The organism is Domibacillus sp. DTU_2020_1001157_1_SI_ALB_TIR_016 (genome assembly GCF_032341995.1).
In the GTDB taxonomy this organism is placed as follows: domain Bacteria; phylum Bacillota; class Bacilli; order Bacillales; family Domibacillaceae; genus Domibacillus; species Domibacillus indicus_A.
The window spans coordinates 1608169-1723511 of the sequence record NZ_CP135439.1 but is presented as its reverse complement, the minus strand read 5'-3'; the positions used below and the strand labels follow the sequence as shown (position 1 = coordinate 1723511).

Below are 115343 nucleotides of genomic sequence, written 5' to 3'. Positions count from 1 at the left end.
CACGATTCAAACAAGCGCCTTTACATCAAGCTTGATGACATTGCTTGGCACTCACGGTGCGCACGTAACGTTCGGCTTTTTCTGGGGAACAGCAATCCTTATTCAAGTAGCAAAACGCGGCTTGACACCGGAAACAGCGAACAAATCGTTTATCTTCTCGCTTTACTGGCACTTCCTAGACGTTGTCTGGATCTTTATCTTCAGCTTCGTTTATTTGAAAGGAATGATGTAAGATGATGAAGCAATTGTTCCCGAAGCAGCACGTGATGGGCTTTGTATTTTCAATGGTCCTCTCGATTGTTGCCTTGGCGGTTCTCGCTTTTGATATGTCATACAAGATGGGAATGGCAGTCCTGCTTGTTACCGCTATTGCGCAAGCCTTGGTTCAGCTTCTTCTCTTTATGCATATCGGGGAATCAGAAGACAAAAACACACTTTACACAAACATCATTTACGCTTTGTTTGTTGGTATTGTAACGATCCTTGGAACATTGTTCACCATGATCTGGGGTTATATGTATTAAGAAAAAACCGGAGCGATTTGCTCCGGTTTTTTTATATCTTCTCGTACCTTGAACTTACTTTCTCTATTAAAATAAATACCAGCCATATGCCAAAGATCCACATTGAACTCACAAGGATGGTTGCACCCACAATGGACATCATGTACCCTTCGTTGTAACCGCTTGCAAAAAGACTCACAAGAAAGATTAATCCGCCAATAACACAGCCCGCGCCTGAGAAATACTTGATAAACGAAAGTATTTTCACTTGCTCTTCTGTCATTTTTTATCAGCTCCTTCTTACTATCTATTTTACGCAGGTTCACAAAATTGTCAAATATTTTTCTTAAAATGTTCAAAATTATTTCAAAAAGTGAACACAAAAAAACAGGAAGAGGTAAATCTTCCCGCCGGGTTATGATGTGTGAAGCCTTTTAAGCAAAGGTTTTTTCCAGCTCTCGGCCAGTTCTTCAAGATCAACAAGCTTTTTGATTTCTTCTTGTGAAGATTCTTTTTTCTTCATAATCTGGTTGGCTTCTTCAACGTTTATAGCAGCTGGATGAATGTGTATACGTTCCAGGCGGCTTCCTGCTCCCACCTTTCCTTCTGTTAAAACGCGAAAGTAAAAGCCTGTATAGCCTGTTTCGTCCACCAGGGAAACAAGCGCTGGTTCATTATGGCGTGCAGCCAGTTTAAAACACGGCTGCCGCGGCTGGCTGATTTGCACCACCGCTTCACCAAGCTGAAAAATGTCCCCGATATGGACGTCTGTTTCAAGCAGTCCGGCTGCTGTAACATTCTCGCCAAACGCAGCTTGCGGCATCGGCCTGCCCAGTGTTTCCGCCCAGTATGTATAGTGCTCATACGGGTATACGCAAACTGCTTTGTCTTCCCCACCGTGATGAACAAGATCTGCCTGTCCATCTCCTTCAAATCCTGTTTTCGATAAAAAAATGGCCTGGTGTACAGGTGATTTTTGAATGCCCGATTGAACAACCTTTTTTCCATACGGCAAATCAGCCGGTTTGCCGACATTAACAGATAGAACTTTCACATGTTTCCCTCCTTAAAAATAATCTGGAATCGGCTCCTGCAGTATGCGCTCATATAAAAACCGATCTGCCCGGACCATACATAAGCCATGGGCATGATGCTGATAAGCAGGAGGCAGCGCTTGAAAGCCAAGCTTTTCATAATAAGCTGTACCGATTTCGCTGTAAAGCATAAACGCAGCAGCCGGGTGCTTGTCCATGCATTGTGTAAGAAGAGCCCTGCCAAGCCCCTGTCCCCTGAAACCAGGTTCAACGACAACAGAGCCAATACCGTACAAGTAAGGGCGCAGCCGAAGCAGCATTAAGGAAGCCGTAATCTCCCTATTCACTCCTTCTAATACATAACGGGTACCGGATGCTTCTTCTTTTTGGTTGTCTTCTATGTACTCGGCAAGCGACCGTCCTTTGGGCCATTCCCGGTGCCCAAGCTCATAAAGTCTTTGCCGTTCATCTGGCAGTGCTTCGCGCAGCAGCATCTCTTCTTTCCTCCTTTCTTTTCCATCGTACAAAAAAACCGTCCCGAAACGCAAGGACGGTTTTTTGTTCTTTAAACGCCTACAGGCTGCAGCGCTGGTGAATATGCCTGCTGGATGATTTTCATGTCCGCTTCGGCCAGCTGCGGCACCTGATAATAGCCGTGTTTATTTTGATAAATCGAAATTTCATATGCCATCTCAATGCAGTTCGGAAGAGAATCCGCTAAAACGCGGCGGACAACCGGGTTTGTTGCTTCAAGAGCCGCCATTGTTTTAAAGGATGCTGCTGATTTAAGGGCACCGAGCAGGAAGGTTGAAATTACTTGATCATTAATTTCCGTTTCGGAGCCAATCGGAGCTATTGGCTGTTTTGATTGAAGACCGTAGTCGAAGTTATTGTCCTGCTTCATTTTATAGCTTTGTGTCGGGACAGCTGGATCTTTTCCGGAACGGAAACAGTCAAGTGTCGTGTTGTATTCCTGCTCGATAAATGTATACTGGCGGTTTAGGATATCAAGCAGTTCTGAATCCTTTACCATTGGGCGCAGCATCGTATATTTGTTTAGTGTGCTGACAGCCATAGAGAGTACTTCATGAACATCAAGTATTTCGTGTGCGCCATGGTTAAATTGCGGTGAAGTCATCCAAATCGCCTCCTGAATAAAGTGTGATGCCCAAATAGTGTGTGGCATCCACCCCGATTTATTCAAAAATGAGCATGGTTGATGTTGTCACTTGCGACCTGAACGTGTAAAAATGGTATATATTAAAATAAAAGATCCAAACTAAAGGAGTATGCCTCATGAATAAAAAAGATCTTGAAGAACACATTATAAATCAATACAAACAGGATGAGCATATGATGGTGCTTGTGTTTGCGCAGTGGTGTGTAAACCATGACCTTGATCCAGCCGGCTTATATAAGCGTGCGTATCCAGGCCAGAAGGAGAACAATGTGTTAAACCAGGCGATCGAATTAACCGTGCCGAAAGAAGAAGCCGGCCATATTTCTGATGAAACCCTTCTGAATGTCTTATCGCTTTATGGCAACGACGACCTTGCTTTTGTGGTAAGTGAGGAAATGAGAAAACACACGAAAAAACCGGATTGAGTTACTCAATCCGGTCCTTATTTATGTTAAGCCTGACTCAGGGCGCCAGGTTGTCTGGTTATCGTCTTCGATAATGCCGAGCGTCACATCACTGATTTCGCTTTCTTCTAAAAGCCGATTTTTTACGCGGAATTTAATGTCATCGGCTTGGGCAAGGGAAAGGCCTTTTCGAAGCTCTATCACCCCATCTACATGATAAGAGCGGCCTTCCTGTATAATACGCAGGTGGTGGATATCGACTGTATCTTCATCCTGTAAAATGGTATTAGCTGTTTTTTGTTCAATTTCAACCGGTGCGGCTACGCCAATTAAGCCAATCATATTATCATATCCAACACGAAACGCTACACCTACCATTAACAAGCCGATCAAAATGGTAATCACGCCATCCGCGGCCAAAATGCCAAAAAACTGAGCAAGCGTAATGCCAATAATCGCTAAAATCGCCCCGGAAGTAGCGACAAGATCTTCATAAAAAACAAGCCGGGTTGCCGGCGACGCTTTACCAACGTTTTTAAATGCCTGTACAAAAACGTTTCCTTTTTTCTCTACGCGTGCTTCCTCTAAAATTTCCTTCATGGCTTTAAACAAAATAAAGCCATCAATGATAACAGCGGCTAAAAGAACCACCACATTGAGCCAGAAGTCTGTTGCCTGTTCGGGATGCTGAAGGAGCTTCCAGCCTTTTAAAATGGTCTCATACGCCATAATTGAAACGACAATTACGGCAATCATACAAAAGATATTTACCAGCCGGCCAAATCCTGTTGGAAATCTTTTTGAAGGCCGCATTTCAGCCAGCGCGCTTCCGAAATAAACAAATCCTTGATTAATGGCATCTGCCAGTGAATGCATGGCAGAAGCAAACATCGTTCCGCTTCCGCTGAAAGCAGCGGCAATAAATTTCAAAACCGCTAACACCGTATTGCCTAGTGCTGCAATCCCCGATGACGTATTTCCTTTTCGCATCAAAGAACCAATTCCCATAAGCCGCCTCCTTTTTTACCTATCTATACCCAATAACATGGACTGCTACTCTCGAAGAAGCGGTACAACACCCTTTTCATGTTCGTTACTCCTGGCATCCTGACAAATATGTTTTTTCAGATCAAATTGAATTTACGCTTAAAAAATAAAAGATCTGCCTTTAAGGCAGACCTTTTATTTACGACAGTGAAGGAGCCGCTTTTGACCGTGTTTTTTTCTTTTTAAACCATAACCGGCCTATATAATAAACGACTATAACAAAAACAGACAGGATGCTTCCATAAGCAGCTAACACACTGAGTGGATTCGCACTCATGCCGCTCTCTCTGCCTTCCATACCTTTTGGCCGTTCGCCTGCTGCCATTTGAGAAAAGTCAGGTTTCTCTCCTGCTGCTTGAGAGAAATCAGGCCGTTCACCCATACCCTGTACACTCTCTGCGCTCACCACATTTGTAACGCTGGCCGCTCTTGATAAAAAGCCGGTTTCGTTTATTTCGTATACCCCGTAAAGGAGAAGGGCCATAACCGCAATTTTAGCAGCCACATGTAAAATCCACTTATTTTTAGAAGCCGGGATCATTTTTTTCCAGACATTCATGACCCAATGCCAATGTACGCCCACATGAATTCCCACTAAAAGGAGAGCGGCAAAGGATACGGAAATATGAGTCATTTTAAACCATTGCTCATTCCCCACATTCCAATTCGGAAGAAGAACGTGCGACACGATCAGTCCACTTACAATAACAAAAACCATAGACAGGAGCAAAAGAACATTCAGCAGGTAGCCCAGCCTTGTTTTCCACGGGAGCTTTCGATCAAACAGCTTAGCGGTCACCGTTTTGATCCATTTTCCGTTCAACAGCATATGAAGGATAAAAGCTCCCCCAATGGCAAGTCCTGCTGTTTCATGAAACAGCAGGCCGCCGAACACCATTTTATTAAACAGCAGAATAAAGGTTACTGCCATGGCAAAATCGAGAACAAATTTTCCAGTATTCTTTTTTTTCATTTCATATCCCCACCATTCTCATAAGCTGCCATCAGCATACAAGCTTTTGATGAAAATTTGATGAAAACAAAGACTGTATGAAAAACAAAGCCGCTCTTTCTTCCGAAGAAAAAGTACAGCGTTTGAGCGGAGTTCTTTAAGGCAATAGGGTAAGAAATAAAGAGCTTTGAAAAGAAAGAAGGGATAGTATGTTTTTTTGGTGGAGTTTCGTTTTGGCCATTGGATTGGCCCTCCTTCACTTTTTTTCAAAAAACATGGCGTTTCTGTCAGTGAAACCGCGCAGCCGATTTCTTTCTATTGCTGGCGGAATTGCCGTCGCATATGTGTTTATTCATCTGCTGCCCGAATTACACCGCTACCAAAATGAAATCGAAGAAGAAATGAAACAGGGAGTTCTCGGCTATATAGATAACCATATTCTGTTCGTTTCCCTGCTGGGCCTTGTCGTTTTTTATGGATTGGAGCGCCTCGTGAAAGTGTCCAAACGGAAACGAGCAGGCAGAGAAGCGAATAAAGCTTCTGCCGGTGTATTTTGGCTTCATATGGCTTCCTTTTTTCTTTATAACATGGTGATTGGCTATCTTTTAATTCGTGAAGATTATGAGAGCATTTGGGGTATGTTCTTTTTCTTTTTAGCCATGGGTGTTCACTTCGTTATTAATGACCACAGCCTTCGTGAAGCCCATGAAGCTATGTATGATCGATATGGAAGGCTGCTTTTAACAGCTGCTATCCTGATCGGATGGTGTATCGGCGCCGTAGCAGAAGTGAATGAATTAATCATTTCGCTCCTTGTTGCCTTTATTGCCGGAGGTGTGATTTTAAACGTAATGAAAGAAGAGCTGCCGGAGGAAAGAGAAAGCAGCTTCGGCGCTTTCAGCATTGGGATCGCAGCGTATACTGCGCTTTTACTGCTCATTTAAGGAAGTAAAGCGGCCGGGCGGTTTCTTTTTGACGTGATCCAGGCGGACACAAAAAAAAAGCCGGGAAGACCCGGCTTTTTATTTTACGATATTTGCTTTTTCCAGCGTGTTCATCATACTCTGTATGTAGCTTGCCTGCTGCTTTCTTGCCTGTTCTTCCTTACTGCTTGTACTAAAAGCAGCGTACATTGCGACCTCGTCATTCACAGCGTCCTTTAGTTCTTCCCACATTTTTTTGTAATCCATTTTCGAACCACCTTTTGTATGGTAATAAACTGTTAACTTATTTTATAACGGACGCCCTTATGCTCGCAATCTCTTTTTACTGTTTATGCCAGATTTCTTTCCTGTTTTTTTATAAAAATGCTCGTTAAAATAAGCTTTCTTAGCGGGTGTCAGCCGTTTCCCAGGGGTGGATAATTGGATGTATTTTACGATTAGAGTTTGAGAAAAGGGAAAGGTACATACAGAACCTGTACGATCTGCCCAACCACTGGAAATAAAATCAATAGCATGTGTCATGTAATGGTTTAGCGTATATAGTTCTACCGCCAGCCCGCCGACGACTACAGGCTTAATGCCGAATGCACTCATATATTCCGTTACAAGGCCCGCAAATTCAAACATGCGCTCAACGGATCGCCCGCGTAAGGCATCAATAGGCATCAAAATAAACCTTCCCGCTTCTTTAATAACAAAAGTGCCTTCCTGCACAGCCTGTTGTTTTTGGGCAAAACAAGAGCGGTAAGCGCCTTTGATTCCCCTTTAGAACGAACGCGGGACCGTTTAATGGAAAGGACCCCTTTTTTGAGCTGCATACAGCTGTGCGTTCACCGAAGGGCGTTTTTCATTGACAAACGACTCCAGTGCAGTAAACTGAATTTTCATGTAGCTCCTCCTTTGTTTACTTTTGGTATACCCCATTTTTCTGATTTGGTTATAAAAAAACAAGACCTGTGACAGGTCTTGTTTTTAAGATACTCTTTTTTGTTCACTGCGGGCGATTTGCTTTTCTTTTCGAACCATATAAACCGTCAGTGGAACCCAAATAATAAGGAGCGCAATAAATACTGCAGATTGGGCTGAACCAGGGATATCCGTATACTTGAAAATGGCATTTAAATTTGTAAAAATTAGCATGCCGCTTACAATAACCGCTAACACACGTGTTGGCAGGCTTTTCACAATATAGGCAGCAATAGGCGCTGCGATAATACCGCCAAGCATAATCGCTCCTGCCCACAGCCAGTTAATTTTCTCAGGGCCAAGTGAAATCATGAATCCAATTGTGGCGGACAACGCAACAGCGAATTCACTAGCCGCTACTGTCCCAATAGCGATTCGGGGCTCCATGCCTTTTTGTGAAAGTAAAGCTGGTGTTGCAATAGGTCCCCAGCCTCCGCCTCCGCTGGCGTCAAAAAAACCGCCGATAAGGCCTAGAGGGATAAAAAAGCGATTCGTTGGCGCTGTTGGCGCTTGCTTTTGTGCATTCTTCAATAAAAGGAAACGGCCTAATATAAACAGCCCGAGACAAAGCAGGAACGTAGAAACGTAAAGACGTACATATTCTCCCGTCAAGTTGCTTAGAAAAGTTGCACCGGCAAACGCACCAATAGAGCCAGGGATAATGAGTTTTTTCAGCATGACTTTATCGACATTTCCAAATTTCCGGTGACTAATGCCCGATGCTGCCGTTGTCACGACCTCTGCCATGTGAACAGAAGCCGATGCAACCGCCGGAGCAATTCCTGCAGACAAAAGCAGCGTTGTTGATGTCAGGCCGTAGCCCATTCCGAGGGCTCCGTCCACAAGCTGGGCAGCAAGCCCGACGAGTGCAAAAATGATAAAACGTTCCATACCGTTCCTCCTGTTGTCTACAAGGCGGGATACTGCATTTCAAGATCCGCCATGTACTGTTTTCTTTTCTCTGGATATTCCAAATAATCATTCTCCGCTGCCCTTTTCAGCCACTTTCGCCGTTCAGAGCGTTCAGGAATATGCCGTTTAATATACTGGCGGACCTCATACAAAAAATCTACATACGCTTCATAACGTTCGTCAAATTCTTCTTCCAGCTGATTACGAATTTGAGTAGAGAGAGATGGGCTTGCGCCGCTTGTAGACACACTGATCATCAGCTTTCCGCGCATCATGACAGCAGGAATCTGTGCATTGCCAAGATCATTATGCTCTGCATGGACAACGAGTTTTCCATGACGGACAGCAAGCTCAGCCATTTTGGCATTTGCCTCCTTGTCGTCTGTGACAAGCATAATTAAAAACGCATCCTCAAGATCGCTCCACTCGACTTTCTTACGATGAAGCACTGCTTTTCCTTCAAGAGCCAATTGTTCAATAGACGGGTGGAAATCGGGGCTGACAATGTGCGGCTGTATACCGAACCGAAGTAAATTCTCTGTTTTGTGAAAAGCGATCGGACCGCCGCCCGCAATCACAACTTTTTGTTCGCTCAAGTCAATCATGATGGGAAACATACAGGCTCCGATTGGGCAGCTTCTGCTACACGCTGTGCTAAAATACGGCCAATAACCGGGTCATACCCGAGATGGCGGCAAAGATGAATCTCGCTGGTTGAATTCAGCTTTTTCACAGCTCGTTCCATCGTTTTCGTCAATATACCAGTAAAAAGCAGGTAAGGCACGATAAACAGCTGATGAGGCTGCTTGTCTACCGCCTGGCGAAGAGCGTCTTCAAAAGAAGGTTCACAAGCTGCCATATATCCAATAGTCACATCAGTTAACTTGGTTTTAGATTGAAAAAGATCGAGAATGTGGCTGAAGTCTTCCTTTGTTGCCGGATCACTGCTTCCCCGTCCTACAAGCAGAACCGACGCATTTGCTGAAATCGGCGCGGCTTCTTTCATCCGGTCAATCAGCACATCGATAATTTGTTCCTGTACACCCAGCGGGCGTCCATAACGAATCGCAACATCAGGGAAAAGCTTGGCTGCTTTTGCAAGCTCCTCTGGAATATCTTCTTTTGCATGCCCTGCTGTCAGGAGGAGAAACGGAATCGCAATGATATCCGTTGCTCCTCTTTCCACACAGGTGCGAAGCCCTTCCTCAATGGAAGGGGCTGAAAGCTCAAGGTAGCAAATCTCCTGGATGGGCATGTCAACAAGTGGCATGGTTTCACGGATAAAATCCGCCGCCTGCTTGGCGCCTTCTTTTATGCGTGTTCCATGGCAAATGTAAAGAACTGCTTTCATCCTTTTGCACCCCCCTGTACCTTTTCCGCATTTTCTTTAAACCATTGCAATTCCCCTCGCATTTTCACCACTTCACCAATGATGATCATGCTTGGATTGGTAATCCCTTCTTCTTGTGCAACATCATAAATGTTTTCGAGTGTGCCTGTTACCGTCTGCTGCTTTTCCGTTGTTCCCCAATGAATCAGAGCCGCCGGTGTTTCGGGCGATTTTCCGTAGCGAATTAACTTTTCCTGAATGTAAGGAAGGTTTTTGACACCCATATAAATCGCAATCGTGTCAATTCCTTTTGCAAGAGACGCCCATTTTGTTTCTTCATCTGCGCCTTCTTTACGGTGGCCGGTTACGATGGCAAAAGATGCGCCGTAATCACGGTGAGTTACAGGAATACCGGCATACGCAGGCGCTGCGATACCAGATGTGATACCTGGAATCACTTCAAATTCAACGCCGTTTTGTACAGCAAACGCCGCTTCCTCGCCGCCACGGCCAAATACGTATGGGTCGCCGCCTTTTAGCCGGACGACCTGCTTGCCCTGCTTGGCATGCTCCACAAGAAGCTCGTTAATGTTTTCCTGCTGGACAAAATGACGGTCTGGCAGCTTTCCGCAAAAAAGAAGCTCGGCTCCTTCTTTCGCATGGTCAAGAAGCTCCATGCTGATTAAGCGGTCATATAAAATCACATCTGCCTCCTGTATTGCCCGTAACCCTTTTACCGTAATTAAATCCGGATCCCCCGGACCTGCACCGACAAGCCATATTTTGCCCATCGTGCCACCTCCGTTCATCATACATTTCTCTCTATCTGCTGCTTTTTATCATAGCCTGAATGAAGAGCTCAAGCAAGATGCTTCTTTACAGCCAGTTGTTTTTCTTTAAGTACTCAACAAGCTGATCTACACACTCTTCAACGGAATATTGATCCGTATTTAACACAAGCTCCGGTTTTTCCGGTGCTTCATACGGAGATGAAATGCCAGTAAACTCAGGAATCTCGCCTGCTCTTGCTTTTTTATACAAGCCTTTTGGATCGCGCTGTTCACATTTTTCAATCGGGCACTCAACGAATACTTCAATAAACTCGTCGTTTTCAAGCAGTGCGCGAACGGTATCACGATCTTCACGGAATGGAGAAATAAAAGCTGTGAATACAAGCTGGCCTGCATCTACAAACAGTTTAGATACTTCCCCAATACGGCGGATATTTTCTTTACGTGCTTCATCTGAGAAACCAAGATCTTTATTTAAGCCGTGGCGCACATTGTCGCCGTCTAATACATACGTGCTGACGCCAAGGTCAAACAAGCGGCGGGCCGCAGCATTTGCGACCGTTGACTTGCCGGAACCGGACAGCCCGGTAAACCATAATACCGCGCTGTGGTGTCCGCTTTTCTTGCGCCGTTCTTCTTTTGTTAGTGACTGTTCATGCCAGACGATATTGTTGTTCGTCATGTTTTTCTCTCCCTTATGCGTTTGATGTTTCTTTCATTCCACGGATTAGAACCTCTACCACTTCTTTACGGCTGAATTCTGCCGGTGGAATTTCTCCTGCACGAAGCATTTCACGCACTTTCGTACCAGAAAGAATCACATGGTCTTCTTTTGTATGCGGGCATGTTTTGGAAGAAGCCATGTTGCCGCACTTTTTGCAGAAAAAGCTGTGTTCAAAGAACAGAAGCGTAATGCCGATTTCTTCAGCAGTGAAGTTTAAGAATATTTCTTGTGCTTCATACGTACCGTAGTAATCACCAACACCTGCATGGTCACGGCCAACGATAAAGTGTGTGCAGCCATAGTTTTTGCGGACAAGCGCATGGAAAATCGCTTCGCGCGGTCCTGCATAGCGCATAGCTGCCGGGAATACAGCAAGCTTCACACGGTCTGCCGGGTAATAATCGCGAAGAAGCACCTGATAGCTTTCCATACGGATATCAGCTGGAATATCATCGGATTTTGTTTCGCCAACAAGCGGATTTAAAAGAAGCGCGTCTACAATTTCAAGCGCTGATTTTTGAATGTATTCATGTGCACGGTGAACCGGGTTGCGTGTTTGGAAGCCGACAATTTTGTTCCAGCCATTTTCACGGAAAATACGGCGTGTTTCGGATGGATCAAAGTAAAACTCTGCGAATTGCTCGCGCTCAATGCGTTTCACAAGTGTAATCGGGCCGCCCAGGTAAACCGGACCGCGGCTGTATACTTTTTTTACGCCTGGATGTGCTTCTTCTGTTGTTTTATATACATTTTGTGCTTCAAGCTTTTGATCAGGCTCATAAATGTCTTCAATGTTCAGCACGCCATATACTGTGCCGTTTTGTTTCAATAGGACTGTGTCCCCTTTTTCATATCCAGATGCATCCTGTACAGGGAGCGTAATCGGAATGCTCCAAACTGTGCCGTCTGCGAGGCGCATATCTTTTACGACGCTGTCATAATCTTTTTGTGTAAGGAAGCCAGTAAGCGGGCTGAATGCGCCCGTGGCGATTAATTCAAGATCACTTAAAGCCGTCGCATCAAGTTCGACTTCTTTTGAAATGCCGGATAGGTCAAAATCCGGTTGGTATTGGTTGATAAGTTGGCCTCCATGGGCAGCAATGTTCGTCATGTATAGGTCCCTCCGAATAGGTTAAAATTCATAGATAAACACTTGGTATTACTTTTAAAAAAATTTAAGATCTTACGGATTGGTTGTATGAAGACCGCATTCTGTTTTACCGGATCCGCTCCAGCGTCCGGAACGAATGTCCTCTATTGAAAAAGCAGGCTTTGTGCAAGGTTCGCAGCCAATGCTTGGGTAACCCTGGTCATGCAGTACATTATAGTCAAGCTCATGCTTTGTTACATAACGCCACACTTCTTTCCACGTCCAGTGAATCAGCGGGCACACTTTAATTTTTTGGAATCGGTTATCAAGATTTAAGTAATTTGTGTTTGCTCTTGATTCCGATTGCTCACGGCGCAGCCCGGAAATCCAAGCTGTTGACGGAGCCAATGCTTTTTGAAGCGGAATGATCTTCCGGATTTCGCAGCATTTATTTGGGTTTGTAGCAAACAAGTCTGGTCCAAACTGGGCCGCTTGTTCTTCAATCGTCATCTCTGGCTGCTGCATACGAATATTTAAGTCAGGATAACGAGCTTTTACTTTATCGATGGTCTCGTATGTTTCTTTAAAATGATAATGTGTATCAAGAAAAACGATTTCTGCATCCGGCTTCACTTGAGCAATCAAGTCAATTAAAACAATGCCTTCAATTCCGAAGCTGCAGGCATAAACAAGCTTATCGCCATACGTATCATATGCCCACCGAAGCACTTCAAGTGCTCCTTTTGTTTCTGAATCAGCCGGAAAGTCAGGGATCTGATCCTGCATATCATTCCACGATTCAAAGGTAATCATTGATGTCCCCCTCTTTATTGTCTGTTCTTTACGAATGAGTTTAGTTTATCAGAAAATATTGCAAAGTCAATCCTATTTGCTTACTCGGAATTAAAAAAGATTTGCCCGCTTTTTCAATTTACTGTTTATTCTTTTTTTCTCCCAAGAATGATATAATCAGAGGCGATGAATTCATATTGGGAGGAAAAAACATTTGATTACAGTACAAGACGTCAGCCTGCGCTTTGGCGACAAAAAATTGTTTGAAGATATTAACTTAAAGTTCACACCAGGGAACTGCTACGGACTCATCGGCGCAAATGGTGCCGGCAAGTCTACATTTGTTAAAATTTTATCCGGTGACCTGGAGCCGCAGACCGGTCATGTGTCCATGCCAAAAGATGCGCGCCTTGCCGTATTAAAGCAGAACCACTTCGAATATGAAGAGTTCGGCGTAATGGAAACAGTTATTATGGGCCATGCCCGTCTTTATGAAGTAATGAAAGAAAAAGATGCGATCTATATGAAAGCTGATTTTACGGATGAAGACGGCATGCGCGCAGCGGAACTCGAAGGTGAGTTTGCTGAAATGAACGGCTGGGAAGCAGAATCCGAAGCCGCGATTCTCCTTTCTGGTTTAGGTGTTCAAGAAGCACTGCATGACAAAAAGATGTCAGAGCTTGATGGATCAGACAAAGTAAAAGTGCTTCTTGCCCAGGCCTTATTCGGCAAGCCGGACGTTCTTTTGCTGGATGAGCCGACCAACCACCTTGACATTGAAGCGATCCGCTGGCTGGAAGAATTTCTAATTAACTTTGAAAATACCGTTATTGTCGTATCCCATGACCGTCATTTCTTAAACAAGGTATGCACGCACACGGCAGATCTTGACTTTGGAAAAATTCAAATTTATGCCGGTAACTATGATTTCTGGTATGAGTCAAGCCAGCTTGCACAAAAATTACAGTCAGATGCGAACAAGAAAAAAGAAGAGAAAATCAAAGAACTTCAAGCATTTATCGCTCGCTTCAGCGCCAATGCTTCAAAGTCAAAACAAGCGACCTCACGGAAAAAGTCTTTGGATAAAATCACGCTCGATGATATCAAGCCTTCTTCCCGTCGTTACCCATATGTACAGTTTACGCCTGAGCGTGAAATTGGGAACGATGTCCTGCGTGTAGATGGATTGTCTAAAACAATTGATGGCGTGAAGGTGCTTGATAACGTAAGCTTTATTATGAATAGAGAAGATAAAATTGCGCTTGTCGGCACAAATGAAGCAGCCAAAACGGCGCTGTTTAAAATTTTAGCAGGCGAAATGGAGCCGGACGAAGGCTCATTCAAATGGGGCGTAACGACATCACAGGCTTATTTCCCGAAAGACAACTCCGAATACTTTGAGGGGTCAGAAATGACGCTTGTAGAATGGCTGCGCCAATTTTCGCCGGCGGATGAAAGCGAAAGCTTCCTGCGTGGATTCCTTGGCCGGATGCTTTTCTCTGGTGAAGAAGCATTGAAAAAAGCAAGCGTGCTGTCCGGGGGCGAAAAAGTCCGCTGCATGCTGTCTAAGATGATGCTGTCCAGTTCAAACGTTCTTTTATTGGATGAACCGACCAACCACTTGGACTTGGAATCTATTACGGCTCTTAACAACGGCTTGATTGCGTTTAAAGGCGCCATGATCTTCGCGTCTCATGACCATCAGTTTGTTCAGTCAACAGCGAACCGTATTATCGATCTTACACCGAAGGGAATCATCGATAAGATGATGACGTATGACGAGTTTTTAGAAGATACAGAGCTTCAAAAACGCGTAAGAGAGATGTATGCTTCCTAAATAAAAAATGGCACCTCCATAGGGAGGTGCCATTTTTTATTTTACGATCATCACGGGACAGTTGACCCGTTTCATCACTTTGTGGCTTACGCTGCCAAGAACGAACTGCTGAAGATGGTTTAGTCCCCTGCTGCCGAGAATAATCAGGTCCGCCTTTTGGGCATTGGCGTACTTCACAATAGCGGGACCCGGATCTCCTTCCCGTACCAAGACGGAATATGGAATTTCCTTTCCTGTAAAAAGGGCTTCGTGACGAGCCAGTTTGTCCCGCCATTCCCACTGAACCGCATTCATGCGTTCCTGCTGCAAAGAAGCTCCTTTTGATTTATCAGGCCTTGGAACAAACACAATCGTAACCGTACATGAAGAAGAAGCACCCGCTATCGCCGCAGCATGCTCGGCAGCACGATACGAATGCTCTGAACCGTCCGCTGCCAAAATAATATGTGAATACATACGCGCTCCCTCCCGCTTTATCTGGCCCGGCGCGCCGCTTGCTGAATAGGATCCCATACACTATTAACCGGCGGAGAATAGCTTAAATCCAAATCTTCCAGTTCTTCGATAGTCATCTTGTTAAACAGGGCAGCCGACAGCACATCTATATGCTTCTCCGCTCCACGCTCGCCCACAGCCTGGCCGCCAAGCAGCAGCCTGGACTCCGGATCATATAAAATTTTCATACGAAGAGGAGAAGCATCCGGATAATAGCCGGCTCTGTTTTTTGTATCAACCGCAGAGACCTGGTAGGAAATCCCTTCCCGCTTCGCTTCCCTCTCCGTTAAGCCGGTTGATGCAGCTACCAGGTTAAAAAATTTAAAAACGGACGTGCCGGTAACGCCTTTAAAGGATTTTGTCCGGCCGGCCATGTTCAGTCCGGCAATTCTTCCCTGCTTGTTAGCGGTTGTGCCGAGCGGAATATAATCGGGTTTTCCTTTTACGAGATGAAAATGTGTGGCACAGTCACCGGCTGCGTATATACCGGGTACCGAGGTTTCCATTCGGTCATTGACGATAAGCGCTCCGTTTTCAAACATATGGATGCCTGTTTTCTTTAAAAAAGCGGTATTAGGACGAATACCGACAGCAGCAATAACGAGATTAGCTGGATAAGCAGCACTGCTCGTCACAACCTGTCCTGCTTCAATGGCCTCAACGTGTTCATTCAACGATAGAATCACACCGTGCTGCTCGGCTTCCTGATGAAGCGCCTCGGTCATATCCGAATCAAGCATGCCGGCAATTTGGCTGCTTCTTTGAACAATCCGGATCCGTTTTCCGAGCCGGTGAATGTTTTCAGCCATTTCAAGGCCGATATATCCTGCTCCGATAATGACAACTTCGTTTACCTCTTTTGGGCTGAGATGGCGCATTAAACGCTCGGTATCCGGAATGGTTTTGACAACGTGCACCCTTTCTACGCCTGCTCCTTTCCAGGACGGCAGAACCGGGCTGGCCCCGGTTGCAATTAACAGCCGGTCATAGGAAACTGTAAACGTTTCTTTCGTTTCGTGATTCACGCCGGATACAGTCCGTTTTACCGAATCTACCGCTGTAGCTTCATGCAAAATGCGGGCATCGATCCCATACTTCGTGCGAAATGTTTCAATGCTTCGGGCAATCACTTTATCCGTTGAAGGAATAAGACCGCCGACCACATAAGGAAGCCCGCACTGACCATAGGAATAAATAGATCCCTTTTCAAGCACAGTAATCTCTGCTTCGCTGTCATTACGCACGATTTGCATGGCAGCACTCATGCCGGCCGCATCTCCTCCAATCACCACATATTTCATGTAGACAGGGCATTCACGTCGTCATATTTGCCGCCTCTTGCAAACTTTGCGACGACATAGGAGCAGGAAGGAATAATTTTCAGGTTTTCTTCTCTTGCATAATCGGCAAGCGTATCGAGCAGCTGTTCGGCTACACCGCCGCCGCGCAGTTCGTGTGCGACATACGTATGGTTGGCATTAATTTTTCCTTCCCCAGCCGGGACGTAGGTAATTTCCGCAACACGCCGGCCGTCTTTCTCCATATAAAAAATGCCGTTTTCATGTTTAATTGGTTCCATTTCAAAAAAACTCCTTTCATCCATTGTCTTTATCAGTATACCCGTTTTTCCAGTATGTCCTAACCTTTTTGAAAGGCGGAACGAGAATAATTCGAAATGAATATGCTACAATACGACTGTGACATTTACCCAATGGAAGGAGCTGCCGCATATGAAAGAATCTTCGACTACACATGTATTTTCCAGGGGTGAGGAAATTGCCAACTCCATTACCCACGGAATTGGCGCCCTGCTCAGCTTAGCCGCTCTTGTTTTATTGATTGTTTTCTCGGCCATTTACGGAACCGGCTGGCATTTAGCAGGATTTATGGTTTTTGGCATTACGATGCTGCTTTTATATGTGTCTTCTACGCTTGTTCATAGTTTTCCTCAAGGAAAAGTAAAAGACTTGTTTGAAATTTTTGATCATGCGTCTATTTATTTGTTTATAGCAGGTACGTATACGCCATTTCTATTTGTGGCCGTCCAGGGAACGCTCGGATGGACATTGTTTGGTTTAATATGGGGAATGGCCATAGCAGGTACAGTGTTTAAATGTTTTTTTGTAAAGCGTTTTGTCGGGCTGTCTACCCTTTTGTACGTGATGATGGGCTGGCTGATCGTTTTTGCCTGGGGGCCGCTTACAGCCGCTCTGTCACCCATGACGATTTCTTTTCTGGTTACCGGGGGGCTTTTATACACAGCAGGCGCCGTTTTTTATGTCTGGCGCGGTTTTCCGTACCATCACATGATCTGGCACTTGTTTGTACTGGCAGGCACCGTATTTCACTTTTTCGCGGTTCTTGGCCTTTTGCCGCAAACAGCGTAAAAGCTGTCTCTAATCATTAGAGACAGCTTTTATTTTTGGTTCATTATATAGCGGTATTTTTTTGTATCAGACCGGAGCAGCGCTTCCGTATCCTCGCTGTTCCGATAAAAATGAGTCCAATGGTTTTTCTTCAGCTCTTCTTTCCAATAAGGAGAAGATTGAACCGCGTTTAAAAGCTCGCTCCACCACTTCTGCTCCGCTTCTGTTAAATCGCCAGGCCCCATCACGCCGCGCCAGTGCGGAAACACGATATTAATGCCTTGTTCCTTCCATGTTGGCACATCAGGGAGATGACCAAGCCGCTTCGGCGAGGAAATGGCGATAATGCGGACGTTTCCATTTGCCGCAAAATCCTCTGACTGAGAGGAAGACAGGGAAGCGGCAGCAATTTTTCCATTTTGAAGCGCTTCAAGGAGCGCTTTTCCATCAGGATAGCGAAAAAAACGAAGGGAAGCCGCCGATATGCCTTTTGTACGTGCTGCCTGAGCGAAAGCAATTTGATCATCGTTGCCAAATTGCGGCTCAATACCGATAGGATAGCGGCCGGGCTCCCTTTTAAGCTTGTCCATTAAGTCATTAATCGACTGGATAGAAGAATTGTTAGAAACAATCACTGCCTGCCACTCGCTGGCCATCGTGGCAAGCGGGGTAAAATCTTTGTATTGAAGATTGCTGTGCCCGAGCAGCTTGTTTGTGAGCAGCAGGCTTGAGTTAATGGCGATTGTACTGGAGTCTTCTTCGTTTAAACGGGCCCAGCCGTCATTTCCGCCATCGCCTTCTTCGTACACAATATGTATGGGCTTTTTGATAAGCTGCTCCCTTTCAATAACCGTTTTAATCGATTTGGCGAGTGCATCCCAGCCGCCGTTTGGAGAGCCGGGGACAATAAAGGTCAGGTCCTTTTCCTCAAGCGGTGGAGAAGACGCCTCACAGCCGGCCGTAAAAAAAATCAAGACAAGCAAAAGAAGCTGCTTCATGACCTAACCTTGAAATAGCGGCGTTCCGGTCGCCCGACGATGCCGTATTCGTGTTCAACCCGGCATTTCCCCACTGTAACAAGGTATTCAAGATAGCGGCGTGCTGTCGTCCGGGAAGCGCCAATCCGGGTGCCCATTTCTTCAATCGATACGCCGTCCCGCAGGTTTTCTAATACTTCCGACACCCGGTTTAGCGTCACGCTGTCGATACCGGTTGGCAGCTGGGCCGCTTGAGGCGATGCTTGGGCGTTCCCGGCAAAATAAGCATCAACTATATCCTGGGTAACCTGGCTTGTGTCCTTAAGCAGCTGTTTTTTCTTTTTATATTCGTTTAACACCGATGTGAACTTCTCGAGCGAAACCGGCTTGATTAAATAATGAAAAACACCGTAACGAAGTGCTTCTTCAAGCATTTCTTTTTCGGAAGCTGCGGTAACCATAATAATGTCGGTTTTCGGGAAACGGTCCTTTATAATCGGCAGCAGCTCCGTACCAAGCATATCCGGCATATAAATATCAAGCAGCAAAACATCCACTCTCTTTTTTTGGAGCAGGGCAAGCGTATCTTCTGCATTCAATGCCTTTCCTGCAAGCGTAAACCCGGTTAATTGTTTAAGAAACTCTTCTTGTATGCTGGCAATGCGAAAATCGTCTTCCGCGATCGCAACTTGTATCATAAATGTCCATCTCCTTTAACTGCGTTCTTCGGTATGTAAATCGTAAAAATAGTGCCAGAAGGGTCATTTGGCAGCACCTCAATAAAGCCTCCATAAGCATCAACTGCTTCTTTTACATTATGGAGGCCAAACCCCCGGTTTTCTCCTTTTGTCGATGCTCCTTTTTCAAACAGGGAAGAAACCATTTGTTCGTCAATCCCATGCCCATTGTCGGTCACTTCGATAATTAAAGTTGGACTCGCATCTGTGATCAAAAAAGAAACACGGGGGCTTTCTTTTTGCCTGACGGCTTCAAATGCATTATCAATTAAATTGCTGATAATGGTTAAAAGCGCATGACCGTCCATATGGGAAGGAATACCGGACAGCACGCTTTCCTGTTCGATCGTAAAGGAAATCTTTTTTTCTGACGCCTTAGCAGTTTTGCCGAGCAGCACAGCTTGAATCAAGTCGTCTTTAATTTGTTTAAAAACGATATGCTGCTGCAGGGAAACACTATCTGCTTCCCTTTGAATAAAATCAAGAGCAGCCTCATGGCGGCCAAGCTGCAAAAGACCGGATAAAACATACAGCTTGTTCATAAATTCATGCGTCTGAGCCCGGAGCTCGTCGGAATACAGCCGTATTTCATCAATCGTTTTTTTATACAAGGATGCAATTTTTACAGGCTCAAATCCAAGTGTATCAGATAAAATGCTTCTAGTGAGCCATAAACCGCCAGCAATCCCGACTAAAAGCGCTAACGCGGCGGCAAGCAGGATATTTCCCGTCTGGGAAGCAATTTGCGCTGCAATCGATTTTTTAGAAAATTCAACAGAGACGGTGCCAATCACTTCTGAATGGCCATCTGCTGCTTGAACAATCGGTGCTTTGCCGATAATCGCTTCGCCGTCTGTTCCCTTTTCCTCTACTGTGTAAGAACCTCCATAAATAAGAGAGCGGCTGTCTGATTCATGAAGCGGCTGTGCTTTTTGAAACGTAGATAAGGCGGTTCCGTTTCGGCCTGCAATCGATATAGACTGCGCAGCGGTTCTTTCCTGAATATGCTCTAAGACGGGAAGCAGCGTATCTGATTTGCGTTCGTCGGTTAAGAAAGCACTCGTTTCCGGCATAAAAGAAATCGTTTGAGCAGTCTGCAAAGAGAGCTGGTGTACCTGATCGGCGGTTTCTTTTGCCTGAATCCAGTAAAAGACCGCAGACATGCCGGCTACGATGAAGAAAAGCAGACAAAAAACGAGTGTAAAAATTTTCGTTCGAAGCGGCACGGTTTTTCTTTTCATGTGAACTCCTATCTTCTTTTTACCAAATTGTACGAAAAAACAGGTCAGAATAAAAGAAAAAATCCCGGATTCGGTTTGATCCGGGATTTTTTATTATAGAGAAATAACACCAAGCAAAATAGCAGCTACCGTCATGACAACGGCTGTTCCGACTGTCCATAGAATCGTAAAGCGCTGGTATTGGCCAAAGTCTACTTTTGCCATCCCGACAAGCAGATACGTGGAAGCTACAAGCGGGCTGAGCAAGTGAACCGGCTGGCCTAAAAGTGAAGCACGTCCAATTTCAACAGCACTTACACCGTAATTGGAAGCAGCCTCTGCGATAATAGGCAGAACACCGAAGTAGAAAGCATCATTAGACATGAAGAATGTAAATGGCATGCTCGCAAGCGCTGTGATAACAGGAAGATGCGGCCCCATCGAATCTGGAATAATGGCAATCAGGCTTTTCGCCATCGCATCAACCATTTCTGTTCCAGATAAAATACCTGTGAAAATACCGGCTGCAAACACGAGTGATACAACGGCCAGCACATTGCCTGCATGTGCTGCAATACGCTCTTTTTGATTGGCTACATTTGGGTAGTTGATCGTAATGGCAACAGCAAAAGCAAGCATAAACAAGATTGGCAGCGGCATAACGCCTAGAATGAGCATAACCATAAGTGCAATAGTCAGCGCAAAGTTAAACCAAAGAAGCTTTGGACGCTTCCATTTTGCATCTTCTTCTGAAACAGCGGCTGTTCCGAAAAACGTTAAATAGCTTTTTCCTTCAACCGGCTGATTGAGCTCTTCCAATGAAAGGACACCAAGGCGGTTCCGTTCTTTTTTCCCCATCCAGTAAGCAGCGGCAATCACCCAAAGGGCGCCGGCAGCCATAACTGGAATAAGAGGATTAAACAGCTCCTGCATATCAAGGCTCAGGGCACTTGCTGCACGGGCAGTCGGCCCGCCCCAAGGCGTAAGGTTGGTTACCCCTACAGCCATAAGCGCTACAGCCGGAAGAATAAGCGGATTCATTTTTAAACGCTGGTAAAGCGGAAGCATAGCGGAGATTGTAATCATGTAGGTTGTTGTTCCGTCTCCGTCTAGTGAAACAATCATAGCCAGTACAGCGGTACCGACCACAATTTTCATTGGATCTCCTTTAACCGCTTTTAAAATTTTTCCTACTACAGGATCAAACAAGCCGGCATCGATCATAATGCCAAAGTAAAGAATCGCAAACATCAGCATAACACCGGTTGGTGCAAGATCAGTAATACCCGTTAAAGCCATTTCTCCAATCTTAGATCCAAATCCGGCAAAAAGAGCAAATGCAGCCGGGACAATCATAAGTGCGATCAACGCGGATAATCTTCCGCTCATTATCAGGTACATAAAAACAGCTACCATAGAAAATCCGAGAATGGCGAGCATTGTCATAAAACCAACTCCTTTTTTTCATTTTCTCATTTTTTTCATTTTTTTCATTCACTTTTTTGAAAACGCTTTATTAATGAATAATTTAAATAATTTAACTAGAAACGTATATAAAAAGAAAAATAAAAACATTTTATTTTTAAAGTGAATTGTGTTCATAAAATCCAAAACAGATCACTTTTCCTGCTAAAATACGACAAAAAAAACCGCTTCTCTTATAATAAAGAAGCGGTTTTTTTTAACAGATCGTTATTCAGCTTAATAAACATCCTCCAGCGCTTTCCGTAACAGAGACATGCTGCGGTCGAGGTCGGTTTTCACTTGTTTCTTATATAACTTTGCTTTTTCATAGTCGGCAAATTGATAGATGACGATTTCTTTATATTTTGCCCCTTCCTGCACTTTTTTGTGGCGCTTTAAGATGCCATCATCAATCAGTTCATGAAGAGAGCGGTAAATTTCCGAATGGTTTGGCTCGTATCCAAATGCTTTAAACGATGCTTTCAGTTCATCCATTGCCTGCATACCGTACATTTTATGTTCTTCCACAAAACGAATCATATACAGTTTTAAGAATGCACGCTGCTTGATTAAAAACTTTCCTTCACCTCTTGGCATTTTGTCACGACCTTTTTTCTTTTATTTTAATTCTTTCTTTTAAAAATGTCAAATTTGAATTTTGCACATAGTGTATTGATTAAAAAATTTATTTTCTTCTTAAAAGGTTGTAAAATGAAGCAGTTTTTGAAATGAATAAATGCTTCGTTTCATAATAGATATTTTTTCGTTATGTTTTTCGTATGGATCTGTGTAAATGGCGCCTTCGTTTTTCCAGAGCATATGCATATACGCATCTACTTCTTCTATAATAGGCTGATTGTGAGCAGCTCTTATTTTCACGTCTGTTTCCGGGTTGTAGTTGTTTAAGTTGCGGGACGTATGATTGGCGGACCCGCTGATGACAACCGATTCATTTTCATGCTTTATATAGATCATTTTTGAATGAAATTGTTCCGGTGACTGGGCGAACCAGCGCACTTTTACCCTGTTATGTGTGTCTTCACGCAGTTCAGCTGCCATCGGAATATTGGGCAGACCTGTTTTTTTGCGTCCAAACGAATTTTTATTTGCATCTAAAATTAAGCGGATATCTGCTCCCCGCTCTGCCGCGTCTGTCAGTCCTTCAATCATATTCCGGTCGGCTAAGTAAAACATAGCCAGCCAAATTTCGTCGCCTTTTTCGGCCCGATCTAATTCTTGTTCAATTGCTTCTTGTATTTTGCCTTCTGTTAAAAGCTGGACACGAACTTCTCCACCTTTTTCGGCCGCATTCGTCCATTTTGGAAAAGAGATGCTCCGGCTTGTATCGGCAACGGCTTTTTCGCTTTGCAGCATATCTCCAACGAGCGCTTTTTTTACTTCAAACGCTGTGTTCGCGAAATAATAGCTTGCATCATGCGGATTTGCTGAACTGATCAAGGTCGTTTTTTCGGTTGTAATGGTTTTTCGATGATTCGCTTTTACGTTCATGAGTTTTAAATAAGAACGTACAGTCATATCCGGCGCCATATCGGTTAATCCATTCGGCAGCCATCCTTCCTTGCTCTCACCCCACCACGTAAACAGCATGCGGTAAAAGCCGCTGTAAATCGGATTCGGGTCCCGGAACGCATCCAAGTTTGTTTCGACGACCTCAATCCCTGCTTTTTTCATCGCTTCAAACTCGGGTACGGTATGAGAACCGTAAGATGAATTTACTTGGTCTGTAATAAAAATAATCGGCATGTCCGGATTTTCCGCTCTTTTTGCCAGCAGTGCATCCGTTATTTTCTTTGTTATAGCTGGATATTCTTTTTCTTTTTCATGGTACGAATTAAATAAAAAGAAGTCCAAAACGATAAATTGTTCTGCTTCGTCTATAATGTCGAGGGTCCTTGTGAAAATTTCTTCCTTATAAAATTTTTTCCCGTTTTTTTCACCCGACAGGTTGTAGAAAAAATCAACATCTTCACTTGGAACGGACCATTCTTTGCCCGCATACGAAATATGTTCCGGCAGCGGCCGGTATACGTTATACAGCATGATCACTACATATAAAGACAAAAAAAGAATGGCGAACAAGCGCCATTTCCCTCTCCGATCCAGCTCTTTTTTCATCTTTCTTTCCTCCTTCTCTTCTTTCCCGTTTTATACCCGTGCATGTACTGGTAAAAACCGATTTGGAGGTTTTAAACGCGTTCAAAAAGCATGGCTACTCCGATGCCTCCTGCACTTCCTACTGCGGCAATGCCGAATTGTTCATTCCGCCGCTGCATGCCGTAAAACAGCCGCAGCGCAAGCATGGCGCCGGATGCTCCGTACGGATGGCCAAGTGCCAATCCGCCCCCGTCCGGATTTATTTTCCCAAAAGGAATACCGAGCTTTCGTGCTGCGTAAATGATTTTCACAGCGAATGCTTCGTTGATTTCCCATACGTCAATATCTGAAATAGAGAGCCCTGTTTTCATCAGCAGCTTTTCAATCGCTGGCACAGGCGAAGCGGCTGGAAAGTTCGGATCGGCTCCACTGGCGGCGCTTGCTATCACTTTTAAGCCTGGTGCTTTTACAGACGTCATAAATACTGCACAAGCCGCATCATTAAAAGCAGATGCATTCAATGCGGTCACTGTTCCTCCTGGCTGAAAAGCCGCTTTAGCCCGCGGAGCCATTCTTTCAATCGGCCGTTTTTTTAAAGCTGCCTCATCTACTGAGTATCCGCCGACCGGGACGATTTCATGAGTGAACCGCGCTGCCGCGATTGATTCGGCAAACCGCCGATAACTTAATACAGCGTAATCATCCTGATCCTTTCTTGAAATTTCTTCCCGCTCAGCCAGCCATTCTGCCGCTATGCCCATTTCCGGATCTCCAATCGATTGCGGAGAAAACACTGCTTTTTCCGGGCGCAGTGAGGTACTGGAGCTTTCACAGCCGCCGGCAATCACGCGCTGTGCTTCGCCCGAAGCAACCAATGCTGCACCAAGCCGAATCGCTTCCAGCCCTGATGAACACTGTCTGTCCATTGTGAAGCCGGGTACTGACTGGGAAAGTCCGGCCAACAGAGCCGACAAGCGCGCAATATTTCCGCCCGGCCCCGTGACATTGCCTAAAATCACTTCGTCGGGCAAAGCAGCGGAGCAGTCTGCCAGCGTTTTGATAACAGGTGCTGCAAGATGGGCTGCTTCTATTGTTGAAAAAATCCCATTCTTTACTCCAACCGGCGTTCTTTTCGCATTTGTAATGTAAACAGTCACTGCAGGACCTCCTTTGCTTTTTCCTGAAGGGCTTTCCGGTCGATTTTCCCATTCGTTGTGAGTGGAAGATTGTTTGTTTGAATCCAGTGTCTCGGCAGCTTTTGGACAGATAGAAACTGTTTTGTAAAAAAGCGGACTGCTCCCTTGTCTGCCCCGCCTGTATAAAAGCAGACAATACGGTCGCCAAGGTGCACATCCTCAATAGACGTAACCGCGGCCGCATGTACATCCGGACATCTTACAACGACCCGCTCTATTTCTTCTGGATAAACATTCACGCCGCCTGTAATCATCATAAACTGCTCTCTGCCTACCACATATAAACAGCCATCTTCATCTACATAGCCCGCATCTCCGACCGTATAAAAGCCGTCTTGACCGATGTCAAGCTCATACCGGCCTTCTTGCACATAGCCGCTGAACAGCATAGGGCTTTTCACATAAATGGTTCCGATTTGTCCGGGAGAAAGGCTTTTTCCTCCTGACCGGATATCGACCGTTACACCAGTGCTCGGTTTTCCGGAAGAAGCAGGCCGGACTCTGTAATCCTCTGGTGTCATATAAGAGACAAAGCTGAGCTCGGAGGCACCGTAAAACTCATAAAGCGGTGCCGCGGGATATGTATCGATCCATTGCTGCTTCCGCTCCGCTGTCCACCCTGCACCGGATAAAAAAACAATTCCTTTCGAAGCAAAGTGGAAGCGATTGTACAGCGCTTCAAGCATCGTCGGAACCGCGTAAAAAACAAATGAATCCAGACGGTTTAGTGCTTGAGCTGTATGCTGCGGCACAAACTTATCCATTAAAAGAATCGGCTGTCCGCTAAAAAAAGCAAATGCGGCTCCATATAAAAACAGTGAATGGTGAATAGGACCGGCGATCACAGCTGTTTCCTGCCCCGTTAGTGGAAAATCGGCCATCCCCGCTTCAAAACTTTTCAGCCAGGACCGCTGGCTTCGGATAAATTGCTTTGGCGTACCGCTTGAACCAGAAGTGAAGCCAGAGTAAAACATACAATGAACATCCTCATGGCAATACGAAGAAGGAATGGTTTGCTGGATCAAAGAACCGGTTTCTTCAAGCTGCTCTGCCGGAATGAACAGCACCGGCTTTGCGAACCGAAGCCGCTCGGCCCGTTCTGCTTCTGTCATCCGCGGATCAAGCGGCATAAAAACAAAGCCAGCCCGCACCGCACCGCAAAATAAAGCAAGCGTTTCCCATCTGTTTTGAGCCGTTAACGCAATGGTCTCTCCCGGCTGCCCGTGCGATAAAAGCCAGGCGGTAGTGCGCTTTGTTATCTCCTCCCACTCCCGGTATGTAAAGGTTCGATTCGGCGTTTGCAAACAAATATGCTCCGGACACGAATGTGCCCGGAGCGATTGTGTGGACGTTAAATTCATCTTTTATCCCCCCACTGTACTATATCAAAATTTAGGCGGCGCGGCGAAAAGACGGTACAGCCTGCAGGGCGGTACGCAGTCTCGGAACAAGAAGTGCCGCCGCCGCAGCTTTTAGCAGGTCACCCGGAATAAAAGCGGCACTTGCCAGCGTGACTTCTTTCAGCCCGACTCCTGTCACAAGTGACTGAACGGGAATGCCAATGATATATAAAACAAGAACGCCTCCGATAACGTTAGCAGCAAATGTGCGCTTAGCTGATAATTTTGTGGCGCGTTCAACCAGGAAGCCGACAACAAATGCGCCCGCAATCCAGGAAATCAGAAAACCGGCACTTGGTCCTGCAAAAACAGCGAGACCGCCCCGCCCTCCGGCAAGAATAGGAGCTCCCGCTGCAACAGCCAGCAGAAAAATAACCTGGCTGAGTGCACCCAGCCGGGCACCGAGTATGCCTCCCGCAATCATTACACCGATTGTTTGAAAGGAAATCGGCACAGGCGTAAAAGAAAGCGGAATAGGCGGCAGGAATCCAAGCACAGCCATAATAGCAGCAAACATAGCCGCCTGCATCCAGTGAACTGTTTTCATGTATGTAACCTCCAGTGAATTGTTTTTTTTATTGTAAAAGGAGGCTCCCTCTATTGTCAACCTATTTTTAATATAGTTAACAAACCGAGCCGCATACTTTTTTGATTTGATGTGGTAAAATAGGGCGCATACATACATATTTTCACGCAACGAGGTGCTTGTCTTGAAGATTCAACCTTCTAAAAGAATGGCGGCCTTTGGCCCATCCATTTTTAGTGACTTAAAAGCTTATACAGATCAAAAAAAGCAGCAAGGCGATATTTTAATTGATCTAAGCCTTGGCAGCCCGGATTTACCGCCGGATGAGCGCGTTCGGACCGTTCTAGCCGATGAAAGTGCGAAAGCGGATGCCTACGGCTATACACTTGGCGGAACCGCACAGTTTTATCAATCCGTAGCCGATTATTACAAGCGGCGCACACGCGTCGTTTTAAACCCGCAAACAGAAATCGTTCAAACGATGGGATCTCAGGAAGGACTTGTGCATCTTCCTCTCGCTTTTTGTGATCCCGGTGATATCGTCTTAACGACGAATCCTGCTTATGTTGCGTATGAAGCCGGCATTTCTCTTGCAGGTGCGGTGCCGTACTTTATGCCGCTTCTGCCTGAAAATCAATTTCTGCCGGATTTATCTCTTATTCCAGAAGATATAGCTCAAAAAGCAAAGCTGATGCTGCTCAATCTGCCTGGCAATCCTGTACCAGCGATGCCGAATCGCGCATTTTTTGAGCAGGTCATCCATTTTGCCAAAAAGTATCATATCATTGTGCTGCATGACGCGGCTTATTCAGAGTTTTACTTTGAAGGCGGGGAACCGTTTAGTTTTCTTTCCATTTCCGGTGCAATGGAAGTAGGGATGGAAATCAATTCTCTTTCTAAAACCTTCAGTCTGGCCGGGGCACGCATTGCGTATATTGCCGGAAATGCCGACATGATTCATGTGATGAAGCAGCTCAAATCCAATTTGGATTATGGGGTGTTTGCTCCCGTTCAGAAAGCAGCTATTTTTGCCCTCGATCATGCGGAGGAAATCACAAACAAGCTGCGGATAGAGTTCCGGGCACGGGCTGAAGCACTTTCATCAGGGCTTCAAGAGATCGGATGGCCGGTTGAGCAGCCTGGAGGCGGCATGTTTTTATGGACGAAAATTCCGTCCGGCAGCGATGACCGCGCCTTTGTTTTCGAAGCGATTGATAAAGCCGGCGTTGTAATGGTGCCGGGAAGCGCATTTGGCACAGCGGGCAAAGGCTACGTGCGTATCGCCCTTGTACAGCCTGTTCCCTTATTAAAGCAGGCAGCGGAGAGGCTTAAAAAGGTGATTGTATGACGAAGAGAAACACACAATGGGGATGGTGCCGGGCATGAAGTTAAAACAGCTGCGGCTTTCTCCTTTTCAGGTTATTTTTCTGCTTTATTTAAGCGGTGCTGTGTTTGCCAGTATTTTATTGCTGCTGCCGGCCGCTCATAAACCAGGCGTAGACATTTCGTTTATAGATGCAGTTTTTGTAGCTGTTAGTGCCCTCAGTGTAACGGGTTTGACCCCGGTCAGCACCATTGACACCTTCAGCACGACCGGGTACTTTTTTATCCTGCTTATCTTACAGGTAGGCGGTGTCGGTATAATGACGTTTAGTTCCATGGTGTGGCTCCTTTTTGGTAAACGGATTGGCATGCGGGAGCGGCAGCTCATTATGGCGGACCAAAATCGGACCGATTTAAGCGGCCTCGTTAAATTAATGAGGGAAATTTTTCTCCTTATTCTTGCTATTGAAGTAGTTGGAGCTCTCGTACTCGGCATTCATTTTATTCAGTACTACCCGACGATCAGCGAAGCGTTTCTGCACGGCCTGTTCGCTTCGGTCAGTGCCACAACCAATGGTGGCTTTGATATTACCGGCGCTTCCCTTATTCCGTACGCAAATGACTATTTTGTTCAAGTTGTGAATATGGTGCTGATTATTCTTGGGGCGATCGGATTTCCCGTATTGGTTGAAATCAAAGATTTTTTAACCTACCGCGGATCGCGTAAATTTACGTTCAGCTTGTTTACAAAATTAACGGTTACCATGTATGTGCTGCTGGCTGCCATCGGCACAGCGGGACTGCTTTTGTTTGAGCGAAACCATTTCTTAGCGGATAAAGTATGGCATGAATCGTTTTTCTATGCTCTTTTTCAATCTGTTGCCTCTAGAAGCGGCGGTTTGGCCACATTGGATTTAAATGACTTTTCATCGCCGTCACTGCTGCTTTTGTCGGTGCTGATGTTTATCGGCGCCTCACCTTCAAGTGTAGGCGGCGGTTTGCGAACCACGACCGTCGCAATTGCAGCACTCAGTGTATTCACATTTGCACGCGGAAAAAACACCATTAAAGTGTTTCACCGGGAAGTACATCCCATTGACGCGCACCGGTCGTTTGTCGTCCTTGTAACCGGAACGTTTATCTGGGCTGTTTCCGTTATTGCTCTTTCTTATTTAGAGCCGGAGCTTGCACTGCTTCCTATTATTTACGAGGTTTCATCCGCGTTTGGTACAACGGGTTCAACCCTTGGCGTGACAAGCGTGATTGGCACACCTGCTAAAATGATTTTAATTATGCTCATGTTTATCGGCCGGGTAGGGCTGTTTTCCCTTCTTTTCCTCATTCGCGGCAAAGAAATTAAAGACCCTTACCATTATCCGAAAGAACGCATTTTAATTGGCTAAAAAAAGCCGTCGCTCAGCGACGGCTTTTATTCATCTCAAGAAGTTTAACAGTAATGCGTTCTTTTGCTTCTTTCGGTATGCTTTTTTGGACCGGTTTTGCCAGGTACACGTATACCATGCCGACAAACACGCTGCCGCCAATGATGTTTCCTAAAGTAACAGGAATTAAATTATGGATAGCGCTCGCTACAGAAATCGCTTCAGGATGCGGCACCGCCAGAGCCAGGCTGAACAGAACCATATTAGCCACACTGTGCTCAAAGCCGGCCACAACAAATGTCATAACGAACAGCAGCATTGTCACGATTTTCGCCATGTCCCCTTTCATCTGCATAGGAATCCAGACAGCGAGACAGACGATCCAGTTACACAAAATCGCTTTAAAAAACAATTGAGACGCAGGGTAATGCATTTTATGAGAAACAACATCCATTAAATATTGAGAATTCGCCGGATCATTATAAATTCCTGCTCCACTGATAAATAGGGCGAAGCATAAAGCACCAAGCAGATTCCCTGTATAGCACGCTCCAAGAACGGCCAGTGCTTCTTTCCAATTTGTTTTGCCGCTCATTGTACTCATTGTGAAATACATCGTATTGCCAGTAAACAGCTCTGCTCCTCCGTATAGAATTAATACAAGAGCAATGCCGAAAAACGCACCTAGCATCAAGACAGTGGCTGGTGATCCTGCATCAAAAAAAGGTTCTGCCAGTTTAAAGGAAAGCATAATGCCAAAGCCGATAAAAAAGCTGGCCAGCATAGCCTTTACAATATATTGGATAGGGTTATGGCGCAAAATCGCTGACTTTTTAACCGCCCATGCATTTATTTCCTCATACGCTTCTTTATTCATTGTTTTCACTCACCATTCAGGTTAATTTGTGAAATATTTCACAATTGATTTATACTTTTATTATACGCCCTCTTTATGGAAAGTCTATAGAAAAGTTGTCACAACTTTTTGTCTGTTTTTAAAGCGTTCCCACATTTATTCCACAAAAAAAGATGACGAGTCAAGCTCGTCATCTTGTTAAAGAAAAGGAAACAGCCAGGGCAGAACAAGCGAGGTAATAATGGCAGAGACGCCCATTGCAGCGCTGGACACCGTTCCTTGAATGGGTCCTTCCTGTACAGCCTGGCTTGTTCCGATACCGTGGGAAATGGTGCCGATACCGAGGCCTCTTGAAAAAGGATCATGTATGTTAAACATCGTTAACAAAGGCGGGCCAAATACCGCTCCGAAAATACCAGCTGTGATGACAAAAGCCGCGGCCAGTGCCGGATCGCCGCCAATAATCACAGCCGCTTCCATCGCTACGGGCGTTGTCACGGCCTTTACAGCAGCGGTCGCTTGAATAGTTCGGGAGAGGCCAAATGAAGAAGCCATCCAAACAGCCGATACAATCGTTGCGAATGTACCGACAATCAAGCTGGTGGCGGCTGGAAAAAAGCGCTCACGCAGTACAGCCCGGTTATGATACAGCGGCAGAGCAAGTGCTACGGTTGCCGGACCGAGCAAAAAGGTCATAATTTCTTTTGCTGGTGTATATTCTTCATACGATACGCCCGAGGCCGCCAGCAGGCTGATGATCACCACAGTTGATGTAAAAACGGGCGTTGTGAAAGGAGATGGAAACCGCAAAGCGGCCCATCGCGCCAGTCGATAAACAGCAATGGTTACAATGATGTAAATAACAGTCATGCTTTTTCCCTGCTTCTCTTCGCCAATGCACTAGAAAGTCCAGAGGTAATAAGAAGACCCATAACCGAACTGCCGGCAATCACTGCTATAAGGGCAGCGCCGCCTGATCGGATCAGATCCCCGTATGTGATTAATCCGGCTGCAATTGGAATAAAAAAGAAAGCTAAATGCTTGTTTAAAAAAGCAGCTCCACTTTCGATCATTTGAACAGGAACCCAGCTCTTTGATAGAAGAAAAAGCAGGATCACCATGCCGGTAACACTGGCTGGAATCGGAATATGCAGCCAGGAAACAAAAAACTCAGATCCATAATACAAAGCGGACAGAAACGCAAGCTGAAAAAGAAAAGCGGCCGCTTTTTTCATCTTTCTTCACTTCACTGTAAAGGTGCCTTTCATTTTTATTTCGCCTTTCTCGTTTTGGACTGTTACACTGCCTTTGCCTGCTGCCTCATCCATCCAGCTGCCTTTGACCACAAGCGGCTCGTCGGGATACGTCATCGCCTGAAAGCGGGCCTCGTAGGAGGTTAAATCGCCTGCCTCCCATTCACGGATCGCACGGCTTCCAAGCGCCATTACGAGCATTCCATGTGCAATACAGCCCTTCAGCCCGGCTTTTTGTGCATAATCAGGGTCCGTATGAATCGGGTTAAAGTCACCTGAAGCGGCTGCATACTCACGAATTTCTTCTGCAGTAATTGTCCAGTAAAGAGGTTTAAACATGGGCTGCTCCCTTCTGTTCAATCAAGGTCGAACGCGATATAACGGCTGGATGGTTTTCTTTTAAATAAACCGTTTCAAGCTTTGCAAACGTCATGCCTCTTTTGGACGTCCGTCCTGTCATATACACAACGGCTTCAATGTGGTCACCTGGAACGATCGGTTTTATGTATTCATAAGACTGGCTGCCGTGCAGCACACAAGCAGGGTCAAACTGGAGAAGCTCCGTCAATTTTTGAAAAGACAACCCGCCGTGAAAATCAAGTACAGTGAGAAACGTTGGCGGTATCTCACTCCCCGTATCGGCAGCCGAAACCGCTTGTTTAAATGCAAAAACTTTCTCCTCATCCACCGTGCAGGAATACCGGTACAGCTCTTGTTTTTCTTTCATGCTCTCACCCTTTCTTGGAATGATTTTACCATATCTGTATGTAAAAAAGGTCCATGAATATGTAACACTGAATCTATAATTATTAAAAATTAGACAGTATTAATAACGACGACACATGCTGTTTAACAATGTAAATTAGCGGTGTATCAACAATTTTGTTGATACACCTTTTTTTGCGTTTTTTTCACCGTTTTGTCACTACATTTATCACTTTTGCTATACTACTAACACAGGGAGGATAAAAATGAATTTTACACACTTAGCCATATGAAAATTACTGACAACATTTATTACGACCACTTTGGCATCAATATTTTTAGCGTTTTACGATATGGCTGAAGAAACTAATTTCATATATGATTTGGGAACTAACTTTCTTCTTTTGTCATCTATGTTCTTCACGTACATCGGTGCAATTGTTCTTGTTTATGGAAATATTGTTTCTCTTGTCATTGAGTACTTTCACAAAAAATGGTTTAAAAATCAAGATTGGTTATATATAGTCATTCTTAGTTTGTTTGGTTTAGCAAATGGCATTTTATTTCAAGATTTGATTTTTGCAATTTATGGATTAGTAGCTGCTCTGTTATACGCGCTAATAGATAAATGGGTAGAGAAGAGAATGGAAAACCAAAAGAGTATAAAGATAATCTGGCTTATTCCTTTTATTCTAGCTTTTATCGGCTGGCTGTATTTTTATATTTCTTCGCCTCCCGTCCCTCCTTTTACAAAAGAAGAAGCTGTTGAGTTTGCGACCAATGACAATGAGACTGTTATAAAGAGTTTTCCTAAGGAAGTTGGCAAATGGGAAGGAACCATCCAAGGTTATAACGTAGTTAGAGAAACAAGCGTAAAAGAACTGGAACCTGAAGTATATCTTGTTACTTTTACGGAGCATTGGAGTAAAGAAGCTGCAAGTGATTCTTGGTCTTTGTCCTATAAAGTAGACCGAGGAAGTTTGTCTGCTTATGATGAGAAGGGAAAGGAGCCACCCTACTACAATGACTAATTTCTTTTAAAAATAAGACTCTGATTAAGATAATTACTTTTTCTGAAAATAAAAAAACAAAAAGTTGTCGTGATAAGAGAAGTGGGAATCCCACTCCTCTTTTTTTCTTTTTATTGTTAAACAACATGTAGCTATTTTTATTTTAAGCCTTATAACTCACTTTTCTTGTATTTCAGTAAAAGAATTCATGGACCTTTCTGGTCTATTAAACAGGAGCCTGCTCGTGCGCCTGCTCTATTTCAAATCCCATATCCTCAATCATTTTATGATCTGCTGTGACCTCCTGGCCGGGAGTCGTCAAATAGCTTCCTAAAAAAATAGAATTGGCAGCGTACAAGCCAAGTGGCTGAACGGAGCGTAAATTCACTTCCCGGCCGCCTGAAATCCGGATTTCTTTTGATGGATTGATAAAACGGAACAACGCAAGTACTTTTAAGCAAAAAAGCGGCGTAAGCGGCTTAGCGTCCTCAAGCTTTGTACCCGGTATAGCATGCAGGAAATTAACCGGAATTGAGTCAGCATCAAGCTCCCTCAGGCTAAAAGCCATATTGATAATGTCTTCATTCGTTTCACCCATGCCGATAATGACGCCGGAGCATGGGGACATGCCGCTTTCTTTTACGCGGCCGACTGTTTCTGTACGATCGTTATATGTATGAGTAGTCGTAATCGACTCGTGATGGTTTTTGGATGTATTTATATTATGGTTGTACCGGTTCACTCCTGCTTCTTTCAGCTGTACAGCCTGCTCCGGTTTTAGGAGTCCCAGGCATGCACAAATGCGCATCCCATATTTGTTTTTTATCTCTTTTACCGCATCTGTGACAGTATCGAGTTCTTTTTTAGACGGTCCTCTTCCGCTCGCCACGATGCAGTAGGTATTTGCGCCAAGGGAATGGGCTTTTTCGGCACCGGCCACAATTTGTTCACGGTTCATCATCCGGTATTTTTGGATTGGAGCCGTTGACTGGGACGATTGAGAACAATAGCCGCAATCCTCCGGACATAAGCCGGATTTTGTATTGATGATCATATTCAGTTTGACTTTCTTTCCGTAATAATGGCGGCGAAGATGAAAAGCGCCCTCGAGCAGCTGCAAAACCTCTTCATCAGGACACGTTAAAATATTCTCTGCTTCCTCTTCCGAAAGCTTGTAACCTCCTAAAATCTGTACAGCTAATTGAGTCCATGTTGACATGGTAACCCCTCCTTTTTTTCCAGATTAAAGGATTGGTCTTTATTTTGTCAACCTAATAAAATTAAAGGTTTACATTTCGCCTTATAATTGATTAATTGTTTTTGCAGGAAAAAAGGAGTATACTTTTTTTGTCTAAAGCAACTAGCCTGCTAGCAGGCGCAGGAGGAACGAATTTGAAAAAACAATTAACGATTGCGCTTACTGCTTTATCGGCCGCTTTGTTATCCGGCTGTCAAAGCGCACAAACAGAAGGCCATTTTTTCCATGATTACCTCGTGAATCCGTTCGTTGAACTGATTCACTGGCTCGGCGAAATGTTTGGCAGTTATGGAATGGCAATCATCGTCATTACCATTGCGGTACGATTGATTCTAATGCCGCTTATGCTGAATTCGATGAAAAAGCAGGCCGCCATGCGCCACAAGATGGAAAAAGTAAAACCGCAGATGACTGATATTCAAGCACGATTAAAAGCAGCTAAAACACAGGAAGAACAGCGGAAGATTCAAATGGAAATGATGACTCTTTACAAAGAAAATGACATCAATCCAATGGCTATGGGTTGCCTGCCGATGCTTTTACAGCTGCCGGTCTGGACAGGCCTTTATTACGCCATTACCGTCTCAGAAGATATAAAAACGCATGAATTCCTTTGGTTCCGTCTCGGACAGCCTGACATTGCCATGGCCGTTATTGCGGGTATTATGTACTATGTTCAATTCCGTCTGTCCATGCAGACAATGCCGGCTGAACAGCAGCAGCAAATGAAATTTATCGGCCTGCTGTCGCCGATTATGATTTTGGTTTTCTCGTTTAACGCACCAGCTGCCCTTCCTATTTATTGGAGCGTCAGCGGACTGATCCTTATTTTCCAATCATGGATCGGGCGCAAATATTATCAGAACCACCCGCCGGCTGAAGAATCAGCAAAATAAGAAATGCCCCTTTTTTCAAAAAGGGGTTTTTTCATAGAAAAAAACGTAAACAATGGACTATAGATGAAACTTTTTCTGCGGCTTGTCCGTATAAAGAAACAAAATACGCTCATGTAAAAGAGCAAAATGATAAAATGGAGTGGATGAACGATGCGATATTCTTTTTATTGGTCCCGCCGCCTGGCCGTTTCACTCGCAGCAGCTCTCGTGCTGACAATGCCGCTTGATGGCTGGCTGTCATGGGCGGCATTCGCAGCCGGTTTTGCAGGAGTGTTTATGCTGTATACCAATTTCGGCAACAGACGAATCCAAAAAAAATATGGATTAAGCCGTAGAGAATATTACTATATACTTGATCAGCTAAAAGAAGCGAAAGCAAAGCTGTCCCGGCTGCAGCATTTGTTTTTAAAGGTACGGAGCCTTCGTTCTCTTAAACAAATGATTGAATTAAACAGTCTGGTAAAGCGTATTTATTCGGTTGTCAAAAAAGAACCGAAGCGGTTTTACGAGATTGAGCCTTTTTTCTATTCTCATCTGGATTCGGTAGTAGAGCTGGCCGAAAAATCAGCTCTTCTCTCAAACAAAAAAGTAAAAGGCCCGGACATGAAACGATCCTTGCTTGAAACGACGGAAACACTTGGTGATCTGTCCCAAACATTAGAAGCGGATCTTCGTCAAGTGCTCGCCCGTGATATTGAACACTTAACGATCGAACTCGATGTTGCCCGGCAGCGCACGGCTCAAACGAAAAAGATAATCGAACCTGAACAACCTGCTTTGAAAGGAGACAACGAAGATGAACAACGAACTACAGTCACAACCGGCACCCGTTACGGGCGCAAAAAACGATGATTTATTAAATAACCTGCTTGCTGATCCATTTGGGGACATGCCTTCTGCCCCGAGCGCAGCTGCCCCTTCTCCACAATCTAAACGGCTTGTTGATCTGCTTCCGGCTGAACACCGCCAAAAAGCAGAGCAGCTGGCCGCGCAAATTGAAGCTGGAAACCAGCAGGCGGTTTTTTCCTTCGGGACTGCTGCCCAAACAAAGCTGTCTGATTTCTCACACCATATGCTTGATCACGTACAGCGCAAGGATATCGGGCCGGTTGGCGATATTTTAAATGATTTAATGAAAAACTTAAAAAATGTAAATCCAGATGAACTGCGGGAGGAAAAGCGAAATGTATTTTCCCGTATGTTTGGCAAAGTATCGGATTCGGTACAGGAAGTGATGACGCGCTACCAAAAAGTCGGTGCTCAAATCGACCGCATCGGGGTCAAGCTTGAGCATTCCAAGCGCGGACTCATTGAAGATATCCGGATGCTTGAGCAGCTTTATGAAAAAAACAAAGAATATTTTCAGGCGCTCAATATTTACATTGCTGCTGGAGAATTAAAGCTTGAAGAAATCGAAACGAAAACGATCCCGGCGCTGCGCCAAAAAGCAGAACAGACGGGTGATCAAATGGATTTCCAGGAAGTCAATGATATGATCGCTTTTGCGGACCGGCTTGAAAAGCGTCTGCACGACTTGAAGCTGAGCCGCCAGATTACAATTCAAAGCGCGCCGCAAATCCGTTTGATTCAAAACACTAACCAGGCACTGGCTGAAAAAATCCAGTCTTCCATTTTAACGGCTGTGCCGCTCTGGAAAAACCAAATCGCTATTGCTTTAACGCTGGTCCGCCAGCAAAAAGCCGTAAAGGCACAAAAAGAAGTATCGAAAACCACGAATGACCTGCTGCTGAAAAACTCTGAAATGCTGAAAGTCAACTCGATCGAGACTGCCCGTGAAAATGAGCGCGGCCTTGTTGATATTGAAACATTAAAGAAAACACAGGAAAACTTAATTACAACGCTTGAAGAAACAATCCGCATTCAGCAGGACGGGCGTGCAAAACGAAAAGCAGCGGAAGACGAATTGCTTGTGATGGAAGACGATTTAAAACAACAGCTGCTGCGTTTAAAACAATAAATTCCAATACAAAAAAGCTGTTCCACATGGGAACAGCTTGAGACTGTCGACAAAGTCGTCAGTCTTTTTTTATGAAAGTTTTACCGCCGAAAACAGGCAGGAGACTTTTCGGGAAACATTCTTTCTTAAAAAGAACCGATAAGTGAAGCCTGCCGGACTTCGCGCACCTTAGGGCAGTGCAGAAGCCTCCTCGGCTGCGCTGCGGGGTCTCCCGACTCACTGTACTTCCCGCAGGAGTCTTCGTCCGGCCGGCTTTCCCATTTGTTTCGAAAAATTAGCAATGGGGGCATTTCTACATGCGCTTTTACTGATTTGGTGATAGGGCAAGTGTATTTATTAAGCTGTGCAGTCTTGTCTAACCGCACAGGCGGCGGGTGTGCGGCGAAGACTCCTATGGGACGAGCGGGCAGCTGAGACCGGTGAGAAGCCGCCAGGCGAAATCGGGCTCAGCGCCTGCCCCATGGAAAGCGGAGCTGCCTGGACGCCGCCGCTCCACCCCATTTATGTGTACGGTTATCAATATAATTTATCAACCGTCTGAAAGCTGTTCCATGATGGACTAGCTTTTTTGTTGGATTTTAATCCAATGATCGCTTAAATACTTTCAAACAGCAGCTTTTTTAAAATCGGCGTTAACACGTGAGGAAGCTCTGATACATCAGGGGCCATGATAGAGCCGTGCCCGTAAATGGTCTTCATTATCTGCCGGCGTGCTTCATCAAGCGCCTCTTCTCCAATAAACAGATTAAACACGGTCATCCCTTTTTTGCGTGCCATCATTACGGCTTCATGGGTATCAAGTACACCGTTTTTATCGTAATCAGCAGCGGACGGCTCTCCGTCTGAGAAAACAATAAGGAATTTTCGCGCTTCACTCCGGCGTTCCATTTTTTCAATGGCCAGTCGGAGGGCAAAGCCATCCCGGTTGTCTTCTTCAGGCCGAAGCTGCATAATGGCATAGCCTGCATCCTTTTGGTGGGATGCTTGAAAAGGCACAGCCGTTAAGAAATAATTCGGCTTCACTTCTTTTGAAAGAGGAGATGTATCCTCCCAAAAGCCGGTAATCTCATGCGGCACTCGAAGAGAAGACAATGTTTCATGAAACAGCACGGCGCTTTTTTTCACATCGTCCATTTTATCGTACATAGACGCAGAACTATCAATCAATAAATAAAAAGCAGCATCAATTTCACGGGACGGTTCCTGCTTTTTGTAAAACAGACGTGGATTCTCATCGGTAAAGAAGCGCGTCAGCTTGCGTCCCAGGCGTCCTGTTAACAAATCCGTACGCGGACTGGTTTTTTTCTTTTCAATCGATTTTTGAATCATCCGTTTCAGCGTCTGGACAACAGGTGCCGTTTCATCTCTCATCCGGCGGTACTCTTCCCGTTCTGTATCACTTGCTGTACGCGGCTTTTCGTAAATCGCTTTGGCGCCAATGTTTTCTTTTCCGTAATGCGCTTCATCTGCCTTGCTTTCTTCGTCACGCCGCTCGGCAAGCAGCCGGTTATATTGCTCACGCGAGGACTTCTTAGAGCGTCCCTGCACGGAAGCAAGGGCTGCATCCCCTTCGTCTCCTTCACGGGCTGTGTTGCCCATCATCGGTGTTTTCGTTCCCTGGTCAAGATCAAACTGCATAAAGGTACCGCGTGTTTCCTCTGATTCGCGGTGCCAGGTAGAGAACTGTTCGTCAAACTGCTCGTTTTCTTTTTCATCTGCCTCATCATCATTTACAAGCGGATCCTGCCGCTTTCCTGGATCCACCACGGCTTCATCCGCCGACGGCTCCCGGTAATCCGGAAGATGGCTGTACTTATTTACCATGCTGCGCAGCTCAAGCTCTTCTAATACCTCAGCGATCTCCCCGGCCACTCTGGCTGCATCTTTTGTCGACCGTGCATCAAACAGCTCTCTGGCAGTGCGATCGATAAACGGCACGGCACGGTCTACAGCTGGATGAATAGCCGGCCATTCAAAAGGGGCATCTGCCTGCCATAGAACAAACAGAGCGTTAAAAACGGCATCCATGTAAAAGCCTTTGGATTGATTCACCGACAGCTGTACTTCATGGTAACGCCGCAGCACCTGGCGGCGGGTATGAAAAGCTCTTTTTGTTCCTGGGCGCGCCCCCATACACATAGGCTCTAAGCGAATATCTTCGGCAGCGGCAAGCAGCTGCCGGGCGAAATCTCCCCTAAACCGGGCCATAAAAGACCGGATGACCGCTTCGTCCGTCCACTGAATCGTGCCAAGTGCACGCAGGTAAACGTCCGTTTTTAATCCCGCTGTTTCTTCTTCTTTGGAACGATGGTGCCAGAAATGGCTGGCAAACAGAACGGCTGGCGTTTTTTGCAAATAAGCAAGCGGGCCAAATTCCACTTTTAAATCCGGATTTTGAGACAGAGCCGCAGCAAGGTCAGACAGTTCCATCCAAAAAGCGGAGTTGACTGTTTCGTCATTAAACTGTATGAACCGTTCCATGTTAGGCGAACCATGTTTCCGCCGCGTTTAGGACTGCGGCTTTTTCGCGTTCATCGTCAAGCTTACCGGCAATCGCGCTTTCCACGGCCCGCATTGGCGGCATGTAAAGAGCCAGGTCGCATGCATCCACCAGCGCGCGGATCGAAGAAGCTTCTTCCGGCAGACGGCCGCTTTCAACAAGTGTCGTTAAGTCACCGGACAGAGAAACGAATTTCTCAAGCATCGCCTGATCCTGGAGAACAGACTGCTGCTTTAATACCTGCAGCAGGATATCTCCTGAAATGTACGGAATCTCAAATACGATAAAACGGTTTTTCAGCGCTTCATTCATCGGGGCTGTACCTGCGTACCCTTCGTTCACCGCAGCGATCACACTGAATGTCGGCTTTGCAGTCACGACTTCTCCTGTGAACGGATTCGTGATTTGACGGCGATAGTCCAATACACCGTTTAAGATCGGCAGCGTTTCCGGCTTCGCCATATTAATTTCATCAATATATAAAAGATGTCCTTTTTTCATCGCTTGAATAACAGGACCTTCCACAAAATCAATTTGTGTTTTGCCATCTGCCTCGACAATCGTTTTAAAGCCAAGCATCGCCTCGGCGTCCAGATCAATGGAACAGTTAATACTGTGAACCGGCTGGCCAAAAAATGCAGCAAGTGATTCTGACAGTTTTGTTTTTCCAGAGCCTGTTGGCCCTTTCAGCAAAATGTTTTTGCCAAGCGCTAAAGAAATAACCGTATCTGATACGATCTCTTCACTTTGGGCTATATAAGAATTGGACTGTGTATCTTCTTCGAGTCCAAACTGTTTTTTTCTTTCATGAATGATCGACTGAATCGATTCTGGCAAGGTTGTAATGTTCAAAAAAATCTTCCTTTCTCATAACTGTGCACGCTTTATCATACACCTGAAAAGGCATACAACGCAAAAAAGCGAACTGTCCGTCCGCTTTTTTGCATTATAAATCATATTCGTAAATGTAAAGACCCCGCCCAAGCTTGCGGACATGTGCATTTTCGCGCTCAAGACTATTCATAAAAGTGGTCATGTTTGCAATTTTCTTGCCGGACTGCTCCTCTACATAACGCTGCAGCTCGATGCCGCGAATAGGCGTATTCTGCTTTTTCAAAATGCGGATGGTTATATCGCGAAGCTCTGTTAACCCTTCGCTCCGGCGTCCTCTGCGTATTTTTGGCGGTGCTCCAACTGTCGTAACAGCTGTTATATCAGCCGCAGCTGTTATGTCAGCAGCAGCAGCCGTTATGTCAGGCCTGTGATTCTCTTCTGTTTCATCCAGTTCCTGAAGCCGCGCAAAAATCGCTTCCCGTTCTTTTTTAAATTCCTGCATTACTCGAACTTCCGCATCCGCTAATTGATCCAGCCTGATCTTTAAGGCCATGCGCTCGTTAAACATTTTTCTGCCCCCTTACAGCTAACATTCGTTTATCCCGTTACTTCTTCAAAATAATCTTTGTAAAAGCCGGAAACACGGCCCTTATTATCTACTACAAAATAAAATTCCTCGGTTTCGTTTTTTACCTCATAAACGTTTCCTTTTGTCAGCGCATTTTCAACAACATACTTTTTGGCGTCTGTATGAACGCATTTTACCTGTTTAATCGGTTTTGTTTTGTCCCAGTTTAAATGAATCATGTTTCGTTGGTCTCCTTTATTATTTCATTTATTGCATCCGGAATCAGCTCGTGAATACCAAGGGGGCGCATCGCTTGGGCCGGACGAAGCTGTTTCCAATGATCCGCACATTTTCCGTGCAGATAAACAGCATCCGCGACAGCGGCCTTAAGATCAGGATTACGCATGATAAGCGCCAGCATCACACCTGTCAGTGTATCGCCACTTCCGCCTTTAGACAACCCTTCATTTCCTGTTTGATTAACAAAGCCGCTTCCATCCGCGAATGCTATGACGGTATATTCCCCTTTTAACACAACCGTTACGCCGTGTTCGACTGCATATGCCGAGGCTTCCTGCAGCCGATTTTTTTGAATAAAGCCAACCGGTTTTCCGGTCATCCGCGCAAACTCACCAGGATGCGGCGTTACTACTACTGGGCACCTTGCTTCCTTGTAGCTCCGCGGCCCCAGTGCACCTGCATCTAAAATGACCGGCTTCTCCTGCTGCAATAAATGCTGAACGATCTCTTCCATTTCTCCGTCTGCTGCTCTGCCACAGCCGGCAGCAACCGCTTCGTATGGATGATTGTCGTCTATTCCTTTTTTAAAATGATACATTGCTTCCGGCACATGAGAAGCAATGACCGGGACCGCTTCTTGATCCGTCTGCACGGTCAGCTTACCTGCTCCGCATGACACAGCTCCTAATGCAGCAAGCGCTGCACTCCCAGGCATTTCACCGGTTCCGGCTACCAGGAGGCCATGGCCAAATGTGCCTTTATGGGTATTATGCGCAAGATGATAAAAAGAACGGGAACGAGGAGCCGGCTCGTACACCTTCCAATTTGATGTGTGTATGAGTCCAATGTCGACAATTTCAGTTTCTCCATAACAAGCCGCCGCAGGGTATAAAAACCGGGACGGCTTGTACCCATGAAGGACGTACGTTTTGTGTGCATGAAGGACGGATTCATCACAGTCCCCATTATCAGAAGCTGTACCCGTCGGCAGGTCAATTGAGATAAGATGCTTCTTTTGCGCATTTATCCAATCCACACAGTCCCGGATTGCTTTTGATAGCGGCAGCCGCGTGCCAGCGCCTAAAAGCGCATCGACGACAATAGAGGCCGAAGTAGCTGGCAGACCCGTTTCATAGGAGTATCCGCACGTTTCGTAATACATTAAATGCTGCTTTGCTGGACCCGTTTTTGGCAGTCCGTCTGGAAAGAAAAGATGACAGGCAGCCCCGGCCCGCTTTAAGTAACGTGCGAGCACAATACTATCACCGCCGTTGTTTCCTTTCCCGGCTAAAATAAGAAATGAATGGTCACTTATTTTATAAGAAGAAGCTATTTTTTTCCATAAACCAGCTCCAGCAAGTTCCATTAACGTAAAAGAAGACATCCCATTTTTATCAGCCAACTGGTCTGTTTTGCTTATATCACTACTCTTATAAATATACAACAAATTACCTCCTTTATCATGATTTTACTTAAAAATTTTCAAAAACTAGTATATTATTTAGGAATATTATAGCGTTTTTTGTCCTTTGACTGTTATCATTTGCCTTTTATTTTATTGCTAGTATAATAATCAGAAAATAAAGAGAAACTCTTTTCTCTTTATTTAAACACCATATCAAAGGAGGTCATAAAAATGAAAATTATGAGTGACGAGATGCTGGTGGCTGCTTACAGGGATGCATTGAAGCAAGACCGAAACAAATCTGAAATTGAAACATTAAAAACAGAAGTGAATAAGCGAGGCCTTTCTCCTAAACTTGCAAAGAGCTAATAAACAAGAAAAACCCGCAGCAGGCGCTGCGGGTTTTTTCTTATCCTTCAAGAAGAAGGTCTTCTGGATTTTCAATTAACTCTTTAACCATTTTCAAGAATCCAACCGCTTCTTTTCCATCAATAATGCGGTGATCGTATGAAAGAGCCACATACATCATCGGACGGATTTCGACCGCATCACCAATCGCAACCGGGCGTCTTTGAATCGTATGCATACCAAGAATACCCACTTGCGAGCCGTTTAAAATTGGTGTTGATAGAAGGGAACCGAATACACCGCCGTTCGTGATTGTAAACGAACCGCCCTGCAGGTCACCAAGCGCCAGCTTGTTATCGCGTGCTTTCAAGGCCATATCCATAATAGAGCCTTCGATTTCTGCAAAGTTTTTGCGGTCACAGTCACGCACGACCGGTACAACTAAGCCATCGTCTGTTGATACGGCAACGCCGATATCATAAAACTTCTTCAAGACAATTTCGTCTCCGTCAATTTCCGCATTTACATATGGATACTTTTTCAGCCCTGCCACAACTGCTTTTGTAAAGAACGACATAAAGCCCAGGCGAACATCATGATCATCAAAGAATTTGTCTTTTTTACGTTTACGAAGGTCCATAATATTCGTCATATCGATTTCGTTAAACGTTGTCAGCATCGCTGCTGTCTGCTGTACTTCCACCAGGCGTTTTGCAATCGTCTGACGGCGGCGGCTCATGCGCTCGCGCTCAACCGGTTTGCCGTTGTCCTGTGCTTTCGGTGCGGAAGCCGCTTGTTTTTGTGGAGCAGCCTGCTTTGGTGCCGGAGCCGGTGTGTTTTGATGTGATTCTACATCCTGCACGCGTACACGTCCAAGTGGATCAACCGTTTTAACAGCATTTAAATCAATGCCTTTTTCACGGGCAAGCTTACGAGCCGCTGGTGAAGCAACCGTACGGCTTGCTGCTTCCTCCTGTTTTTGAGCAGGCTCTTCTTTTACGATATCTTCTTTTGCTTTCGCCTCTGTTTGAACAGGCGCAGCTTCCGTTTCAGCTGGTGCAGACGTTCCTGCAGAACTGCCCGCTCCTGCTTCCACAATCGCGATTACCTGGCCTACTTCGACCGTGTCGCCTTCTGCCGCTTGCAATTCTTTGATGGTTCCTGCTTCTTCAGAAATAACTTCTACATTGACTTTGTCCGTTTCAAGCTCAACAATATATTCGCCTTTTTCAACGTAATCACCCGGTTGTTTCAGCCATTGCGCAATTGTACCTTCTGTAATTGATTCTGCTAGTTCAGGAACTCTAATTTCAGCCACGATAAAATCCTCCTCAGTAATTTCCATGTCGTTTTATGTACATTTCCGGCTCCAGAGTGGAGCCGGTTATTTTTACTGTTCTTTCGTTAATACAGTACGCAGAATACGAGCTTGTTCTTTCTTGTGAACAATCGCATCGCCTTCTGATGGACTAGAACGGCGGCGGCGGCCTACGTAACGGACAGTTGCGCCTTCTGGAACTGTATCACGCAGTCTTGGATCCATATATGTCCACGCACCCATATTTTGCGGTTCTTCTTGAAGCCAGATGACTTCTTTTACATTCGGGAAGCGTTCGAGAATAGCTGTAATTTCTTCTTTCGGGAACGGATATAACTCTTCTACCCGTAATACGTGAAGCCAATCAAGATTTTCTTCTGACTTCTCGATCTGCTCAGCAAGGTCAATAGACACTTTCCCGCTGCAAAGCACAATGCGCTCTACTTTCTTCGGCTTGCTGCCTGTTCTCGGCTCTTCCACAATAATGTTGAAGTTTCCGTTTGAAAACTCGGAAGCTTTAGATGCAGCCAGCGGATGACGAAGCAAGCTTTTCGGTGTCATAATAACAAGCGGGCGAACTTCCTCTTTTTGCAGGATGGAAGCCTGACGGCGCAAAATATGGAAATATTGAGCCGTTGATGACAAATTCGCTACCGTCCAGTTGTTTTCAGCTGCAGACTGCAGGAAGCGCTCGATGCGGCCGCTTGAATGCTCAGGTCCCTGGCCTTCATAGCCATGCGGCAGAAGCATAACCAAGCCTGATTTTTGCCCCCATTTCGCCCGTCCTGAGGAAACAAACTGATCGAACATTACCTGGGCCATATTGGCAAAATCTCCAAACTGTGCTTCCCAAAGAACGAGTGTTTCCGGAGAAAATACGTTATAGCCATATTCAAATCCGACAACAGCTGTTTCTGTTAAAGGCGAGTTAATGACATCAAATGAAGCGGATACGTTGCTTAAACCATGCAGCGTATTGTATTCTTTGCCATCGTTTTCATCATGCAAAACAAGATTACGGTGCGCAAATGTTCCGCGCTGTGAATCTTGACCTGTTAGTCTGATCGGTGTGCCTTCTTTTAGGATAGAAGCAAATGCCAGTGTTTCAGCATGACCCCAGTCAACCTGGCCGTCTTCCACAAACAGCTGCTCACGGCGTTTTAAAATACGCTCAAGCTTTTTAAACGGCTGGAATCCTTCCGGCCATTGAAGGAGCTCTTGATTGATCGCTTTTAAGTCTTCTTCACTTACACCTGTTTTATGGCACGGCAGGTCCTGCTCCACGACTTGCGGCGGATTCATAATAATATCCGGATTATCGTCTTTTTTAGGAACCGTTTCAAACAGGTCTTTCAGCTTTTGCTCGTTTTCTTTATACACTTCATCTGCGTACCCGTTTTCAATAACTCCGCGGTCAGCGAGTTTTTGTGCATACAGTTCACGAACTGTTTTATGTTTATGAATAATATTGTACATGTTTGGATTTGTTGTCATCGGCTCATCCATTTCGTTATGGCCGAAACGACGATATCCAATCAAGTCAATTACAAAGTCTTTGCCGAAGCGTGACCGGTAGTTGACCGCCATAAATGCCGCAGCCACACATGCTTCCGGGTCGTCCGCGTTCACGTGGACGATTGGCACTTCAAAGCCTTTGGCTACATCGGACGCATACCGTGTAGAACGTGAATCATAGCTTTCCGTTGTGAAGCCGATCATATTATTCGCAATAATATGAATCGATCCGCCCGTTTTATAGCCGTTAATCTGGCTCATATTAAACGTTTCGCCGACAATTCCCTGTCCAGGGAATGCTGCGTCTCCGTGGATGATAATAGACATCGCTTTAGAAACATCTAACGCTGGTTTTCCTTTTTGTGTACGGTCTTCCTGTGCGGCGCGTGTATAACCGGCGACAATTGGACTAACTACCTCAAGGTGGCTCGGATTGTTCGCAAGGGTAATACGTGCTGTTTGTGTATCTTCTTCTTTATAGCTGCGGTCTGCACCAAGGTGATACTTTACGTCACCTGTCCAGCCGTAATAGTTCATTTTCATAGAACCAAGAGGCAGCATTTTTTTGCTTGGTGCGTGAGCAAATTCCGCAAAAATCATTTCGTATGGTTTGCCGAGAATGTGGGCAAGTACGTTTAAGCGGCCGCGGTGAGCCATCCCGATATTAATCGTTTGGGCGCCTTTTACAGCCGAATGGTGAACAAGCTCATCTAAAAGCGGCACCATGGCATCTAAGCCTTCAATAGAAAAGCGCTTTTGGCCGACAAATGTTTTATGAATGAATTTCTCAAATCCTTCAACCTGTGTAAGACGTTTTAACAGCTTTTTCTTGTCACTGTCTGTAAACGTCGGATAGTAATCTGTCGATTCAATTTGCTGGCGAAGCCATTGTTTTTCTTCCAGATCATGTACTTGTGCAAATTCAAAAGCAACTTTATCTGTGTACACTTTTTTCAAGTGCATAATGGCGTCATATCCGTTTTGAACGTGTGCCGGAGCGCCTGGACAAATATACTCTACCGGTATTTGGCGAAGATCTGCTTCTGTGAGCTCATATGTTTCAAGATCAATACGACGTGTGTCTTTTTTGCTGTCATCAAGCGGATTAATGTCTGCTGCCAAATGACCATAAATGCGAATGCTGTCTGCAAGCTTCACGGCACGAAACAGCTTATCAAGATCACCCGCTGATGTGGTATGCTGCGCTGTATTTCCAGTTAACGACTCCGGGGGACCCCATTGATCAAATAACTGGCGCAGCTCCTGGTCGATTGCATCTGGATCGGCCAAGTATTGTTCGTACACTTCCATTACATACCCAAGGTTTGGACCCGAAAAGTTTTTCCACGGGTTTCCCTGGCTAATCTGCATGTTCATACTGAAAAACCTCCACTTGTTGCCCATTTGATTTTCGTGTATACGTTCGCTTTTACCAAAATATGTACAAAAAAATCTAAAAACGCTTTCAGAACATCCTTACCACTCTGAATGCAATTTAAACGAAAAAGGCTGATTTTGTTGACAAGTTCCAGTTGATTGGAGACTGCCTTTTTCAAGTACAATCTTACTACTGTTTTTTCAAAAAACCAAGCTTTTTTGCAAATTTACTTAATTATTTTTCATATTTTATGAAAACGCTCCAAAAGGCGCCGTTATGCGGTTTTTTTCACCTCAAACCGATAAAAAAGTGTTATAGAATCCCCTCTGTTCATTAGTGAAATCTTATACTAAAATCCTTTCATTTTCGGCATTAATTCGATGCCAAAACAGCATATCAAAGTATCTTGAAAATCCCTGTATGAGATAACCGGTTTTCTTCTTTTACCGTTTATAGCATCCATTTTTTTCTGTTACAATAAAAGCGGGAGTGATACATAATGACAGAATTAATTTCATATGAGCAAGTGCGCTTCGTCCGGCAGGACAAGGTCATTTTAAACCATGTAAACTGGACCGTAAAAGAGGGTGAGCATTGGGCTGTTTTAGGGTTAAATGGATCAGGCAAGTCAACAATGCTGAATATGATGGGCGGGTATGAATTTCCTACAAGCGGCACGATTCGGGTTTTTGGTCACGAATATGGGCGTTATAACTGGGAGTATGTGAAAAAGCGCCTTGGCTTTGTCGGCAATACATTAAACCGTTTTTTAGAAACGCTGAATACGGAGAGTGCCCGGGAGATTGTCGTAAGCGGCCGTTTTAATTCGATTGGCCTTTATGAAAAAACAGAAGCCGCGGATTGGGAAAAAGCGGATGAACTGCTGGCATCGCTTCGTTTATCTTATTTAGCGGACAAGCCGTACCGGTTTATGTCCCAGGGAGAACAGCGGCGGGTGCTTATTGCCCGTGCTTTTATGGCTGAACCTGATGCCATGATTTTAGATGAGCCATGCTCCGGCCTGGATGTAAGAGCACGCGAAGAGCTGCTCACGGCACTCGAACAACAGGCCGGCCGGCACAAGACGTCTCTTTTATACGTTACACATCATATTGAGGAAATTTTCCCGGCTATTACACACGTTGCCGTTTTAAAAGAAGGAAGAATGCTCGCAGCAGGCGAGAAAAAAAGTGTGCTCACCAGCCCTATCCTTTCTGAAGCATTCGGCCTGCCGGTTGAGCTTGAATGGCAGAACGAGCGATGCTGGCTGAAAGTGCTGTCCAATTAAAAAAACCACCCTTTTTCGGAGGAAAAAGGGCGGTTTTTGATTGCTTGCTGTCCTGCTTTTAAAAAAGGGGGTTAAGGAATAAGCTGTTTGATTTCCTCGCCTTTTCCTTCATGAAGCAGCTGGACAATTTTACTGCCGACGATGACACCGCCGCATGCTGCGCCCAGCTCTTCTGCTTGTTCTTTTGATGATACACCAAATCCGGCCAGAACCGGGACAGGGCTTTGCTCCGCAATACGGGACAGATGAACACTGAGATCGTCTGCAAAGCCGGCACGTGCGCCGGTAATGCCATTAACGGTGACCGCGTAAATAAACCCTTCTGCATCTTTCACCGTTTGGGCGATGCGCTCGTCGGAGCTGGTTAGTGTCACAAAGCGGATCATCGCGATGTCCCGCTTCGCCAGCGGCTCCCGAAACTCCGCTTCTTCCTCCATTGGCACGTCCGGAATAATCACGCCGGATACACCTGCTTGTTCACACAATTGGGCAAAACGCTCTGCCCCTACTTTAAACACTGGATTTGCATAGGTCATAATCACAATCGGTACGCTGATTTCTTCTTTAAAAGAAGCAAGCTCTCCCAAAATTTGAGTAAGGGTGACTTTTTCTTTGAGCGCCCGCTTGCCGGCTTCCTGAATAACAGGGCCGTCAGCGACAGGATCGGAGAACGGTATACCCAGCTCAATCACGGTTACGCCGGACTTCTCTAAAAGCAAAATGGTGTTCTTTAGTGTGTGAAGCCCGCCATCACCCGCCATAATGTAAGCGGTGAATGCTTTTTTCCCTTCTTGCTCTACTTTTTGAAATGCTTCGGCCATTTTAAACTTGGTCATGCCTGCTTGCCCTCTCTTTCAAACCGCTCTTTAATTTGCGCCACGTCTTTGTCGCCGCGGCCGGATAAACAAATGGCAATAATCTCGTCTTGATTCATTTTCGGTGCAAGCTTCAGGGCGTACGCAATCGCATGAGAGCTTTCAAGTGCCGGGATAATGCCTTCTGTTTTTGTCAGTGCTTTAAATCCTTCAAGTGCTTCTTCATCGGTAATATGTTCATAGATGACCCGTCCGGAATCTTTTAAAAAGCTGTGTTCCGGTCCAACACCCGGATAATCAAGACCGGCTGAAATCGAATGAGCTTCTTGAATTTGGCCCGCTTCATCCTGCAGCAAATACATTTTACTGCCATGCAGGACGCCGACGCTGCCCATTGTCATAGATGCGGCATGCTTGTCTGTATCGATTCCGCTGCCGGATGCTTCAACACCGTACATTTTCACGCTTTTATCTTCAATAAATGGATAGAACATACCCATCGCGTTGCTGCCGCCGCCAATGCAGGCTACAACAGCATCCGGAAGACGTCCTTCTTTTTCCTGCAGCTGTTTTTTTGTTTCCTGCCCAATGACCGCCTGGAAATCACGCACAATCTGCGGGAATGGATGCGGACCCAGCACGGATCCCATAATGTAATGGGTATCTTCAACGTTCGTTACCCAGTAGCGAAGCGCTTCATTAACAGCATCTTTCAGCGTGCCGCTTCCCTGGGAAACACTTTCAACGCGCGCCCCAAGAAGCTCCATTCGGAACACGTTTAGCTCCTGGCGGCGGATGTCTTCTTCCCCCATAAAAATGACGCACTCGAGGTTTAAAAGCGCACATACAGTTGCTGTTGCGACTCCGTGCTGGCCGGCACCGGTTTCGGCTACGACTTTTTTCTTGCCCATTCTTACAGCAAGCAAGGCTTGTCCGATGGTGTTATTGATTTTGTGGGCGCCTGTATGATTTAAATCTTCCCGCTTTAAATAGATTTTCGCGCCGCCTGCTGCTTTCGTTAGGTTTTCGGCAAAATAAAGCGGATTTTCGCGCCCGACATAGTCGGTTAAATAGCGGTTCAGCTCGGATAAAAACGTTTCGTCTTTCATCGCTGACTGATAAGCTTCCTCTAATTCTTTTACGGCACGCATAAGAGATTCCGGTACGTACCGGCCTCCATATTCTCCAAAATGCCCTTTTTCATCCGGCTGGTTATATACTTTACTCATGATTGATGGGCTCCTTTCGCACGCTCTACAAATTGAAATATTTTTGTTTCATCTTTTCGTCCATCGGTTTCGACCCCGCTTGATATATCAACAGCAAATGGACCGACCGACTGGACCGCTTCCTCAATATTATCAGGATGCAGACCGCCTGCCAAAATCAAGCGGGATTTGTCTACACCTGGATTCTCTAAAATGGACCAGTCAAACGTCCGGCCGCTTCCGCCCCGAAACGCAGCGGGCGGGCTGTCGACTAAAATATAATCGGCCGGGAAGGCAAACATCTCTTCAAAGGAAAGATCGTCTTTGGCGGAAAAAGCTTTAATGACGGGCACCGGCATCCGGCGCGCAAATTCCGCTGTCTCATCGCCATGCAGCTGCACATAATCAAGTCCAACTTCTTCGACAATCGAGCGAATTGTTTCTTCAGATTCATTTACAAAAACGCCGACTTTCTTTACATCCGAGCCTACTGCTTCTGCAAGCTGGCGCGCAAATTCGGAAGGAATTTTCCGGCTGCTTTCTGCAAAAACAAAGCCGATCATGTCCGCACCCGCTTCCCTGGCCCAGCTTGCTGCTTCAAATGATTGAATGCCGCAAATTTTTACGTTCATTTACAGCCCCACTTTCAATGAACGGACCGTTTCCCCAACATTACCCGCTCTCATTAACGTTTCCCCTACAAGCAAGGCACGCGCTCCCGCTTCTTTCATGCGGACCGCATCATCCGCTGTTTGAATGCCGCTTTCGGAAACAAAAAAGGCGTTTTCCCGTCCATATGAACGAAGCAGCCGCTCTGTCACGGCCAAATCAATATCGAATGTTTTTAAATTCCGGTTGTTAATCCCAATCAAGTTTGCGCCAAGGCGGAGCGCCCGTTCCATTTCCACTTCATCGTGTACTTCTACAAGCACATCAAGCGATTTTTCCTTTGCGTGTGTGTACAGACGCTTCATATCATCGTCTTCAAGCGCCGCTGCAATCAATAAAATAATATCCCCGCCTGATGCAAAAGCACGGTCGATCTGGATAGGGTCAATGATAAAGTCTTTGTTCAGCACAGGAATTTCAACACTTGCTTTTACCGCTTCTAAATCGTTCATCGTTCCTTTGAAAAAGGGCGTATCCGTTAAAACCGAGACAGCATCTGCACCGTTTTCGGCATAAATAGATGCTTGTTGGACGGGATCCACACCGATATTTATATCCCCCTTTGAAGGCGATGCTCTTTTCACTTCCGCGATCAATGCCATTGTTTTGGAAGCGGCAATTCGTTCGTAAAACGAAACCGGCTTCCGGTCCGCCCCGTAGGACAGACCAGCGGTTTTCAGCAGGGTCACTTCTTCTCTTTTTTTATCAATAATTTTATCTAAAATGGTTGTCATCCGAACACCGCTTCTTTCTGTCTGGATTTCGAGTAGTTAACAAGGTAGTTCAGCTTTGAGAGTGCAGCGCCCGAGTCAATGCTTTCTCTCGCCATATCTACGCCTTCTTTCACCGTTTTCGCTTTTCCGCAGGCAAACAATCCAATGCCAGCATTGAGGAGAACCGTGTCCCGGCAGGCACCCTGTTCTTCTCCTTCTAAAATACGCTTTAAAATTTGTGCATTTTCAACCGCTTCGCCGCCTTTGATTTCATCGAGTGGATAAACAGGCAGGCCGACAGATTCCGGTGTAATAATCATTTTGTTCACCTCGCCGTCCTCAAGCACAACCAGATGGTTTTCCCCTGCTAAAGACGCTTCGTCCATGTAGCCGGCACCGTTCAGCACAACGGCCCGCTTGCGTCCAAGCCGGTTTAATACATCTGCCATCATCTCAAGCATATCACGACGGTAAATACCGAGCAGCTGTGTATCAAGCTGAACCGGATTCGTTAACGGTCCGATCAAGTTGAAAATGGTCGGAATTTTTAAATCGCGCCGTACTTTCATAATCCGTTTCATTTTCGGATGAACGTGCGGGGCAAACAAGAACGTAATCCCGTTTTCATCTAAAAGTTTATCAGTTTCACCCGCTACAAAGTCCAGTGATACGCCAAGGTGCTCAAGCACGTCGGCACTTCCAGTTTTGCTCGATACACTCCGGTTGCCGTGTTTCGCGACTGTGACGCCCGCACCAGCCAGTACGAAAGCGGAAGTCGTCGAAATATTAAAACTTTGAGAGCCGTCGCCCCCCGTTCCGCAGTTGTCCATAACATTTTTCCAGGCGGTCCGGGTGGATACGGCATTTTGGCGAAGCACATGAACCAGTGCAGCAATTTCGTCGACCGTTTCGCCTTTTGCTTTCAGCGCCATTAAAAATGCAGCGATTTCACTGTCAGAAATATCTTCCTGTAAAATTTCTTCAACCGCATCCGTCATTTCATCAAATGAAAGAGACTGGCCTTCTGCAAGCTTGAGTAAATACTTTTTCATATTTTTCTCTTTCCGGTAAGAACGGAAAAATTCAGCAATCAGCTCATCCCCCATTTCTGTGCCGATTGATTCTGGATGGAACTGCAGGCCAAATACCGGATATTCCTTGTGGCGGAGAGCCATAATTTCATTATCATCGACCGATTCCGCGATCACTTCAAGTTTCGGGCTGAGCGTTTTGCGGTCCGCGACTAAAGAATGATACCGCATGACCGGAACCGGGCCCTGTACAGCTGCAAACAACCCTTTTCCTTCGTGGCGGACCATCGAGAGTTTGCCGTGTTTAATTGTTTTTGCCTGAATAATATCCGTTCCAAATGCCGCCGCAATGGCCTGGTGTCCAAGGCAGATCCCGAGTATTGGAATGCGATGGTAAAAAGCATGAACCACCTCAATTGAGATGCCCGCTTCTTCCGGTGTGCCCGGTCCAGGAGAAATGACGATCGCTTCTGGCTCAAGAGCTTCAATTTCATCAATCGTTATTTCATCGTTTCGCACAACCCGGACGTTTTTGCCGATCCTGCTGATTTGCTGATATAGGTTATAAGTAAAAGAGTCATAATTATCAATCAATAAAATCATTTTTGCACCTCCAGTAATGCTTTTGCTTTGTGCATTGTTTCTTCGTATTCGGTTTCCGGCACCGAGTCATATACAATCCCTGCGCCAGCCTGTACGTGCGCTTTGCCGTCTTTAATAACCATTGTACGGATCGCCAGGGCAAAGTCCATGCTGCCAGTTGCGGATAAATAGCCGACTGCACCCGAGTAAACGCCTCGTTTTACCGGCTCCAAATCGTTAATAATCTGCATCGCGCGGATTTTTGGTGCACCACTTACAGTTCCTGCAGGCAGGCAGGCGGTTAAAGCATCAAGCGGATGATAGTCTTCTTTTAATTCGCCCGATACTTCAGACACGATATGCATGACGTGCTTATATCTTTCAATCTTCATATATTTATCGAGTGTAACAGAACCAATTTCAGAAATTTTTCCTACATCGTTACGGCCGAGGTCCACAAGCATACGGTGCTCGGCGATTTCTTTTTCATCTGCGAGCAGCTCTTCTGCCAGGCGCGCATCTTCTTCCGGTGAACTGCCGCGCGGGCGTGTTCCGGCAATTGGATTGGTTGTAACCGTCCGGCTGCTTACCTTTACAAGGCTTTCCGGTGACGTCCCAAGAACGGTATAGCCTTCAAAATCAATATAAAACATATACGGCGACGGATTAGACGTCCGCAGGCGGCGGTAAAGCGTAAACGGATCGCCTTCAAACGGAGAAGATAAGCGTTGAGAAAGAACGACTTGGAAAATGTCTCCGCGAATGATATGCTCCTTCGCCCGCTCAACCATTTGGCAGAAGGTATTCCGCTCAAGGCCCGAGCTGAACATAAGTGCCTGTGTTTCTTGCCTGCTATCCGGCTTTTGGCCGGTATGAATATCGTTGTAGATCGTCTCGATCGCCGTTTCCATTTCTTCTTCTGTCCGGCCGCCGAACAAGTCAACTGCAGCAATCGTTACACGCTGCATCAGGTGATCGTAGACGACAAACGTATCGTAAAACATCATGTGCACATCCGGCATGCCGAGCTCATCTGTTAGCGGCTCGCCAATTTTTTCTTCAAAGAACACCGTATCATAGCCAATGTAGCCGGCTGCTCCTCCGAAGAATGGGAACGGATACGGCTGCTTCTCCTGAACAGGCATAATAGACTTGAGCTTGTCCATAAATTTGCCCGACCCGGTTTCTTTTGTTCCATCTTTTTTGCTCAATTCGTATCCGGCTGCATCCGCTTTGAACTCGGCGATTGGATCTACTGCAATAAAAGAGTAGCGCCCGCTTTCTTCATGTTTAGCTGATGATTCAAACAGCATTTTTTGGGAGCCGGAAAGCAAACGATAAATAGAGATCGGTGTAATCATGTCCCCTTCTATTTCTTTTAGTTTGTAGGCTAGCGTTGTTTGTAAATTCATCTTCCATTCTCCTTTCAAGGCATAAAAAAACTCCATAGATGATCATCATCTATGGAGGACGGTTTCCCGCGGTGCCACCTCTCGTTGAAGCAAATGCTTCCCCTTAAATCCGGTTAACGGCCGGCTGCCGGGCGCTCTACTTTCTCGTTCAAGCTGCCACTCACGGACCCATTCAAGCAGGAGCTTCGTACCGGTTTCCACCATCCCGGCTCTCTTTAACGCGCTTGTCTGCTTTACTTTTTCCGATCAACGTATTTTTATATACAAAAAGGCCCCCTCATCACTAAAAGGACGGGGAGCCGTGGTACCACCTTTATTGGCCGCAAACTGCAGCCCACTTTAACAGCAGAATTCATTTCTGCCTGTTCCTTGTAACGTAAGACGGACGCCGGAGCCTACTCATTATGTTCGGTCCGGAGCTCAGAAGCCCATTCACACTGTTTCCCGCACCGGCTTGCACCAACCGCCGGCTCTCTTTAGCATTTCACAGCGCTACTCTTCTTCTTCAACGCTTTGTTATTTGACTGATTATTATCATAATACAATCAATTTAAAATATCAACCCTTTCGGAAAGGATTTTTCCATTCCATGAGAGCTGCACAGTTTTTGGATTCCTCATCATCCAGGTAATCGCGCAGAACGCCGACCGGCACGCGGCCGGCACGCATTAGAAACGTAACGACTGTGTCATAAATCTCTCCGGAGATGACTTTTTGGAGATACTGCTCCGGAGTGAGCGTATCTGCATAGGGATGATAGCTGGGCATCCGTCCGCCGCCAAGGAGCCGTTCAAGATTTAAGTGAACAACAGTTTGGTACATGGCCTCGACCATTTTTTTCGCGAGGCCCAGCTTTCGAAAGGCAGGCTTGACGCAAATATCGACAACATACAGCGTATTGCCGTCTGGATTATGATTACGGATATATCCATTGTCCGTTACCTCTTCCCACGAATGTGTATCGCCGGGCTCGTATTGAATGATCAATGCGGTCATCGAACCGGCTATCTCTCCTTCAATCTCGACACAAAGTGCTCCTTCTGGAAACAGGTCAACATGATTTTGCAATTGCTCGGTATTCCACCATAGCTCCGGCGGGAATGGCGGCGGAAAAGCCGCTCTTTGCACATCAAGCAGTCCGTTAAAGTCCTGCTTCGTATAATTACGGACGATGGCTTTTATCGGCTTTTTATCCTGAAACGCAAAATATTCCTGGTAGTAGGTCAATCCTGATCCCACCAATCTGGATATAAGTCTGTCCGCCGGTCACGCCATGTAGTAACGGACCCTTTTTTGCGTACTTCGTACAAAAGCGCTAAATCCAGATCAGCTGTAATAATCATATCATCATTCATAATCCCTTCTGCCACAATACCGCCTGGCGGGAATGGAATGTCGTTCGGTGAAATCACGACCGCCTGCCCGACATTCGACCGCATTAAGTCAACCGTTGGCAGTGAGCCGACCGTGCTGGCGCCGACCACATAAATTTGGTTTTCAACCGCCCGGGCGTGGCTCGTATAGCGGACACGGTGAAAACCGTGCATGTCATCTGTACAAGACGGGCAAAAAATCACATCTGCACCCTTCGCTTTTGCCATGCGGACCACTTCAGGAAATTCAATATCATAGCAGGTCAGGATGGCAATCGTTCCTTTTTCCGTTTCGAAAATGCGGAACGTTTCACCCTGCTGCATATTCCAGCCTTCTACTTCAGCCGGTGTAATATGCAATTTCGACTGCATTTGATACGAACCGTCCGGATAAAACAAATACGCCGTATTTTGAATGCCGCCTTTCCATTCTGTTACGTGCGTGCCGCCGATAATATGCACGTCATATTCTTTGGCAAAGCCTGAAAACAGCCGCTCATACCTTTCTGTAAACAGCGGCAGATCGGTAATTTTAAGTGCTTCACCCGTTTTCTCATCGCCGATGGACAAAAGCTGTGTTGTAAAGAACTCCGGAAATAGAATAAATTCCGCTTCAAATTCCATCGCTGTTTTTATGTAGTGTTCGCATTGTTTTGCAAACTCATCAAATGAATCAATGGTGTGCAGGTGATACTGCACGGCTGATACTCTCATTTTCATGCTCGTCGCCCCTTTCGTCTTTTTCTACGGTAGTAGAAACGGGCGTTTTTTGCAAGAAAAAAAGACGGCTCGAAAGCCGTCACAAGTCGGATGTTCAATTCATACTCATAAGAGGGGGTTAATGAGAATGAATCTCAATTTCAATTATAAAGCGTTTTGCAAAAATGTCAACTCCTTTGTCTGCCCTTTTTCATGCAAAAAACCGGCGGAACGCTCCGCCGGTTTTTTTACTGCCACACTGGGCCATTTGCTTCTACATTTAACTGTAAAACATCACAGTCTGAAAACTGCTCCCGGAATGCCGCCGCAATGCTTTCACCTTTGCCGCGCGGAGCAAGTGTCAGTACGGTTGGGCCTGCACCGCTGATCACCGTTGCATAAGCATCCAATGATTTTGCCAGTGTACGTGCCGGATAAAATTCTTTAATGAGTTCGGCCCGGTACGGCTCATGAAAAACATCGCGTTCCATCATGCGCCCGGCTGTTTCGTAATCATGCTGCATAAAAGCCGCGACAAGCATGTTTGAAACCGCGCTCGCCAAAACCGCATCTTTACGGCTGAACGAATCCGGCAGCGCATTACGTGCATCCTCGGTTTTCAGCTCATACGGCGGCACAAGCGCAACCAGGTCTACGTCTGGTGCAGGAAGTGTTAATAGTTCGGCATGCTCGCCAAGAGACACGCCGCATACCATTCCGCCAAACAAAGACGCACCAATATTATCAGGATGCCCTTCAAATTGATCGCCAATGTTTAATTTTTCTTCATCTGATAATCCCAGGTTTGCAAAACGGTCTGCAATTTCAATACCTGCCGCAATCGCTGCTGCACTGCTTCCAAGCCCGCGTGCAAGCGGAATTTCACTTTTCAGCACAGCTTCTACCGGTGTCATCTCGACGCCGCGCAGGGCGGCTGTTTTCTTCGCTACGACCGCAATTAAATGGCGCTCATCTTCCGGAAGACCGGCAAGCAGATCGGATTCGTGGGAAAATGCCCACTCCTCCGCCTGCTTGACGTCCACCGTTAAATAAAGGTTAAAAGCCAGGCCGATCGAGTCAAATCCAGGCCCTAAATTGGCCGTTGATGCCGGCACTTTCAAAGAGCCGGAAAACATCATGCTTCGACCACTCCACGGATAAAGTTGAACACCGCTTCTTCATTGTTTGGCAGAACTGTTGGTTTTTTCTCGATTTGTGAAATCGCTGTTTGCGGATCTTTCAAGCCGTTTCCAGTCAGTACAGCAACAATGTTTGCTCCCTGCTCGATTTCGCCTGATTTTACATGTTTGATGATACCGGCGATAGAAGCATTTGAAGCCGGCTCAGCAAAGATTCCTTCTTCGCGTGTCATCATTTCATACGCTTCTAGAATTTCTGCATCTGTTACAAAATCGATTTTACCGCCAGACTCATCACGCGCTGCTTCTGCAAATTTCCAGCTGGCCGGGTTACCGATACGGATTGCTGTTGCGACTGTTTCCGGCTGTGCAATTGGTGCACCTTGAACGATCGCTGCCGCTCCTTCAGCTTCAAATCCGTGCATGCGTGGAAGGCCTGTGCCGAATTTTTCATTGTATTCTTTAAAGCCTTTCCAGTATGCCGTAATATTGCCGGCATTTCCAACTGGAATCGCTAAAACGTCCGGTGCTTGTCCAAGCTGGTCGCATACTTCAAACGCCGCTGTTTTTTGCCCTTCGATCCGGTATGGGTTTACCGAGTTTACAAGCGTAATTGGTGATTTCTCACTGATACTGCGGACCATCGCCAGTGCTTCATCGAAGTTTCCTTCAATCGCAACAATTTCTGCTCCGTACATCATCGCCTGCGCTAATTTACCAAGAGCAATTTTGCCATCTGGAATAACTACGATTGTTTTCATGCCGGCACGGGATGCATAAGCAGCTGCTGCCGCTGATGTATTCCCTGTTGACGCGCAGATGACCGTGTTGCTTCCTTCTTCTTTTGCTTTGGCTACAGCCATAACCATACCGCGGTCTTTAAAGGAGCCGGTCGGGTTGGCACCTTCTACTTTAACATGAATGTTCACACCTAATTTTTTAGAAATGTTCACAAGCGGAATAAGCGGTGTGTTTCCTTCCATTAATGAAAGTGCCGGTGTATCTTCGGTAACCGGTAAGAATTCTTTGTACTGATGTAATAAACCTTCCCATTTTGCCATGATTATGCTCCTTCTCCTTCAACGCGGTAGAAACTTTCAATTGAACGAACAACCGCCAAATCTTTAATTTGTTCTTGCATTTTTTGATAGCTTTCATCTGATGCTTTATGTGTCACAATCACGATTTCAGCTACACCTTCTTCTTCAAGCGGCAGCTGAAGAATTTTTTCGAAGCTGATGCCGTTAGCTGAAAACAGCTTTGTAAGCTCAGAAAACGCGCCCACTTCATCCTGTACATGAAGACGAACAAAGTATTTCGCAAACTTTTCTTCTGATGATTTCAGCTGCTTTTCAAATTGCGGTACTGTAATGCTTTTTCCGTTTACACCAAGTCTCATGTTGGTAATAACGGCAACCAGGTCACTTACGATTGATGTTGCTGTTGGAAGTCCGCCGGCCCCTGGTCCGTAGAACATCGTTTCACCGACTGCATCTCCGTATACGTAAACGGCATTATATTCATCATTTACCGATGCGAGCGGGTGATTATTTGATAGGAACGTTGGCTGTACGCTCACTTCAGCTCCGCCGTTTTGCTGATCTGCATATCCAATAAGTTTCATTGTGTAGCCCAGTGTCTGGCCGTGCTTTAAATCGCTGTCTGATACTTTTGAGATGCCGCTCACAGCTACGTCTTCAAGTTCAATATCCATTGAGAAAGCAAGGCGTGCCAGAATGGCCATTTTACGTGCGGCATCCAGCCCTTCTACGTCAGAAGTCGGATCTGCTTCTGCAAAGCCAAGATCCTGTGCTTCTTGAAGTGCGGCTTCATAAGACATGCCTTCTTTGTTCATTTTCGTCAGGATAAAGTTCGTTGTACCGTTCACGATTCCCATCATCGTTCTAATTTTATCAGAAGCAAGTCCGTCTGCAAGACCGCGGATAATTGGAATACCGCCGGCTACACTTGCTTCGTAGTAAAAGTCACAGCCGTTTTCAGCCGCTGCTTTCATCAGCTCTGATCCGTACAGCGCGACAAGGTCTTTGTTGGCAGTGACCACGTGTTTTTTCTGATGAAAAGCATCAAGCAGCAATTTTCTCGTTTCATCTACGCCGCCCATTACTTCCACGATCACATCTACGTTCGGATCGTTAATCACTTCATATGGATCAAGTGTGAGGGACTCTTTTGGCAATTCTACTTCACGTTTTTTCTCTACGTTTTTAACCAATACTTTTGTTACTTCAACCGAGCAGCCAACGCGGTGAGCAAGCTGCTCCTGATGATCCTGAATCATCTTGACAACACCTGTGCCGACTGTTCCAAGACCGAGTAATCCTACCTTTACATTCTCCTTCATCCTTAACGTCACCTCAACTATGTATTTTTCTGATGTACATTTGTTTTTGTATAGTAGACATTATATCGGTCTTTCGAGTGGAATACAACCCTCTCTTTTGGAAAATTAAGAGGAATTATTTTTTTAATAAAATAATATTTTCATACTATTCTTATATTATAGAAAACAACCGCTCGTTTCAAGCGGTTGTCGTGTTTTTCGGCGAAGCACTTTTCATATCTACTGCAATCGAGAGCGGGCATGCTCCGCAATTCGCAAAGCGGGCATTCTCTATCGTTACATAATCAGCTCTGTTGTCGCCGCCAAAAACTTTCAGCGCAGCCCCGGCCGTCGCAAAATCACGCATTTCTATATCCCGAATATACACATATTTTGCTTTATATTGAATACCCGCGACAGGCAGATTTTTATAATCATAAGCCGGATCACCGATCGCACGCAGCCCGTTTATCACAACATGATGGTAAGCGGACACAGTTAAAACACGCGGCTTTGATACAGCATACAGCTCTGTGTAAACAGGCCGAATGGAAACGATACGTGTCGCAGTGATAAAGCGAGCTGTTTTAGAATCCGGGTCTTCTGCCGTGTGATGGCCGATATGCCGGAAATTAAATGACCGGTTATCGTTCTCGGACAGGTGGCCGATAATATGAACATTCGCTGCTGCTGAACTTGTTTCATGGGCTTTAATTTCAACACCGCCAAAGCAGCGGGCCGACACATTATTCACGAGCCAGACGGTGCGCGAGCCGTCGTCGACTTCAAAGCCATTCGAATTGGAAACGCCTTTTTTATGACTTCGCCCCGACGGGTCACACATAAAGCAATTAGAGATTAAAATATAGTCACTATGGTGTGTCGTAACCCCGTCATCCCCAAAGCCAGAACCCGTACATCCGTCAATCCAGACAAAACGGCTGCCGCCCCGGGCACGGTGTCCGTCCCCTGAATAATCATATAACGTTGAAGACACATCATAGCAGTGAAGGCCAGGATTGATGGCATCACAATTTCGTATCCAGCCGTAGGCTACATTCGCAAAGGTCACACAGCTTGAGCGGTTATTGCCGCTTGCTGATTTTTCATCCGGATGCAGCCGTTCAAGCGACCAATCGAGCGTCATGCCTTCTATTAATATGTGATGGTTGCCTTTGACATGATTTTCATTTGTGATCACAAAGCTTCTTTTTGGCGCCGTATCCCGCAGCTTTAAAATCGTTTTGCCTGCTCCTGCTCCCTTGACGATGGTGTTGGACGGCACATGCAGTTCATCCACAATGTATGTGCCTTCTGAGAGTTTAACGGTTTTGCCCCCTCCGGCAAGCGCTGCTTGAATGTCTTCTCCCGGCTTTACGTAAACGGTATGGACGGCCCGTTCTTCAAGCACCTGGTATTCCCGGTCTAATACCGGTTTCCAGTCCGGGTAAGCGCCTGTTTCATTAACGAGCGTATGATGCAGCTTCAGCGGCTCTTCACCTCTGGTCCATAACCGTTTGAGCCGGTCGAACAACGATCTTCTTTCTTCTATCGGCTTCCACCCTGCCGCTGAAGCGAAAAAAAGCGCATCTGTTTCCTGGACAACTTCTGACAGCGGGACACCGTTTTTAAAATAAGAGTCAATAAGCTGGGCATTTTTTCTCGGATCATGGTTTCTTTTAAGTGGCATTTCTTTTGTCCTTCCTATTTGAATTTTGCACATTTTGTTATTAGAAAAAATCAAATGTAAAGGTTCGTTCTTCAAATGGCTGCCCCGGTGTAAAGGTCCGTTCTGTCCAAACGGCTCTCTTACAGCTGTTTACTTCAAGAACGGTAGAGCAGCGTGTGCCGTAGTGGGCACTTTCAATAAAAATAGAAGACAGCAGCCGTTCCCACTCGAGAGATATGCCGGTATTTGGAAGGTCTTCGTCTGCTGCTGCCCTTCCATCCTGCAGCATCGAAAACAGCTTCTCTTTACTGTCCATTGATTGGGCCATTTTTTTCTTGATTCTTACGGTTTTCGGCCACGGCGTATTTAAAAAGGCATTGCTGATCGCATGAATCCCCGGAGGCAGCCGAAATGGACGGCTTCCGGATCGGCTGCTGTACACCCATAATGCTTCAGCCGTACCGGCAATCACATTAAAACCCGGATAACGATTTCTTTCCCGGTCAAGTTCTTTCAAAAACAACTCTGCTTCCAGATGGCTTTCTAGAAACGAACGGACAATATGGCCGCGTGACCGCTTTTCGCCCCCGTCTTCCCCCGGGTCGCGGTAATTGGTGAGTGCGCAAAAGCGCCCGGTTTTAGAAATTCCCATCCAGGTCCCGTCCCTTTCTACATCACGGCCGGCCAATATGGGCGCTTCTTCCCACCAATGAGAAGGCAGGGCAGGCCGCCCCCAAAACTCATCCCGGTTTGCTGCTACAACCAGTGGTTTATCCCTGTTCACCTGATGAGCAATGGCAATTAAACACATGCACTTTCCTCATTTCCTTTTTCTTCATTATACGCAGGAGTGTTACAATAGAACAAACAAGGAAAGAAACGGATGTGAACTGCATGTACAAATTTGTGATGCCCGAAGTGATTTTTGGAAGCGGATCCATTTCACAGGCAGGTGAAAGCTGCCAGCGGCTTGGTGCCCGTCACGTTCTTGTCGTAACAGACCGCGGCGTTGTAGATGCCGGCTGGGCAGAGCCTGTAATAGCGAGCTGCCGCAATGCAGGACTTGCAGCTGTTTTATTTGATGATGTATCTGTAAATCCAACCGATGCCGAAGCGGCTGCCTGTGCCCGTGTTTATAAAGAGCATGGGTGTGATGCCATTATGTGCGTAGGCGGCGGAAGTCCGATTGATGTGGGAAAAGCAGCCGCCGCTCTTGTAACAAACGGAGGGCATATTCGAGATTACGAAGGAGTGGACCGCATCCTGCATCCTCTTCCCCCGCTTGTAATGATACCGACAACGGCGGGTTCCGGATCAGAAGTCTCCCAGTTTTCCGTCATTGTGGACAGTGAACGCCAGAAAAAAATGACGATTGTCTCGAAGTCGCTCGTTCCTGATATTGCCCTGATCGATCCGGATGTTCTGGCCACCAAAAGTGCGCGCCTGACCGCAACCACGGGCCTTGATGTGATTACGCATGCGATTGAATCTTATGTGAGTATGGCGGCTACTCCCATGACAGATGTGCAGGCGAAAAATGCCCTGTTTCTTGCGTCTCAATATTTGCGCCCGTCCGTTGCTTCAAAATACAGCAAAGAAGCAAAAGAAAAAATGGCGATGGCCAGTCTCCAGGCAGGGCTTGCTTTTTCCAATGCTATCCTCGGAGCCGCCCATGCGATGAGCCACACGATCGGCGGCCGCTATCCGTTTTTGCATGGTGACATTAACGCCGTTCTGCTCCCGCACGTGATGGAATTTAATTTAATTGCCTGCCCGAAAAAGTTTCGGGAGATGGCCGTTTTAATGGGAGAAGACGTAACCGGACTTTCTGATATCGCCGCCGGCGAAAGGGCCATCCAGTCCGTTCGAAAGCTTGCCGTTGATATCGGGGCTCCGCTTTCTCTTTCAGAGATGGGATTTGAAGAGGAAGCCATCGCAGAAATGAGTGAAATTGCCCTGACGGACGCCTGCATGATTACCAATCCACGCGATATTTCAGCGGAGGAAGTCGCCGCTCTGTTAAGGAGGGCCCTGTCATGAACCGGCCTGATATGATCCGGCTGCTGACGGGCGTCCAATCATCCAAACGGAATTATTATACAGAGTTAAAGCGGACCGTTGACGAGCTGCAAAAGAAAAACAGCCAGCTTGAAGTCATCAATGAGATGATGCGCAGCTTTAATGTTGAGATGTCCGTTCAAACGATGCTGAAGCATACGCAGAAAAAGCTGGAGAAGGTATACCGGATTGACCGGCTCAGTCTGGCTGTCTGGGAGGATGGCTCACTTCGAATAGCTGATGTATACCCGGAACAAGCCGCTTTTTTGCCGGGAGGAACGGCTTTTCCGGCTGATGGCTCGCTTTATTCAGAAGTGTTTTTAACCGGGCAGGATGTTCTTTATGTCCCGAGTGGTGCAGATTCCTTTTTTGAATGTGAAGCGTTTCAAGCGCTCTCGCTTCGCTCTGTCTGGCTGTTTCCGCTCAGAAGCCGCGGCGTGATAACCGGCGTAATCGGGCTTGCCTCGCGCGAACCGGCAGCTTTCTGCCAGGAAGACCGGGCTTTTTTCAGTCATTTATCCGGACAAATCGCCGTTTGTATTGAAAACGCCCGGCTTTACCATGAGGTGCTGCTCAGCAAGTCCAGATGGGAATCGACATTTCGCGCGGTAGCGGACTCTATTGTCATAACCGACCTGAACGGAACCATTTTAACGAAAAATGACAGTGCAGCTGCGAACTGGCCCCAGGCCAAAAGCGTCTTCGCTTTTTTAGCAGCGGAGCTTTTTGAACAAACCGTTCAGGAAGTAAAACCTCATATGGAGGAAGTATCGATTGGAAGCCAGATGTTTGAATGTGCCCTTTATCCGCTGCTTGATGATGGACAAATAGATGGTGTGATTGTGTATTTAAAAAACATTACAGAAAAACAGCTGATGCAGGCGCAAATTATTCATTCCGGCCAGCTGGCGGCAATCGGCGAAATGGCGGCGGGCGTAGCCCATGAATTAAACAATCCGTTAACCGCGATTATTGGCAATACCCAGCTTTTACTTCGGCTTTCCACCAGTGAAACAAAGCCGCTTCTTACAGACATTGAGGAATGCGGAAAACGGTGCCGGGCGATTATCCGCAGCCTTCTTGCTTTTTCCCGCCAGGAATCCGCTTCTTTCATTCCCTGCTCCTTAAACGATGCCCTGTATGAAGCATTGCGCCTGACCGGCCGGCAAATGGAAAAGCAGCGGATTGAATTAACGGTTGAGCTGGATGAAGATCTGCCTCTTATTGACGGAAGCATTCAGCAGCTCAGCCAAATCGCCGTTAATCTGCTCCTAAACGCGAAGGACGCCTGTTTAGAAAAAGAAACGGCAAAACAAGTGTCTGCCTGGACTGAGTCCGATGAGCACTCCGTTTATATGCGGGTGGCAGACAATGGCTGTGGCATCCCGCCCCAAAAACTGGATGATATTTTTCACCCGTTTTTCACCACTAAATCCGCCCATCAAGGAACCGGGCTCGGGTTATCGGTAAGCCTTGGTATTGCTGAATCACACGGCGGAACATTAACAGTAACAAGCAGGCTGCATGAAGGCAGCACATTTACCCTGGCCATTCCAAGAAGAAAGGGGAGGTAAACAGCATGGCTCATATTTTGATTGTCGATGATGAGCAGGAAATCGGCCGTTTTCTAACGAGGCTTTTTCAAATGAAAGGAATGGAGGTGACGTATGCAGGAAGCGGCGCTGCTTTTGACCGGCTTTCCCGCCTTGACCAATTTGATGTGGCTTTTTTAGATGTACGGCTGCCCGACCGGAACGGCCTTGAGCTTTTAAAAGAACTTAAAAGAAAAGCACCTCGCTGCAAAGCAGTTATTATGACGGGCTACAGCACTGTCAGGATGGCAGTAGAAGCCATCCAGCTTGGCGCGGAAGATTTTTTGGAAAAACCGTTTGAACATATTGAAGCGATAGAGGAGCTGCTTGATGAGTTAACGGCACAAAAAGAGGAAGAAGATTACATACAGGCAGCACTGGCCGCCGGTGCTTTTTTAGGAACAAGTCCAGACATGCATGATCTGTACCGTCTGGCTTTTAAACTCGCTGCCAAACAGATTACGGTTTTAATTGAAGGGGAAACCGGCACCGGCAAAGAAGTGCTGGCCCGCTTTTTGCATCAATCCGGCAGCCGGGACGGGGCACCTTTTATCGGTGTGAACTGCGGGGCCATTTCCGAGTCGCTGCTTGAAAGTGAATTGTTTGGCCATACAAAAGGCGCTTTTACCGGTGCCGCCTCCGACCGGGCGGGATACGTGGAGACGGCGGGAAGCGGAACGCTGTTTTTAGATGAAATTGCTGAAGCCTCCCTTGCGACGCAAGTAAAGCTGCTGCGCGTACTGGAAACAGGCGAATTTTTTAAAATCGGCGACCCTGCACCAAAGCGTACAAATGCCCGCATCATTGCCGCGAGCCATACGAATTTAGAGCAAGCGGTGGCAGATGGCGCTTTCCGGGAAGATTTGCTGTACAGGCTTGACGTTGTGAAATTAGTGATCCCTCCGCTGCGTAAACGGCAGTCAGATATTCCGCTTCTTATAGAAGCATACAAACAAAAACAACGCCTCCCTTTTTCTTTTTCACCCGAAGCGATGGAGATATGCATGCGGTATAACTGGCCCGGCAATATGCGCGAGCTGGTGAATCTTCTGCAGCGTTTGGCGGCGCTTTATCCAGAGGAGCCGTTTGTTACGCCAGAGATGCTGCCTCAAAAAATGACAAAAAAGCTTTCTCCGAAAAGACTGGCTGCGGCACCTGCGCCGTCATTCGACCAGGAATGGCGCCGGTTTTCTGATTACATAGCCCATTTATATGTGGGAAACGAGCCCATTTCGCTTGATGAACTGATACAGGAAATGAAAGGGATGGAAAAAAAAGTGGCTGAGGCATTTATTCAAAAAACGCTCCGGGAGACGGCCGGAAGCCGGGCACAGACCGCTGATCGGCTCGGTATCTCCAAACGGAAAATCCGTTATTATTTAAATGAAACGTAACATCGTCAATGGCTCAGCAGCCAAAACCCGAAAAGTCTCCTTTCTATAGAGGCTTCAGACTTTAGAAAATTATATGGATGACCGTGCACATGAATGGGATAATCGGCGGCGTCCAGGCAGCTCCGCTTTCCATGGGGCAGGCGCTGAGCCCGACTTCGCCTGGCGGCTTCATTGGTCTCAGCTGCCCGCTAGTCCCATAGGAGTCTGCGCCGCCCTCCCGCCGCCAAGTGGCTTGCGACAAGATGGTATAGAGCGAATAAGGTTGTATCTTTCTGTTTAAAAAAGGGAAATTTCTATTCGTTCTTTGCTTATGGATCTTCAACACCACTTAGTGAAGCCTGCCGGACGAAGACTCCTGCGGGAAGTACAGTGAGTCGGGAGACCCCGCAGGCGCAGCCGAGGGGCTCCCGCACTGCCCTAAGGGGCGCGAAGTCCGGCAGGCTTCAGTGTGTAGACAAAGTAAGAAAGCAGGCTGATTGAAAACGCTTGTCTTTCCAGGAACGCCGCCGGCTGGGAAGCGGAGTGACCTTTTCGGGGTCATGAGCATTCGTAGACGGCAAGTAACGCCGAAAGCAGGCGTTTGTCAACAGCCTGAAGCTTCCTTTCTATGGAGGCTTTTCTTCAATTATTGATTCAGTTCACGTCTCTCTTCTTCTGTAAATACGCGTGACCTTGTCAGAAATCTTTTTCCTTCCGGTCCTTCAAGAGAAAACATGCCTCCCCGCCCGTCTACAACATCGATAATAAGCTGGGTATGCTTCCAGTATTCATACTGGGCTTCACTAATATAAAAGGGTACCCCGCCAATTTCACCAAGCTTTTTATCCGCATCACCCGTTATAAACTCTCCGTCCGGGTAGCACATCGGCGAGCTGCCGTCGCAGCACCCGCCAGACTGATGAAACATAAGCGGTCCGTGTTTTGCCCTCAATTGATCAATTAACGCCAGAGCAGCCGGTGTTGCGGTAACACGGTCAACCATCCTGTTCCCCTCCTACGAAAGAAACGCCGCCGCTAAAGCGGCAGCGCTTTTCTGATTTAAAAGAATCCAAGGGCATCTTCTGAGTAGCTGACAAGCAGGTTTTTCGTCTGCTGGTAATGATTCAGCATCATCAAATGATTTTCACGGCCGATACCGGACATCTTGTAGCCGCCGAATGCCGCATGTGCCGGGTACTGGTGGTAACAGTTTGTCCAAACGCGACCCGCTTGAATGTTTCTCCCAAACCGGTATGCCCGGTTTTGATGGCGGGACCAAACGCCGGCACCCAGTCCGTACAATGTATCATTGGCGATTTCAAGCGCCTCTGCTTCATCTTTAAACGTTGTCACCGATACAACAGGCCCAAAAATTTCTTCCTGGAAAATGCGCATTTTGTTGCTGCCTTTAAAAACAGTCGGTTTGATATAATAGCCGTTTTCCAATCCTTCGACCGTGTTTCGCTCACCGCCTGCCAGGCACTCAGCACCTTCCTGCTTGCCGATATCCAGGTAAGAAAGGATTTTTTCCATCTGCTCGTTTGAAGCCTGTGCCCCCATCATCGTATCCGTATCAAGCGGGTTGCCTGTTTTAATTTCATTCACCCGCTTGATGACCCGCTCCATAAACTGATCATAAATGCTTTCATGAACGAGCGCACGGGATGGGCATGTACACACTTCTCCCTGATTGAGCGCAAACATAACAAACCCTTCAACCGCTTTGTTTAAAAACGCATCATCTTTTTCCATAATGTCTTCAAAGAAAATATTCGGTGATTTCCCGCCGAGTTCGAGCGTAACTGGAATCAAGTTTTGCGATGCATACTGCATAATCAAGCGTCCGGTTGTGGTCTCGCCGGTAAAAGCAATTTTAGCAATTCGTTTGTTCGAGGCCAGTGGTTTTCCGGCTTCAAGTCCAAAGCCGTTGACAATGTTTACGACTCCAGGCGGGAGCAGATCTTCAATCAGCTCCATAAATACAAGAATAGACGCTGGAGTCTGTTCAGCCGGCTTTAAGACTACACAGTTTCCAGCAGCAAGAGCCGGTGCAAGCTTCCACACCCCCATGAGGAGCGGAAAATTCCACGGAATAATCTGCCCGACTACACCAAGCGGCTCGTGGAAATGATACGCAACGGTGTCATTGTCGATTTGTGACAAGGAACCTTCCTGAGCCCGGATTGCTCCGGCAAAGTAACGGAAGTGGTCAATGGCCAGCGGCAAATCGGCATTTAATGTTTCACGAACCGCTTTTCCGTTGTCCCACGTTTCCGCAACCGCCAGCGTTTCCAAGTTTTCTTCAAGACGATCAGCAATTTTATTTAAAATGTTGGCGCGCTCGGCGACGGATGTTTTCCCCCACGCATCCTTTGCAGCATGGGCGGCATCCAAAGCCAGCTCAATATCCTCAGCCTGAGAGCGGGCGACTTCACAAAATACTTCACCTGTAACAGGCGTGATGTTTTCAAAGTACTGGCCGCTGAGCGGCGCTGTCCACTCTCCATTAATATAATTCTCGTATCTTTGCTTGAATGTAACCTTTGATCCTTCCTGCCCTGGATTTGCGTAAATCATATACCCTTCCCCCTTTGAATGATGGAAACCATTATATAAAACGCTTACATTTCCAAAATAACGGTTCCCAACTTGAATGTCAACCGAGACGCTTACAAAGTCAGCACAATGCGACCGTTAATTTTTCCTTGTGTCATTTTATCGAATACGGTGTTAATCTCATCAAGCGGCGCTGTTTCCACCTGCGCTTTTACTTTACCGCGTGCCGCAAACTCCAGCGCTTCTTTCATATCGAGTCGTGTTCCGACAATGGAGCCTTTTACAGATACGCCGTTTAAAACGGTATTGAAAATAGGAATTGGCAATTCATCATTTGGAAGGCCGACGACAACAAGTGTGCCTCCGCGTTTAACAGAACGGTATGCCTGCTCAAACGCTTTTTTCGTCACCGCTACACTGATGGCCGCCTGTACACCGCCCACTTTCTCCTGTATGGCATCGGCAGGATCTTCGTTCATACCGTTTACTACTTCATCCGCTCCTAAACTTTGGGCGAGTTCCAGCTTTTCATCTGCAATATCGACGGCTATGACGTTAAAGCCCATTGCTTTCGCATATTGAAGCGCAATATGGCCGAGGCCGCCAATTCCGTAAATCGCAACCCAGTCGCCTGGCTTTGCTCCTGATACTTTTAATGCTTTGTATGTTGTTACGCCCGCACACAAGATAGGAGCTACTTCAACTGGATCGAGGCCATCTGGAATTTTCGCTACATAATCAGCTGGTGCGACACAATATTCAGCATAGCCGCCATCAACTGAATAGCCGCCATTTTCCTGATGAGGGCAAAGCGTTTCTTGTCCCTGCAGGCAGTACTCACATTCGCCGCATGCGGAAAACAGCCAGGGGATACCGACCCGGTCTCCTGTCCTTAAAGAGGTGACCCCTTCACCAATTTCTTCGATAATTCCTACACCTTCATGGCCTGGAATAAGCGGCAGCTTTGGCTTGACCGGCCAGTCACCATGGGCTGCGTGGAGGTCGGTATGACATACACCGCACGCTTCAATTTTAACCAGCACCTCTTTGCGTTTTGGCGAGGGCTTGGGTACGTCTTTTACTTCGAGCTGCTGCTTAAATTCATTTACGACGGCTGCTTTCATATTTGTTGTTGCTCCAGGCTGCTGGTTTGGTTCATTTACGGCTGTTGTTTTCATGTTAATTCCTCCTTTTAATTGGTCATTCGTTTATTTTATTGCAAGCACTGTGCCAACAATGAAAAAGCTGACATAAAAGGGAGTTGTCTGGGTATCAGCCGATTTTTCGGCCCATTCAGCCAAAAGATTGGCTCTTATAAACGAAAAAACGGCTTTCTCAACGAGGAGAAAGCCGGCGGGCCAGTCGATATTCAGTAAAATGAAACAGCATAATCCAAAAAAACAGCCAGGCAGCACCTATGGAGAAGCCGGCCGCTACGTCACTTGGATAATGAACACCGAGATAAATGCGCGATAAGCCGATTAAAAAAATCATAGAGCCTGCCACAAGCGCCGATACGGTTTTTTTCCACTTTCCATGTACAAGCCGGAACAGCATAAAAGAAAGCGCCCCGTAAAAAATAAAAGATCCCATAGAATGACCGCTTGGAAAGCTGTAGCCGCCCTGTTCAATTAACGGCAGAATATCCGGCCGCTGACGCTGAAACAGCTCTTTTAAAAAATGATTAAACGCGCCGCCAAGGCCATTTACCAGTACAAAAAACAGCGCCCATCCATACCGTCTGCGGATCACGAGAAAAAGAGAAATAACCCCGGTTGCCACACTGAAAAATAGGACGGAACCAAGATTGGTGAAAAAGATCATCCGCGCTGTCCGGCCTTCGTTGATCCATGACTGTACCTCGTTAATGATTTTCGTGTCAAACGCCGCCACTTCATTCGTTTGAAGGGCTTCGACCACTTCGAAAAATCCCCACGTAAACAGGACGAGAAACAGCACAAGTGAGCCGTAATAAGCGTAGGCGCGCGAGTTTTTTTGCTGCAATCGCAATCTTCCTTTCTTAGCTGTAAAGGTTTTTAACGCCTTGCCCGTTCAAAAAATCCAGGAAACCTTCCTGGATTAAAAAACGGTTGAAGCCAGATACGCTTCTACTTCCTCGCGCAATTGCTCATAGGCGTTTTGTTCAGCAAACGCCTCCTGGTTATGAACGGTAAAATGAGCCGGCGTATCAAGATCAATGCTGATTGTACCCCCGAACATATACGTTCCGTTTCCGATTAAATCAATAGAATATTGTCCGTCTTCATGCACATGCACTTCGCAGCGGACTTTCCCCCCATTGTTGTATACATCAATAGGCGCTTCCATGTCGTTTAAACCGAGCTGGCATGTGGTCAGCGTAGAAGCGGACATCGCTGTACCGCATGCATTGGTGAAGCCAACGCCGCGCTCAAACGTCCGCACATACAGCGCTCCTTTTTGGATTGGATACACAAAGCTGACGTTTACACCATCTGGCGTAATGTCGTTTTTCCCGTTCAGCATTTCTGAAATCCGTTTTTGCTCATCTGAAGCAATAAGCTCCCGGTCTGCCACAACAATTAAATGAGGGTTCGGTACGGCGAGCGCAGAGAACCGGATCGAATCAGACAGTTCAGGCACCATTTCATCAAACAAACGTTCTTTTCCGATCGTCATTGGCAGATCCGCAAGATTAAACAGGACCGGTGAAATTTGAACACGGTATGCCGGCACGCCTTCATAAATATCGCCGTCTCGCTTCACATAAAGATCGGCTTTGTTTGTCTCAACGATAATCTCATTTTCCCCAAGTTTATCCAGCACGTACCGTCCATGCAAACGCAGCCCGTTGCCGCACATGGACGCTTCCGAACCGTCACTGTTAAAAATACGCATTTTCGCATCGGCATGCGCGCTTTCCATTACAAATACAATTCCGTCAGCTCCAATGCCCTTTTCCCGGTCGCAAAGCGCTAAAGCGAGATCGCGGCGGTTCTCTTCTGTAAATGTATATGCATTCGTCCACTCATCGATCAAAATAAAATCATTTCCCGACCCATGGCCTTTAATATACGAAATCTCCAACATAACTCCCTCTTTCACAGCTGATTTGTTGTTTAGTATAGCAGATTTGAACCCATTGGTGTTGCATTTCGAAAGGGTTTGTGCCATTTTTAACAAAAGAAAAAACCCGCCTGCAGAAGGCGGGTTTGAGAATGTAGACAAAGTAAGAAAGCAGGCTGATTGAAAACGCTTGTCTTTCCAGGAACGCCGCCGGCTGGGCAGCGGAGTGACCTTTTTCGGGTCATGAGCATTCGCAGCCGGCAAGTGACGCCGAAAGCGGGCGTTTGCGGGCAGCCTGAAAACCCGCCTGCAGGAGGCGGGTTTTTTTAGTGAACAATTGTATTCATTAGGAAAAGCACCGCGATAATATACATCGAAACAGGCACTTCGCGGAATCGCCCGCGGGTCACTTTTAAAATCGGATACAAAATGAAGCCAGCCGCAATACCATCTGCAATGCTTGAGGTAAGCGGTATGATGGCGATAATCGCCAGGGCTGGAATCCATTCAGTCCAGTCTGAAACGGGCAGGCGGCGGATGTTCATCGTCATCAGCGTACCGATAATGATCAAAATCGGGGCAACCGCAGAACCCGGTACCATATTTAAGTATGGCGCTGCGATAAAAGCGAGCGGAAACAGCAGTCCAGCCGTCAGCGGCACTAAACCTGTCCGCCCGCCGGATGCAATAGGCGCTGCGCTTTCCACAGCTGATACATTCGCGCTTGATCCGGCCAGCCCGCTTGCCACAACAGAAGCAGCATTTGCCTGGATGGCACGCTTGAATTTTTCCGGCTGCCGGGCCAAATTCAAATGCCCGTGCACAAGCCCGATGTTTTCAAACAGCAGCACCATCGTCAACGAAAAAACCGCTGGTATAAAAACAAACGGGGACAGACCTTGAATCGCCCAGGCACCCCATACTTCCCCATAGCTTTTGATCCCAACACTGCCCGATGCCTCCGGGAGACTGCCGAACAGCCAGGCAATGCCGGTTCCGGCTGCAATCACCCAGATGAACGTTCCCGGCACCTTGCGCCAATAAAGAATCACCGCTAAAAGAAGCGTCAGAAGAGCCGCCCAGGAAAATCCGGCTTTCTCGACGCCGATCACAATCAGAAATAAACCGAGGCCAATCGTAATTGCTTCTTTTAAAGATGCGGGCACCACGCTGTTTAACTTGGCGGCAAGCGGCGTAAATGTCACGACGGCAAATAAAAGACCCGATGTAACAGTAACGCCAAGTGCCTGCTGCCATGTCATGCCCATCTCCTGGACAAACGTATATGTGAACATGGCATTGATCCCCATGCCCGGCACGATAATGATCGGGGCATTTGCCCAGAGCGCCATAATCAAGCATCCTACAGCCGCTGACACGATTGTTGCGGCAGCAGCAGCTTCAAATGGCATGCCCGCTTCAGATAAAATGAGCCCATTCACTGCGATAATGTAAATAACGGTTAAAAAACCCGTTACACCCGCAGACCATTCCTTCGCGAAGGTTGTTCCGTGCTCGCGAAGCTTAAAAATTCCTCCATTCATTGTTAAAACCTGCTTACTGTAAAGCGCCCTCTCCCTACCCGCTGTGCTGTCAGACGAATGCCTGGCAGCCAGCCACAAGAGCCATTATATCACGCGTCAAATGAGCGGAGCAAGTTCGCCATTTCAATAGCAGACATCGCTGAATCCCAGCCTTTATTGCCTGCTTTTGTCCCAGCGCGTTCAATCGCCTGCTCAATCGTATCTGTTGTTAAAAGTCCAAAGATGACAGGTACTCCCGTTTGCATGCCAGCCTGGGCAGTTCCTTTTGCTGCTTCATTGCAGACATAATCAAAGTGAGCAGTGGCTCCGCGAATAACAGCACCAAGTGTAATCACAGCGTCATATTTTCCGCTTTCCGCCATTTTTTTTGCAACGAGCGGCAATTCAAATGCCCCCGGCACCCAGGCGATATCAATGTTGTCTGCGTCTACGCCATGGCGGATAAATCCATCTTCTGCTCCTGCGATAAGTTTGCTTGTAATAAATTCATTAAAACGGCCGGCAACGATGCCTACTTTCAATCCTGCTCCAATTAAATGTCCTTCAAATGTTTTTCCCATTATTTATTCCCCTCTTCTACATGTAATAAATGGCCAAGCTTTGAGATTTTCGTTTTTAAATAACTGCGGTTAGCATCATTGGCCGGCATTTCAATCGGCACACGCTCGACAATATCAAGACCGTATCCGTTTAAGCCGGTAACTTTGCGCGGATTGTTTGTTAACAGCCGCATTTTGGAAATGCCAAGGTCACGCAAAATCTGGGCGCCGATGCCGTAATCACGCAGATCGTCTTTAAATCCGAGTTTTACGTTTGCTTCGACCGTGTCATAGCCCTGCTCCTGAAGCTCGTATGCTTTCAGCTTGTTAATCAGCCCGATACCCCGGCCTTCCTGACGCATATAAAGCAGCACGCCGCGGCCTTCTTCTTCGATCTGTGCAAGGGCAGCATGAAGCTGCGGTCCGCAGTCGCAGCGGTGTGAGCCGAAGATATCGCCTGTCAGGCATTCTGAATGAACACGGACAAGCACCGGCTCATCACCAGAAATATCTCCTTTTACAAGAGCTACATGATCCTGGCCTGTTAAATCTTCCTCATAGCCAACCGCGCGGAACTGCCCAAAATCCGTTGGAAGCTGAATATCCGCTTCGCGGCGGACAAGCGTTTCACGACCGCGGCGGTAAGCAACAAGCTGCTCAATCGTGATCATTTTCAGGCCGAATTTTTCCGCCATCACTTCAAGCTCCGGCAGGCGGGCCATCGTTCCATCATCATTCATTACTTCACATATCACACCAGCCGGCTTGTGTCCGGCAAGCTTGGCAAGGTCTACGGCAGCTTCGGTATGGCCGGTTCTGCGCAGCACACCGCCTGATTTGGCAATCAGCGGGAAAATATGGCCCGGACGTTTAAAGTCAGCCGGCACAGACGCATCGTCCACCATCGCTTTTACGGTATCCGCCCGTTCAAAAGCGCTGATGCCGGTTGTCGTGTTGATATGGTCAACACTGACTGTAAACGCCGTCCCATGGCTGTCCGTGTTGCGTTCCACCATTGAGTGGAATTGAAGCCGGTTCGCAAGTTGTTCTTCAATCGGCACACAAATAAGGCCGCGGCCCTCTTTTGCCATAAAATTAATCATGGCACCGTCCACAAGTTCGGCGATGCCGACAAGGTCGCCTTCGTTTTCACGGTCTTCATCGTCCACTACAATGATGACTTTACCTTCTTTTAAATCCGCAATCGCTTCTTCAATTGTCGAAAACATGGATATTCCTCCTTACAAATAACCGCTCTCTTTTAATAAATCCATCGTAACGCCGCGTTTCGGCGCTTCTTTTTTCTCCAGCATACTGCCGACATATTTCGCGAGCATGTCGCACTCAATATTCACCGGATCACCCACACTTTTAGAAGCTAAAATGGTCTCGTCCTGTGTGTGCGGAATAAGAGATACGGTAATCCCTTCATCTGTCACCCCAAAAAGCGTTAAAGAAGTTCCATCCAGAGCGACGGAGCCTTTATACAAAAAGTAGCGGCTCAGCTCTTCTGGATATGAGATCGTCACATACAGGGCATTTTCTTCGTGCTTTCTTGAAACAATATGGCCGACGCCATCCACATGTCCGGAGACGAAATGTCCGCCAAACCGGCCATTGGCCGCCATCGCTCTCTCTAAATTCACACGCGCTCCCGGCGTAAGAGCAGCAAGAGCGGTAGATGTAAAGGTTTCAGGCATTACATCGGCGGTAAAGTGAGTTTTTGTAAAAGTCGTAACGGTTAAACAAACACCGCTGACTGAAATACTGTCGCCAAGGTGAACGTCCTCCAGCACTTTTTTGGCGGCAATGGTAAGCTGCAGCGACCGGCCGCCGCGCACAATTCGTTCGACTGTGCCAAGTTCTTCTATAATTCCTGTAAACATAGGATCACCTTTTTTCCATGACAATTTTCAAGTCCGGCCCTACTTGCTCCATTGAAACAAAAGCAAGGTCGAGTGCTTCATCCATCGACGATCCGCCCAACCCTCCAAAAGAAGATGGAGCCGATTTGCCGCCGATCAGTTTTGGCGCCATATACATAATGAGCCGGTTAAACGCACCGATGTCTAAAAAGGAGGCGTTCATTTCAGCACCTGCTTCTACAAACAGTGTCATAATGTTCATTTTGCCGAGCTCATCCAGCACCGCATCAATTGACATATGAGGCAGGCGGATCACCGTAACCCCTTCATCTTCTAATGCACGCTGTTTTTTTGTCTGGGCATCGGACGCACAGAAAATAATCGTTTTTGCTTCTTTGTTTTGAACAATGTGAAAATCAAGCGGAACGCGCAAATGCGTATCCAGTAAAATTCGAATCGGGTTTTTTCCTCCCTGGGGCAGTCGGGAAGTCAAGAGCGGGTTGTCAAGCAGGACCGTGCCGATACCTGTTAGGATGGCATCATGACGGCTTCTGAGAAGGTGTACGTCTTCTCTGGCGGCTTCACTTGTGATCCAGCGGCTGTGCCCGGTATGGGCAGCCGTTTTGCCGTCGGCGGTAACAGCAGTTTTAATCGTCACATAAGGCCGTTTTGTTTGGATAAAATGAAAAAATGGTGTTAATACTTCAAGTGCCCGTTGTTCACAAACGCCAGTTTCAACTTCAATACCAGCTTCCTGAAGCTTTTGAATACCCTTGCCGCCTACAAGCGGATTGGGGTCAACCGCAGCAATAAACACACGGCGCAAACCTTTTTGAATAATAAGATCTGCACAAGGCGGTGTTTTGCCGAAATGAGCACACGGTTCAAGTGTTACATAAATATCTGCTCCCTGTGCCGCATCACCCGCCTGCATAAGCGCATTCACTTCTGCATGAGCTTCTCCTGCTTTTAAATGAGCACCCATTCCGAGAATTCGGCCGTCTTTAACGACAACTGCGCCCACAGGAGGGTTTGGTGATGTTTGATAAGCCGCGCTTTCGGCGAGCGAAAGAGCAAGATTCATATATTGTTCTTTATTCACGAGAAGAGCCATCCTCCTTAGTCAAAATACCGCCTGTACACAAGAAAAGCGCAAGGCGCCTGCTTATCGGCTCATAAGGAACAAAAGCTAAAACGCAGCATCATGCTGCAATGCTTTTGTGATCCACATCGTGTGGACCTCCGATGGCGCCTGGAGCTAGACAAAAATAAGCCCCGCATTGACAGTCAATACGGGGCTTTTAGCATCAAGAAATAAACGTTTCCCTTCCAAAAATTCAGAAAACGTACACTATCCTTTCCTCCCATCCAGACTTTCACTGTCGGCTCCGGAATCACACCAGATCCACCGCATGCACATGATGCGGGTCACGGACTGAGGGCCTTAACGCCCAACACCGCCGGTCGGGAGTTGCACCCTGCCCCGGAAAGGTTTATTCGAATGTTGTTACCATTATGAACTTTGTTTCGATATACTGTCAAGCAGCTGATTCCTGTTTTTTAAACCAAAGTGCCAAAATGACAATGATAATAAGTAGAATAATCTGCGGCAGCATCGTTTCAAGCGTCGGGTATAAGCCAATTACATCAATAAACGGCACAGCTGAAGCTGTATGAGTATCGATGACTCCGGCAACCTGAAGAGAATGAATGCTTTTACCCAAAATTTTAAAAGCCAATACATAGATTAACAGAGCGGCGCCCGTGAAAAAAAGGCGCATCGGTACGCGAACACTGTACTTGATCACGATCAGCCCAACGGCTGACACAATGAAAAAAGCAAGGGCAATACCGGCGGCAAGTGCCCCTGCACTCATATCCGGTGCCATGCCGGCATAAAAAATAATCGTTTCGGCGCCCTCTCTGAACACCGATAAAAAGCTGATAAATGCAAATGACAGGATGCTTCCTGACGCCGCGGCTTTTCCCACCGACTGCTTCACAAAAGCGTTCCACTTCGCAATATTTGACTTTCCATGCAGCCAGGTACCAACCCCAATCATCATCACAACAGCGGCGATACCCGTCAGCCCTTCCATGTATTCACGGCCGGCAGCACCCGCAAGGCCTGTAAACACCTGGCTCAATAAAACAGCGGCAGCCACACTGGCCAAAATGCCGCCCCCTGCCCCGAGCCAGATCCATTTTTTCGCCCGCTCCTGTCCTGTTTTTGACAAAAAGGCAAGCAGAGCGGAAAGTATAAGTACCGCTTCAAGTCCTTCCCGAAGAAGAACAAGCGCGGCATCCCACCATGTGTAAGAGGAAGCATCAGCAAGCGGTGCCAGGCGGGCTTCAATGCCTGCAATCATTTCTGCTGCCCTTTCGTTATCTGGATTCTGGGAAGATAGCAGGCCGGCCGCTTCCGGGATCTTTACTTCAATATCGCTGTAAAGAGAAGCATCCTTTACTTGAACGGCTCCTTCAACAGAAGGCCACATTGAAATAGCGGCTGTAAGTGTCGCAGCAGCGGCACTGCTCTGCCCACCTCCCGCTTCGCTTTCTGCCTGCTTGAGAAGGGCAGCATATTCTGTCAGGTCCGCTTTCTTTGCAGCACCTTGTTCTGTGCCGTTCAAGTAGCGGTTAATCGCTTCTTCAAGTGTTCCGACAGCCCGCTTGATTTCGGCCGGGTCGGACGGCTCTTTCACAACAGAAATCCGAAGCAGCGCCATATTCGTTTCAATATCGCCATAGGCGGCTGTACTCTCTGCATTTACAATTTTTTCAACCGCATTCCATTCTGATTCAAAAGAACGATAAGACACCTCCGTCACTTCACTTTTCTTCATTTCTGCCAGAACAGGCAGGAGAGCGGCGACTTTTTTGCGCTCTGCATCCTGGTCAACCGGATTGAGCTGTTCGTCCACACGCACGAGAGCCGATGACAGCTGCTTCAATGACGCCTGTACATCTTCCTGATGTTTATGTTGGGCTGCTTTTTGGGCAGATGAGAAAGCGGAGTCTACCTCATCAGACTTTACACCGAGCTTGTCCCACTCTGTTTGAAAGGCCGCCATATTATCGACGACTCCCGCAAAGTCACCCCTTTTCGCATCCATCATCGCATCGCCAACCGGCACAAATAAAGCGTCCGTATCCGTTGCTGCTGAGGCACTTTGTATTCCTGTTCCGCATATAATAACGAAAACAGCAGCCACCTTAAGAAAGAAACGTTTCACCGAGCCAGCCTCCTTTTTTCACACCGGGCAGGCAGGCAAACACGGCACTTCCTCGATGAATCGTATATTCATTCAGCTTATCACTGTTTGCCAGGCGTGTTTGAATCGGCACGAATTGCTTTTGAATGCTCCGCTGAAAACTAATAAACAAAAGTCCTGCATCAAAGCTGCCTGTTTTTGGATCCAGTCCATCCGCGTAGGAATACGATCGGCGCAAAATCTTGATGCTTCCGTCTCCATGCGCAAGCGCTGTATGAGAATTCGGCAGTATTTGTTTTTGGCCTGTTTCGTCCTTTTTAGAAAGATCAATTTTTTCAAATTCATCTTTCCCTCCCAGCGGTGCACCGCTTGAGCGGTGGCGCCCAAATGTCGCTTCCTGTTCTTTCAATGTAGTCCGGTCCCACACTTCGATAAACATCTGTACGCGGCGCACAACCATATAGGTGCCTCCGGCCATCCAGCCATCTGTTGCCCAGACATGCTCACTCATTGCTTTTTTGCTTGTATGATCTGGATTTCCAGTCCCGTCTTTGAAGCCGAATAAATTACGCGGTGTCTCATTTTCCGTATTCGCTTGTTTCGTCCGCTGAAAAGCAGCCTGTGTCCATTTCAGCTGCATTTTCCCACGGGCAAGGCGAACGAGATTGCGCACTGCATGGAACGCGACCTGTGGATCATCTGCACATGCCTGAATACAGACGTCTCCACCTGACCACTGTTCTTCAATCGCATCAAACGAAAAAGACGGAAGGTCTTTCAGCTCTGCCGGCTGGCGGCTCGTTACATTTAATTTTTTAAAAAAGCCCGGGCCTACCCCAAAGGTCATTGTCAGATTGGAAGCGTCAAGGCCGGCTGCTTCCCCTGTATCTTCAGGCGGCATAAGTTCATTTTCAGCCGGCCGGCCGATCGATTTTCCTTCGGCCATTTGAGCAGCAGCAGCTGTCCATTCTTTGAAAAGAGCGATCACTTCTGCCCGCTCTGTTGTGGTTAAGGTTAATGCCGCAAAGTACAGATGATTTTGAGCAGGCGTTGTAATGCCCGCCTGGTGTGTTCCGTAAAAGGACACCGTGCCTGTACTTTTTTCAGAGGCAGAAGCGCCAAGCGACAGCAGGCTGCCGGCGCCAGACGCGCCAATGAACAAACCGGCTGCACCAATACCGCCCGCTTTTAAAACACTGCGGCGCGATATTTCTTTCTTTAAAAATTTTTCCACTTTAGGACGCCTCCGTTACAATGCCCAGCTGTGAAAGTGGTTCTGCAAGCGCATCGATCGCTTGACTGAGTTCTTTAATTTCTGACTCGGATAAATCTGTATACAGCGTATAAGCATCGCCTTTTTTCTGATTGTTGAGCAGGGTGTATACGTCATCGAATTTCGATTCGATTTCAGTCGACAGCGCTTCATCCTTTTTCTTCAGTTCCGGCTGCAGCAGGGTAAAGATTTTTTCCGCTCCCTCTACATTTGCTGCAAAATCATACAAGTCCGTATGTGAATACCTGTCTTCTTCACCTGTTACTTTCGATGTCGACACTTCATTCAATAAATCGACGGCTCCTGTAATTAAAAGATCCGGTGTTACTTCAACTGTTTCTACTTTTGCACGAAGCAGCTTTGTGTCATCGATGAGCTGCTGCGCATATTGTTCGTAGCCTTCTGTTGTGCCGTCAACCCAAAGTCCTTTTTCAATCCGGTGATAGCCTGTCCACTCCGCTTCGGGAACATCACCTTCACGCGCATCGATTTTCGGATCTAAATCGCCAAATACTTCGGCAATTGGCTCCGCACGCTCATAATGCATACGAGCCGGCGCATACGCGGCTTTTGCTTCTTCGATATCGCCTGACTTGACTGCCTCAGCAAAACCTTCAGTCTCGGTTACAAATGCATCTATTTCACTAATGGCATACGCTCGGTACTCTTCTGTCACATTGGATAAATCTGGTGTTTTTTCCGTCTCAGCAGGTTCAGCCGCTTTTTCCTGGCTGCACGCAGCAAGTGAAGCCGCCGCTGCCAAAATCGTCGTTGTTTTGATCCATTTTTTCATTCTATTTCTTCTCCTTTTATGCGGTGCATACTGAATTTTCTCTTAATTATACGATAATGATATTCATTTTCAATTAAAATTTAAAATCATGTCGAAAAAATTTTTAATTTGAGGTTAAAATCTATTTTCAAATGGGTAAAAATTTTATATGATGTGATTAACGACGACATTTTAATGCTAGTTGTATTGGGAAGGCAAATGGTGCGCCACCGGTTTCTTCTATCGGTTCTAATGGGTTCGATTCCCATCCCGGAATTTTTTTATGGACAGGCTGCAGTTGTGACGGTCTTGTTTGTTTTTTAAAAAATTTCGAGGGTGGATCGGCACGTATGAACCGCTATGCCCTCGTTGTGTAAAACAGAGGAGGGAAAGAAAATGTTGAAGAAACGCGATGTTCATGAAAGTCATGTTTTATTTGATTTGATGACGCACCCGGATGTGTTCCCTTTTGTGCGCCAAAAAGTCCACTCATACGAGGAGTTTGTGTTTGCCACCAAGCAAACGATTGAAGCGGAAGAACGGGGTGAACTGATTTCGCGAACGATTCTTGACGAATGGGGCAGCCCAATCGGCACGATCAACTTGTATGATATTGAAAATGGCGCCGGCTTTCTCGGCACGTGGCTCGGCAAGCCTTATCACGGCAAAGGCTACAATGCACCAGCCAAAGAAGAGTTTTTCAGAGAGCTGTTTTATGAAATGGATATTGAATCGGTTTATATGTCCATTCGCAAAGTGAATATACGCTCACGCAAAGCGGCAGAAAAACTGCCCTATGTTGTTTTGGCTAATGAAACACGGCCCGATGTGTATGCTAAATTAAATCAAAACGAAGCAGTATTCGATTTATATGAAGTACCGAAAGATCTCTTCACGCTTTATTTAATGCGTAACGATCAGGAAAACGAACAGGCAATGGAAGCGTAACAAACAATTCCAATTATCCTCGTCCACATACTCCTTCACTAGTAAAGCGTTGAGTTTTTACCGTGACGCTCATTCAACTGAGAAAATTTAAAATCCCAAAAAAAGCCGGCTGCAGCAGCAGCCGGCTTTTTATCGTTCTTTTTCCGTTTCTTTAAACAGATAAATCCTTGTTTCATACGGACGCAGCTCAAAAGGTTTCTCCAGAGCCGACGCGTCATCCTCCACTGTGTAATTGGATAAAAGCAGGTGACCCGACAGGCCGCTTATCTGCTCCCTGTCTACTGCAAAAGAAACCGGCTTTTTGCCAAAATGACTGATAACAAGCAGTACTTCGCCCCCTCCTGTCCGCGTATAAGCAAACACCGAAGGATGATCCGGCGCCATTAAATCAAAGGTTCCTTCGGTCACAACCGGTTCTGTTTTCCGAATGTGAATCAGTTTATGGTAAAACCAAAAAACTGATTCCGGGTCATCGAGGTTCTGCTGTACATTCACACTTAAATAGTTATTATTGACCTTAATCCACGGTTCTCCCTCCGTAAACCCGGCATTTTTCCCATCATCCCACTGCATGGGCGTTCTTGCCTGATCACGGCTTCTTTTATTTAAGTCGGCCAGCACGCTTTCTTTTTCCTCATTTTGTTCATAATGGCGCTGGTGAAACTCTGTAATCGACTTGCTGTCCCGAAACTCCTCTATTCCTTCAAAATCTGCATTTGTCATGCCGATTTCTTCTCCCTGGTAAATATACGGTGTTCCTTTCATCATATGTAGTGTTGCGGCCAGCATTTTAGCAGACGCTGCACAGTGCTCGCCTTCGTCTCCAAAACGCGTGACAATGCGCGGCTCATCGTGATTGCACCAAAACAGCGTATTCCAGCCCTTTTCCTCCAGGGTTTTCTGCCATTTTTCCATTACTTTTTTTAACTGGACCACATTTACTTTTACATCGGATTCCGAGTCTCCTTCTTCAATCTGCAGGTGGTCAAAGGAAAACACCATATTCACTTCGCGCCGAGCCGGATCAGTATACAAAAGGGCTTCTTCCGGTGTAGCCGAGCCGCTTTCTCCAACCGTCATCATGCTGTATTTTGAAAAAACGGCTTCGTTTAAATGATGGACGTACGGATGGGCTCCTTCATCTTTAATGATTTCGAAATGGGGATCCGCTTCTTTGTCTGCATATTGTTCGTATGACGGCAGTGATTTCTTTTTGTTAATGTGGCCAAGCTGGTCAATCCGAAATCCCGAAACGCCTTTTCGGATCCAGAAAATCATCATTTCTTTTACTTCATGGATGACATTCGGGTTTTCCCAGTTTAAATCCACCTGCCGCCGGCTGTTCATATGCAGATAATACTCACCCGTTTTTTCATCAAATTCCCATGCACTTGTATTATAGGTAGACATCCAGTCGGAGGGCGGACCATCGGGAGTGCCGGGGCGCCAATGATAAAAATCCCGAAACCGGCTCGTTTTCGACTTTTTCGCATCTAAAAACCAGCGATGCTGATCTGATGTATGATTGTACACAATGTCTAAAATCACTTTTAGTCCGCGTTGATTTGCTTCAAAAATCAATTCCTCCATATCCGTCATCGTGCCATAGTCTTCTGATATGGCCCGGTGATCCGATACGTCATATCCATAGTCGACATTCGGCGACTTGTATACCGGTGAAAGCCAAATCGCATCCACCCCCAGCTTTTTCACATAATCCAGCTTTGAAATGATGCCCTGTAAATCACCAATCCCATCTCCGTTACTGTCTTGAAAACTGCGGGGATATATGTGATAAATGACTGCTGTTTTCCACCATTCGTTTGCCAAGCTGTTTCCCTCCTGCGCTTACTTGTTTAGTAGAAACGTTCCCTTTCCATTCTTTTCTAAACGCGTATGCAGCGCATTAACAGGCGGGATGACAGGGTCGGCAGGCAAAGTCATTTCTTCTTAGCTTTAATAAAGATAGAAGTCCCCTGCTGAAACCAGAGCGTTCATTTTATTGCCAGCCCCTTTACGGATATGGGTGAAACCATTTTTAAGAGAGATGACTTTACCGTTCTTCGTTGACATATGAATGCCTATGCGTTCCAGATCCACGATTCTCAGTAACGGGTTTTGGAACATTGACACTCCTCATTTTGCCTCCTGCGTGCGGATTTTCGTCAAAACCGTTGTATGTATGCCTCTTGACTGTAATGTAACAGTGGCAGCCAGGCTCCTGATTCCTGCACCAATCACAATTGCTTTTTTCACCTGGCGTCCTTCTTTACTATTGCCGCCGTTATACATTAGAATGGAGGTATCTTGTACGATAAAGGAGTTTTAGCCAATGGAATCAAGAAGAAATATGTTTTTTTCGTATAAAAAAGATCCTGAAAAACTGCCTGACATCCAAAAACTGATTACACTTGCTGAAGAACAGGGATTTGTCGTAGTGGATGATTACAAAGAAGCCAATATTATTGTGGGGGTCGGCGGCGACGGAGCGTTTTTGCAGGCGGTCCGCAAATCCGGGTTCCGTGATGACTGCTTATACGTCGGTATAACAGACGAAGTGGAAGCAAGCTTGTATTGTGATTTTCACATTCGCGATACGGAGAAAATGATCGAAGCGATTCAATCGGCAGGAGTGGAAGTGCGCCGCTATCCGGTGATAGATGTGCATATTGACGGTGAATCTCATTTCAAATGCTTGAACGAGCTGTCCGTTCGCTCTTCCATTATTAAAACGTTAGTCATGGACGTACATATTGATGACCTTCACTTTGAAACATTCCGCGGTGACGGCATTGTTGTTTCTACACCAACTGGAAGCACAGCTTACAACCGGTCCTTAAATGGAGCTGTTGTAGACCCTCGCATTCCGTGTATGCAGGTGAATGAAATGGCATCTTTAAACAATAACCAATTCCGTACGCTCGGTTCATCGTTTATCTTACACAGTGACCGCAAGCTGACGCTGAGCATCGCACAAGACGGCAATAACTACCCGGTGATCGGCCTGGACAATGAAGCGCTCAGCATCCAAAATATTCAAAACATCGAAGTGGAAATGACCGGCAGCATTATTAAAACGGTTAAATTAAAAAACAATTCATTCTGGCATAAAGTACAGCGAACATTTCTTTAATCAAAAACGGATCCTATAAAGGATCCGTTTTTGAGTGTAGACAAAGTAAGAAAGCAGGCTGAGTGAAAACGTCTGTCTTTCCAGGAACGCCGCCGGCTGGGAAGCGGAGTGACCTTTTTCGGGTCATGAGCATTCACAGTCGGCAAGTGACGCCGAAAGCGGGCGTTTGCGGGCAGCCTGAAACGGATCCCATAAAGGATCCGTTTTTAAGGGCTTGTCCACCCGCTACTTGTTCGCAATGGAAGAAAGTGTTTCATATTCTGACTTCTTGGCTGGAGGCGGGTTGTTTCTGCCCGATTTATCTCCTTTTTGAATCGACTGGCTCAGCAAACTTTGCAGACCGATGGCAAAGGTTAATTCCACTTTAGGGCTGAGCGTCCCGCCCATTTCAATCACATCATTTAATTCCTCAATCTTATCTACCATAATATCTCTTATGAATTGAATGTCTTCTTTCATCTCCATTCCCGTCCCCTCTCTTCTTAAAAAACATTTTCTTCTCATGATCAAATGTATGCGGCTTGTCCCTTTTATATGCAAACAAAGTAATAAAGGCTTCTTTTTTCACGCGCCAAAAAGCCCTCTTAGAGAAGAAGTCTAAGAAGGCTGCTCGCTTTATGATTTTGTATGCCGTGTCCAAATTCGATCTTTATTCTTTGTATCCGGAAAATCATCGCCTGCTTTGAGCTCAATTTTTTGAGGATCGTTGACCGAAGAACCTGTTTCACCGATTTCAATGTAAACACCGTTGTTCGGCGCTTTTTGTCCCGGCTTAAATTGGTTGTTTTGTGACAATGCGCTTTTCCTCCTCTTTTCTTATGTTTAGCTTCTGCCTTTTCGTCCCAATTTTGAATTTCGGTTTGCCCCTTTCATTGGGTCCTCCCCGCGGGCAAATTCAACGGAATAATCGGTTTCTTCAACGTTTTTCTTTGGTGTTTTCGCATATTTTTCCACCGCATCTTTTGTGGCTTTCCGCTTCATGTTCTCTCTCCTTTCGCCTTGCCAGCAATCATCGACAGTTTCCCCGGATTTGTGCTTTGTATACACGTTCGGTCGATTCCAGCGTTTTAAAAAGCGCTTTTAGCGTACACGATCCATACAAAAGTGAAGTACAAACAAATGGAAAAAGCGGTCAATGAATACAGTAATGATTCTGCTTCTATTCAACACGTGTATGATACGCAAATCGCCGCTTGTCAGGCAGTTAGGGACGATGTATTAAACACGGATGTAAAAAAACATTAATGAAAAACGCATTGAATCAATCGGGCAATGGCTATGTGATGGTGAAGTACGAATATGATGGACAAATGAAGGCGAACGAGAAAGAACGCCTATTTAGGCGTTCTCGGTGTGTAGACAAAGTCTTTCGCTTTTAAAAAAGAGCCGATAAGCAACGACCGAAGCAAATGAATTAATTCCGTTTGCTTTGCTAAATGAAAGAAGGCCGCTGGTGCATAAACACCAACGGCCTTCCGATAGAATTTTATTCATGAGGGCCTGATGATGAGCCGGTTAAAAAGTAAACGAAAGAATCTTCATCTCTTGATAATGATTCTTTGAAGAAAACGAGGATATTTTATGCAGCAGTGGTAAAAAGCAGAAAGCTGCTGATCGAGATTTTCTTGCATAGCAATCTCAGGATTTATAAAACCTTTTGATTAATATGTTATGTTGGTCTGCAGCCAATCCCATTCATATTTCGGATAAAAAGCTGCTTAAAAGTACCGTCATCTACTCTCTCAATAAAGCGTGTGTTTCTTCATCTCTTTTATTTCGGCCTGCGGCTGCTTTGTTCAACATATTGTAAAAGTCTCTCTTTCTTTTTCATCCGCCTTTCTATGCATTTTCATTTTAAAAAACGATTGATGCAGCTTGCATATATCGCTTCCTCTGGTATCAGCCCCGCCTACGCCAAATACCGTGATGGCCACGCGTGCCATCCAACCCAAGTTCTACTATAAAAGAAAGCGTTTACATAATCAATCTTTTTCGGTCGTCAAATAACGACAAATCACATGATTCCATTTCTTTTTGCTCGAAATAGCACAAAGCGCCTGCTTGTATACCATTCCGCTTTATGGCCCCCATCTACATATGTACGCGGCTACAAGTAGAGAGAGATGAAAAAACCCCTTAATACCTTTTGAAAAGGTATTAAGGGGAAAACGATGTGTTTATTTTCTTTTTGCTTTAGCCAGATAACGTTCTTCCGATACCTGGAAGGAATGCTCAATTTCCTCAAGTGTACGCCCTTTTGTTTCCGGTACAAACCGCTTAATAAACAAGAGAGATAAAACGCCGAGTCCAACAAAAACGAAGAACGTATTCGATAATCCAAATGCGTCAAACAAAACCGGGAACAGCAGTCCCACAAGGAAATTCATCGTGAAAAGACAAAAAACAGTAATCCCCATTGCCAGCCCTCTTAAATGAAGGGGGAAGATTTCCGACTGCATCAGCCAGGTAACCGGAGAAACCGCAGCCTGCTGAAAAGCAAGGAAAACAACGGTGAGTCCAAGAATAATGTACGGCAGCATACTGCTGTCTTTCAGCACCATTGACAGAATTCCAATTAACAGCAGGGATGTACTTGTGCCCGCCATGCCGGTAAACAGCATCGGGCGTCTTCCTACTTTATCAAGTAGCGCAATGCCCACAAAGGTCGCTAATACAGAAATCACACCGTTAGCAATATTGCCGACCAGAGCCGCTTCTGTTGAAAATCCTGCATCTTTTAAAATTTCGGTTCCATAATACATAATCGAATTGACGCCCGTTAACTGCTGAATCATCGCAATACCGATTCCAATCAAAACGATTCTGCGGACGTGAGGCAGCTTCAAGTCTTTAAAAGTCGCTTTTTTGATTTTGCCCTCTTCCTGAATCGTATGTTCAATTTCATTAAATTCCGTTTTCGCCCGCTGCGCTTCCCGAATTTTTTTCAGTACCTTCAATGCCTCGACTGATCTTCCTTTTGAAGCGAGCCAGCGCGGGCTTTCCGGAACTATCAGCATCCCGATCCATAGAGCCACCGCTGGTAAAGTCGCAATGACAAGCATATATCTCCACACATGAGCAAGTTCACCGAAAGAATTAGCTAAAACGGCATTAAATATGTATGCAAGCAATTGGCCTGTGACAATCATCAACTCGTTTTGGGTGACGACTCTCCCCCTGCGTTCAGCAGGTGCCATTTCCGCTAAAAAAGCTGGAACGGTAACCGAAGTGGCTCCAACAGCGAGACCCAATACAATCCGGCAAAAAACCATCGTTTCCACGTTTGGTGCAACGGCGCAGCCGATTGTAGCAAGTAAAAAAATAAATGCAACACTTAAAATGGTTTTCCGTCTTCCTTTTTTATCAGACATCCTTCCGCCAAATACGGCTCCAAACGCGGCTCCAAGAAGCAGTGAGCTGGTCACAAGCCCTTGCGTAAACGGCGTTAAATTCAACTGGTCTTCCCTGGACATAAAAGGAAGTGCTCCATTCACCACGCCTGTATCGTATCCGTACAGAAGACCACCGAATGTTGAAATGAGCGTAATGAGCTTTAAGTAAGCTTTTTGAGATAATGACTGTTTTTTCCGCGGCACTTCCGTTTCGACAGAAGCTCCTTCTACAGATACAAGCCTTCCTGTACCATTTTCTTTCGTTGCCTTCGTCTTCATTCTATCCCTTCTCCCTTTCGTGATCGTTATGGTTTATATGTACCTAGGTGCAAAGAAGTGCAGGAGGTAAAAATACATCTACCTCTTCTTTTCCTTGTATAAACATGCCCAAAATGAAAAAGAAGAGATTAAATCGCTTACATTTGTAAATAAGAAAAAAGCCCCTTTAAAAAGGGACTTTACCGCAAAAAAACAGGAAGCTAAAACTTCTTAGCTTCCTCCCTGCTCTTTTTTCTGCGCTTCTTCTGCCGCTTTCTTAATTGCTTCTTCCATTTTTGCTTTATACAAAGGACTGGCCAGCGTTTCCTCTATGACCCCTTGGAGGTATTTTCTGAATTCCTGGCTTTTCATCGCTGTCTGCATCGTTTTCTGCATTTCAGGGTCTTTCATAACGTCAATCAGCATTTTTTGATAATCCGGGTCCTTCATCAGCTCTTTGAGAAGTGCTTCATGTTCCTTTTTCATGCTTTTGGCGAACGTTGCGGCAAATTTAGGATCTTCAAATGCTTTTTGCCAAAACTCCTTGCCTTTATCAGACGTTAATGTCGTTTGAACCGTTTCTTTGATCACTTTTTCATCCATGATCACTTCCTGCCGGACTTCTTTGTCTTTTATCGCTTCCTGCAGTGCTTTTTTTCCTTCATCGGTTTTTAATATATCCACAACCATTTTTTTCGTTTCTTCATAATCGAGTTGGTGAGCCTCTTCATCCTGATTTGCACAGCCGGCAGCCAGCATTACCACAACCGATAATAACGTCATCCTAAGAAGTCCATGTCTCTTCATCTTGCCCAGCTCCTTTCGCTTTACAGTCCGCTCTTTATATTTTGAATGAGCCGGGCGAATGTATACGCGGAAAATGCTGGCGCCGCAAAAAGCCCCTTCCTTTTGTGTGGCGATTTGCTTTACAAATAGAAGGGGCTGAATGAGTATGTTCGTAAAGGTGAACGAGATACCAGCTAACTGAAGCACGCCGCGGGTGACCGCGACCTTCGCGTTAATCAGAACAGCTTTTTTAAAAGGACTTTACCTTTTGATTTTCTTTTGGCTTCTTGGTTTTATGGTGCATAATTTCGATCAAATTATCCCTATAATATTTGTGTAGTCTCAATCATCACCAACCCAATTTAGTTTGATGTTGTTCCTTTTTCGCTTTCTTATCTTCATACGTATTTTTATCAGCTTCAGCAAATAAAATTTCCATTTATCCTATAGAATGGTCACAAACTGCATACCCAATCGACATTTTGATTTTCACGTCTTTACGGATATATCTATATCTTCAAAAAACAATTCAAATCTAGGTAATTATCGTTACAAACTTAAACACTCCTTCATAAGTTATTAAAGAAAGGAGTGATTAAAGAATGTCTTCCTCTTCACAAGACGATCAAAATATTGAGCACCAAGAAAAACGGTGTGACTGTTGCTGTATCCCCGGACTCGAGAGTGAATTAAAAAAATTAGAAAGCCAAGTTATTTCGGTCATCACTAAAAGCGACATTGAATTTACCGGCAGATTAATAAGAGTGGATTCCTATATCCTTGTACTGAAAGATATAGATGAACCTACTCCTACATTTATTTATATTTCGTTGTGTGAAATTAGTGCATTTATCTTTATAACACCGCTTAATTCTTAACTTAGCAAGCTGAGGTCGGGTTAATATTTTCCGGCTTCTTTACATTTATCCGAGCTTTAACGCTAAAGTTAGCTAGTTCTTCGTCCTCCGCAAGCACTCAATTCTATTCGCCGAGTACATAACGGTTCATCATCTTATTCAGCAAACTGTTGAAGAAGCCTGGCAGCGAGTACGCTTCTTTTTTGTCGTCATCACAGACATATATAAAGCAGACAAAGGGATGTTTTCGACGTCAGTTTTTTCAAATGTCAGTGGCATAGAATATACCTTATACACGCTGAACAAATGGCTGACAAGCACCTTCAATTATATAGGCGCGACGATCTCTTTAAACTTGCCGTAAAATGGACAGCACAGCGAAGCACCGTCTACTCAGGGATCCTCTCCGGCCGCTTTATCCACATTTACAATATGGTCTGTAAATGTCATTTGTGGTTTATTTTCTCATCGCAGCGGGTAAAGATTAACATGCAACGATATGCTAACGCCTTGGATACCTCATCAATCGTTGTACTATATCTAGCTGGATTTTGCTACGGAGCTTCCGTAGCTTTTTTATGTATTTGGTTTAACGGGCAAAAGGGTAAACCTGGTAACCCTGCCACCTCCTAATTTCTCTACATACGTGTTACGATTTGCTGCCGATTTTCCGCAGTCTTTTTTTATGTATAGCGCCCGTTGCAGCTTTATTTCACAAATTTCATACTTGCTGTTTATCGTTCTGTAGAGCGGGTAACAGTAAGCAAGGTTTCTTACCACCTACCTTTCATCACTCATCTGTCTTTTGCTGCGGAGTCGCGTCCGCAGCCTTTTTTGTATGCGGTTTATTTTATTGCCGAAACGGGTATTCCTATTAACTAATTACCCCCTATTTCTTTCTGCTGCGGATTCATCCCCGCAGCTTTTTTTGCGCGATTAACGACGCTTCTTCCGCAAGCATACGCTGACTATCTTCATACATAAAATGGTCCAGCATGAAAACCAAAAAAATTATCTTCTATGGAAAGACCACACAGAACAATTTACAGAAGCTGAGCCATTACAGATGAACTTTGAGCTATGGCTAGACCGATTTACCATGAGCCAAGGTGAAAAATTTTGGTGGTGGTCTATACATACTGCTGAAAATTACTATAGGCTCTCATAAGTTTCTGAATCAACAGTTTCGGCCTACTGTTGACCAACAACTAAATTAAATAAATAAGAAAGAGGCTTATGATTATCAACGAGATAACCATAAGCCTCTTATGTACGCGCAATAACGCGCCTTGCATGCTGTTAAATACGTTATTTATTTCTGAAAAATAGTGTTTTTAAGCTTTCAGCATGTTCTTTACTTAACTCGCCGTAGCCTTCTTCTCCTTTTTCGCTCTGAAGAGAGATACTTCCATTTTTCATAAGATAAACTTCATACACAAATAACCGTTCAGGCATGTTCTCTTCATACGTGTAGAAGAAAGTGGCTTCCACCGTTCTTTCGCCTTGAATATCCACCATTGTATTTGGTTCCCATTCGACTTCCTTAAACGCTTCTCTGATGATATTTAAATCTTTTTCCTCCATAAGCACAAATTCATTCTCTGATTTTGGGGTTATTTCCTGTATGTCTACTCTGGTAAGTTGGTCTAAATTAAATTTCTTTGGCTCTTTATCGGAGCAGCCGATTAAAAGGAGTGCAGTAAGGCTGATAAGAAGATAAGCAAGTTTCTGTTGCAATGAATTGTCCTCCTGAAATAAATTCCATAGTTATACATTTTAGTTTATCACAGGAACTTCAGGGTTGATTAGTGTTTATTTAGCATTTTTGAAGCTGTTGTTCTTTTTCTTGTCTTAATCAACATTATCGGTCTACTGCGAACAATAATTGAAAATGAAGCTTTTCGTTGAAATTTGATCGACAAGGTAGTCTACGAGAACGGCCTAAAATAAACTTTTATTTTTGGTCTGCAATTGTAATATCTGTGACAACGGGTTCTGGTCCCATTGAGCCAACAAATGTAAGGATCCACTCGTCTATTTCTTTGTTATAGGTAATTTTATGAATACCTTCTACGTGTGAGTTTTCCTTTCGCTGTTCGATCGCTTTTCGAACCACCTCTTCTTCGGTTAAATCCGCGCCTTTTGGCTGATAGGCCGGCAAAACGGTAACAAATTTAGCACTGCCTTGTCCCGGATATGATTCAGCGATTGGCCCGGATGCTTCGACAATCACACGCTGGCCGACCTTCAGCTTTACGTTTGCTTTTGGAAAGGAGTAATATGTGGCATCGTAATGCTCCTGCTCTCCGGTTCCCGAAAAATCATACGCTTTTGAACCGACAATCAACATGCTGTCCTCCGATACCTCCATTACCCAGCTTCCTTCCTTTGTTTGTTTATGCGAGACGGGTTCTTCCGGATATTCAACATCCGGCTCTTCCGGAAGCGGAAGCATTCTTCCTTCTTGCGTAAAGTCCATTTCATGATCCGAAAATTTCTCCCTCAGCTTCTCAATCTGCTCGTCTGTTAAAAAGTCATGCCCAATTTCAATGGTCCTCGTGATCGTATCCACGCTTATACTCAGTGCCACCCGCTCTGGCTCCGGCATTGCGTCTTTCATCGGCTTGATCGCTTTCGACACTTCATACATTAAATCCTGGTTGTCCTGGTCACTGTATTCGCTCTCAAACAAGTGAATGTATTTAGCCAAAATTTTGCCTTCATCGACTTGTTTTTGCAGACGGCGAGCCAGTTCCTCCGCTTTATCATCCGGATTTTTTATGCCGACCCAGACACCAGATTCCTTAGCGCCGGATTCCTGATTTTTCAAATATAGAATACCGTACTCATAAAAATTCCCGTAAATACTTTGAATAGCATCTGTTACCGCGTAAAATTCAATGGACTGCACGCCATAATCTTCTTTCAGTTCCGGCGTCACTTTGCCTAAATAACCGCCTGTCAGTGTCTTATCGTGCAGCACCTTTTCATACGCCGCGTCGCGAATTGTCGTATCATCTGTTGTCTGCTCCAGTTCCACAAACACGTTTTTCTCCTGTTCTGATGTTTGCTCCTGCTTTTTAGGCTCTTCTGGTACTGATGAGACTTCATCTCTACATCCAACAAGCAATGTACCCAATATCAATACCAACACGATTTTTTTCACAGTAACTGCCCCCTTTATGACCAGCATATCACCAAAAAATGAGAATTTGCTAATAATTGTGTATTAATCCCAGAAGTGTGTTTTTTCCATACCTATGAAAAGGCTTTGTCACACACTAAACTTTAGCCTTTGTATGTCAATTTCAAGTTTCTCTGTCAACTAATATTCCATCCGCGAATAGTATTGTTCATTTATATGGACGAACTGTTGGTTAATCTTTCATGTTAGAATATTTTTATCAAACAAAAGAATAGGAGATATTTATTTGAATAAATACACATTATTTACGGCAGCAACAGCCGCTACCGTAGCGATTTCTAGTATTTCGGTTCCAGCAAATGCAGAAGAACTTGAACTTGCGCATCCATTTACTGATGTAGGTAGTCGTTATGATGATGCAGTAAGCTTTTTGTATCTCAACGAAATGATTAATGGTGTTTCAGCAACAAAATTTGGAACTACACAAACACTGACTCGTGGGGATGCTGCCGTAATTTTGGCTAAAATGCTTGAATTAGATACGGCAAACGCAAAAGATGCAGGATTTAAAGATTTAAATTCTCGTATACGTGGTTCTGTTAATGCACTTGCTGAAATTGGAGTTGTTTCTGGGGTAACGAGCACAGAGTTTAAACCAGAACTGCCATTAAGTCGTGGAGCTATGGCAAAGTTTATTGTAACCGCATTTGAGTTAGAAGAATATGCAAAATCTACACCGTTTACTGATGTTGGCGGCGTATTCAAGTCATATATTGAGTCTTTATACGGAACTGAAATTACTTCGGGTAAAACAGCGACTTCATTTGGAACAAACAGTAATATTACACGAGGCGAATTCGCTATTTTGCTTTGGAACACTTTCCTTTTCTCTCTGGAAAACGGCTATTATCCAACAGCATCAGGTGCGCAAGTAGCTACTGAACACCGGACGAAAGTATTTTTAAGTGAGCCGGTTCCAGAAGAGTACACAGCAGAAGAAGTTGTAAATGCGTTTATTTTCAGTGTAGAATTCAGCGATGGAACATTTAAAGAAATCGAGCCTACTTCTTATTTTATTACTCAAGACAGAAAAACATTGTTTGTTACTCATTCTAGCGTGCCTTTAACCGGTAAAAAAGGTAATGTCATTGTTGGAGACATAGAATCACAATTCAACGCACCATTTGATTTTACCGCTACTAAAACAACATCGAGTGCAAACGTTAAGTCTACTTTTGAACATACAAATGTTCTTCCAGCTACGACAGCAACCGAATAATATATAAATGAACTAAAAAAACCTAAACTTTAAAACCCTATCCAATTTAAGGACAGGGTTTTTGTGTATGTAGTTTTAGTTAGTAGAGATGCTGTTTATTTAACCTTAGGGACCTCCTATGGCTCATGCAATGCCTCCAAATTTTTACTAAGAACCTTGTCGCTTTAACTATTGTTTTCGGTTACTTTTAACCCGATTTTATCGTTTTCAGTGATAGACCTGATAACTCGACATGGTCCCCTGCTGCAATAACGTTTGAAGGTGTATCTTTTGTAACGACACTTCCAGCCCCAATAATTGTATTATCACCAATATCGCGTAAAAGTGTACTTATATATAAATAAAATAAGTGTTAAACAAATCGGGATGCTTTCAACAGCATTTCACTTTTGACTACAAGTTATGACTACTCTTTAGTCTTGACTTTGCTACAAGTCGTTAGAAACAGTAAGACTAGAAAAATACAATCACATTACATTTTTATGCAGTAGTCAAAACTGTTAAGTTATGACTACTCAAAAACGACAAAGGGTCATGATTACTTCGTGGGTAATCATGACCCTTTTTCTTCTTATTTATTTTAGCTATTGGTCAGTAGTTGACCGAAATTGTTAAGTAAAAGGCTTTTTTCGATAACCGACTTAAAAGAAAGGCTGGTTAAAGAATATTGTTAATTTTCTTGTTCAACTAACAAGGCAGGTTAGTTGAACAACATACCTTTAATAACAAATAGGTGTTAATATGTTATTTTGAATGAATTATAAAAATAAATGGAGAAATAAAATGACTAAAGTGCTGCAATTATTTTTAAATGAATATTATAATGATTTAGTTTTAGCACCCAGCTTGTTCTATTCATGGGAGAATAGTATTCGTTTTGAAATTTCACCGCCTTTCCCAGATAACGAAGAACAAAGAATTAAACAAACTTTCCAACGAGCTATTACTTTATTCAATAAGACTTTTGAGGAAAACGACCATATATTGCTTGTTACAGATGTGCATTCCACAAGCGGGGACAATTTTCTTCAAAGAAAACCTTTAAATGTTTATCTAAAGTACGCGAAACACAGAAAAACATTATATAAGCTGCAATATCAGCTTTTACCTAGTGTTTTTAATGACCAAGATGAAGAAGACGACGAGGACGAATCGATCACTCATCGTTTTGTTCTTCCTTGTCTAAAAAATGAAATTAAGTATTCCCAACTTTTAAAAGCTATTAGCTATGAAGACTTTGCTCACCCATCTACAATATTGAAAAATAATTATCAAAGCGGATATGATATTTACTTTATTAATCTCTCTAAGAAGATGATTTATCATTTGTATGATGACCGTGGGTGTGATATTTTGGCGGCTGATAAAGAGGATATAAGATTTTTTTACGAAGAATATAATGGTTGGATTTTAGATTATGACCGTGCAGAAATTGACCTGTTGTTTAGAGAGAGAGCATAAGTCTTGTTTCACTAACAGGGCGTTTGTTAATATCTCGGCTGTCATTTCGGCAGCCTTTTCTTATTCAGCTAAAGGGCAGTTTAGTGGAAGAAGCGTCTTTAGCTCTTATTCAATAATCGGGCCATATTCTTGAATAAGAAGGGTTGTTAAAATTAAGGGCGAAAAATGGGATTTAGTATTAATTATCCTTGCAAAAAATGTCCTTTACGAGGGGTACACTTTACCTTTTTTAATTAACCTTTTAATAAATAAAAATATTGTTTAGGACTCCTATGTTTTTGTACAAGAAGGAAACACGCCGGATGAGAGGAATTCTTTCGTCCGGCATTTTGTATTATTTAGTCCAGTTGAGCCGAAAATACTTTAGGCGGTATTCTTTTGGTGTAAGTCCAGTGTATTGTTTAAACAGTTTATTGAAATGGCTCTGGGAAGAAAAACCCAGGTTATTAGCGATTTCCATGCAGGTATATTCGGAATACTTTAAAAGTGTTATAGCCGTATTAATTCGTTTCTCTCTAATGTATTCAGAGATTGATGTACCTGTTTCTTTACTAAACAAGGCAGATAGATAGGTAGGGGACAAGCTTACATATTGCGCCAGTGATTTTACCGTAATGGTTTCATGTAGATGTAAATCAATATAATCTATACAACGAAGAACCGGTTTTGAGTATATTTTTTCCTTCTTCAGTTCGGACATACGTTTGGTGTAATCAGTAAACATTTTGTTGTGTAAAGCAAAGATTTCCTCCACCGTTTTGCACTTATCTACTAACCGGATATAAAGGTCGCTTAGGTTATAGGCATCTTCTGAGTACATTCCACCTTCTATGCAGAATCGACTGCTTAGAGTAATGGAGGCAACAAACAGATATTTATAATTCATAACAGGATGGTCCGATAATGTTCCGGTAGTGTTACTTTGGAAAAGCTTAATTCCGAGAGGTATGGCATCCATATTACCGTTTTTCATGTATTCGTATTGCATGAGTTCTTCATCGTAGGTATGATGGCGCTGTTTTTCTTCTTTTCGCTTAAAAGTGATTTCTGAAAGAGTTTTGGCAATTGAAGTCATAGAAACATCTCCTATAAAATTTGTAATAAAACAAAAGCAAACAACCATATCAATATACAATAAAACATATTTATATGATATAAAAAAGTGCCTTCAAAATGTTATTTATAGTATTAGAATAATATTATTTTGTAACAAAATGATTTTTGCATGCAAAGCAAACCATTGAATGAATGAGGTGATAAGATGAGGGAAATTGAAAAATTAGATGCAGGATTGGAATATGTATTCTTTGACAAGGAAGTTGCTGCCCGAAAAGAAAGGGCATTACAGCTGTGCAGAAAATATAATAATACTGACCCAGCTAATCATGAAGCCCAGATGGCCATTATCAGAGAATTGTTTGGTTCCTTTAAGAAGGAGGTTTTTATCCAGCCAAATTTTAACTGTGATAATGGCAAGAATATTCATGTTGGGGAAGATTTTTTAACGAATTACAATGTAACGATTCTGGATATAGCCCCGGTCCACATAGGGGATTATTGTATGATTGGTCCGAATACGTTGATTACTACAGTGGGCCACCCTCTTTCTCCCAAAGGCAGGCGCGAGAAAAAAGCAATATCTAAACCAGTAACGATAGGTGATGATGTATGGATTGGAGGGAATTGCACGATTCTTCCAGGAGTAACAATCGGAAATAACGTTATTGTTGCAGCAGGTGCTGTTATTACAAAGGATGTACTAGATAATTGTGTAGTGGCAGGAGTACCTGCTAAAAAAATCAAAGAGCTGGAAGCAGAATGAAAAAATTAAAAGGAATTATTACTTCGGCAATAAGAAAGCGAATAGAATATTTGATTATGTATGAAGAAGTCCAGAGCTATGATATGATCTACATTAACTTTTTAAAAGACTTTAAAAGGTGAATCTTGAAGCTCTTTTAAATTTCCACTCTTCTAAAATCGGGCGCTTTTCTTTAATAAGAAGGCGTCTTTTTTTAATCCCATCAGATTCTAAAGCAATACATTTAATGGATTGGAGTTACATTAAGGTGTAGATGAGATTGTGAAGGATTCTACTTAAGTTAACGGGGTGCTTTAGTTAAAGAAGAGGTAAACAAAGGGAACAAAGAACAGTCCTTTTTCTTTTGATCAAATATCAATACTATCGTTTAACAGAGCCTTTATATAAAAAGAGCTAACTCCTTAAAAGAGTCAGCTCTTTGTTTCAACAACTTTATGGATCATATAGTGCCCTACATCGAGCTGGTTATCAAGCTTGTCCATTGCTACTTCTTTGGCTTTAGCTGCGGTTTCTTCTGTGACCTCAATGGTTTTTAAATCTGAGGGTATTTTTTCATAATATTGAACTTTGTAATTGGGCATTTTTGTCCCTCCTTTTTTAAGAATATTACCACAACCAATTACAATGAAACATTACGTTATGTAACACTACGTTGCTCCATTTTGGCAACTTTCTTCGATTGGCTTTATCCAGGTCCATAAACGCTAACCGGCTTGTACAGCCTCTTTTCATGTAATCGGGTCAATGATTAGTTAAAAGTTTAGAGGCTGGAAAGTTACTAAATAAAACTTTTTCCTTAGAGCATTCATTAATTTCACGAAATAGAGAAGTTGGCTTTTACAAATGAATTCGAAAAATGCGGCTGTAAGGCGCATAAGCGTGATCAGCAAAAAGAGATGCCTTATTAGGGCACCTCTTTTTAAGCAGACTATCGTCTTGACATTTCATCTTTTGGTAAGCAGCAATGCTTTCTGGGCTACATATTTCTCGGATGCCTTTTGTTTTTGCGCATCAAAATCGGTTTTAAAAACAGCCGTTACGTGTTCATTCAGATCAAGTGCAGCGGCCCGATCCAGCCAGATGGGGCTCGTAAAGAAGGCATCGAATGCCACATCATCTACGTCATGCTTTTTCATATACGCAAAGATGCATTTCATTAATTGCTTTTTTCCGCTGGATTTCAGTGTATCCTCATGCAGATACCGTTCTTCAGGTGTTTTGTTTGATTTGTACGTCGCATGAACATCCAGTTTTCCGTGAAGATAGCGAAACACTTTTAAGGTATTCATCGAATCATCTAAGCTGTTATGTGCCTGCCCGTCTGCTTCGATTTGGAACACCTCCATAGTTTTAGTCAGGCTGGGGGTGTTGCCGTTAAAGGTATCATACAGGCCAAACTGAAGAATCGGCAATATGTCAATATAGGTGGACAGGTTCAAGGAAGGAAGCCGGTAACGTTTGCATTCCTTTTCCAAGAACCGAAAATCTTCTTTCCCCCATGTCACAAAACAAGATTCCTCCGTGCCAAGAAACGCCTTAAATTTCTTTAATACATGCGGAAAGGCCGGGGCGGAAGACACATCCCGCTCCGTGATGCCTGTTAGTTTTTTTGTAAACGATGTTAACCGCTCTGCCGGCTTCACCAGGGATGAAAAGACATCGATCACGTCCAATGTAGCGGGCGACACCTTCAGAGCCGAGACTTCGATAATTTCTTCCAGGTGGTGCGGATTCCATTTTGACGCATTCCATTCAATATCAAGTACGATGTAATTCACAGTATCCTGCCTCTCTCATTATCTATTTCTCATTATACAGCCATTTGAGAAAAGAAACAGAGAAAAATGAGTGAACAAAATAAAGCGTCTGACATCTGGTCTCGTGGCAGCGTGTGTGTTTGCCAAGGTCGCGGACTCTTATGGATGCGATTCTCTCCATCAACTTCCACATGGTCATGCTCTTTCCCCTGCCCCTTGTCGATTGTCCACTGAAATATGGATGGAGGAACAATGATAACAAAGTTTGATACAAGATATTTTTATATTATCAGTCCTAATGATGAAAGATTTATTAGGTGGAATACAGTAGCAGGAACTCTTAACGAAGATATCTTAGATGATTACAACATAATTTCTGACTTAATGGGGATGGACGTTAGAGAAAAGTTCGGAGAAGAGTATGACGTTTGGGAGATTACCAAAGACGAATTTAAAAAACGAATAAAGCCTAAAATGAAATAATATAACATCTACCTGCCTGGCCAAACATTTCTTTAAATTAATTAACAGTTTTGGTCAACTATTGAACAATAATCAAATAAGAAAGAGGCTCATGGTTACCTCACGGCACTGCCTCCTTTTTGTGAGACAAGGTTCAGCCCCACTAGCATGAGCTGGTTCTTTTTTATGCATAAAATACCGGATTTTCCTCACCCTACTGAAAAAGGGACAATAGGTGATGTCATTTTAGGAGCAGAAAGACAGTGTATTTGGAAAGTCCTTTCTATTGATTCATTTATGCAAGATAACCTTTCTTGGCGTGACACATCCCTCAGTGCTGCGGCGGGCAGATTTAAAAGACGCATTTGATCGGAGCAATTGATGGGAGTTAATAAAGCCGCCCTGTGAAAGCAAGCCGCAAACGCAGAAAAAAGAAGCAGGAAGACAGTAGGTGAAAAAATGAAAAGGGAAGCAAGCATTTCAACCTGGCAGCTTTTTTTCTTTATGCTGCAAACCCATGTTGGTGTTGGAATTCTCTCTCTTCCATACGACGTGCATCAAGCTGCGGGGAAAGACGGCTGGTTATCGATCCTGCTGGCGGGTTTTTTCATGCAGGCAGCGATTGTCGTAATTTGGCTGCTGGCTTCACGCTTTCCTCATAAAACATTGGCTGAATTTTTGCCGCTCATTGTTGGACGAGTGATTAGTGTGCTGATTATAGCGCTTTATATGCTCTTTTTTTTCATGGTCGCCAGCCAGATTTTAGCGGTTTTTCTTTCGATTACCGCAGATTGGGCGTTTCCTTATACACCACCCATTGTGTTCGCAGTCATTATTACAGCGATTACAATCTACTTGATTCAAGAGGATATTCGGGTAATCGCTCGGTTTCACGTGCTGATGTCCTTTTTTCTGATGGGTGTGCTCATGATTTTTCTCTTCATGTGGAATCACTTGAATGTTTATTATTTACTGCCCATCGGGTCTTCCGGTATCCAGGATATAGCAGCAGGCGCCCAAAAAGCTGTTTTTTCATTAGGTGGAAGCGAAATGCTGCTCTGGCTTTTTCCCTTTACTCAGGCGAACAACAAAGGAAAATGGAAAGCGGCTGCAGGAGCAAGCATTGCCGTAACCATTCTATATACATTGCTTGCACTTTGCACATTTACCTATTTTAGCGAAGCTAAGCTGAAGCACGTTCCAGAACCGGTTATTTACATGATTAAATCAATTGAACTGGGCATCGTAGAACGGCTGGATCTTATTTTTCTTGTTTTTTGGGCCGTCTTCTCCATTACTTCGTTTATGAACAACTTGTACTTAGCTGCATTGATTGCAGCCAACATCACTAAAGCAAAGCATCATAAGACGGCTGTTTATGTTCTCAGTCTTCTTATCATACCGATGGCTGTTTATACGAGTAATGCCGAGTCGATCAAAATGCTTGGCGGCTTCATCAGCTCGGTCTATCCTGGCTTTTTGTTCATTATTCCTTTATTTTTACTTCTGGTCGCCATTATTAGGAGAAAGCGGAAGAGTACAGGATGAGAGAATGGTGGACTGCCGTGTTTTCGATTGTTGCTGTACAGACCAAAGTTACGGAGGTTTTCTATGGCAAATGCAACTGTATATATAACAAACACATGAAGGAATATGCAGACCGGATCGAGGCGGGCGAGCTTGTCGAAGGATTCTTTGATGAATTTTAGTGATGCGGTACGAAGAGTATTTCCAGACGCCTAAAAATCACTACAAATAAGACATCTCGCATTCAGAAGCCCTCATCAAAGGAGGGCTTCAGGCTGTTGACAAACGCCCGCTTTCGGCGTCACTTGCCGGCTGTGAATGCTCATGACCCGAGAAAAGGTCACTCCGCCTCCCAGCCGGCGGCGTTCCTGGAAAGACAGACGTTTTCAATCAGCCTGCTTTCTTACTTTGTCTACACTCTCAAGCCCTCATCAAAGGAGGGCTTCTGAGTGCACTTCTATACTTAATTAAAGGAATCGAACAGGAGTATGCATGCCAAAATCCGGCCAGGTAAAGGTACATGCTTTACTGTCTCCTTTCCAACCGTAAAATATTAGATATATCTCTAGATAAAATACAAATGATCGGTGGCAGATACTCAATCATTACATCACTCGATATGATTTTAAGCCATAAGTTTGGGTGTCCTATTTGCTAAGTTAACCTTGTTTGTTCACTTCCAAATAAAGGAGTTATCGTCATGACATTTCTTCACATTAATTCTAAGCATTTGGAAAAACTATACGAAATTAATAAGGAGGAAACTTCATGTCAAAGAAACCGTTGAATGAAAAGCTCTTTAATGCCATCGCCGGTATTGTAGTCATTACTGTTTTAATTGTATATTACTGGCTTCTCAGTAGACTAAATGGCTTTCCCATTAACTAACTCCTAAGCCCATCTTTTCGGTCATCTATAAATTAAAGCTTAATGTCGGTCTTTAAAGGTTTGTTCCCTTGCCAACTGATAATCTGCTTACCAGGTCTACTTTCCGGATTAAGCAGCTTTTTCAAGACTCCATCTTTCACGATATATGCTGCACTTTCCATAAGGTCCATCTCTGATGTCATTTTTAAATCCCTGTTTGTTTTTTTACCCCCAGACGCCCCTGTCTGTTAAATAGAAGTGCAGGTAATATTTTAAAAGCCGGAGACTTTTTCTCGGCTTTTTCTTTTGGAGACAAATTGTTTCAATCTTGAGATGATTATTCTATAATTTACCTTATATGTTAATTGCAATATAGGAGTGACGTTATGACCTACAGCCAAGGAGCACTTTGTGACTTGCTTGCCCGCATTAATAACCTTCGACAACGTATGATTACTGCTGGGCTGCAACATGGTCTTAATAGCCCTGAAACATTGCGGTATAGTGAACAGTTAGATGAGCTGATTCTTCAATATCAACTTCAAAATAGACAAGTAAATTTTTAGCCGGGATCTCCTTTCGGCTTTTAAAGTTTCATCAGACGGGCCATACTAACACTGTTAGCTTCACAATTCAATCCTTAGCAACTATTTCTACAGCCAGGTAAGAGAGCCTGGCTGCTTTTTGTTTTTGACTTATTCTCACATATATTACCTTTTAGAATGGAATAGATTTTTATTAATGCTGATTTAAAGCAGACGCTTCTGTTCGTCAGGTTCAAACTTAGCCCAGGTATGCTATCTGGGATTTTTTTAATCAAATTGTATAATTCTTTTCAAATAGCTCATAATGTCGTTGTCAGCTCTGAACCCGCACTCACAGATGACACACTCTACTGCAATCAGGTGTAAGCCTGGCTGCTTTTTTGTACAAAGCCCCATCACTTTTTCGCTTCTTACTGCCATCCAATCGCCAAGTTAGGATAACGCTTATCATTATCTGTGGATTTAAGGTAAGTCTGCCATTACCTTTGGTTCTCCTTACGCCTTCTCTGCTGAGTAGTTTTTATATCCATAATGTCAAACTCACATTTTCGCAAAACAAAACTTATTTGTTTCAGCTGGACTTTTTTCTAAGCCCTGCATATCTAGCTACGATTAGTGCTCCCGTTAAAGCAGCCATCATATCTTTCATCGTATCCTTATTGCTTTCTCCTTGCAAAAAACCTATAACAGTCCCGGCAAACTCAGCGCTTTCCCACAGAACACTGATCGTTACTGAAAATGATAAAGCAAACAAAAAGATCATCCATCGCGAAACTCCTCTTTGTAACCTCTTTGGCAGAAGAAAATTGTAAATCGCTGTGCCAATGAAGCCTGAAAAGGAACCTCCAAAGAAATGAAGCATTGTATCCCACCATAAAAAGCGATCATAAAATTTTAGGACGGCTCCCAAAAAAAGCGTAAAAAATAAGAAAAGATAGTAGCTGATAATCAAAGGCAGGTTAAAAGGATGCTTTTTTAAAAATAAAAGGAAAATAGGCAGCGCACTGCAAAAAATCATACCAAGTCCGGCCGGCCAGGTAGAGAAATTTCCATTTAACATGTCTCGAATCACCACTACTGTTACTAGGACAGCAAATGTGATACTTAGAAACAAAATAACTTTCTTTTTCAAGCCATCACCATCTAAAAAGTTTTTCTTAGTATGCTCAATAGACATCGTCTCAACTCAATGATTAGAGCAGTTGCCTCTTTATTCAACTTATAGGCGTCCTTTTTGAATAATTCCTTTGAAACAGCTCACTTTTCCTTTCTAAATCAATCCTTCCCTATTCTCTACCTCTTCGTTTATTTTTTTAATGGCAGCAGGAGAAAGATGCTTTTAACTCCAGCTGCCGACACTGGTACATAGTTCCCTTATCCCTGCATCTAATGAAAACCCCCCCTCCTCCTCGAGATAAAAACAGTCCGAGTAACCCATATCTAAACGTTAGAGATAAAGAAAGCGAGCTGTTCAACCAGAACCAGAGCGCGATACACAGCAGGTTACACAAGAATAAAAATGGTCTTTCAGTAGAGAATAGAAGAGATGGTATAAACAGGAGGGGACAAGAATGGCTTCAGAAATGAAGGAAAAATGCGGGGTATTTGGCGTGTTCAATCACCCTAAAGCAGCCGATTTAACATATTACGGACTTCACGCCCTTCAGCACCGGGGCCAGGAGAGTGCAGGAATCGTGGTTAGCGATGGCAAGACTTTTAAACACCACCGCGGGATGGGATTGGTTACCCAGGTGTTTTCGCGTGATATTCTCGATGGGATGAGCGGGAATATGGCTATTGGCCACGTTCGTTATTCAACCTCTGGGGAAAGCTTACTGCAAAACGCACAGCCTCTCGTTTTTAAATATAGCGGAGGCGATCTGGCTGTGGCTCATAACGGCAATTTGGTAAATGCAAGGATAGAACGAAATGTGTTGCAGCAGCAGGGAAGCATCTTTCAAACAACAACTGATACAGAAATCATCGCCCACCTTATTGCCCGTTCCAGTAAAAACGGGTTTGAGGAGGCAGCTCCTGATATTCTTACACGAATCGATGGGTCTTTCGCTTTGCTTATTATGACAGAAAAACAGATGCTCATTGCGCTGGATCGTCATGGATTGCGCCCTCTCAGCCTTGGAAGGATCGGTGAAGCGGTCATTGCTGCTTCAGAAACATGTGCTTTAAATGCTGTTAATGCTGAGTTCTGGCGGGACGTGGAGCCGGGAGAATGGCTTCTTATTGACGAAAATGGCGTTCGAACCGGACGATTCGCTCCGAAAAGTGAGTTATCTCTTTGTTCTTTTGAGTTTGTTTATTTTGCCCGGCCTGATAGTGTTATACATGGAAGAAGCATTTTGTCAATCCGAAAAGAATTAGGGAAAATTTTAGCAAAGGAACATCCTATACAAGCAGACGTGGTAGTCGCTGTTCCCGATTCTAGCATACCGGCAGCTATTGGTTTCGCCCAAGAATTAGGGGTCCCTTATGAGATGGGTCTGATCAAAAATCCATATGTCGGCCGTTCATTTATAGAGCCTACCCAGGAATTGCGGGAATTGGCTGTTCGCCTTAAACTGAGTGCCGTTCAAGAAATTCTTGAAGGAAAAAGAGTGGTGCTTGTGGATGATTCGATTGTAAGAGGAACAACCAGTAAACGAATTGTCCAGTTGATTCGGCAAGCTGGAGCCAAAGAAGTTCATGTACGCATTAGTTCACCGATGGTTCGCAATCCTTGTTTTTATGGAGTTGATATGCCGACAAAAGAGGAGTTATTTGCCAATAGACTAGAGCATGAGGAAGCAATGGGCGAAGCGATTGGAGCGGATACTTTAGCTTTTTTAAGTACGGAAGGTTTGTTAAAAGCAGTGGATGTGAACCTGGCAGAAACCAGCAATCGTTGTATAGCTTGTTTCAGCGGGGCTTATCCGACCAATTTATACTTGAAGTGAGTAAGTGCCCGATAAAATGAATAGCTGCTGACTATCAACCCAACAAGGCATGTGTTTGTACTAATGATGCCTTGTTGAACCTTCAGGAAAAGACCATTCTTTTGACTCCGCCTAATTGCAAATACAAGAAATTTACAGGTCTCCGTTTAAATCACAAACTGCTTATTTTTAAATGAAATTCGTCATACTGATCAAGCTTTTCATATAGTTCTTCAAGCAATTCTTCTACTTCTTCCCGTTCATTTCATAGAAAGTGATTAAAGAACCAAAAGAACCTTATGTTTATCCGGTTTACATCAAGATTATGTAAAACATCTCCTGTCGAGCAATCAAATTGAATAAATAAAGCATGTTGAGAAACTAATAGAAAAAGATTATCAGAGGAGACAACCGCTCAATCCAATACGTATATCTGTTCATACCTTATAACATAGATTCAATTATTATAGATTAATTCAGTGAAATTGATTTATATAATTGCTTCGCTACTTTTCTGTAAAAGAGGTGAAATAGTATGGGTTTCTTCGGCGGTTACGGCGGCGGCTACGGCGGCTACGGTGGATATGAGTGCTGTGGCGGTTCTAACGGTGGCAACGGCGGCGGCTTTGCGCTAATTGTAGTATTGTTCATTCTCCTTATCATTATTGGCGCTTCATTCAAACGCGGTTACGAGTGCTAATTTAAATGATCCAACGCCATTTCAGCGACTCCCCGGAGTTCTCAATCGCTTAAAATGGCGCTTTTGTCGCTGCGGAGCTTCCGTAGCTTTTTTTATGTGTAGCGCCCGTCGCAGCGTTATTCCGCCTCCAAGACGGCAAACATTTGCTTATAGTTAGCGATTGCTTCCCGAATGTTCTCAAGTCGTTGCTGCGTCTTTTCTCCGTCTTCTTTCAAACGTTCATCGTATTCCTTGCGTTTCTTCGTTCTATCGTATTCCAGCGCCCCTTCACCGCTTTCATGCGAATAGCCCTCGATATAGTTGCCGTTTTGCCGTTGACCCAGACACGAATACAAGCGTTATTGCCGCCACTATTGAATGCTTCTTCCCGATCTGTACCGACATATGTAGTGTACGGCTTTCCGCCGTTCATAATATGATAAAGCTGGTAAATTCTCATAATGTAAATTAATTCCTCTTTGCTGTTTACTATTCTATGGAGCGGGTAATGGTAAGCATGGTTTCGGAACCACCTACTTTTCATTACTCACCTGCTTTTTGCTGCGGAGCTTTCCGCGGCCTTTTTTATAATGGATTGCTGAACACTGTGGCAGCCGCCCTCAACGGTTTTAATATAAAGCATACGATAAATGTATCTCCAATTGCGATTCAAGCGGTCACCTCACTAGACCGCTCTTTTTTATGCATTCGGCCAGTCGTACTGGTCTTTATCCGGATCCCAGCCGTATTCCTCACGCATTCCCTTCTCAAACGCATACTTAACAAACATAGTTTTGAAACCTTGTCCTTTGGCCTTTGACAATTTATTTATGGCATCGTTCATATCGTTTCTCTTATAGATTGTACGAGCTGTAAGATTCGTTCCAATTCTACAGCTGGGCAGTTATATGAGCCATAAACAAGCCAAATAAACGGATGATGAACGCCTGGCTGCCTCCCGAACAAATTCTTTTAAATCTGCGGTGAAATGAAAGGCATGGCAAAGCACAATATCCACGCACACACTGCAGTCTATGAACGTCAACCGGCTTTTATAGTTGCTTCTTAATATAATCGAGCCATCGTCAAACTTTTTTTGCGGCTGTAAGGCGCATAGCAACCAGAAAAAAAGAGATGCCTTATTAAACACCTCTTTCACGCAAATTACTGTGATCGCACCCTGCAATATTTTTCGTTTTCCTGGTCACACATTTGGCCACATTTCATCCAATTTTCGCGCGCCCGCACTCTTCCCTTTATCCTTGCCGGCTATCCAACGTCTCTGGAAACAGGTCAGGTTCATTCCCGTATTTCGTGCCAGGCTTCCCGTAGTTCGTGTACGGGTGAATGAATCCTGTTAAATGCCTTTTTTATTTGTTTTTAAGTATTGCTCGATTCTATTCATCGCTTCATTCAATTTTTCCATCGAATAAGCAAAGGAGATACGCAGCCGGTCCGATCCTCCTTTTGTAAAAATGGTACTGGGCAGAAGACCTACTTTCGCTTGCTCTAACAGTTCCATGCTGAATGCATACGAATCATGATGAAATCTTGTTATACTTGGAAACGCATAAAACGTTCCATCAGGCACAATTGTATCGAATCCCAGAGCATTTAATCGCTTGCACAAGTAATCTCTCCGTTTTTGATATTCGAATTTCATTTGTTCCACTTCTTTTTCTCCGTGATTGAGGGCATAGGCAGCGGCTTCCTGTGAGATAGAAGAAATACTTGTATTGAGGTATTCATGAACTTTAAACAGTTCATTGGTGATATAAGAAGGCGCAAACGTACATCCGATTCTCCATCCCGTCATCGCATGAGACTTGGACACGCCATTAATCACAATCACTTTTTCTCTTATAGAAGGAAATGAAGCGATGGATTGATGAGGTTGATCAAAAACCAATTCACTGTACAATTCATCTGAAATGACGAAAACATTATGTTTTTCGATGACTTTCGCCAAATCCATTAACTCATCTTTTGTTAGGATGGCACCTGTTGGATTAGAGGGGAACGTTAGAATGATGGCTTTTGTTTTAGGTGTAATGGCTTGCTCCAGTTGTTCTTTTGTTAACTTAAAGCGAGTACCGCTAACATCAATAGGCACGAGCACACCGCCGCACAACTTTATAACAGGCTCATACCCTGGATAAGCGGGTGTTGCAAGGATCACTTCATCCCCTGGCGACAAAAGGGTCTTCAACGTAAGAAACACGGCTTCCGTTGTCCCATTCGTGACAATAATTTCAGTGTCGGGGTTATACGATAAATGGTATCTCCGTTCCATAAATGATGACACTGCCCTTCGTAGTGCGGGTTCCCCCGCCGTTGGTGCATAAAACGTGCGATTGTTGTCTATGGCAGCCTTCCCTGCTTCTTTTATTAAAAAGGGCGTTTGAAAATCAGGTTCGCCTATTGTTAATGCCACGACACCATCATATGTTTTGATTATTTCAGACATTTTGATAATCCCAGAAATTCCGAGTGACTGCACATCTTTATTGAACAAATTTTTCATAAAATCCACTCACTCGCTTCCAAATTTTTCTGTATTTTAAAAGAAGAAAAATAAGCCCTTTGAGTGAAAAAAATATTAAACATAAACAAATCTTGTTTTGTTCATTTTCATCTCCGTAAAGTGACTACATGGATTTCACTTGTGCTTTGTTTGGATAAATTCGATCTTGGCACCATTCCGACACTCTTTTCATCTCTCTCCAAAAGCATTTTTGTTTTTTCTTATTATATTATTTTTATATTTATTGGTTTAAAACAATAAACGTCAAATTAAATCACAATGGAAGGCACGAGTCTGTGGTGCCATTTTATCAATTTCTAAAATAGAAGATTTTTCGAAAACCGAAACCGTATAAACTACCCTGTATCTTAGTAAAAGCTTGTTCACAAAAATATTTGTTTATAAAAAAAGACATCTCCACATGGAGACATCTCTTTTTTTACGTGTAATACGCGGTCACAGTTCAACCAATTTTGTGTAACCACGTTCATACCTGCACCTCTTACCGGTTATCCACCATCTCCGGATACAGATCATGGTTCAGCATGCGGTACTCCGCCATTTTTTCATATTTTGTGCCAGGCTTCCCGTAGTTTGTTGTGTATTGGTCGATTGAAATGCCGCCATACGGCGTAACTTTACCCATACTTCAATAAAAAACCCCCTTATTGTGTGATGGTTTTCAACACATAAGAGGGTTTAAAGGTGAAATTCTGGCCATGGTTTTATTTCACCAAATGTTCTATTTAAAAGCTCATTTCCTGACCTGTAACCATGACCAAGCATTCACATAAAACGCTGCTGCAGCGTCTTACACACCAGCCAAACGAGAAACGTCACGCGCGATCATGACTTCTTCGTTTGTTGGAATAACGATTCGCTAATTATCACATCCAAAGCCCTTTAGATGTGTGTTTATCTTGATAATAGCATAAATCAGTTATTGTTTCATGCTATTTTGAGTTTCATTTTCATCTTAGTCACTTAAATAAGTTTCCTCATTGAGCGCTACCCTGTCAAGGTAGCGCTCTCCCAGCTGAGCTAAGGAATCTTTGGAGGTTAATGCACAACTTTTTAATCAATATTATTGAATTGGTCACAGGCTCGTGACCAAATCTGTGACTAATTCTTTTAAAACACAAAAAAAGACCACCTCCAAAGAGATGATCTTCTTTCCCGGAAACCCTTCTCCTATAAGGGTTACGCTAGGTTTTAACACCTTATGATTCCTACTGGTGCAAAAAGAGGGATGAAACCGGCAAACGGGAAAAGACAGACCGGTTTTGCAGGAGTGGGAACAATATCCGGATAATCAGGAAAAAGACCATAGCTCAATTCTCTATGGTCTTTAGCTAAATTAAAAAACTCATGTTTTTGTTTTATTCAGCTCTTATTCAATGGAGCTTACCTAGCCGGCAGCGATATCCATGTTTCTTGAAGCCACTTGTCAAAGTCTGCTCCTTTTTCGCCTTCATACGTATCGTATACATCAAGCCGCATCTTTTTCAATTTTTCTTCAAATTCTTTAAATGTGTGGCCTTCCGGCAAACTTTTCTTAATGCGCAGCAAAATCTTATTTACATCTTTTATCGCACCGCTTTTTTTCTGCGGTGGCATTTGAACGTCTTCCCCTAGCTTTTTCAGCTGTCGGAACGCCGCTTCTTGTACTTTATATACTGTATCGGCGGCCATAATCCGCTTTAACAGCTTAATGGTTTGGTCGTTTTTCCACTGGCCCAGCTCTTCCACCGCATCTAAACGTTCTCTCCAGTTAGACGTCCGGTCGGCCGACTTTTTTAATTCCTTAAAATTTGGGGGCAGCTCACTTTTTACTTCTTTATGATTCAAACGATCCGATCTCCTTTTGATTAAACATCTTTTTAGTCAAGATAAAAACAAACAACCTTGCTTCAACAGCTATTGTACCATGATTTAATCAAGTACATACCTTTTTGGCTCAACTGAACTGATTCAGTCTGCCTTATGACCAGCACTGCTGATAAGCCAAGCCCCTTGAATGAAAAAATGACTTACCTTTTTGGCAAGTCAAGGGCTTGGTAAGCAAACTGAAACTTTCCGCCGTCCGCTACTTCTGCATGGTACAGTGCTTTAAGAGCAAAGTTTTTTTCAAGGTTGTGTTCCTTCATCAGTTCTTTTAAACGCAGCTGCAATTCTTCATTTTCTTTAACAAGCTGTTTCATCTGTGGTTTTAAATATTTCATAAGCCGGTGAACCCCTTTCTAAAACCATTCATCTAGTATATCATCCAGCAAACGATTTGTGGGGAAATAACCGGCTTGCTTTTGAAAGCGGAGTTTATGAAAGTCAGGATCCCCGGCTTTTTTCGCTGTTTGTTTTAACTCCTCTATATCTTCGTAAACAGATACAACCCGCCCTGCATAATCATTTAGTTCTCCTGCTGCCATATAATAAGCAAAAGGTAGCGACTACGACTCTAAAACTTATTACAGGGAGAATTCACACAGAATGTGAAGCCTTTACGTTCTCCTCTTGAATTCGGTTTGTGAAGTTCGTGTTTTTTGCTTTCTTCCATCGTTTAAATGTCTTATAGGACTGAATTTTTCATGTTGTTCCTTAATTGTGTCGTCAAGTACATGTGAATAAATCAGAGTTGTTTTTATATCAGCATGTCCGAGGATTTTCTGTAAAATTCGAATAGAACCGCCGTTTTTGAGAAACATCATACTACTTGTATGCCGGAAAATGTGTGGATGTATTCTCCTGTTAATTTCTGCCCGCCTTGCAATTTCATGAATATGCTTTCTTGCTGCATCTGTACCTAGTTTATTGCCTGCATGTGTCAGAAAAATGTATTCACTTTCCCAGTCATCACATTCTTCAATTAACTTTTCTAAAAAGTTCAATGTCTTTTTTGTTACTGGCACAATTCTAAACAAGCTGTTTTTTGTTTCATTAAAGGTTATTGAGCCGTTTTGAAAGTCAATATCTTGCTTTTTTAATGCTAAAACTTCTCCTATTCTCCCAAACGAATCGAGCAGCACATGAATTAAAACTGCTGATCTAAAATCAGCGAACCAAGAATGGTCAAGTGATTTCAATATTTTCTGTATTTCTTCCTCAGTCAAAGTTTCAACCTGCTTTTTCTAAAATTTAATATTTTTAATTTCCATAAAAGGACTTTCTTCAAGGTGTCCTTCATTAATGAGTGTTGAAAATGCTCCTTTCGCCAGCCGCAAGTATGAATTTGCAGAACTGCCGGAAGCACCTATCTTTTTCTCTCTTCCCCATCTTACTCCATGAAATTGCTGTTTTTCAGTTAGCTGCCATTCCAAAAACCTTCTTGCATCGCTGATTGAGAAATTCTCCATATATTTATTTTTAGCAAAACACCGCTCCAAGTCATTGAATAACTTGTTATAATTCTCAATTGTATGTTTTGATAGTCCCTCCATTTTCTTTACTCTTATCACAATTTTCCGTGCTTTCTCAACAGACAATCCACTTTGAATTTTTGTTTTTCTTCTGGCCATAAAAAAACCCTCTTTTCCGTGTTAAAATTCACACATCTAAGAGGGTAAAGGGTCAAAATCAGTTATGGTTACTGATGATCCAAAATGTTTTATTTAAATGGATAATTCGCTCACCATCAACCAGCCAAAAACGCTGCTGCAGCGTCTTACACACCAGCCAAACGAGAAACGTCACGCGCGATCATGACTTCTTCGTTTGTTGGAATAACGATGACTTTAACTGGTGAGTGCGGGTAGCTGATAAACTGCTCTTTACCGCGTGTATTGTTCAGTGCTGGATCCCAGTAAACGCCCATAAATTCAAGGCCGTTCAAAATACGGGCACGAGAAGCAATATCATTTTCACCGATACCAGCAGTGAAAATAATCGCATCTACGCCAGACATACGGGCTGCATATGAACCGATGTATTTGTGAATACGGCTTGCAAATACTTCAAGTGCTGTGATCGCACGCTCATTGCCTTCTTCTGCCGCTGTAGACAAGTCACGAAGGTCGCTTGATACACCAGAAACGCCAAGCATACCGCTTTTTTTGTTTAAGATATCCAGTACTTCGTCCGCTGTCTGGCCTGTTTTCTCCATGATAAATGGAATCAAGGCCGGGTCGATGTTTCCGGAGCGTGTTCCCATTGCTACACCGGCAAGCGGCGTGAAGCCCATAGATGTGTCAATAGATTTTCCGCCTTCAATGGCAGCGATGCTGGCGCCATTTCCAAGGTGGCAGGAAATTAAGCGAAGCTGGTCGATTGGACGGCCAAGCAGAGCTGCAGCACGCTCAGATACGTATTTGTGAGACGTACCGTGGAAGCCGTATTTCCGGATGCCGTATTCTTTGTAATATTCGTACGGCAGGCTGTATAGGAATGATTTCTCCGGCATTGTTTGGTGGAACGCTGTATCAAATACCGCTACAGCTG

At 44.8% G+C, this 115343-nt stretch carries 117 protein-coding genes, 2 pseudogenes, 1 riboswitch and 2 other annotated features (2 of these 122 only partly in view); of the genes and pseudogenes, 30 read left to right on the top strand and 89 right to left on the bottom strand.

Annotated features, from left to right (window positions below):
* Both qoxC and qoxD read left to right on the top strand, forming a co-directional pair.
* Nucleotides 1-232 carry the 3' portion of a cytochrome aa3 quinol oxidase subunit III gene (gene qoxC, locus RRU94_RS16680; protein ID WP_315692003.1) on the top strand. It extends 365 nt beyond the left edge of the window, so 232 of the gene's 597 nt are visible here — the last part of the coding sequence; its start codon lies off the left edge, out of view; it ends in the stop codon at nt 230-232.
* Nucleotides 233-236: 4 nt separating this feature from the next.
* On the top strand, nt 237-524 hold the full coding sequence (gene qoxD / locus RRU94_RS16675) for a cytochrome aa3 quinol oxidase subunit IV (protein WP_315696009.1): 288 nt from the start codon (nt 237-239) through the stop codon (nt 522-524).
* Between the two features lie 31 nt (nt 525-555).
* On the opposite strand, the gene RRU94_RS16670 is transcribed toward qoxD, so the two are convergent.
* The 4 genes from RRU94_RS16670 to RRU94_RS16655 all read right to left on the bottom strand — a co-directional run bounded on the left by RRU94_RS16670 (nt 556) and on the right by RRU94_RS16655 (nt 2675).
* Nucleotides 556-786, bottom strand: a complete 231-nt coding sequence (locus tag RRU94_RS16670; RefSeq protein ID WP_251270712.1) for a hypothetical protein — start codon at nt 784-786, stop codon at nt 556-558.
* A 132-nt stretch (nt 787-918) separates the two neighbouring features.
* A complete protein-coding gene (locus tag RRU94_RS16665) occupies nt 919-1557 on the bottom strand; it encodes an MOSC domain-containing protein (RefSeq protein ID WP_315692002.1) in 639 nt (212 codons plus the stop codon).
* Between the two features lie 12 nt (nt 1558-1569).
* Complete coding sequence (locus tag RRU94_RS16660; protein WP_315692001.1) at nt 1570-2031, bottom strand: GNAT family N-acetyltransferase; 462 nt, start codon at nt 2029-2031, stop codon at nt 1570-1572.
* Nucleotides 2032-2102: 71 nt separating this feature from the next.
* A complete protein-coding gene (locus tag RRU94_RS16655) occupies nt 2103-2675 on the bottom strand; it encodes a spore coat protein (protein ID WP_315692000.1) in 573 nt (190 codons plus the stop codon).
* 158 nt (nt 2676-2833) lie between these two features.
* On the opposite strand from RRU94_RS16655, the gene RRU94_RS16650 reads away from it, so the two are divergent.
* Entirely contained in the window at nt 2834-3142 is a 309-nt protein-coding gene (locus tag RRU94_RS16650) for a hypothetical protein (RefSeq protein WP_315691999.1), read from the top strand.
* A gap of 21 nt (nt 3143-3163) precedes the next feature.
* On the opposite strand, the gene RRU94_RS16645 is transcribed toward RRU94_RS16650, so the two are convergent.
* Together RRU94_RS16645 and RRU94_RS16640 are read right to left on the bottom strand one after the other, a co-directional pair.
* Nucleotides 3164-4129 carry a cation diffusion facilitator family transporter gene (locus RRU94_RS16645; protein ID WP_315691998.1) on the bottom strand — a complete coding sequence of 322 codons (966 nt, stop codon included), beginning with the start codon at nt 4127-4129 and terminating at the stop codon, nt 3164-3166.
* A gap of 178 nt (nt 4130-4307) precedes the next feature.
* Nucleotides 4308-5141, bottom strand: coding sequence for a DUF4405 domain-containing protein (locus RRU94_RS16640; protein ID WP_315691997.1), 834 nt, complete (start codon nt 5139-5141; stop codon nt 4308-4310).
* A 188-nt stretch (nt 5142-5329) separates the two neighbouring features.
* On the opposite strand from RRU94_RS16640, the gene RRU94_RS16635 reads away from it, so the two are divergent.
* Nucleotides 5330-6064 (top strand): hypothetical protein, encoded by a 735-nt coding sequence (locus tag RRU94_RS16635; protein WP_315691996.1) that lies wholly within the window; start codon nt 5330-5332, stop codon nt 6062-6064.
* A gap of 78 nt (nt 6065-6142) precedes the next feature.
* Here RRU94_RS16635 and RRU94_RS16630 read toward each other — a convergent pair whose 3' ends face one another.
* The 9 genes from RRU94_RS16630 to RRU94_RS16590 all read right to left on the bottom strand — a co-directional run bounded on the left by RRU94_RS16630 (nt 6143) and on the right by RRU94_RS16590 (nt 12690).
* Complete coding sequence (locus RRU94_RS16630; protein ID WP_242232928.1) at nt 6143-6310, bottom strand: hypothetical protein; 168 nt, start codon at nt 6308-6310, stop codon at nt 6143-6145.
* Nucleotides 6311-6367: 57 nt separating this feature from the next.
* Nucleotides 6368-6733 carry a hypothetical protein gene (locus RRU94_RS16625; RefSeq protein ID WP_315691995.1) on the bottom strand — a complete coding sequence of 122 codons (366 nt, stop codon included), beginning with the start codon at nt 6731-6733 and terminating at the stop codon, nt 6368-6370.
* Between the two features lie 303 nt (nt 6734-7036).
* On the bottom strand, nt 7037-7921 hold the full coding sequence (locus RRU94_RS16620) for a sulfite exporter TauE/SafE family protein (RefSeq protein WP_315691994.1): 885 nt from the start codon (nt 7919-7921) through the stop codon (nt 7037-7039).
* Nucleotides 7922-7938: 17 nt separating this feature from the next.
* Nucleotides 7939-8559 (bottom strand): precorrin-2 dehydrogenase/sirohydrochlorin ferrochelatase family protein, encoded by a 621-nt coding sequence (locus tag RRU94_RS16615; RefSeq protein WP_315691993.1) that lies wholly within the window; start codon nt 8557-8559, stop codon nt 7939-7941.
* Nucleotides 8544-9293, bottom strand: coding sequence for a sirohydrochlorin chelatase (locus RRU94_RS16610; RefSeq protein WP_315691992.1), 750 nt, complete (start codon nt 9291-9293; stop codon nt 8544-8546). Before RRU94_RS16610 ends, RRU94_RS16615 begins: the two co-directional genes overlap by 16 nt.
* Entirely contained in the window at nt 9290-10063 is a 774-nt protein-coding gene (cobA, locus tag RRU94_RS16605) for a uroporphyrinogen-III C-methyltransferase (protein WP_315691991.1), read from the bottom strand. The genes RRU94_RS16610 and cobA overlap by 4 nt, the downstream gene beginning before the upstream one ends.
* 85 nt (nt 10064-10148) lie before the next feature.
* Nucleotides 10149-10745, bottom strand: coding sequence for an adenylyl-sulfate kinase (gene cysC, locus RRU94_RS16600; RefSeq protein WP_315691990.1), 597 nt, complete (start codon nt 10743-10745; stop codon nt 10149-10151).
* 13 nt (nt 10746-10758) lie between these two features.
* Entirely contained in the window at nt 10759-11898 is a 1140-nt protein-coding gene (gene sat, locus RRU94_RS16595; RefSeq protein ID WP_315691989.1) for a sulfate adenylyltransferase, read from the bottom strand.
* A 72-nt stretch (nt 11899-11970) separates the two neighbouring features.
* Nucleotides 11971-12690, bottom strand: coding sequence for a phosphoadenylyl-sulfate reductase (locus RRU94_RS16590; RefSeq protein ID WP_315691988.1), 720 nt, complete (start codon nt 12688-12690; stop codon nt 11971-11973).
* Nucleotides 12691-12883: 193 nt separating this feature from the next.
* Here RRU94_RS16590 and RRU94_RS16585 point away from each other — a divergent pair, with 193 nt between their 5' ends.
* Entirely contained in the window at nt 12884-14506 is a 1623-nt protein-coding gene (locus RRU94_RS16585) for an ABC-F family ATP-binding cassette domain-containing protein (RefSeq protein ID WP_315691987.1), read from the top strand.
* 36 nt (nt 14507-14542) lie between these two features.
* Here RRU94_RS16585 and RRU94_RS16580 read toward each other — a convergent pair whose 3' ends face one another.
* From RRU94_RS16580 to RRU94_RS16570, 3 genes are read right to left on the bottom strand one after another with little or no spacing between them, the layout of a single operon-like run.
* Nucleotides 14543-14962: a universal stress protein gene (locus RRU94_RS16580; protein ID WP_315691986.1), complete on the bottom strand. Its 420-nt coding sequence runs from the start codon at nt 14960-14962 to the stop codon at nt 14543-14545.
* 17 nt (nt 14963-14979) lie between these two features.
* Complete coding sequence (locus tag RRU94_RS16575) at nt 14980-16302, bottom strand: FAD-dependent oxidoreductase (RefSeq protein ID WP_315691985.1); 1323 nt, start codon at nt 16300-16302, stop codon at nt 14980-14982.
* Nucleotides 16299-16580: a GNAT family N-acetyltransferase gene (locus tag RRU94_RS16570; protein ID WP_315691984.1), complete on the bottom strand. Its 282-nt coding sequence runs from the start codon at nt 16578-16580 to the stop codon at nt 16299-16301. Before RRU94_RS16570 ends, RRU94_RS16575 begins: the two co-directional genes overlap by 4 nt.
* Before the next feature lie 151 nt (nt 16581-16731).
* Between RRU94_RS16570 and trhA the strand changes: the two genes are divergently transcribed.
* Nucleotides 16732-17388, top strand: a complete 657-nt coding sequence (gene trhA / locus RRU94_RS16565) for a PAQR family membrane homeostasis protein TrhA (protein WP_315691983.1) — start codon at nt 16732-16734, stop codon at nt 17386-17388.
* Between the two features lie 29 nt (nt 17389-17417).
* Here the strand turns inward: trhA and RRU94_RS16560 are convergent, their stop codons facing one another.
* The 9 genes from RRU94_RS16560 to RRU94_RS16520 all read right to left on the bottom strand — a co-directional run bounded on the left by RRU94_RS16560 (nt 17418) and on the right by RRU94_RS16520 (nt 27023).
* Nucleotides 17418-18365: a tripartite tricarboxylate transporter substrate binding protein gene (locus RRU94_RS16560; RefSeq protein ID WP_315691982.1), complete on the bottom strand. Its 948-nt coding sequence runs from the start codon at nt 18363-18365 to the stop codon at nt 17418-17420.
* Entirely contained in the window at nt 18362-19042 is a 681-nt protein-coding gene (locus RRU94_RS16555; RefSeq protein WP_315691981.1) for a response regulator, read from the bottom strand. The genes RRU94_RS16560 and RRU94_RS16555 overlap by 4 nt, the downstream gene beginning before the upstream one ends.
* Entirely contained in the window at nt 19039-20322 is a 1284-nt protein-coding gene (locus tag RRU94_RS16550) for an ATP-binding protein (RefSeq protein WP_315691980.1), read from the bottom strand. The genes RRU94_RS16555 and RRU94_RS16550 overlap by 4 nt, the downstream gene beginning before the upstream one ends.
* A gap of 93 nt (nt 20323-20415) precedes the next feature.
* Nucleotides 20416-21741 carry a CitMHS family transporter gene (locus tag RRU94_RS16545; protein WP_315696006.1) on the bottom strand — a complete coding sequence of 442 codons (1326 nt, stop codon included), beginning with the start codon at nt 21739-21741 and terminating at the stop codon, nt 20416-20418.
* Nucleotides 21742-22002: 261 nt separating this feature from the next.
* Complete coding sequence (locus RRU94_RS16540) at nt 22003-22362, bottom strand: replication termination protein (RefSeq protein WP_315691979.1); 360 nt, start codon at nt 22360-22362, stop codon at nt 22003-22005.
* Nucleotides 22363-22461: 99 nt separating this feature from the next.
* Nucleotides 22462-23901, bottom strand: a complete 1440-nt coding sequence (locus RRU94_RS16535; protein WP_315691978.1) for a phospholipase D family protein — start codon at nt 23899-23901, stop codon at nt 22462-22464.
* Between the two features lie 71 nt (nt 23902-23972).
* Complete coding sequence (locus tag RRU94_RS16530; protein ID WP_315691977.1) at nt 23973-25037, bottom strand: acetyl-CoA C-acyltransferase; 1065 nt, start codon at nt 25035-25037, stop codon at nt 23973-23975.
* On the bottom strand, nt 25034-26437 hold the full coding sequence (locus RRU94_RS16525) for an AMP-binding protein (protein WP_315691976.1): 1404 nt from the start codon (nt 26435-26437) through the stop codon (nt 25034-25036). The genes RRU94_RS16530 and RRU94_RS16525 overlap by 4 nt, the downstream gene beginning before the upstream one ends.
* Nucleotides 26438-26468: 31 nt before the next feature.
* Nucleotides 26469-27023: a biotin transporter BioY gene (locus RRU94_RS16520; RefSeq protein ID WP_315691975.1), complete on the bottom strand. Its 555-nt coding sequence runs from the start codon at nt 27021-27023 to the stop codon at nt 26469-26471.
* A 163-nt stretch (nt 27024-27186) separates the two neighbouring features.
* Between RRU94_RS16520 and RRU94_RS16515 the strand changes: the two genes are divergently transcribed.
* Nucleotides 27187-28350 carry an aminotransferase class I/II-fold pyridoxal phosphate-dependent enzyme gene (locus RRU94_RS16515; RefSeq protein ID WP_315695871.1) on the top strand — a complete coding sequence of 388 codons (1164 nt, stop codon included), beginning with the start codon at nt 27187-27189 and terminating at the stop codon, nt 28348-28350.
* A gap of 22 nt (nt 28351-28372) precedes the next feature.
* The gene (locus RRU94_RS16510) at nt 28373-29728 is read left to right on the top strand and encodes a TrkH family potassium uptake protein (protein WP_315696004.1); all 1356 of its coding nucleotides are present in this window, start codon (nt 28373-28375) and stop codon (nt 29726-29728) included.
* A gap of 13 nt (nt 29729-29741) precedes the next feature.
* Here RRU94_RS16510 and RRU94_RS16505 read toward each other — a convergent pair whose 3' ends face one another.
* The 5 genes from RRU94_RS16505 to RRU94_RS16485 all read right to left on the bottom strand — a co-directional run bounded on the left by RRU94_RS16505 (nt 29742) and on the right by RRU94_RS16485 (nt 32543).
* Nucleotides 29742-30584 carry a formate/nitrite transporter family protein gene (locus tag RRU94_RS16505; RefSeq protein WP_315695869.1) on the bottom strand — a complete coding sequence of 281 codons (843 nt, stop codon included), beginning with the start codon at nt 30582-30584 and terminating at the stop codon, nt 29742-29744.
* Between the two features lie 177 nt (nt 30585-30761).
* Complete coding sequence (locus RRU94_RS16500) at nt 30762-31433, bottom strand: LrgB family protein (protein ID WP_315695866.1); 672 nt, start codon at nt 31431-31433, stop codon at nt 30762-30764.
* Nucleotides 31430-31798, bottom strand: coding sequence for a CidA/LrgA family protein (locus tag RRU94_RS16495; protein ID WP_315695864.1), 369 nt, complete (start codon nt 31796-31798; stop codon nt 31430-31432). The genes RRU94_RS16500 and RRU94_RS16495 overlap by 4 nt, the downstream gene beginning before the upstream one ends.
* Nucleotides 31799-31804: 6 nt before the next feature.
* Complete coding sequence (locus tag RRU94_RS16490) at nt 31805-32155, bottom strand: MaoC family dehydratase (RefSeq protein ID WP_315695862.1); 351 nt, start codon at nt 32153-32155, stop codon at nt 31805-31807.
* The gene (locus RRU94_RS16485; protein WP_315695860.1) at nt 32148-32543 is read right to left on the bottom strand and encodes an FAS1-like dehydratase domain-containing protein; all 396 of its coding nucleotides are present in this window, start codon (nt 32541-32543) and stop codon (nt 32148-32150) included. Before RRU94_RS16485 ends, RRU94_RS16490 begins: the two co-directional genes overlap by 8 nt.
* A 331-nt stretch (nt 32544-32874) precedes the next feature.
* Between RRU94_RS16485 and RRU94_RS16480 the strand changes: the two genes are divergently transcribed.
* Nucleotides 32875-33552 carry a hypothetical protein gene (locus RRU94_RS16480; protein ID WP_315695858.1) on the top strand — a complete coding sequence of 226 codons (678 nt, stop codon included), beginning with the start codon at nt 32875-32877 and terminating at the stop codon, nt 33550-33552.
* A gap of 205 nt (nt 33553-33757) precedes the next feature.
* Here RRU94_RS16480 and bioB read toward each other — a convergent pair whose 3' ends face one another.
* Nucleotides 33758-34750, bottom strand: a complete 993-nt coding sequence (bioB, locus tag RRU94_RS16475) for a biotin synthase BioB (RefSeq protein WP_315695856.1) — start codon at nt 34748-34750, stop codon at nt 33758-33760.
* A gap of 173 nt (nt 34751-34923) precedes the next feature.
* Between bioB and yidC the strand changes: the two genes are divergently transcribed.
* From yidC to RRU94_RS16455, 4 genes are all read left to right on the top strand, one after another.
* Nucleotides 34924-35685 (top strand): membrane protein insertase YidC, encoded by a 762-nt coding sequence (gene yidC / locus RRU94_RS16470; protein ID WP_315695854.1) that lies wholly within the window; start codon nt 34924-34926, stop codon nt 35683-35685.
* Between the two features lie 150 nt (nt 35686-35835).
* Nucleotides 35836-36537 carry a 5-bromo-4-chloroindolyl phosphate hydrolysis family protein gene (locus RRU94_RS16465; RefSeq protein ID WP_315695852.1) on the top strand — a complete coding sequence of 234 codons (702 nt, stop codon included), beginning with the start codon at nt 35836-35838 and terminating at the stop codon, nt 36535-36537.
* Nucleotides 36482-37663 carry a toxic anion resistance protein gene (locus RRU94_RS16460; RefSeq protein WP_315695850.1) on the top strand — a complete coding sequence of 394 codons (1182 nt, stop codon included), beginning with the start codon at nt 36482-36484 and terminating at the stop codon, nt 37661-37663. Before RRU94_RS16465 ends, RRU94_RS16460 begins: the two co-directional genes overlap by 56 nt.
* 376 nt (nt 37664-38039) lie before the next feature.
* Nucleotides 38040-38204, top strand: a complete 165-nt coding sequence (locus tag RRU94_RS16455) for a hypothetical protein (protein ID WP_315695848.1) — start codon at nt 38040-38042, stop codon at nt 38202-38204.
* Between the two features lie 53 nt (nt 38205-38257).
* Here the strand turns inward: RRU94_RS16455 and RRU94_RS16450 are convergent, their stop codons facing one another.
* From RRU94_RS16450 to RRU94_RS16430, 5 genes are all read right to left on the bottom strand, one after another.
* Nucleotides 38258-40144: a vWA domain-containing protein gene (locus RRU94_RS16450; protein ID WP_315695846.1), complete on the bottom strand. Its 1887-nt coding sequence runs from the start codon at nt 40142-40144 to the stop codon at nt 38258-38260.
* 1 nt (nt 40145) lies between these two features.
* The gene (locus tag RRU94_RS16445; RefSeq protein WP_410493048.1) at nt 40146-41021 is read right to left on the bottom strand and encodes an ATP-binding protein; all 876 of its coding nucleotides are present in this window, start codon (nt 41019-41021) and stop codon (nt 40146-40148) included.
* Nucleotides 41022-41109: 88 nt separating this feature from the next.
* Nucleotides 41110-41565 carry a Rok-like winged helix domain-containing protein gene (locus RRU94_RS16440; protein ID WP_315695842.1) on the bottom strand — a complete coding sequence of 152 codons (456 nt, stop codon included), beginning with the start codon at nt 41563-41565 and terminating at the stop codon, nt 41110-41112.
* A 29-nt stretch (nt 41566-41594) separates the two neighbouring features.
* Nucleotides 41595-41804 (bottom strand): DUF6501 family protein, encoded by a 210-nt coding sequence (locus RRU94_RS16435; protein ID WP_315695840.1) that lies wholly within the window; start codon nt 41802-41804, stop codon nt 41595-41597.
* Nucleotides 41801-43249: an NAD(P)H-hydrate dehydratase gene (locus RRU94_RS16430; protein ID WP_315695837.1), complete on the bottom strand. Its 1449-nt coding sequence runs from the start codon at nt 43247-43249 to the stop codon at nt 41801-41803. Before RRU94_RS16430 ends, RRU94_RS16435 begins: the two co-directional genes overlap by 4 nt.
* Nucleotides 43250-43441: 192 nt before the next feature.
* On the opposite strand from RRU94_RS16430, the gene sda reads away from it, so the two are divergent.
* The gene (gene sda / locus RRU94_RS16425; RefSeq protein ID WP_315695835.1) at nt 43442-43579 is read left to right on the top strand and encodes a sporulation histidine kinase inhibitor Sda; all 138 of its coding nucleotides are present in this window, start codon (nt 43442-43444) and stop codon (nt 43577-43579) included.
* Nucleotides 43580-43619: 40 nt separating this feature from the next.
* Here the strand turns inward: sda and odhB are convergent, their stop codons facing one another.
* Nucleotides 43620-44876 (bottom strand): 2-oxoglutarate dehydrogenase complex dihydrolipoyllysine-residue succinyltransferase, encoded by a 1257-nt coding sequence (gene odhB / locus RRU94_RS16420; protein WP_315695833.1) that lies wholly within the window; start codon nt 44874-44876, stop codon nt 43620-43622.
* Nucleotides 44877-44948: 72 nt separating this feature from the next.
* Nucleotides 44949-47768, bottom strand: coding sequence for a 2-oxoglutarate dehydrogenase E1 component (locus RRU94_RS16415; protein ID WP_315695831.1), 2820 nt, complete (start codon nt 47766-47768; stop codon nt 44949-44951).
* Nucleotides 47769-48268: 500 nt separating this feature from the next.
* Here RRU94_RS16415 and RRU94_RS16410 point away from each other — a divergent pair, with 500 nt between their 5' ends.
* On the top strand, nt 48269-49057 hold the full coding sequence (locus RRU94_RS16410; RefSeq protein WP_315695829.1) for an ABC transporter ATP-binding protein: 789 nt from the start codon (nt 48269-48271) through the stop codon (nt 49055-49057).
* A gap of 71 nt (nt 49058-49128) precedes the next feature.
* Here the strand turns inward: RRU94_RS16410 and trpA are convergent, their stop codons facing one another.
* From trpA to RRU94_RS16345, 13 genes are all read right to left on the bottom strand, one after another.
* Nucleotides 49129-49893 carry a tryptophan synthase subunit alpha gene (gene trpA / locus RRU94_RS16405; protein WP_315695827.1) on the bottom strand — a complete coding sequence of 255 codons (765 nt, stop codon included), beginning with the start codon at nt 49891-49893 and terminating at the stop codon, nt 49129-49131.
* Complete coding sequence (trpB, locus tag RRU94_RS16400; RefSeq protein WP_315695825.1) at nt 49890-51101, bottom strand: tryptophan synthase subunit beta; 1212 nt, start codon at nt 51099-51101, stop codon at nt 49890-49892. Before trpB ends, trpA begins: the two co-directional genes overlap by 4 nt.
* Nucleotides 51098-51712, bottom strand: coding sequence for a phosphoribosylanthranilate isomerase (locus RRU94_RS16395; RefSeq protein WP_315695822.1), 615 nt, complete (start codon nt 51710-51712; stop codon nt 51098-51100). The genes trpB and RRU94_RS16395 overlap by 4 nt, the downstream gene beginning before the upstream one ends.
* Entirely contained in the window at nt 51713-52483 is a 771-nt protein-coding gene (gene trpC / locus RRU94_RS16390) for an indole-3-glycerol phosphate synthase TrpC (protein ID WP_315695820.1), read from the bottom strand. It abuts the gene before it with no gap.
* Nucleotides 52480-54096 (bottom strand): bifunctional anthranilate synthase component II/anthranilate phosphoribosyltransferase, encoded by a 1617-nt coding sequence (locus tag RRU94_RS16385; protein WP_315695818.1) that lies wholly within the window; start codon nt 54094-54096, stop codon nt 52480-52482. The genes trpC and RRU94_RS16385 overlap by 4 nt, the downstream gene beginning before the upstream one ends.
* Nucleotides 54093-55487 (bottom strand): anthranilate synthase component I, encoded by a 1395-nt coding sequence (trpE, locus tag RRU94_RS16380; protein WP_315695816.1) that lies wholly within the window; start codon nt 55485-55487, stop codon nt 54093-54095. The genes RRU94_RS16385 and trpE overlap by 4 nt, the downstream gene beginning before the upstream one ends.
* A gap of 51 nt (nt 55488-55538) precedes the next feature.
* Nucleotides 55539-55746, bottom strand: a binding site (T-box leader).
* A 25-nt stretch (nt 55747-55771) separates the two neighbouring features.
* Nucleotides 55772-56005: a binding site (T-box leader), on the bottom strand.
* A gap of 40 nt (nt 56006-56045) precedes the next feature.
* Nucleotides 56046-56714, bottom strand: a complete 669-nt coding sequence (locus tag RRU94_RS16375) for a GNAT family N-acetyltransferase (protein ID WP_315695814.1) — start codon at nt 56712-56714, stop codon at nt 56046-56048.
* Nucleotides 56711-57580 carry a carbon-nitrogen hydrolase family protein gene (locus RRU94_RS16370; protein ID WP_315695812.1) on the bottom strand — a complete coding sequence of 290 codons (870 nt, stop codon included), beginning with the start codon at nt 57578-57580 and terminating at the stop codon, nt 56711-56713. The genes RRU94_RS16375 and RRU94_RS16370 overlap by 4 nt, the downstream gene beginning before the upstream one ends.
* Nucleotides 57581-57807: 227 nt before the next feature.
* Nucleotides 57808-58698 carry a homoserine kinase gene (thrB, locus tag RRU94_RS16365; RefSeq protein WP_315695810.1) on the bottom strand — a complete coding sequence of 297 codons (891 nt, stop codon included), beginning with the start codon at nt 58696-58698 and terminating at the stop codon, nt 57808-57810.
* On the bottom strand, nt 58695-59759 hold the full coding sequence (gene thrC, locus RRU94_RS16360; RefSeq protein WP_315695807.1) for a threonine synthase: 1065 nt from the start codon (nt 59757-59759) through the stop codon (nt 58695-58697). Before thrC ends, thrB begins: the two co-directional genes overlap by 4 nt.
* A 2-nt stretch (nt 59760-59761) precedes the next feature.
* Nucleotides 59762-61060 carry a homoserine dehydrogenase gene (locus RRU94_RS16355; RefSeq protein ID WP_315695805.1) on the bottom strand — a complete coding sequence of 433 codons (1299 nt, stop codon included), beginning with the start codon at nt 61058-61060 and terminating at the stop codon, nt 59762-59764.
* A gap of 178 nt (nt 61061-61238) precedes the next feature.
* Entirely contained in the window at nt 61239-62729 is a 1491-nt protein-coding gene (locus RRU94_RS16350) for a polysaccharide lyase domain-containing protein (protein ID WP_315695802.1), read from the bottom strand.
* Between the two features lie 40 nt (nt 62730-62769).
* Nucleotides 62770-63519, bottom strand: a complete 750-nt coding sequence (locus RRU94_RS16345) for an NRDE family protein (protein ID WP_315695800.1) — start codon at nt 63517-63519, stop codon at nt 62770-62772.
* 83 nt (nt 63520-63602) lie between these two features.
* On the opposite strand from RRU94_RS16345, the gene RRU94_RS16340 reads away from it, so the two are divergent.
* Genes RRU94_RS16340 through RRU94_RS16330 form a run of 3 tightly spaced genes read left to right on the top strand, consistent with a single transcriptional unit; the run spans nt 63603 to nt 67752 of the window.
* The gene (locus RRU94_RS16340; RefSeq protein ID WP_410493035.1) at nt 63603-64748 is read left to right on the top strand and encodes an iron-containing alcohol dehydrogenase; all 1146 of its coding nucleotides are present in this window, start codon (nt 63603-63605) and stop codon (nt 64746-64748) included.
* The gene (locus RRU94_RS16335) at nt 64745-66340 is read left to right on the top strand and encodes a GAF domain-containing sensor histidine kinase (RefSeq protein WP_315695796.1); all 1596 of its coding nucleotides are present in this window, start codon (nt 64745-64747) and stop codon (nt 66338-66340) included. The genes RRU94_RS16340 and RRU94_RS16335 overlap by 4 nt, the downstream gene beginning before the upstream one ends.
* 5 nt (nt 66341-66345) lie before the next feature.
* On the top strand, nt 66346-67752 hold the full coding sequence (locus RRU94_RS16330; RefSeq protein ID WP_315695794.1) for a sigma-54-dependent transcriptional regulator: 1407 nt from the start codon (nt 66346-66348) through the stop codon (nt 67750-67752).
* Between the two features lie 625 nt (nt 67753-68377).
* Here RRU94_RS16330 and RRU94_RS16325 read toward each other — a convergent pair.
* From RRU94_RS16325 to efeO, 13 genes are all read right to left on the bottom strand, one after another.
* A complete protein-coding gene (locus tag RRU94_RS16325) occupies nt 68378-68734 on the bottom strand; it encodes a DUF779 domain-containing protein (RefSeq protein ID WP_315695791.1) in 357 nt (118 codons plus the stop codon).
* Nucleotides 68735-68790: 56 nt separating this feature from the next.
* Nucleotides 68791-70308 carry an aldehyde dehydrogenase gene (gene adh, locus RRU94_RS16320; RefSeq protein ID WP_315695789.1) on the bottom strand — a complete coding sequence of 506 codons (1518 nt, stop codon included), beginning with the start codon at nt 70306-70308 and terminating at the stop codon, nt 68791-68793.
* A gap of 92 nt (nt 70309-70400) precedes the next feature.
* Nucleotides 70401-71411, bottom strand: a complete 1011-nt coding sequence (gene adhP / locus RRU94_RS16315) for an alcohol dehydrogenase AdhP (RefSeq protein WP_315696002.1) — start codon at nt 71409-71411, stop codon at nt 70401-70403.
* A 211-nt stretch (nt 71412-71622) separates the two neighbouring features.
* Complete coding sequence (locus RRU94_RS16310) at nt 71623-72291, bottom strand: phosphatase PAP2 family protein (RefSeq protein WP_315695787.1); 669 nt, start codon at nt 72289-72291, stop codon at nt 71623-71625.
* A gap of 75 nt (nt 72292-72366) precedes the next feature.
* The gene (dapF, locus tag RRU94_RS16305; protein WP_410493047.1) at nt 72367-73353 is read right to left on the bottom strand and encodes a diaminopimelate epimerase; all 987 of its coding nucleotides are present in this window, start codon (nt 73351-73353) and stop codon (nt 72367-72369) included.
* A gap of 305 nt (nt 73354-73658) precedes the next feature.
* Nucleotides 73659-74876, bottom strand: coding sequence for an NCS2 family permease (locus RRU94_RS16300; protein WP_315695783.1), 1218 nt, complete (start codon nt 74874-74876; stop codon nt 73659-73661).
* 89 nt (nt 74877-74965) lie between these two features.
* Nucleotides 74966-75436: a 6,7-dimethyl-8-ribityllumazine synthase gene (gene ribE / locus RRU94_RS16295; RefSeq protein ID WP_251270778.1), complete on the bottom strand. Its 471-nt coding sequence runs from the start codon at nt 75434-75436 to the stop codon at nt 74966-74968.
* Nucleotides 75436-76644 carry a bifunctional 3,4-dihydroxy-2-butanone-4-phosphate synthase/GTP cyclohydrolase II gene (locus RRU94_RS16290; protein WP_315695780.1) on the bottom strand — a complete coding sequence of 403 codons (1209 nt, stop codon included), beginning with the start codon at nt 76642-76644 and terminating at the stop codon, nt 75436-75438. The genes ribE (RRU94_RS16295) and RRU94_RS16290 overlap by 1 nt, the downstream gene beginning before the upstream one ends.
* Nucleotides 76645-76656: 12 nt before the next feature.
* Nucleotides 76657-77301, bottom strand: coding sequence for a riboflavin synthase (ribE, locus tag RRU94_RS16285; protein WP_315695778.1), 645 nt, complete (start codon nt 77299-77301; stop codon nt 76657-76659).
* Between the two features lie 4 nt (nt 77302-77305).
* Nucleotides 77306-78382 (bottom strand): bifunctional diaminohydroxyphosphoribosylaminopyrimidine deaminase/5-amino-6-(5-phosphoribosylamino)uracil reductase RibD, encoded by a 1077-nt coding sequence (gene ribD, locus RRU94_RS16280; RefSeq protein ID WP_315695775.1) that lies wholly within the window; start codon nt 78380-78382, stop codon nt 77306-77308.
* 250 nt (nt 78383-78632) lie between these two features.
* Nucleotides 78633-78775, bottom strand: a riboswitch (FMN riboswitch).
* A gap of 43 nt (nt 78776-78818) precedes the next feature.
* Nucleotides 78819-80516: an FTR1 family iron permease gene (locus RRU94_RS16275; RefSeq protein ID WP_315695773.1), complete on the bottom strand. Its 1698-nt coding sequence runs from the start codon at nt 80514-80516 to the stop codon at nt 78819-78821.
* On the bottom strand, nt 80497-81729 hold the full coding sequence (gene efeB, locus RRU94_RS16270; RefSeq protein ID WP_315695771.1) for an iron uptake transporter deferrochelatase/peroxidase subunit: 1233 nt from the start codon (nt 81727-81729) through the stop codon (nt 80497-80499). The genes RRU94_RS16275 and efeB overlap by 20 nt, the downstream gene beginning before the upstream one ends.
* A 1-nt stretch (nt 81730) precedes the next feature.
* Entirely contained in the window at nt 81731-82561 is an 831-nt protein-coding gene (gene efeO / locus RRU94_RS16265; protein WP_315695769.1) for an iron uptake system protein EfeO, read from the bottom strand.
* Nucleotides 82562-82936: 375 nt separating this feature from the next.
* Here efeO and RRU94_RS16260 point away from each other — a divergent pair, with 375 nt between their 5' ends.
* Nucleotides 82937-83488, top strand: coding sequence for a GNAT family N-acetyltransferase (locus tag RRU94_RS16260; protein WP_309087964.1), 552 nt, complete (start codon nt 82937-82939; stop codon nt 83486-83488).
* Nucleotides 83489-83617: 129 nt separating this feature from the next.
* Here the strand turns inward: RRU94_RS16260 and RRU94_RS16255 are convergent, their stop codons facing one another.
* Together RRU94_RS16255 and RRU94_RS16250 are read right to left on the bottom strand one after the other, a co-directional pair.
* On the bottom strand, nt 83618-85318 hold the full coding sequence (locus tag RRU94_RS16255; protein WP_315695765.1) for a glycoside hydrolase family 13 protein: 1701 nt from the start codon (nt 85316-85318) through the stop codon (nt 83618-83620).
* Nucleotides 85319-85444: 126 nt separating this feature from the next.
* Entirely contained in the window at nt 85445-85621 is a 177-nt protein-coding gene (locus RRU94_RS16250) for a hypothetical protein (protein ID WP_315695764.1), read from the bottom strand.
* A gap of 199 nt (nt 85622-85820) precedes the next feature.
* Between RRU94_RS16250 and RRU94_RS16245 the strand changes: the two genes are divergently transcribed.
* Nucleotides 85821-86621, top strand: coding sequence for an NAD kinase (locus tag RRU94_RS16245; protein ID WP_315695761.1), 801 nt, complete (start codon nt 85821-85823; stop codon nt 86619-86621).
* Between the two features lie 225 nt (nt 86622-86846).
* Here the strand turns inward: RRU94_RS16245 and RRU94_RS16240 are convergent, their stop codons facing one another.
* From RRU94_RS16240 to gerD, 5 genes are all read right to left on the bottom strand, one after another.
* Nucleotides 86847-87086, bottom strand: a complete 240-nt coding sequence (locus tag RRU94_RS16240; RefSeq protein WP_315695759.1) for a hypothetical protein — start codon at nt 87084-87086, stop codon at nt 86847-86849.
* Nucleotides 87087-87236: 150 nt separating this feature from the next.
* Nucleotides 87237-87416, bottom strand: coding sequence for a YjzC family protein (locus tag RRU94_RS16235; RefSeq protein WP_315695757.1), 180 nt, complete (start codon nt 87414-87416; stop codon nt 87237-87239).
* Nucleotides 87417-87443: 27 nt separating this feature from the next.
* Nucleotides 87444-87602 carry a hypothetical protein gene (locus RRU94_RS16230; RefSeq protein ID WP_242233181.1) on the bottom strand — a complete coding sequence of 53 codons (159 nt, stop codon included), beginning with the start codon at nt 87600-87602 and terminating at the stop codon, nt 87444-87446.
* A 1196-nt stretch (nt 87603-88798) separates the two neighbouring features.
* A complete protein-coding gene (locus RRU94_RS16225) occupies nt 88799-90292 on the bottom strand; it encodes a sugar porter family MFS transporter (protein WP_315695755.1) in 1494 nt (497 codons plus the stop codon).
* A gap of 210 nt (nt 90293-90502) precedes the next feature.
* The gene (gene gerD / locus RRU94_RS16220; protein ID WP_315695752.1) at nt 90503-91078 is read right to left on the bottom strand and encodes a spore germination lipoprotein GerD; all 576 of its coding nucleotides are present in this window, start codon (nt 91076-91078) and stop codon (nt 90503-90505) included.
* 581 nt (nt 91079-91659) lie between these two features.
* On the opposite strand from gerD, the gene RRU94_RS16215 reads away from it, so the two are divergent.
* Entirely contained in the window at nt 91660-91935 is a 276-nt protein-coding gene (locus RRU94_RS16215) for an LSm family protein (RefSeq protein ID WP_315695750.1), read from the top strand.
* A gap of 1287 nt (nt 91936-93222) precedes the next feature.
* Here the strand turns inward: RRU94_RS16215 and RRU94_RS16210 are convergent.
* Nucleotides 93223-93651: a hypothetical protein gene (locus RRU94_RS16210; RefSeq protein WP_315695748.1), complete on the bottom strand. Its 429-nt coding sequence runs from the start codon at nt 93649-93651 to the stop codon at nt 93223-93225.
* Between the two features lie 217 nt (nt 93652-93868).
* The gene (locus tag RRU94_RS16205) at nt 93869-95080 is read right to left on the bottom strand and encodes a DUF3221 domain-containing protein (protein WP_315695746.1); all 1212 of its coding nucleotides are present in this window, start codon (nt 95078-95080) and stop codon (nt 93869-93871) included.
* A 265-nt stretch (nt 95081-95345) separates the two neighbouring features.
* Here RRU94_RS16205 and RRU94_RS16200 point away from each other — a divergent pair, with 265 nt between their 5' ends.
* The gene (locus tag RRU94_RS16200) at nt 95346-96338 is read left to right on the top strand and encodes an S-layer homology domain-containing protein (RefSeq protein WP_315695744.1); all 993 of its coding nucleotides are present in this window, start codon (nt 95346-95348) and stop codon (nt 96336-96338) included.
* A 164-nt stretch (nt 96339-96502) separates the two neighbouring features.
* Here the strand turns inward: RRU94_RS16200 and RRU94_RS16195 are convergent.
* A pseudogene (locus RRU94_RS16195) lies at nt 96503-96651 on the bottom strand (sugar O-acetyltransferase); the annotation flags it as partial.
* Between the two features lie 470 nt (nt 96652-97121).
* On the opposite strand from RRU94_RS16195, the gene RRU94_RS16190 reads away from it, so the two are divergent.
* Nucleotides 97122-97799, top strand: coding sequence for a DUF3885 domain-containing protein (locus RRU94_RS16190; RefSeq protein WP_315695742.1), 678 nt, complete (start codon nt 97122-97124; stop codon nt 97797-97799).
* Nucleotides 97800-98133: 334 nt separating this feature from the next.
* Here RRU94_RS16190 and RRU94_RS16185 read toward each other — a convergent pair whose 3' ends face one another.
* Entirely contained in the window at nt 98134-98874 is a 741-nt protein-coding gene (locus RRU94_RS16185; protein ID WP_315695740.1) for a helix-turn-helix domain-containing protein, read from the bottom strand.
* A 186-nt stretch (nt 98875-99060) separates the two neighbouring features.
* On the opposite strand from RRU94_RS16185, the gene RRU94_RS16180 reads away from it, so the two are divergent.
* A complete protein-coding gene (locus RRU94_RS16180) occupies nt 99061-99621 on the top strand; it encodes a sugar O-acetyltransferase (RefSeq protein ID WP_315695738.1) in 561 nt (186 codons plus the stop codon).
* Nucleotides 99622-100031: 410 nt separating this feature from the next.
* Here RRU94_RS16180 and RRU94_RS16175 read toward each other — a convergent pair whose 3' ends face one another.
* Both RRU94_RS16175 and RRU94_RS16170 read right to left on the bottom strand, forming a co-directional pair.
* A complete protein-coding gene (locus RRU94_RS16175; RefSeq protein ID WP_315695736.1) occupies nt 100032-100202 on the bottom strand; it encodes a hypothetical protein in 171 nt (56 codons plus the stop codon).
* 363 nt (nt 100203-100565) lie between these two features.
* Nucleotides 100566-101399 (bottom strand): 3'-5' exonuclease, encoded by an 834-nt coding sequence (locus RRU94_RS16170; RefSeq protein ID WP_315695734.1) that lies wholly within the window; start codon nt 101397-101399, stop codon nt 100566-100568.
* A 231-nt stretch (nt 101400-101630) separates the two neighbouring features.
* Here RRU94_RS16170 and RRU94_RS16165 point away from each other — a divergent pair, with 231 nt between their 5' ends.
* The 4 genes from RRU94_RS16165 (at nt 101631) to RRU94_RS16150 (ending at nt 104800) form a co-directional block, all read left to right on the top strand.
* Nucleotides 101631-101861 (top strand): hypothetical protein, encoded by a 231-nt coding sequence (locus RRU94_RS16165; protein WP_315695732.1) that lies wholly within the window; start codon nt 101631-101633, stop codon nt 101859-101861.
* 438 nt (nt 101862-102299) lie between these two features.
* Nucleotides 102300-103388 (top strand): GerAB/ArcD/ProY family transporter, encoded by a 1089-nt coding sequence (locus tag RRU94_RS16160; RefSeq protein ID WP_315695729.1) that lies wholly within the window; start codon nt 102300-102302, stop codon nt 103386-103388.
* The gene (locus RRU94_RS16155) at nt 103385-103549 is read left to right on the top strand and encodes a hypothetical protein (RefSeq protein ID WP_315695727.1); all 165 of its coding nucleotides are present in this window, start codon (nt 103385-103387) and stop codon (nt 103547-103549) included. The genes RRU94_RS16160 and RRU94_RS16155 overlap by 4 nt, the downstream gene beginning before the upstream one ends.
* 1071 nt (nt 103550-104620) lie before the next feature.
* Nucleotides 104621-104800: an aspartyl-phosphate phosphatase Spo0E family protein gene (locus RRU94_RS16150; RefSeq protein ID WP_315695725.1), complete on the top strand. Its 180-nt coding sequence runs from the start codon at nt 104621-104623 to the stop codon at nt 104798-104800.
* A gap of 550 nt (nt 104801-105350) precedes the next feature.
* Here the strand turns inward: RRU94_RS16150 and RRU94_RS16145 are convergent.
* A complete protein-coding gene (locus tag RRU94_RS16145; RefSeq protein WP_315695723.1) occupies nt 105351-105956 on the bottom strand; it encodes a DUF2238 domain-containing protein in 606 nt (201 codons plus the stop codon).
* 394 nt (nt 105957-106350) lie between these two features.
* On the opposite strand from RRU94_RS16145, the gene purF reads away from it, so the two are divergent.
* Entirely contained in the window at nt 106351-107730 is a 1380-nt protein-coding gene (purF, locus tag RRU94_RS16140) for an amidophosphoribosyltransferase (RefSeq protein WP_315695721.1), read from the top strand.
* Between the two features lie 514 nt (nt 107731-108244).
* Nucleotides 108245-108409 carry a YjcZ family sporulation protein gene (locus RRU94_RS16135; protein ID WP_315695718.1) on the top strand — a complete coding sequence of 55 codons (165 nt, stop codon included), beginning with the start codon at nt 108245-108247 and terminating at the stop codon, nt 108407-108409.
* Nucleotides 108410-108620: 211 nt separating this feature from the next.
* Here the strand turns inward: RRU94_RS16135 and RRU94_RS16130 are convergent, their stop codons facing one another.
* The 9 genes and pseudogenes from RRU94_RS16130 to RRU94_RS16090 form a co-directional block, all read right to left on the bottom strand.
* Nucleotides 108621-108932, bottom strand: a complete 312-nt coding sequence (locus RRU94_RS16130; protein WP_315695716.1) for a hypothetical protein — start codon at nt 108930-108932, stop codon at nt 108621-108623.
* Between the two features lie 156 nt (nt 108933-109088).
* Entirely contained in the window at nt 109089-109232 is a 144-nt protein-coding gene (locus tag RRU94_RS16125; RefSeq protein WP_315695714.1) for a hypothetical protein, read from the bottom strand.
* Between the two features lie 513 nt (nt 109233-109745).
* Nucleotides 109746-110912: an aminotransferase class I/II-fold pyridoxal phosphate-dependent enzyme gene (locus RRU94_RS16120; RefSeq protein ID WP_315696000.1), complete on the bottom strand. Its 1167-nt coding sequence runs from the start codon at nt 110910-110912 to the stop codon at nt 109746-109748.
* A 502-nt stretch (nt 110913-111414) separates the two neighbouring features.
* Nucleotides 111415-111555, bottom strand: a pseudogene (locus tag RRU94_RS16115) (NADPH-dependent 7-cyano-7-deazaguanine reductase QueF); the annotation flags it as partial.
* Nucleotides 111556-112316: 761 nt separating this feature from the next.
* Entirely contained in the window at nt 112317-112760 is a 444-nt protein-coding gene (locus RRU94_RS16110) for a HEAT repeat domain-containing protein (protein ID WP_315695712.1), read from the bottom strand.
* A 182-nt stretch (nt 112761-112942) separates the two neighbouring features.
* Nucleotides 112943-113134, bottom strand: coding sequence for a hypothetical protein (locus tag RRU94_RS16105; protein ID WP_242233738.1), 192 nt, complete (start codon nt 113132-113134; stop codon nt 112943-112945).
* 276 nt (nt 113135-113410) lie between these two features.
* Nucleotides 113411-114019 (bottom strand): tyrosine-type recombinase/integrase, encoded by a 609-nt coding sequence (locus RRU94_RS16100; protein WP_315695710.1) that lies wholly within the window; start codon nt 114017-114019, stop codon nt 113411-113413.
* A gap of 18 nt (nt 114020-114037) precedes the next feature.
* Complete coding sequence (locus RRU94_RS16095) at nt 114038-114424, bottom strand: hypothetical protein (RefSeq protein ID WP_315695708.1); 387 nt, start codon at nt 114422-114424, stop codon at nt 114038-114040.
* Nucleotides 114425-114570: 146 nt separating this feature from the next.
* Nucleotides 114571-115343 carry the 3' portion of an acetate kinase gene (locus RRU94_RS16090; protein WP_315695706.1) on the bottom strand. It continues 421 nt past the right edge of the window, so 773 of the gene's 1194 nt are visible here — the last part of the coding sequence; its start codon lies beyond the right edge, outside the window; it ends in the stop codon at nt 114571-114573.

Coding starts and splice junctions, on each gene's coding strand:
- qoxD (WP_315696009.1), top strand. CDS start 237: ATGAAGCAATTGTTCCCGAAGCAGCACGTGATGGGCTTTGTATTTTCA.
- RRU94_RS16670 (WP_251270712.1), bottom strand. CDS start 786: ATGACAGAAGAGCAAGTGAAAATACTTTCGTTTATCAAGTATTTCTCA.
- RRU94_RS16660 (WP_315692001.1), bottom strand. CDS start 2,031: ATGCTGCTGCGCGAAGCACTGCCAGATGAACGGCAAAGACTTTATGAG.
- RRU94_RS16655 (WP_315692000.1), bottom strand. CDS start 2,675: ATGACTTCACCGCAATTTAACCATGGCGCACACGAAATACTTGATGTT.
- RRU94_RS16650 (WP_315691999.1), top strand. CDS start 2,834: ATGAATAAAAAAGATCTTGAAGAACACATTATAAATCAATACAAACAG.
- RRU94_RS16645 (WP_315691998.1), bottom strand. CDS start 4,129: ATGGGAATTGGTTCTTTGATGCGAAAAGGAAATACGTCATCGGGGATT.
- RRU94_RS16640 (WP_315691997.1), bottom strand. CDS start 5,141: ATGAAAAAAAAGAATACTGGAAAATTTGTTCTCGATTTTGCCATGGCA.
- RRU94_RS16635 (WP_315691996.1), top strand. CDS start 5,330: ATGTTTTTTTGGTGGAGTTTCGTTTTGGCCATTGGATTGGCCCTCCTT.
- RRU94_RS16630 (WP_242232928.1), bottom strand. CDS start 6,310: ATGGATTACAAAAAAATGTGGGAAGAACTAAAGGACGCTGTGAATGAC.
- RRU94_RS16620 (WP_315691994.1), bottom strand. CDS start 7,921: ATGGAACGTTTTATCATTTTTGCACTCGTCGGGCTTGCTGCCCAGCTT.
- RRU94_RS16615 (WP_315691993.1), bottom strand. CDS start 8,559: ATGTTTCCCATCATGATTGACTTGAGCGAACAAAAAGTTGTGATTGCG.
- RRU94_RS16610 (WP_315691992.1), bottom strand. CDS start 9,293: ATGAAAGCAGTTCTTTACATTTGCCATGGAACACGCATAAAAGAAGGC.
- cobA (WP_315691991.1), bottom strand. CDS start 10,063: ATGGGCAAAATATGGCTTGTCGGTGCAGGTCCGGGGGATCCGGATTTA.
- cysC (WP_315691990.1), bottom strand. CDS start 10,745: ATGACGAACAACAATATCGTCTGGCATGAACAGTCACTAACAAAAGAA.
- sat (WP_315691989.1), bottom strand. CDS start 11,898: ATGACGAACATTGCTGCCCATGGAGGCCAACTTATCAACCAATACCAA.
- RRU94_RS16590 (WP_315691988.1), bottom strand. CDS start 12,690: ATGATTACCTTTGAATCGTGGAATGATATGCAGGATCAGATCCCTGAC.
- RRU94_RS16580 (WP_315691986.1), bottom strand. CDS start 14,962: ATGTATTCACATATTATTTTGGCAGCGGACGGTTCAGAGCATTCGTAT.
- RRU94_RS16575 (WP_315691985.1), bottom strand. CDS start 16,302: ATGAAATATGTGGTGATTGGAGGAGATGCGGCCGGCATGAGTGCTGCC.
- RRU94_RS16570 (WP_315691984.1), bottom strand. CDS start 16,580: ATGGAACCAATTAAACATGAAAACGGCATTTTTTATATGGAGAAAGAC.
- trhA (WP_315691983.1), top strand. CDS start 16,732: ATGAAAGAATCTTCGACTACACATGTATTTTCCAGGGGTGAGGAAATT.
- RRU94_RS16560 (WP_315691982.1), bottom strand. CDS start 18,365: ATGAAGCAGCTTCTTTTGCTTGTCTTGATTTTTTTTACGGCCGGCTGT.
- RRU94_RS16555 (WP_315691981.1), bottom strand. CDS start 19,042: ATGATACAAGTTGCGATCGCGGAAGACGATTTTCGCATTGCCAGCATA.
- RRU94_RS16550 (WP_315691980.1), bottom strand. CDS start 20,322: ATGAAAAGAAAAACCGTGCCGCTTCGAACGAAAATTTTTACACTCGTT.
- RRU94_RS16545 (WP_315696006.1), bottom strand. CDS start 21,741: ATGCTCGCCATTCTCGGATTTTCTATGGTAGCTGTTTTTATGTACCTG.
- RRU94_RS16540 (WP_315691979.1), bottom strand. CDS start 22,362: ATGCCAAGAGGTGAAGGAAAGTTTTTAATCAAGCAGCGTGCATTCTTA.
- RRU94_RS16535 (WP_315691978.1), bottom strand. CDS start 23,901: ATGAAAAAAGAGCTGGATCGGAGAGGGAAATGGCGCTTGTTCGCCATT.
- RRU94_RS16525 (WP_315691976.1), bottom strand. CDS start 26,437: ATGAATTTAACGTCCACACAATCGCTCCGGGCACATTCGTGTCCGGAG.
- RRU94_RS16520 (WP_315691975.1), bottom strand. CDS start 27,023: ATGAAAACAGTTCACTGGATGCAGGCGGCTATGTTTGCTGCTATTATG.
- RRU94_RS16510 (WP_315696004.1), top strand. CDS start 28,373: ATGGTGCCGGGCATGAAGTTAAAACAGCTGCGGCTTTCTCCTTTTCAG.
- RRU94_RS16505 (WP_315695869.1), bottom strand. CDS start 30,584: ATGAATAAAGAAGCGTATGAGGAAATAAATGCATGGGCGGTTAAAAAG.
- RRU94_RS16500 (WP_315695866.1), bottom strand. CDS start 31,433: ATGACTGTTATTTACATCATTGTAACCATTGCTGTTTATCGACTGGCG.
- RRU94_RS16495 (WP_315695864.1), bottom strand. CDS start 31,798: ATGAAAAAAGCGGCCGCTTTTCTTTTTCAGCTTGCGTTTCTGTCCGCT.
- RRU94_RS16490 (WP_315695862.1), bottom strand. CDS start 32,155: ATGTTTAAACCTCTTTACTGGACAATTACTGCAGAAGAAATTCGTGAG.
- RRU94_RS16485 (WP_315695860.1), bottom strand. CDS start 32,543: ATGAAAGAAAAACAAGAGCTGTACCGGTATTCCTGCACGGTGGATGAG.
- RRU94_RS16480 (WP_315695858.1), top strand. CDS start 32,875: ATGGCTGAAGAAACTAATTTCATATATGATTTGGGAACTAACTTTCTT.
- bioB (WP_315695856.1), bottom strand. CDS start 34,750: ATGTCAACATGGACTCAATTAGCTGTACAGATTTTAGGAGGTTACAAG.
- RRU94_RS16465 (WP_315695852.1), top strand. CDS start 35,836: ATGCGATATTCTTTTTATTGGTCCCGCCGCCTGGCCGTTTCACTCGCA.
- RRU94_RS16460 (WP_315695850.1), top strand. CDS start 36,482: ATGAACAACGAACTACAGTCACAACCGGCACCCGTTACGGGCGCAAAA.
- RRU94_RS16450 (WP_315695846.1), bottom strand. CDS start 40,144: ATGGAACGGTTCATACAGTTTAATGACGAAACAGTCAACTCCGCTTTT.
- RRU94_RS16440 (WP_315695842.1), bottom strand. CDS start 41,565: ATGTTTAACGAGCGCATGGCCTTAAAGATCAGGCTGGATCAATTAGCG.
- RRU94_RS16435 (WP_315695840.1), bottom strand. CDS start 41,804: ATGATTCATTTAAACTGGGACAAAACAAAACCGATTAAACAGGTAAAA.
- sda (WP_315695835.1), top strand. CDS start 43,442: ATGAAAATTATGAGTGACGAGATGCTGGTGGCTGCTTACAGGGATGCA.
- RRU94_RS16415 (WP_315695831.1), bottom strand. CDS start 47,768: ATGAACATGCAGATTAGCCAGGGAAACCCGTGGAAAAACTTTTCGGGT.
- RRU94_RS16410 (WP_315695829.1), top strand. CDS start 48,269: ATGACAGAATTAATTTCATATGAGCAAGTGCGCTTCGTCCGGCAGGAC.
- trpA (WP_315695827.1), bottom strand. CDS start 49,893: ATGACCAAGTTTAAAATGGCCGAAGCATTTCAAAAAGTAGAGCAAGAA.
- trpB (WP_315695825.1), bottom strand. CDS start 51,101: ATGAGTAAAGTATATAACCAGCCGGATGAAAAAGGGCATTTTGGAGAA.
- RRU94_RS16395 (WP_315695822.1), bottom strand. CDS start 51,712: ATGAACGTAAAAATTTGCGGCATTCAATCATTTGAAGCAGCAAGCTGG.
- trpC (WP_315695820.1), bottom strand. CDS start 52,483: ATGACAACCATTTTAGATAAAATTATTGATAAAAAAAGAGAAGAAGTG.
- RRU94_RS16385 (WP_315695818.1), bottom strand. CDS start 54,096: ATGATTTTATTGATTGATAATTATGACTCTTTTACTTATAACCTATAT.
- trpE (WP_315695816.1), bottom strand. CDS start 55,487: ATGAATTTACAAACAACGCTAGCCTACAAACTAAAAGAAATAGAAGGG.
- RRU94_RS16370 (WP_315695812.1), bottom strand. CDS start 57,580: ATGAAAATGAGAGTATCAGCCGTGCAGTATCACCTGCACACCATTGAT.
- thrB (WP_315695810.1), bottom strand. CDS start 58,698: ATGATGTTTTCCGGCTCTTTGAAAGTGCCGGCATCAACGGCCAATTTA.
- thrC (WP_315695807.1), bottom strand. CDS start 59,759: ATGGCAAAATGGGAAGGTTTATTACATCAGTACAAAGAATTCTTACCG.
- RRU94_RS16355 (WP_315695805.1), bottom strand. CDS start 61,060: ATGAAGGAGAATGTAAAGGTAGGATTACTCGGTCTTGGAACAGTCGGC.
- RRU94_RS16350 (WP_315695802.1), bottom strand. CDS start 62,729: ATGCCACTTAAAAGAAACCATGATCCGAGAAAAAATGCCCAGCTTATT.
- RRU94_RS16345 (WP_315695800.1), bottom strand. CDS start 63,519: ATGTGTTTAATTGCCATTGCTCATCAGGTGAACAGGGATAAACCACTG.
- RRU94_RS16340 (WP_410493035.1), top strand. CDS start 63,603: ATGTACAAATTTGTGATGCCCGAAGTGATTTTTGGAAGCGGATCCATT.
- RRU94_RS16335 (WP_315695796.1), top strand. CDS start 64,745: ATGAACCGGCCTGATATGATCCGGCTGCTGACGGGCGTCCAATCATCC.
- RRU94_RS16330 (WP_315695794.1), top strand. CDS start 66,346: ATGGCTCATATTTTGATTGTCGATGATGAGCAGGAAATCGGCCGTTTT.
- RRU94_RS16325 (WP_315695791.1), bottom strand. CDS start 68,734: ATGGTTGACCGTGTTACCGCAACACCGGCTGCTCTGGCGTTAATTGAT.
- adh (WP_315695789.1), bottom strand. CDS start 70,308: ATGATTTACGCAAATCCAGGGCAGGAAGGATCAAAGGTTACATTCAAG.
- adhP (WP_315696002.1), bottom strand. CDS start 71,411: ATGAAAGCAGCCGTCGTAAATGAATTTAAGCAGCAGCTCGAAGTAAAA.
- RRU94_RS16300 (WP_315695783.1), bottom strand. CDS start 74,876: ATGAATGGAGGAATTTTTAAGCTTCGCGAGCACGGAACAACCTTCGCG.
- ribE (WP_251270778.1), bottom strand. CDS start 75,436: ATGGGAAAAACATTTGAAGGACATTTAATTGGAGCAGGATTGAAAGTA.
- RRU94_RS16290 (WP_315695780.1), bottom strand. CDS start 76,644: ATGTTTTCGACAATTGAAGAAGCGATTGCGGATTTAAAAGAAGGTAAA.
- ribE (WP_315695778.1), bottom strand. CDS start 77,301: ATGTTTACAGGAATTATAGAAGAACTTGGCACAGTCGAACGAATTGTG.
- efeO (WP_315695769.1), bottom strand. CDS start 82,561: ATGAAAAAATGGATCAAAACAACGACGATTTTGGCAGCGGCGGCTTCA.
- RRU94_RS16260 (WP_309087964.1), top strand. CDS start 82,937: ATGTTGAAGAAACGCGATGTTCATGAAAGTCATGTTTTATTTGATTTG.
- RRU94_RS16245 (WP_315695761.1), top strand. CDS start 85,821: ATGGAATCAAGAAGAAATATGTTTTTTTCGTATAAAAAAGATCCTGAA.
- RRU94_RS16240 (WP_315695759.1), bottom strand. CDS start 87,086: ATGGAGATGAAAGAAGACATTCAATTCATAAGAGATATTATGGTAGAT.
- RRU94_RS16230 (WP_242233181.1), bottom strand. CDS start 87,602: ATGAAGCGGAAAGCCACAAAAGATGCGGTGGAAAAATATGCGAAAACA.
- RRU94_RS16225 (WP_315695755.1), bottom strand. CDS start 90,292: ATGAAGACGAAGGCAACGAAAGAAAATGGTACAGGAAGGCTTGTATCT.
- gerD (WP_315695752.1), bottom strand. CDS start 91,078: ATGAAGAGACATGGACTTCTTAGGATGACGTTATTATCGGTTGTGGTA.
- RRU94_RS16215 (WP_315695750.1), top strand. CDS start 91,660: ATGTCTTCCTCTTCACAAGACGATCAAAATATTGAGCACCAAGAAAAA.
- RRU94_RS16190 (WP_315695742.1), top strand. CDS start 97,122: ATGACTAAAGTGCTGCAATTATTTTTAAATGAATATTATAATGATTTA.
- RRU94_RS16185 (WP_315695740.1), bottom strand. CDS start 98,874: ATGACTTCAATTGCCAAAACTCTTTCAGAAATCACTTTTAAGCGAAAA.
- RRU94_RS16180 (WP_315695738.1), top strand. CDS start 99,061: ATGAGGGAAATTGAAAAATTAGATGCAGGATTGGAATATGTATTCTTT.
- RRU94_RS16175 (WP_315695736.1), bottom strand. CDS start 100,202: ATGCCCAATTACAAAGTTCAATATTATGAAAAAATACCCTCAGATTTA.
- RRU94_RS16165 (WP_315695732.1), top strand. CDS start 101,631: ATGATAACAAAGTTTGATACAAGATATTTTTATATTATCAGTCCTAAT.
- RRU94_RS16160 (WP_315695729.1), top strand. CDS start 102,300: ATGAAAAGGGAAGCAAGCATTTCAACCTGGCAGCTTTTTTTCTTTATG.
- RRU94_RS16155 (WP_315695727.1), top strand. CDS start 103,385: ATGAGAGAATGGTGGACTGCCGTGTTTTCGATTGTTGCTGTACAGACC.
- RRU94_RS16150 (WP_315695725.1), top strand. CDS start 104,621: ATGACCTACAGCCAAGGAGCACTTTGTGACTTGCTTGCCCGCATTAAT.
- RRU94_RS16145 (WP_315695723.1), bottom strand. CDS start 105,956: ATGTCTATTGAGCATACTAAGAAAAACTTTTTAGATGGTGATGGCTTG.
- purF (WP_315695721.1), top strand. CDS start 106,351: ATGGCTTCAGAAATGAAGGAAAAATGCGGGGTATTTGGCGTGTTCAAT.
- RRU94_RS16135 (WP_315695718.1), top strand. CDS start 108,245: ATGGGTTTCTTCGGCGGTTACGGCGGCGGCTACGGCGGCTACGGTGGA.
- RRU94_RS16130 (WP_315695716.1), bottom strand. CDS start 108,932: ATGAAAAGTAGGTGGTTCCGAAACCATGCTTACCATTACCCGCTCCAT.
- RRU94_RS16125 (WP_315695714.1), bottom strand. CDS start 109,232: ATGAACGATGCCATAAATAAATTGTCAAAGGCCAAAGGACAAGGTTTC.
- RRU94_RS16120 (WP_315696000.1), bottom strand. CDS start 110,912: ATGAAAAATTTGTTCAATAAAGATGTGCAGTCACTCGGAATTTCTGGG.
- RRU94_RS16105 (WP_242233738.1), bottom strand. CDS start 113,134: ATGAAATATTTAAAACCACAGATGAAACAGCTTGTTAAAGAAAATGAA.
- RRU94_RS16095 (WP_315695708.1), bottom strand. CDS start 114,424: ATGGCCAGAAGAAAAACAAAAATTCAAAGTGGATTGTCTGTTGAGAAA.